This is a genomic window from Cryptosporangium sp. NPDC048952 (assembly GCF_043197895.1).
In the GTDB taxonomy this organism is placed as follows: Bacteria; Actinomycetota; Actinomycetes; order Mycobacteriales; family Cryptosporangiaceae; genus Cryptosporangium.
On sequence record NZ_JBICTY010000012.1, the window covers coordinates 1 to 115343 of the forward strand.

Annotated in this window: 100 protein-coding genes and 9 pseudogenes; 64 read left to right on the forward strand and 45 right to left on the reverse strand. The window is 67.8% G+C overall.

The window, feature by feature from the left end:
• Positions 1–312 precede the first annotated feature (312 nt).
• Positions 313–1341 carry a class I SAM-dependent methyltransferase gene (locus tag ACGFY5_RS43250; protein WP_392730715.1) on the reverse strand — a complete coding sequence of 343 codons (1029 nt, stop codon included), beginning with the start codon at positions 1339–1341 and terminating at the stop codon, positions 313–315.
• A 194-nt stretch (positions 1342–1535) separates the two neighbouring features.
• On the opposite strand from ACGFY5_RS43250, the gene ACGFY5_RS43255 reads away from it, so the two are divergent.
• The 3 genes from ACGFY5_RS43255 (at position 1536) to ACGFY5_RS43265 (ending at position 2755) form a co-directional block, all read left to right on the forward strand.
• Positions 1536–1742, forward strand: coding sequence for a hypothetical protein (locus ACGFY5_RS43255; RefSeq protein WP_392730718.1), 207 nt, complete (start codon positions 1536–1538; stop codon positions 1740–1742).
• Positions 1743–1913: 171 nt separating this feature from the next.
• Entirely contained in the window at positions 1914–2090 is a 177-nt protein-coding gene (locus tag ACGFY5_RS43260; protein ID WP_392730721.1) for a hypothetical protein, read from the forward strand.
• Between the two features lie 107 nt (positions 2091–2197).
• Entirely contained in the window at positions 2198–2755 is a 558-nt protein-coding gene (locus ACGFY5_RS43265) for a pyridoxal 5'-phosphate synthase (protein ID WP_392730724.1), read from the forward strand.
• Here ACGFY5_RS43265 and ACGFY5_RS43270 read toward each other — a convergent pair.
• Complete coding sequence (locus ACGFY5_RS43270; protein ID WP_392730726.1) at positions 2738–3313, reverse strand: PadR family transcriptional regulator; 576 nt, start codon at positions 3311–3313, stop codon at positions 2738–2740. The two genes, ACGFY5_RS43265 and ACGFY5_RS43270, sit on opposite strands and share 18 nt — an antisense overlap.
• Before the next feature lie 113 nt (positions 3314–3426).
• Between ACGFY5_RS43270 and ACGFY5_RS43275 the strand changes: the two genes are divergently transcribed.
• Complete coding sequence (locus ACGFY5_RS43275) at positions 3427–4425, forward strand: hypothetical protein (RefSeq protein WP_392730728.1); 999 nt, start codon at positions 3427–3429, stop codon at positions 4423–4425.
• A gap of 19 nt (positions 4426–4444) precedes the next feature.
• Here the strand turns inward: ACGFY5_RS43275 and ACGFY5_RS43280 are convergent, their stop codons facing one another.
• Together ACGFY5_RS43280 and ACGFY5_RS43285 are read right to left on the reverse strand one after the other, a co-directional pair.
• Positions 4445–4876: a molybdopterin-binding protein gene (locus tag ACGFY5_RS43280; protein ID WP_392730862.1), complete on the reverse strand. Its 432-nt coding sequence runs from the start codon at positions 4874–4876 to the stop codon at positions 4445–4447.
• A gap of 72 nt (positions 4877–4948) precedes the next feature.
• Complete coding sequence (locus ACGFY5_RS43285) at positions 4949–5860, reverse strand: LysR family transcriptional regulator (RefSeq protein WP_392730730.1); 912 nt, start codon at positions 5858–5860, stop codon at positions 4949–4951.
• A 114-nt stretch (positions 5861–5974) separates the two neighbouring features.
• Between ACGFY5_RS43285 and ACGFY5_RS43290 the strand changes: the two genes are divergently transcribed.
• The 11 genes and pseudogenes from ACGFY5_RS43290 to ACGFY5_RS43340 all read left to right on the forward strand — a co-directional run bounded on the left by ACGFY5_RS43290 (position 5975) and on the right by ACGFY5_RS43340 (position 16656).
• Positions 5975–7129 carry an NAD-dependent formate dehydrogenase gene (locus tag ACGFY5_RS43290; RefSeq protein ID WP_392730731.1) on the forward strand — a complete coding sequence of 385 codons (1155 nt, stop codon included), beginning with the start codon at positions 5975–5977 and terminating at the stop codon, positions 7127–7129.
• A 152-nt stretch (positions 7130–7281) separates the two neighbouring features.
• Positions 7282–7353: pseudogene (locus tag ACGFY5_RS43295) on the forward strand (hypothetical protein); the annotation flags it as partial.
• Positions 7354–7394: 41 nt separating this feature from the next.
• Positions 7395–7727, forward strand: a complete 333-nt coding sequence (locus tag ACGFY5_RS43300; RefSeq protein WP_392730864.1) for an isochorismatase family protein — start codon at positions 7395–7397, stop codon at positions 7725–7727.
• A gap of 176 nt (positions 7728–7903) precedes the next feature.
• The gene (locus ACGFY5_RS43305) at positions 7904–9196 is read left to right on the forward strand and encodes a GAF domain-containing protein (protein WP_392730733.1); all 1293 of its coding nucleotides are present in this window, start codon (positions 7904–7906) and stop codon (positions 9194–9196) included.
• A gap of 98 nt (positions 9197–9294) precedes the next feature.
• Positions 9295–10818: an aldehyde dehydrogenase gene (gene adh, locus ACGFY5_RS43310; protein ID WP_392730735.1), complete on the forward strand. Its 1524-nt coding sequence runs from the start codon at positions 9295–9297 to the stop codon at positions 10816–10818.
• 52 nt (positions 10819–10870) lie between these two features.
• On the forward strand, positions 10871–11371 hold the full coding sequence (locus tag ACGFY5_RS43315) for a DUF779 domain-containing protein (RefSeq protein ID WP_392730737.1): 501 nt from the start codon (positions 10871–10873) through the stop codon (positions 11369–11371).
• Positions 11372–11863: 492 nt separating this feature from the next.
• Positions 11864–12245: pseudogene (locus tag ACGFY5_RS43320) on the forward strand (extracellular solute-binding protein).
• 498 nt (positions 12246–12743) lie between these two features.
• Positions 12744–13052, forward strand: a complete 309-nt coding sequence (locus ACGFY5_RS43325; protein WP_392730739.1) for a transposase — start codon at positions 12744–12746, stop codon at positions 13050–13052.
• A 633-nt stretch (positions 13053–13685) separates the two neighbouring features.
• A pseudogene (gene ltrA, locus ACGFY5_RS43330) lies at positions 13686–15125 on the forward strand (group II intron reverse transcriptase/maturase).
• A 153-nt stretch (positions 15126–15278) separates the two neighbouring features.
• On the forward strand, positions 15279–15536 hold the full coding sequence (locus ACGFY5_RS43335; RefSeq protein WP_392730741.1) for an IS3 family transposase: 258 nt from the start codon (positions 15279–15281) through the stop codon (positions 15534–15536).
• Between the two features lie 970 nt (positions 15537–16506).
• Positions 16507–16656: a hypothetical protein gene (locus ACGFY5_RS43340; protein WP_392730742.1), complete on the forward strand. Its 150-nt coding sequence runs from the start codon at positions 16507–16509 to the stop codon at positions 16654–16656.
• 506 nt (positions 16657–17162) lie between these two features.
• On the opposite strand, the gene ACGFY5_RS43345 is transcribed toward ACGFY5_RS43340, so the two are convergent.
• Both ACGFY5_RS43345 and ACGFY5_RS43350 read right to left on the reverse strand, forming a co-directional pair.
• Positions 17163–18965, reverse strand: a complete 1803-nt coding sequence (locus ACGFY5_RS43345) for a glycoside hydrolase family 15 protein (RefSeq protein WP_392730866.1) — start codon at positions 18963–18965, stop codon at positions 17163–17165.
• A 553-nt stretch (positions 18966–19518) separates the two neighbouring features.
• A complete protein-coding gene (locus ACGFY5_RS43350) occupies positions 19519–20145 on the reverse strand; it encodes an RpiB/LacA/LacB family sugar-phosphate isomerase (protein WP_392730743.1) in 627 nt (208 codons plus the stop codon).
• A 62-nt stretch (positions 20146–20207) separates the two neighbouring features.
• On the opposite strand from ACGFY5_RS43350, the pseudogene ACGFY5_RS43355 reads away from it, so the two are divergent.
• The 3 genes and pseudogenes from ACGFY5_RS43355 to ACGFY5_RS43365 all read left to right on the forward strand — a co-directional run bounded on the left by ACGFY5_RS43355 (position 20208) and on the right by ACGFY5_RS43365 (position 21851).
• Positions 20208–20919, forward strand: a pseudogene (locus ACGFY5_RS43355) (cysteine hydrolase family protein).
• A gap of 507 nt (positions 20920–21426) precedes the next feature.
• The gene (locus ACGFY5_RS43360) at positions 21427–21627 is read left to right on the forward strand and encodes an extracellular solute-binding protein (protein WP_392730745.1); all 201 of its coding nucleotides are present in this window, start codon (positions 21427–21429) and stop codon (positions 21625–21627) included.
• Positions 21603–21851 (forward strand): hypothetical protein, encoded by a 249-nt coding sequence (locus ACGFY5_RS43365; RefSeq protein ID WP_392730747.1) that lies wholly within the window; start codon positions 21603–21605, stop codon positions 21849–21851. Before ACGFY5_RS43360 ends, ACGFY5_RS43365 begins: the two co-directional genes overlap by 25 nt.
• Positions 21852–21898: 47 nt before the next feature.
• Here the strand turns inward: ACGFY5_RS43365 and nagA are convergent, their stop codons facing one another.
• Together nagA and ACGFY5_RS43375 are read right to left on the reverse strand one after the other, a co-directional pair.
• The gene (gene nagA / locus ACGFY5_RS43370; RefSeq protein WP_392730749.1) at positions 21899–23011 is read right to left on the reverse strand and encodes an N-acetylglucosamine-6-phosphate deacetylase; all 1113 of its coding nucleotides are present in this window, start codon (positions 23009–23011) and stop codon (positions 21899–21901) included.
• Positions 23011–23394: a hypothetical protein gene (locus ACGFY5_RS43375; RefSeq protein WP_392730751.1), complete on the reverse strand. Its 384-nt coding sequence runs from the start codon at positions 23392–23394 to the stop codon at positions 23011–23013. The genes nagA and ACGFY5_RS43375 overlap by 1 nt, the downstream gene beginning before the upstream one ends.
• Between ACGFY5_RS43375 and ACGFY5_RS43380 the strand changes: the two genes are divergently transcribed.
• The gene (locus tag ACGFY5_RS43380) at positions 23374–23619 is read left to right on the forward strand and encodes a hypothetical protein (RefSeq protein WP_392730752.1); all 246 of its coding nucleotides are present in this window, start codon (positions 23374–23376) and stop codon (positions 23617–23619) included. The genes ACGFY5_RS43375 and ACGFY5_RS43380 overlap by 21 nt on opposite strands.
• Positions 23620–23705: 86 nt before the next feature.
• On the opposite strand, the gene ACGFY5_RS43385 is transcribed toward ACGFY5_RS43380, so the two are convergent.
• The 5 genes and pseudogenes from ACGFY5_RS43385 to ACGFY5_RS43405 form a co-directional block, all read right to left on the reverse strand.
• Complete coding sequence (locus ACGFY5_RS43385; protein WP_392730753.1) at positions 23706–24473, reverse strand: glycoside hydrolase family 3 N-terminal domain-containing protein; 768 nt, start codon at positions 24471–24473, stop codon at positions 23706–23708.
• Positions 24470–25291, reverse strand: coding sequence for a carbohydrate ABC transporter permease (locus ACGFY5_RS43390; RefSeq protein WP_392730755.1), 822 nt, complete (start codon positions 25289–25291; stop codon positions 24470–24472). The genes ACGFY5_RS43385 and ACGFY5_RS43390 overlap by 4 nt, the downstream gene beginning before the upstream one ends.
• Before the next feature lie 67 nt (positions 25292–25358).
• A complete protein-coding gene (locus ACGFY5_RS43395; RefSeq protein ID WP_392730756.1) occupies positions 25359–26165 on the reverse strand; it encodes a carbohydrate ABC transporter permease in 807 nt (268 codons plus the stop codon).
• Positions 26166–26288: 123 nt separating this feature from the next.
• Positions 26289–26801, reverse strand: a pseudogene (locus ACGFY5_RS43400) (extracellular solute-binding protein); the annotation flags it as partial.
• 63 nt (positions 26802–26864) lie between these two features.
• Positions 26865–27320 carry a nitroreductase/quinone reductase family protein gene (locus ACGFY5_RS43405; protein WP_392730757.1) on the reverse strand — a complete coding sequence of 152 codons (456 nt, stop codon included), beginning with the start codon at positions 27318–27320 and terminating at the stop codon, positions 26865–26867.
• Between the two features lie 57 nt (positions 27321–27377).
• Between ACGFY5_RS43405 and ACGFY5_RS43410 the strand changes: the two genes are divergently transcribed.
• The 6 genes and pseudogenes from ACGFY5_RS43410 to ACGFY5_RS43435 all read left to right on the forward strand — a co-directional run.
• Complete coding sequence (locus ACGFY5_RS43410; protein ID WP_392730758.1) at positions 27378–27887, forward strand: MarR family winged helix-turn-helix transcriptional regulator; 510 nt, start codon at positions 27378–27380, stop codon at positions 27885–27887.
• 1390 nt (positions 27888–29277) lie between these two features.
• Positions 29278–29625, forward strand: a pseudogene (locus ACGFY5_RS43415) (LLM class flavin-dependent oxidoreductase); the annotation flags it as partial.
• Between the two features lie 860 nt (positions 29626–30485).
• Positions 30486–30665, forward strand: coding sequence for a helix-turn-helix transcriptional regulator (locus ACGFY5_RS43420; protein WP_392730868.1), 180 nt, complete (start codon positions 30486–30488; stop codon positions 30663–30665).
• Positions 30662–32083 (forward strand): tyrosine-type recombinase/integrase, encoded by a 1422-nt coding sequence (locus tag ACGFY5_RS43425; protein WP_392730760.1) that lies wholly within the window; start codon positions 30662–30664, stop codon positions 32081–32083. The genes ACGFY5_RS43420 and ACGFY5_RS43425 overlap by 4 nt, the downstream gene beginning before the upstream one ends.
• Positions 32084–32276: 193 nt before the next feature.
• Positions 32277–32537 (forward strand): hypothetical protein, encoded by a 261-nt coding sequence (locus tag ACGFY5_RS43430; protein WP_392730762.1) that lies wholly within the window; start codon positions 32277–32279, stop codon positions 32535–32537.
• Positions 32538–32807: 270 nt separating this feature from the next.
• Positions 32808–33626, forward strand: a pseudogene (locus ACGFY5_RS43435) (alpha/beta fold hydrolase); the annotation flags it as partial.
• An 88-nt stretch (positions 33627–33714) separates the two neighbouring features.
• On the opposite strand, the gene ACGFY5_RS43440 reads toward ACGFY5_RS43435, so the two are convergent.
• The 8 genes from ACGFY5_RS43440 to ACGFY5_RS43475 form a co-directional block, all read right to left on the reverse strand.
• Positions 33715–34239, reverse strand: a complete 525-nt coding sequence (locus ACGFY5_RS43440) for an RDD family protein (protein WP_392730763.1) — start codon at positions 34237–34239, stop codon at positions 33715–33717.
• Between the two features lie 81 nt (positions 34240–34320).
• Positions 34321–37014: an AAA family ATPase gene (locus tag ACGFY5_RS43445; RefSeq protein WP_392730764.1), complete on the reverse strand. Its 2694-nt coding sequence runs from the start codon at positions 37012–37014 to the stop codon at positions 34321–34323.
• A 296-nt stretch (positions 37015–37310) separates the two neighbouring features.
• The gene (locus tag ACGFY5_RS43450; protein WP_392730765.1) at positions 37311–37730 is read right to left on the reverse strand and encodes a Dabb family protein; all 420 of its coding nucleotides are present in this window, start codon (positions 37728–37730) and stop codon (positions 37311–37313) included.
• Positions 37731–37934: 204 nt separating this feature from the next.
• On the reverse strand, positions 37935–38396 hold the full coding sequence (locus ACGFY5_RS43455; RefSeq protein WP_392730766.1) for an SRPBCC family protein: 462 nt from the start codon (positions 38394–38396) through the stop codon (positions 37935–37937).
• 15 nt (positions 38397–38411) lie between these two features.
• A complete protein-coding gene (locus ACGFY5_RS43460; protein WP_392730768.1) occupies positions 38412–39764 on the reverse strand; it encodes a carotenoid oxygenase family protein in 1353 nt (450 codons plus the stop codon).
• Positions 39761–41122, reverse strand: a complete 1362-nt coding sequence (locus tag ACGFY5_RS43465; RefSeq protein ID WP_392730769.1) for an MFS transporter — start codon at positions 41120–41122, stop codon at positions 39761–39763. Before ACGFY5_RS43465 ends, ACGFY5_RS43460 begins: the two co-directional genes overlap by 4 nt.
• 237 nt (positions 41123–41359) lie before the next feature.
• Complete coding sequence (locus ACGFY5_RS43470) at positions 41360–41695, reverse strand: winged helix-turn-helix domain-containing protein (RefSeq protein WP_392730771.1); 336 nt, start codon at positions 41693–41695, stop codon at positions 41360–41362.
• Positions 41692–42186, reverse strand: a complete 495-nt coding sequence (locus tag ACGFY5_RS43475; protein ID WP_392730772.1) for a hypothetical protein — start codon at positions 42184–42186, stop codon at positions 41692–41694. Before ACGFY5_RS43475 ends, ACGFY5_RS43470 begins: the two co-directional genes overlap by 4 nt.
• Positions 42187–42294: 108 nt before the next feature.
• Here ACGFY5_RS43475 and ACGFY5_RS43480 point away from each other — a divergent pair, with 108 nt between their 5' ends.
• Together ACGFY5_RS43480 and ACGFY5_RS43485 are read left to right on the forward strand one after the other, a co-directional pair.
• Positions 42295–43410, forward strand: coding sequence for an ArsR/SmtB family transcription factor (locus ACGFY5_RS43480; protein ID WP_392730774.1), 1116 nt, complete (start codon positions 42295–42297; stop codon positions 43408–43410).
• Positions 43407–44117, forward strand: a complete 711-nt coding sequence (locus ACGFY5_RS43485) for an O-methyltransferase (protein WP_392730775.1) — start codon at positions 43407–43409, stop codon at positions 44115–44117. Before ACGFY5_RS43480 ends, ACGFY5_RS43485 begins: the two co-directional genes overlap by 4 nt.
• A 121-nt stretch (positions 44118–44238) precedes the next feature.
• On the opposite strand, the gene ACGFY5_RS43490 is transcribed toward ACGFY5_RS43485, so the two are convergent.
• Genes ACGFY5_RS43490 through ACGFY5_RS43500 form a run of 3 tightly spaced genes read right to left on the reverse strand, consistent with a single transcriptional unit; the run spans position 44239 to position 45323 of the window.
• Positions 44239–44517 (reverse strand): STAS domain-containing protein, encoded by a 279-nt coding sequence (locus ACGFY5_RS43490; protein WP_392730776.1) that lies wholly within the window; start codon positions 44515–44517, stop codon positions 44239–44241.
• Between the two features lie 35 nt (positions 44518–44552).
• Positions 44553–44987: an RNA polymerase sigma factor gene (locus ACGFY5_RS43495; RefSeq protein WP_392730778.1), complete on the reverse strand. Its 435-nt coding sequence runs from the start codon at positions 44985–44987 to the stop codon at positions 44553–44555.
• Between the two features lie 18 nt (positions 44988–45005).
• A complete protein-coding gene (locus ACGFY5_RS43500) occupies positions 45006–45323 on the reverse strand; it encodes a hypothetical protein (protein WP_392730779.1) in 318 nt (105 codons plus the stop codon).
• A 780-nt stretch (positions 45324–46103) separates the two neighbouring features.
• Here ACGFY5_RS43500 and ACGFY5_RS43505 point away from each other — a divergent pair.
• The 8 genes and pseudogenes from ACGFY5_RS43505 to ACGFY5_RS43540 all read left to right on the forward strand — a co-directional run bounded on the left by ACGFY5_RS43505 (position 46104) and on the right by ACGFY5_RS43540 (position 55594).
• Entirely contained in the window at positions 46104–47333 is a 1230-nt protein-coding gene (locus ACGFY5_RS43505) for an IS110 family transposase (RefSeq protein ID WP_392730780.1), read from the forward strand.
• A gap of 917 nt (positions 47334–48250) precedes the next feature.
• Entirely contained in the window at positions 48251–48634 is a 384-nt protein-coding gene (locus ACGFY5_RS43510) for a hypothetical protein (RefSeq protein WP_392730781.1), read from the forward strand.
• A gap of 100 nt (positions 48635–48734) precedes the next feature.
• Positions 48735–49604 carry a tyrosine-type recombinase/integrase gene (locus ACGFY5_RS43515; RefSeq protein WP_392730783.1) on the forward strand — a complete coding sequence of 290 codons (870 nt, stop codon included), beginning with the start codon at positions 48735–48737 and terminating at the stop codon, positions 49602–49604.
• A gap of 230 nt (positions 49605–49834) precedes the next feature.
• Positions 49835–50902 (forward strand): annotated as a pseudogene (locus ACGFY5_RS43520) (SNF2-related protein); the annotation flags it as partial.
• Positions 50903–51495: 593 nt separating this feature from the next.
• Positions 51496–51849, forward strand: coding sequence for a hypothetical protein (locus ACGFY5_RS43525; RefSeq protein ID WP_392730880.1), 354 nt, complete (start codon positions 51496–51498; stop codon positions 51847–51849).
• Positions 51794–52522, forward strand: coding sequence for a DrmB family protein (gene drmB / locus ACGFY5_RS43530; RefSeq protein WP_392730870.1), 729 nt, complete (start codon positions 51794–51796; stop codon positions 52520–52522). The genes ACGFY5_RS43525 and drmB (ACGFY5_RS43530) overlap by 56 nt, the downstream gene beginning before the upstream one ends.
• Positions 52519–53274: a DISARM system phospholipase D-like protein DrmC gene (gene drmC, locus ACGFY5_RS43535; protein WP_392730785.1), complete on the forward strand. Its 756-nt coding sequence runs from the start codon at positions 52519–52521 to the stop codon at positions 53272–53274. Before drmB (ACGFY5_RS43530) ends, drmC (ACGFY5_RS43535) begins: the two co-directional genes overlap by 4 nt.
• A 241-nt stretch (positions 53275–53515) precedes the next feature.
• Positions 53516–55594, forward strand: coding sequence for a DUF262 domain-containing protein (locus tag ACGFY5_RS43540; protein WP_392730787.1), 2079 nt, complete (start codon positions 53516–53518; stop codon positions 55592–55594).
• A gap of 38 nt (positions 55595–55632) precedes the next feature.
• Here the strand turns inward: ACGFY5_RS43540 and ACGFY5_RS43545 are convergent, their stop codons facing one another.
• The 7 genes from ACGFY5_RS43545 to drmD all read right to left on the reverse strand — a co-directional run bounded on the left by ACGFY5_RS43545 (position 55633) and on the right by drmD (position 71105).
• A complete protein-coding gene (locus tag ACGFY5_RS43545; protein WP_392730788.1) occupies positions 55633–56511 on the reverse strand; it encodes a hypothetical protein in 879 nt (292 codons plus the stop codon).
• A 41-nt stretch (positions 56512–56552) separates the two neighbouring features.
• Positions 56553–57128, reverse strand: coding sequence for a hypothetical protein (locus tag ACGFY5_RS43550; RefSeq protein WP_392730789.1), 576 nt, complete (start codon positions 57126–57128; stop codon positions 56553–56555).
• Positions 57129–57448: 320 nt separating this feature from the next.
• Entirely contained in the window at positions 57449–58171 is a 723-nt protein-coding gene (gene drmC, locus ACGFY5_RS43555) for a DISARM system phospholipase D-like protein DrmC (RefSeq protein ID WP_392730790.1), read from the reverse strand.
• Positions 58161–60200: a DrmB family protein gene (gene drmB / locus ACGFY5_RS43560; protein ID WP_392730792.1), complete on the reverse strand. Its 2040-nt coding sequence runs from the start codon at positions 60198–60200 to the stop codon at positions 58161–58163. Before drmB (ACGFY5_RS43560) ends, drmC (ACGFY5_RS43555) begins: the two co-directional genes overlap by 11 nt.
• Positions 60200–63883, reverse strand: coding sequence for a DISARM system helicase DrmA (gene drmA, locus ACGFY5_RS43565; RefSeq protein ID WP_392730793.1), 3684 nt, complete (start codon positions 63881–63883; stop codon positions 60200–60202). Before drmA ends, drmB (ACGFY5_RS43560) begins: the two co-directional genes overlap by 1 nt.
• Positions 63880–67944 carry an Eco57I restriction-modification methylase domain-containing protein gene (locus tag ACGFY5_RS43570; RefSeq protein WP_392730795.1) on the reverse strand — a complete coding sequence of 1355 codons (4065 nt, stop codon included), beginning with the start codon at positions 67942–67944 and terminating at the stop codon, positions 63880–63882. The genes drmA and ACGFY5_RS43570 overlap by 4 nt, the downstream gene beginning before the upstream one ends.
• A complete protein-coding gene (drmD, locus tag ACGFY5_RS43575) occupies positions 67944–71105 on the reverse strand; it encodes a DISARM system SNF2-like helicase DrmD (protein WP_392730796.1) in 3162 nt (1053 codons plus the stop codon). Before drmD ends, ACGFY5_RS43570 begins: the two co-directional genes overlap by 1 nt.
• 372 nt (positions 71106–71477) lie before the next feature.
• On the opposite strand from drmD, the gene ACGFY5_RS43580 reads away from it, so the two are divergent.
• Entirely contained in the window at positions 71478–72086 is a 609-nt protein-coding gene (locus ACGFY5_RS43580; RefSeq protein WP_392730798.1) for a DNA-binding response regulator, read from the forward strand.
• Between the two features lie 199 nt (positions 72087–72285).
• Here ACGFY5_RS43580 and ACGFY5_RS43585 read toward each other — a convergent pair whose 3' ends face one another.
• Both ACGFY5_RS43585 and ACGFY5_RS43590 read right to left on the reverse strand, forming a co-directional pair.
• Entirely contained in the window at positions 72286–72555 is a 270-nt protein-coding gene (locus ACGFY5_RS43585) for a hypothetical protein (RefSeq protein ID WP_392730800.1), read from the reverse strand.
• Complete coding sequence (locus tag ACGFY5_RS43590) at positions 72556–72867, reverse strand: DUF6247 family protein (RefSeq protein ID WP_392730802.1); 312 nt, start codon at positions 72865–72867, stop codon at positions 72556–72558. It abuts the gene before it with no gap.
• 486 nt (positions 72868–73353) lie between these two features.
• Here ACGFY5_RS43590 and ACGFY5_RS43595 point away from each other — a divergent pair, with 486 nt between their 5' ends.
• From ACGFY5_RS43595 to ACGFY5_RS43610, 4 genes are all read left to right on the forward strand, one after another.
• Positions 73354–73719: an AbrB/MazE/SpoVT family DNA-binding domain-containing protein gene (locus tag ACGFY5_RS43595; RefSeq protein WP_392730803.1), complete on the forward strand. Its 366-nt coding sequence runs from the start codon at positions 73354–73356 to the stop codon at positions 73717–73719.
• A 2-nt stretch (positions 73720–73721) separates the two neighbouring features.
• The gene (locus ACGFY5_RS43600; RefSeq protein WP_392730871.1) at positions 73722–74735 is read left to right on the forward strand and encodes a tyrosine-type recombinase/integrase; all 1014 of its coding nucleotides are present in this window, start codon (positions 73722–73724) and stop codon (positions 74733–74735) included.
• Positions 74736–75167: 432 nt separating this feature from the next.
• Positions 75168–75626, forward strand: a complete 459-nt coding sequence (locus ACGFY5_RS43605; protein ID WP_392730805.1) for a hypothetical protein — start codon at positions 75168–75170, stop codon at positions 75624–75626.
• Between the two features lie 142 nt (positions 75627–75768).
• Positions 75769–76458: a DUF488 family protein gene (locus ACGFY5_RS43610; protein ID WP_392730806.1), complete on the forward strand. Its 690-nt coding sequence runs from the start codon at positions 75769–75771 to the stop codon at positions 76456–76458.
• A 36-nt stretch (positions 76459–76494) separates the two neighbouring features.
• Here the strand turns inward: ACGFY5_RS43610 and ACGFY5_RS43615 are convergent, their stop codons facing one another.
• Both ACGFY5_RS43615 and ACGFY5_RS43620 read right to left on the reverse strand, forming a co-directional pair.
• Positions 76495–77295 carry a hypothetical protein gene (locus ACGFY5_RS43615; protein ID WP_392730808.1) on the reverse strand — a complete coding sequence of 267 codons (801 nt, stop codon included), beginning with the start codon at positions 77293–77295 and terminating at the stop codon, positions 76495–76497.
• Between the two features lie 949 nt (positions 77296–78244).
• Complete coding sequence (locus ACGFY5_RS43620; RefSeq protein WP_392730810.1) at positions 78245–79603, reverse strand: tyrosine-type recombinase/integrase; 1359 nt, start codon at positions 79601–79603, stop codon at positions 78245–78247.
• Positions 79604–79907: 304 nt separating this feature from the next.
• On the opposite strand from ACGFY5_RS43620, the gene ACGFY5_RS43625 reads away from it, so the two are divergent.
• The 11 genes from ACGFY5_RS43625 to ACGFY5_RS43675 all read left to right on the forward strand — a co-directional run bounded on the left by ACGFY5_RS43625 (position 79908) and on the right by ACGFY5_RS43675 (position 93492).
• Positions 79908–81557, forward strand: a complete 1650-nt coding sequence (locus ACGFY5_RS43625) for an MFS transporter (RefSeq protein WP_392730811.1) — start codon at positions 79908–79910, stop codon at positions 81555–81557.
• A complete protein-coding gene (locus ACGFY5_RS43630; RefSeq protein WP_392730813.1) occupies positions 81554–82525 on the forward strand; it encodes an Lrp/AsnC family transcriptional regulator in 972 nt (323 codons plus the stop codon). The genes ACGFY5_RS43625 and ACGFY5_RS43630 overlap by 4 nt, the downstream gene beginning before the upstream one ends.
• 185 nt (positions 82526–82710) lie before the next feature.
• Positions 82711–83724 (forward strand): ABC transporter permease, encoded by a 1014-nt coding sequence (locus ACGFY5_RS43635; RefSeq protein ID WP_392730815.1) that lies wholly within the window; start codon positions 82711–82713, stop codon positions 83722–83724.
• A 1-nt stretch (position 83725) separates the two neighbouring features.
• Positions 83726–85261, forward strand: a complete 1536-nt coding sequence (locus tag ACGFY5_RS43640; RefSeq protein WP_392730817.1) for a sugar ABC transporter ATP-binding protein — start codon at positions 83726–83728, stop codon at positions 85259–85261.
• Between the two features lie 47 nt (positions 85262–85308).
• Positions 85309–85971, forward strand: a complete 663-nt coding sequence (locus tag ACGFY5_RS43645; protein WP_392730819.1) for a TetR/AcrR family transcriptional regulator — start codon at positions 85309–85311, stop codon at positions 85969–85971.
• Between the two features lie 124 nt (positions 85972–86095).
• Positions 86096–87430, forward strand: coding sequence for an aminomethyl transferase family protein (locus ACGFY5_RS43650; RefSeq protein ID WP_392730820.1), 1335 nt, complete (start codon positions 86096–86098; stop codon positions 87428–87430).
• Between the two features lie 135 nt (positions 87431–87565).
• Complete coding sequence (locus ACGFY5_RS43655) at positions 87566–88705, forward strand: sugar ABC transporter substrate-binding protein (protein WP_392730822.1); 1140 nt, start codon at positions 87566–87568, stop codon at positions 88703–88705.
• Positions 88706–88892: 187 nt separating this feature from the next.
• Entirely contained in the window at positions 88893–90212 is a 1320-nt protein-coding gene (locus ACGFY5_RS43660; protein ID WP_392730823.1) for a hypothetical protein, read from the forward strand.
• 49 nt (positions 90213–90261) lie between these two features.
• The gene (locus tag ACGFY5_RS43665; RefSeq protein ID WP_392730825.1) at positions 90262–90855 is read left to right on the forward strand and encodes an anthranilate synthase component II; all 594 of its coding nucleotides are present in this window, start codon (positions 90262–90264) and stop codon (positions 90853–90855) included.
• A gap of 2 nt (positions 90856–90857) precedes the next feature.
• The gene (locus ACGFY5_RS43670; protein ID WP_392730827.1) at positions 90858–92147 is read left to right on the forward strand and encodes an anthranilate synthase component I family protein; all 1290 of its coding nucleotides are present in this window, start codon (positions 90858–90860) and stop codon (positions 92145–92147) included.
• 184 nt (positions 92148–92331) lie between these two features.
• Positions 92332–93492, forward strand: coding sequence for an MBL fold metallo-hydrolase (locus ACGFY5_RS43675; RefSeq protein ID WP_392730829.1), 1161 nt, complete (start codon positions 92332–92334; stop codon positions 93490–93492).
• Between the two features lie 18 nt (positions 93493–93510).
• Here ACGFY5_RS43675 and ACGFY5_RS43680 read toward each other — a convergent pair whose 3' ends face one another.
• On the reverse strand, positions 93511–93987 hold the full coding sequence (locus ACGFY5_RS43680) for a MarR family winged helix-turn-helix transcriptional regulator (RefSeq protein ID WP_392730830.1): 477 nt from the start codon (positions 93985–93987) through the stop codon (positions 93511–93513).
• A 99-nt stretch (positions 93988–94086) separates the two neighbouring features.
• Here ACGFY5_RS43680 and ACGFY5_RS43685 point away from each other — a divergent pair, with 99 nt between their 5' ends.
• From ACGFY5_RS43685 to ACGFY5_RS43700, 4 genes are all read left to right on the forward strand, one after another.
• A complete protein-coding gene (locus ACGFY5_RS43685) occupies positions 94087–95421 on the forward strand; it encodes an aminomethyl transferase family protein (protein ID WP_392730832.1) in 1335 nt (444 codons plus the stop codon).
• 120 nt (positions 95422–95541) lie between these two features.
• Positions 95542–96411, forward strand: coding sequence for a bifunctional methylenetetrahydrofolate dehydrogenase/methenyltetrahydrofolate cyclohydrolase FolD (gene folD, locus ACGFY5_RS43690; protein WP_392730833.1), 870 nt, complete (start codon positions 95542–95544; stop codon positions 96409–96411).
• Positions 96412–96476: 65 nt separating this feature from the next.
• Positions 96477–97274 carry a dihydropteroate synthase gene (gene folP / locus ACGFY5_RS43695; RefSeq protein WP_392730873.1) on the forward strand — a complete coding sequence of 266 codons (798 nt, stop codon included), beginning with the start codon at positions 96477–96479 and terminating at the stop codon, positions 97272–97274.
• Between the two features lie 97 nt (positions 97275–97371).
• Positions 97372–98574 carry a bifunctional folylpolyglutamate synthase/dihydrofolate synthase gene (locus ACGFY5_RS43700; RefSeq protein ID WP_392730875.1) on the forward strand — a complete coding sequence of 401 codons (1203 nt, stop codon included), beginning with the start codon at positions 97372–97374 and terminating at the stop codon, positions 98572–98574.
• 6 nt (positions 98575–98580) lie between these two features.
• On the opposite strand, the gene ACGFY5_RS43705 is transcribed toward ACGFY5_RS43700, so the two are convergent.
• Positions 98581–99480, reverse strand: a complete 900-nt coding sequence (locus tag ACGFY5_RS43705; RefSeq protein ID WP_392730877.1) for a LacI family DNA-binding transcriptional regulator — start codon at positions 99478–99480, stop codon at positions 98581–98583.
• A gap of 223 nt (positions 99481–99703) precedes the next feature.
• Here ACGFY5_RS43705 and ACGFY5_RS43710 point away from each other — a divergent pair, with 223 nt between their 5' ends.
• Positions 99704–100615, forward strand: a complete 912-nt coding sequence (locus ACGFY5_RS43710) for a LysR family transcriptional regulator (protein WP_392730879.1) — start codon at positions 99704–99706, stop codon at positions 100613–100615.
• Here the strand turns inward: ACGFY5_RS43710 and ACGFY5_RS43715 are convergent.
• The 7 genes from ACGFY5_RS43715 to ACGFY5_RS43745 are packed head-to-tail and all read right to left on the reverse strand — an operon-like array spanning position 100600 to position 106348.
• Complete coding sequence (locus tag ACGFY5_RS43715; RefSeq protein WP_392730835.1) at positions 100600–101784, reverse strand: DUF3500 domain-containing protein; 1185 nt, start codon at positions 101782–101784, stop codon at positions 100600–100602. The two genes, ACGFY5_RS43710 and ACGFY5_RS43715, sit on opposite strands and share 16 nt — an antisense overlap.
• 14 nt (positions 101785–101798) lie before the next feature.
• Positions 101799–102191, reverse strand: a complete 393-nt coding sequence (locus ACGFY5_RS43720) for a RidA family protein (RefSeq protein WP_392730836.1) — start codon at positions 102189–102191, stop codon at positions 101799–101801.
• A gap of 3 nt (positions 102192–102194) precedes the next feature.
• Positions 102195–103043, reverse strand: coding sequence for a fumarylacetoacetate hydrolase family protein (locus ACGFY5_RS43725; protein WP_392730837.1), 849 nt, complete (start codon positions 103041–103043; stop codon positions 102195–102197).
• On the reverse strand, positions 103040–103516 hold the full coding sequence (locus ACGFY5_RS43730; RefSeq protein ID WP_392730839.1) for a nuclear transport factor 2 family protein: 477 nt from the start codon (positions 103514–103516) through the stop codon (positions 103040–103042). The genes ACGFY5_RS43725 and ACGFY5_RS43730 overlap by 4 nt, the downstream gene beginning before the upstream one ends.
• A complete protein-coding gene (locus ACGFY5_RS43735; protein WP_392730840.1) occupies positions 103513–104295 on the reverse strand; it encodes an SDR family oxidoreductase in 783 nt (260 codons plus the stop codon). Before ACGFY5_RS43735 ends, ACGFY5_RS43730 begins: the two co-directional genes overlap by 4 nt.
• The gene (locus tag ACGFY5_RS43740) at positions 104296–105576 is read right to left on the reverse strand and encodes an FAD-dependent monooxygenase (protein WP_392730841.1); all 1281 of its coding nucleotides are present in this window, start codon (positions 105574–105576) and stop codon (positions 104296–104298) included.
• Between the two features lie 31 nt (positions 105577–105607).
• Entirely contained in the window at positions 105608–106348 is a 741-nt protein-coding gene (locus ACGFY5_RS43745) for a dienelactone hydrolase family protein (RefSeq protein WP_392730843.1), read from the reverse strand.
• Between the two features lie 221 nt (positions 106349–106569).
• Between ACGFY5_RS43745 and ACGFY5_RS43750 the strand changes: the two genes are divergently transcribed.
• Complete coding sequence (locus tag ACGFY5_RS43750) at positions 106570–107619, forward strand: amidohydrolase family protein (protein WP_392730845.1); 1050 nt, start codon at positions 106570–106572, stop codon at positions 107617–107619.
• Between the two features lie 3 nt (positions 107620–107622).
• A complete protein-coding gene (locus ACGFY5_RS43755) occupies positions 107623–108921 on the forward strand; it encodes a DUF3500 domain-containing protein (RefSeq protein WP_392730846.1) in 1299 nt (432 codons plus the stop codon).
• Here the strand turns inward: ACGFY5_RS43755 and ACGFY5_RS43760 are convergent.
• Positions 108912–109586, reverse strand: coding sequence for a GntR family transcriptional regulator (locus ACGFY5_RS43760; RefSeq protein WP_392730848.1), 675 nt, complete (start codon positions 109584–109586; stop codon positions 108912–108914). The two genes, ACGFY5_RS43755 and ACGFY5_RS43760, sit on opposite strands and share 10 nt — an antisense overlap.
• Positions 109587–109624: 38 nt before the next feature.
• Here ACGFY5_RS43760 and ACGFY5_RS43765 point away from each other — a divergent pair.
• The 6 genes and pseudogenes from ACGFY5_RS43765 to ACGFY5_RS43790 all read left to right on the forward strand — a co-directional run.
• Positions 109625–110320: pseudogene (locus ACGFY5_RS43765) on the forward strand (hypothetical protein); the annotation flags it as partial.
• Entirely contained in the window at positions 110317–111012 is a 696-nt protein-coding gene (locus ACGFY5_RS43770; protein ID WP_392730849.1) for a GntR family transcriptional regulator, read from the forward strand. The pseudogene ACGFY5_RS43765 and the gene ACGFY5_RS43770, both read left to right, overlap by 4 nt.
• Complete coding sequence (locus ACGFY5_RS43775) at positions 111013–111798, forward strand: 2-oxo-hepta-3-ene-1,7-dioate hydratase (protein WP_392730850.1); 786 nt, start codon at positions 111013–111015, stop codon at positions 111796–111798.
• Positions 111783–112586: an aldolase/citrate lyase family protein gene (locus ACGFY5_RS43780; protein ID WP_392730852.1), complete on the forward strand. Its 804-nt coding sequence runs from the start codon at positions 111783–111785 to the stop codon at positions 112584–112586. The genes ACGFY5_RS43775 and ACGFY5_RS43780 overlap by 16 nt, the downstream gene beginning before the upstream one ends.
• 43 nt (positions 112587–112629) lie before the next feature.
• Positions 112630–113958: a PucR family transcriptional regulator gene (locus ACGFY5_RS43785; RefSeq protein ID WP_392730853.1), complete on the forward strand. Its 1329-nt coding sequence runs from the start codon at positions 112630–112632 to the stop codon at positions 113956–113958.
• A 296-nt stretch (positions 113959–114254) separates the two neighbouring features.
• On the forward strand, positions 114255–115169 hold the full coding sequence (locus tag ACGFY5_RS43790) for a hypothetical protein (protein ID WP_392730855.1): 915 nt from the start codon (positions 114255–114257) through the stop codon (positions 115167–115169).
• Positions 115170–115343: the final 174 nt, after the last annotated feature.

The following is a 115343-nucleotide window of genomic DNA, read 5'->3' on the forward strand; positions in this document are numbered from 1 at the left end:
CTGACCCCGATCGAATACGAGACACTCCACCACACCGCTCACGCGGCCTGACTCCGCTCAACCGCCGAAGTCAACTGAACTCTGGGCAGTCCCGGGTGAGGCGTGGTGCGGCCGGCGGTTCATAACGTGATCGGGTCCGTGCTTTCCGGGCGACTCGGTGCCGCGATTGAGGGAGATGTTCATGGCGCCCCGTACGGTCTGGAAGTCCGTCGGAGACCGACGCACAGGACGCCGAAGACAGACTGGAGCAGTGGCCACGCGATCGGCCACGCGACCAACTGGCGGGTGATGAGCAGTGTCATTGCCCGAGGCCTAGGACGGCGTCGGCTTTCCTCGGCGGGTGGCGGTGGCGAAGAATCGGTGCGGTGGGTCGTCGTAGCAGGTCAGCTGCCAACCGGTCGTGGCCAGTAACGGGCCGATCCGGGTCGGGCTCAAGGGTTCGTCGGGGTGCAGGACGCGGCCGTGGCGGGCGGCGAGCGCGGCGCGTCCGGAGGGGTGGAAAACGATGAGGGAGCCGCCGGGCCGGGTGATCCGCGCGAGTTCAGTCAGGCCCGCTTGCGGGTCGGGCAGGTGCTGGATAAGTCCGGCGGCGAAAATCGCGTCGACCCTGCGGTCGGCGAGCGGGAGGTGGCGGGCGTCGGCCAACACGAGCGCGAAGCAGGCGGCGTCGCCGCGCCGGCGGGCGACCGCGAGCATCTCCGGGGTGATGTCGACGCCGAGGATGGTGCCGGTAGGGCCGACGGCGGCGCGCAGCGCAGGCAGTGCACGGCCGGTGCCGCACCCGAGGTCCAGGACGGTGGCGCCGGCGGGGAGGCCGGCTGCGGTGACGGCGGCGGCGTAGGCGGGCAAGTCGTCACCGAACTTGGTGTCCCAGGTGGCCGCACGCGGGGCGAAGAAAGCGCGGCTCTCCGGGATGTGCCAGGTGTCGGGGTCGACCAGGCGAGCGTCGATGTGCCGGACGATCGGCCAGGCCGGATCGTGGTAGTCGACGATGATCTGCGCGCCACGCTCGCGGTTGTGTTCGCCGCCGCGCGGAGCGGTACGCAGGTAGATCACGGCGTCCCAGGTCTCACCGGTCCGCCAATACGGGCCGTCCGCCAGCACCACGGTGGTGGGGCTCGGGGCGGCGGGCCGACGGATCGCGGGCCCGTCGCCGGTGAGGCGGAGGATCTCCCGGCCCTGGGCGGCCAAGGCGACAGCGAGGGCATCGGCGAAGGTCGCCGCGTGTTCGGCGGGGCCGTCGACGACCACGTCCAGCGGCTGGTCGCCGGCTCGGCTGAGCAGGACCTGGCCGAGCAGGGTCGTGACCTTATCGGTGCGGTTGCGTCCTACCAGGGTCATGGTTCCAGAATGCAACTGCGGCGAGGCAGACACAATAGTGCAGTACTCACGGCGCAAACGCAGGAATCACCCCGTACTTGCGGAACTATGCGCGCGGCATTTCGATCTCTTCGGGTGGTCGCACCGCGGGCTCAGCAGATAGGGCGAGGTTCGCTACCCAGCAGACGCGGCACCGGCACGTTTCCGTCGCGCTCGTGGTCGCCGCCGGTGCGGACGTCGTCCGCCTGGTTCCGGTCCGGATCGGCGCCATTGACGCGCACATCGAGCCCGACGCCCGGTCCGGCAGCCTGCACACCGTGGCCGCCGCAGAAGGCCTCGTCGTCTTACCTCCGAGTTGGAGACCCGGCGCGCCGGGGGACCTACTGCCCGTGCCGAAAACCGAGAGCGTGCTGCGCGGGTAGCTCGGTACGGTCACCGGCGTGGCGCGGAAATGACCAGTCGGCTCCAGGACCGCGACGCGGGCGATGCCGCCTACCAGCGCATCGGGGTGGCCTACTCGGACTACCGGCACCGGCTGTCACGCAAACGCTGGCACCGGCGAGTTCAACGAGGCCCACTACGGACGCTCCGAAATGCTGCTCGACCCCCTGGCCCGCACCTCATGCTCGGCCTGGAGCTTCGTCGACGAGGCCACGGCCGCCGGCTACGTCGACCGGCTGGCATCCGATCTCGGCGACGAAGCCTGGGACCTGCGCTACGGTCTCCGCGGAGGCAGCCGACGTGTGAGGGATCATTGGTGCCCGTTGTGAGCCCTGGAGCAGCCTGATGCGGGAGACGCTGCGGGCCCTGCCCTCGATCGTCGGCACCCCACCGCCGTTCGACCCGGCATCGGCCCCCGGACGGGCCGGGCGCGTTGTTGCTCGACTGGCTGCGCGTCGCGATCGCGCATTATGTTCCCGAGCCGTACGCGGTCACCTTGTCCACTATCGGCGCCGATGGGTGCCTGGACGCGCGCGTGCTGGTGCTCAAGGACGTCAGCGACGATGCGGTGTGCGAGATCGCCACCGGCGACAGGTCGGCCAAGGGACGGCAGCTGGCAGCGAATCCGGCGTGTGCGCTGTCGGTCTACTGGAGTCCGCTGGCCCGCGCGGTCCGGCTGCGAGGCGTTGCCGAGCGCGCGAGCGCGGCCACTGCCGCCGCGGACTTCCGCGCCCGCGCGCTGGAGGCGCGCGTCCTCGCGCTCGCCGGTCGGCAGAGCGCGCCGCTGCCCGGGCCGGCTGAGCGGGACCGCCTGCTCGCTGACGCGCGGCAACTGCTGGAGGCGCAGCCGGATCTCGTCGACCCGGGGTGGACCGTGTGGCGGGTCCGGCCGGTCAGCGTGGAGTTCTGGCAGGGCGACCCGAGCCGTCACCACCTCCGGCTGCGTTACGACCGCACCGAGGTCGGCTGGAACCGGTCATGCCTCTGGGCGTGATCCGGCCGTTGCGGACGCGTCGGGGGAGTCCTCGAGGGAGTCCTCGAGGGAGTCCAGAAAACGCAGCGCGGCGTTGACGTTCTCGACGCGCCAGCTGGTCAGGATGAGACCGAAGCCGTCGTCGGCGGCCCGCTGCTGGCCCAGTGCTGCGCGGACCGGCAGAAGTGCAGTGCGCTGCGCGGCGATCAGCTCGTGTGGTGCGAGGTGGCGGCGCAGCAGTAGCGCCAGCTTGACCAGCAGCTCCGATCGAAGGTCGCGGACGTGCGCGGCAGGTCGCCGGAGCCAGTCCTGCACGGCGGCGGCGCCGGTTGGCGTGGTGGTCAGGATCGAGCGCTGTGGGCCGCGTCGGCCCGCCTCGGTCGCCTCCCGGCGGACGAGGCCGAGTTCGGTGAGCCGGTCGAGGTTGCGATAGACGATCGGGCGCGGCACGTGCCAGGCGCGGCCGACGTCGTTGTGTTCGGCGGTGAGCGCGGCGATCGCAAAACCGTGCATGGGGGCCTCGTCGACGAGCGTCAGCACGATCCACTCCGGCAGCGACAGCGCGGGGGCGGCGAGCACGGGCGTCAGCGTAGTGCGACTTCGCGCCATTACCGGGCCGATCAGGAGTCGTACGAGTAGTCTCATCATGACTACCGATTAATCACACTGTGACTACTGGATCGGGGTGGTACATGGCCGAAGTCGGATATCTGCCGGACGGCACGCCGTGCTACGCGCCACCGGGTCAACTCCTCGTCGACGGGGATCGGGTCTGCTGCCACCTGTGCGGGGCGTGGTTCTTGTCAGTCGCCAGCCATCTGCGGGTTCACGGCTGGGCGAAGGCCGCCTACATCGAGGCATTCGGGCTCGAGCTGACTAACCCGCTCACCGGTGCGGCCACCCGCAAACGCCGCTCTGCCGCGCTCACCGCTCGGCAGGCCCTCGAACCGTCCCTGCTGCGTTCCCAGAGCCGGGCACGCGTCCGTGCCCGCAGCGGGGCGCTGACCGCAGCCGCCAGCGCGGCGGCCTCCGGCCGGGCGCAACCCTTCGAGCGCCGGGCGAAGACGCTGGAAAACCTGGCGCGGATCAACCCTCAGGCTCGCGCTGACGGCGTCCGCCGTCGCGCCGAACGCCACCTCGACGAGGTCGCGTCCGCCCTCGCGGCGCGGTTCGGTTTCCCGGACTTCCGCGGCTACCTGCGCAACCGGCTCGACGCCGACGTCAGCCTGGCGGCGATCAGCCGCGAGGCCGGCCTGCACAAGGACTGGATGACACGACACGTGCCGAAGCTGGTGCCCGAGCTGGCCGGGCACTGGGCCGAGGCCGCCGACCGGCGGGCGGACGCCCCGTTCACCGCCGCCGCGCAGCGCGGCGGCTTCGCTGATGCCCGGGCGTATCTGGTGGCCCGTCACGTCGATGAACATCGCAGTGTGCGGGCGATCGCGGCCGAGGTCGGGATGTCGCGCGGAGCGGTCATCGCTGCGCTGAAGCGGCACGGCATCTCGATCGTCGCGCACGCCACCAAGCGCCGACAGGCCGTCGCACGCGATGAGACCGCAGCCCGTCGCCAGGGCTTCGCGTCGCTCGCCGACTATGTTGCCGACCGCCGCGCCCGCGGCCACCCGTGGACCCGGATAGCCGCCGAGAGCGGAGTGGCCCCCTCCACGCTCCGCCGCCGCAGCGCGTCTTGACCCCCGCGCGGGGCCGAGGCTACGGCACCGCGATGCTGACCTCGGTCGACTTGATCAGCGCGGTCACCCGCGTCCCGGGCTCCAACGCCAGCTCCGAGGCGCCGTCCCGGGTGATCGCGGCGGTGAGCACGCTGTCGTCGGCCAGCGTGATCCTCACCGTCGTCATGACGTTGCCGTGGTCGACCGTGGCCACGACACCGGGCAGGCGGTTGCGGATGCTGATGCCCTCCACCGAGCCGGTCGCGACGGCGACCTCGGTCGACTTGACCAGCACCTGGACGTCGTCGCCCTCGGCCAGTCCGAGGTCTTCGACTGCTTCGGCGGTGATCGCCGCGGTGACTTCCTGCCCGGTGGCGAGGCGGACCTTTACGGTGCTCATCACCTCGCCGACCGCGACAGCGGTCACCGTGCCGGCGAAGCGGTTACGGATACTCAGCGGCACTGACGCCATCTCCTTCGACCGGTCGGACACTCACGTCATTTAACGCAGCCGTGGCGGCGAAACACATGGACCGCCGCGCCGCTAAGCGAGTGCCTGAACGAGGTCTGCGGCGCGAACGGCGTCCAATACGGCGGAGGCGACCATCGATGACGGGCCGTGGTCGCCGGTGACCAGTCCCACCACCGGGCTCGGCGCTGGGGACGCGAGCGGAATCGTGCGCATCCCCGCAGGCACTCCGTACGCGCGTAACCACGTGTGCGCGATGACGCCCGACCACGCCCCCGTGGCCAGGTGCGCGTACAACGCGTCCACGGTCTCGGCCTCGATCACCGGCACATGGGTAACGCCGGCCATGGCCATGGCTTCGTCGATGATGCGGCGGTTCTGCATGCTTGAGACGAGCGCGCACAGCGGCAGCGTGGCGGCGTCGGCCCACTCGACGGTTTCCCGGTCATGGAGGGGTCCATCAGCCGGGGTCAGCAGCGCATACCGCTCGCGGTAGAGGCGCAGCGCCTGCGACTCGTCGATCGGAGCTTCCGGCAGGTAGGTCAGACCGGCGTCGAGCTCATAGGCATGCAGACGGCGGACGATCTCTGGCGCCGGCAGCACCTCGATCCGCATCCGCGCCAGCGGATGCTTCGCCATCATCGCCTCGCTGATCAGGGGCGTCGCCGGGACCGCGGTGGGGATTGCGCCGAGCCGGACGGTGGCGGTCAGCCCATGGCGCATCCGGTCCAGGTCGATGCGCAGCGCGTCACGTTCGGCGAGGATTCGGTGCGCCCACCCGACGACTCGCAGGCCTTCCGGGGTGAACCCGTCGAAGCGGCGGCCGCGTCGGACGATCGTGACGCCGAGCTGTCGTTCGAGCTTGCGCAGCGCGGCGGAGAGCGCCGGCTGGGTGGCGTGACAGGTAGCCGCGGCGCGGCCGAAGTGCTGTTCGCGGTCGAGTGCGGCGAGGTACTCAAGCTGGCGGATCATTACTTCGCCCGGCATGCACGCCACCGTAATAAACAACGTCGATCAGCACATCGACGGAGTGCGTTTGATCAGTCGGTCCGCTACCTCGATCGTTGTATACGACATACAGGCGACCGCGAGGAGGCGGCCATGGCCAAGGTGCTGTGCGTGCTCTACCCCGACCCGGTGGACGGCCATCCGAAGACCTACGCCCGGGACTCCCTCCCGGCCCTGACCGGCTATCCCGGCGGACAGACCCTGCCGACCCCGTCCGCGATCGACTTCACCCCTGGCGAGCTGCTCGGTAGCGTCTCCGGCGAACTCGGTCTCCGCGCTTACCTGGAAGGCCTCGGCCACGAACTGGTCGTGCTCTCGGACAAGGACGGCACGGAGTTCGAACGGCATCTCGTCGACGCGGAGATCGTCATCTCCCAGCCGTTCTGGCCGGCCTACCTGACCGCGGAACGCCTAGCGGCCGCACCGAACCTGAAGCTCGCGCTCACCGCCGGCATCGGCTCCGACCACGTCGACCTCGACGCCGCGATCACCCACGGCGTCACGGTGGCGGAGGTGACGTTCTGCAATAGCATCAGCGTCGCCGAACACGTCGTGATGTCGATCCTGGCGCTGGTCCGCAACTATCTGCCGGCCCACCAGATCGTCCGCGACGGCGGCTGGAACATCGCCGACGCCGTCGCCCGCTCCTATGACCTGGAGGGCATGGAGGTAGGCACGATCGCCGCCGGCCGCATCGGCCTGGCTGTACTGCGACGCCTCGCGCCGTTCGGCGTCCGCCTGCACTACACCGACCGGCACCGCCTGCCGGCGTCCGTCGAGGCCGAGCTCGGCCTCACGTTCCACGAGTCGACGCAGGCCATGGTGCCGAACCTCGACGTGGTCACGATCAACGCGCCCCTGCACCCGGAGACACAGGAGCTGTTCGGCGACGACCTGCTGGCGACAATGCGCCGGGGTGCCTACCTCATCAACACTGCCCGGGGCCTGATCGTCGACCGTGACGCGATCGTGCGCGCCCTGGAATCCGGGCAACTCGCCGGGTACGCGGGCGACGTCTGGTACCCCCAGCCCGCCCCGGCCGACCACCCGTGGCGCACGATGCCGCACCACGGCATGACCCCGCACATCTCCGGATCCTCGCTGTCGGCGCAGGCCCGCTACGCGGCCGGCACCCGGGAAATTCTCGAGTCCTACTTCGGGAAGACGCCGATCCGCGACGAGTACCTGATCGTCGACGGTGGCCACCTCGCCGGCGTCGGCGCGCACTCCTACAGCGTCACCACGTGACCGAACGCCCGGTCCTCGTCCTCGCAACAGTCGCGGACGGGGGCCGGGCGACCGGCTGGACCGACGTCATGAATGCCTACACCGCACCGCACTGGCCGGCTTCCGCGCTAATCATCATCGACGTGCAAGCCGACTTCGCCGAGGGCGATCTGATGCCGGTTCCCGGCACCGGTGCGGTCGTGCCGGCCCGGTCTCGGCTGGTCGCCGAGTTCCGCGCGGCTGGGCGGCCCATCGTTCACATCGTCCGCCTCTACCCTCCGGGCGGATCCGACGGCGATCTTGCGCGCCGGGAGTTCATCGAGGCCGGCGGCGCGGTAGTCGCCCCCGGTTCCGCGGGTTCCGGCATCGTGCCGGGGCTCGTCGACGACGGCGCCGGCCCGTACCCGCTGGACGCCGCGCTGCTGCTCTCCGGCCGCCCGCATCCGATCGGGAGATCGCACTGTTCAAACTACGGTGGGGCGCCTTCTACCGCACCGAACTGGACTCCTGGCTGCGGGAGCAGGACATCGACACGCTCGTCGTCGCCGGGTGCCCCTTCCCAACTGCCCCCGGGCGACACTGTTCGAGGCGAGCGAGCGGGACTATCGCACGGTGCTAGCCGACGACGCGGTGTCGCAGGCCTCGGCCGAGCGTCTCGACGACCTCGCCCGCATTGGCGTCAATGCCCTGTCCACCAGCGCAATCCATACGCCCCTGGAGGCCTGCTGACGTCTTGGCACCCGCAGAAGTCACAGTGAGACTACTGTCGGGTAGACACCGATGGAGGTGCGTGCAATGACGCCCCCTACCTCCTTAGCCAGCCCGTGGCTCGCCCTACCGAGCGGCTCCGACCCGCCCAGGGTCCGCAGGGCGCTGGCCCGTGCCCACGAATCGTTCCTCGCCACCGGTGCGCCGCCGAGTGGCGTCCGCGATGTGGTTCTGGACTCCTGGCGCCGGTCGCTGCGCAGCGGCGTCGACCCGGCCGAGCCCGCCGCGCCCCGCGCCGAGGATGTCCATGCCTACCGGGAGCAGCACGCCCTCGCCGCGGTGATGCCGGTCGTCCGGGAGCTACTGGTACGGGACGCCACTGACTCCGAGCTGCTGGTCGCGGTCGCCGACGAGGGCGGGCGGCTGCTCTGGGTGGAGGGCGAGGCGGGCCTGCGGACGCGGGCGGCGGAGATGTCGTTCGTCGAGGGCAGCATCTGGAGCGAGGAGCGGGTCGGCACGAACGCGCCGGGCACCGCCCTGGCTCTGGACCATCCGGTGCAGATCTTCGCCGCCGAGCACTTCAGCCTTCCCGCCCAGGCGTGGAGCTGCTCGGCCGCTCCCGTGCATGACCCGGAGACCGGGCGGCTGCTCGGTGTCCTCGACGTCACTGGCGGGCAGCACGTTGCTGCACCGCAGGCGCTGACGCTGGTTCGCGCGGCCGCTGCGGCGGCCGAGGCCCAGCTGCGCCTCCGTCGGCTGCAGGAGGGCCCGCGACGCAAGGCGGCACGCGGCACCGCTTACCTGTCGGTGCTCGGCACATCGAGCGGCGGCTTGCTGCGGCTCGGCGGTGCCGGCGAGCAGCGGCTGACGATGCGCCACACCGAGCTGCTCCTGACCCTCGCCCGGCACCCGCGGGGCCTCACCGCGGACGAGCTCGCCGTTCAGATCTTTGACGGCGAATCCGCGCTGGTCACCGTCCGGGCCGAGATGTCCCGGCTCCGCCGCCTGCTCGGACAGGGCGTGCTCGCCTCGCGGCCGTACCGGCTGCTGACGCCGCTGAGCACGGACCTCGACGACCTGGTCAAGCTGCTCGATCGGGGCGCGCACAAGCAGGCGTTGGCCGACTACCCGGGTCCGGTTCTGCCCCGCTCGACCGCGCCGTTCGTCGTCGCGCTGCGGGAGGAGAGCCGCGCCCGGCTGCGCCGGGTACTTCTTCGGCACGCGACCGTCGACGTGCTGCTGCGCTACGCACAACTGCCCGAGGCGCAGGACGACGTGGAGGTGTGGGCCGCCTGCCTGCTCGGCCTCCCCATCGGCTCGCCTCGTCGCGCCTACGTGCAAGCGCATCTCGAACGGCTGGACCAGCGGATGGGCCGATAGCTCCCACGGCAACGTGATTGCAACGTCTCGCGGCTTAGCGTCGCCGCAGACGCGCGCACTGTGGCGCGCGTCACGCGCTAGCGATGGAGGTCTTTCCCATGGCCGTCTACGCCGCTCCGGGGCAAGAAGGTAGCCCGGTCAGCTACAAGTCGCGGTACGAGAACTGGATCGGCGGCGACTGGGTCGCGCCGGCGAACGGCCAGTACTTCGAGAACCCGACCCCGGTCAACGGCCAGCCGTTCACCGAGATCGCCCGGGGAACCGCCGCCGACGTCGAGAAGGCACTGGACGCCGCGCACGCCGCCGCACCGGCCTGGGGCAAAACCTCGGTGGGTGAGCGCGCGCTGATCCTCAACAAGATCGCCGACCGCATCGAGGCCAACCTCGAACTGCTCGCCGTCGCCGAGACTTGGGACAACGGCAAGCCCGTCCGGGAGACGCTGGCGGCCGACCTGCCGCTGGCCGTCGACCACTTCCGGTACTTCGCCGGCGCGATCCGCGCTCAGGAGGGCACCCTCTCCGAAATCGACCACGACACCGTCGCCTATCACTTCCACGAGCCGCTGGGCGTCGTCGGGCAGATCATTCCCTGGAACTTCCCGATTCTGATGGCGGTCTGGAAGCTCGCCCCGGCGTTGGCCGCCGGTAACGCGGTGGTGCTCAAGCCGGCCGAGCAGACCCCGGCGTCGATCCTGGTGCTGGCCGAGCTGATCGCCGACCTGATTCCGCCGGGCGTCCTCAACATCGTCAACGGGTTCGGCACCGAGGCGGGCAAGCCGCTGGCGTCCAACCCGCGGATCGCGAAGATCGCGTTCACCGGTGAGACGACGACCGGTCGGCTGATCATGCAGTACGCGTCGCAGAATCTGATCCCGGTGACGCTGGAGCTCGGCGGTAAGAGCCCGAACATCTTCTTCGCCGACGTCCTCGCCGAAAACGACGACTTCCAGGACAAGGCGCTGGAAGGCTTCACGATGTTCGCGCTGAACCAGGGCGAGGTGTGCACCTGCCCGTCGCGCGCGCTGATCGAGCGGCCGATCTACGACGAGTTCCTGGCGGCTGCGGCGATCCGCACGAAGGCCGTCCGCCAGGGCAACCCGCTCGACACCGAGACGATGGTCGGTGCGCAGGCCAGCAACGACCAGCTGGAGAAGATCCTCTCCTACATCCAGATCGGCAAGGGTGAGGGCGCCCGTGTGGTCACCGGCGGTGAGCGGGCCGAGCTCGGCGGGGACCTCAACGGCGGCTACTACGTCCAGCCGACGATCTTCGAGGGCCGCAACGACATGCGGATCTTCCAGGAGGAGATCTTCGGTCCGGTCGTCTCGGTGACCAGCTTCGACGGGTACGACGACGCGATCAAGATCGCCAATGACACCCTGTACGGGCTCGGCGCCGGCGTCTGGAGTCGCAACGGGACCACCGCCTACCGGGCCGGACGCGACATCCAGGCCGGTCGGGTGTGGACGAACTGCTACCACCAGTACCCGGCGCACGCCGCGTTCGGTGGCTACAAGCAGTCCGGCGTAGGACGGGAGAACCACCGGATGATGCTCGACCACTACCAGCAGACGAAGAACCTGCTGGTGTCGTACTCGCCGAAGGCGCTCGGCTTCTTCTGATCGAACCCGAGGGGCCGGCCTTCGGGTCGGCCCCTCGCTGGAGGAGGTGCGCATGGTTTCCCGCGTTCTGCAGACACCGCCCGCCGCGGAGCTGATCCGCAAGCTGGAGGCACAGCACGGACCCGTCATGTTCCACCAGTCCGGCGGGTGCTGCGACGGCTCATCGCCCATGTGCTACCCGGACGGCGAGTTCATCATCGGCGACCGCGACGTGCTGCTCGGCGTCCTCGACCCCTCCGAAGACGTCGCCGTCGAACCCGATCACGGGGTCCCGGTGTGGATCTCCGGAAGCCAATTCGCCACCTGGAAACACACCCAGCTGGTGCTCGACGTCGTCACGGGACGCGGCGGCGGCTTCAGCCTGGAGACGCCCGAAGGCCTCCGGTTCCTCATCCGCGGCCGCGTCTACACGCCGGAGGAGCAGGCCACCCTCGACGAGGACCCGCCTCTGACCGGCGCGGACGTGGAACGCGACGGGCTACCGAAGCCGCTCCGGCCCACGCTCATCAGCGACGAGGACTACGCCGAGGTGTGTGTGACGCCCGTCCGTTGACGAGCGTCGGGACTCGGTTCGTTGTCCCGGGTCTGAGGGAGAGAATAGCCTTCGGTGTCCGAGAATCCGACCGACAGGGCCGACCCTGTTCCGCTTCTGCGGTGCTAGCGTCCGCGCGGCTGAGTGCCCATTCAGCAGTTATCGGCACCGGGCTGATGACAGACGAACCCCGGAGGCATCCGTGCGCCGCCCCGCCCTCCTCGCTGCCACGTTGGCCGCAGCCGCGTCGCTGCTGCTCGCCGGCTGCGGATCATCGGACAGCAGCGATACCAGCTCCTCGTCATCCGCTTCGGCCTCCGCCGACTAGCTGAGCGGCACCGTCACCGTGTTCGCCGCAGCATCGCTCACCGAGTCGTTCGACACTCGGCAAGCAATTCGAGGAAGCCCACCCCGGCGTTACCGTGAAGTTCAACTTCGCAGCGGGCTCAGCGCTGGCCGAGCATCGGCCAACGAGCACCGGCCGACGTTTTCGCGTCCGCGAGCACGAACATCATGGACGCGGTGGTCAAGGACGGCGACGCTCAGGACCCGAAGGACTTCGCGCAGAACACTATGGAGATCGCAGTGCCGCCGGTCAACCCCGGCAAGGTGAACGCGCTGGCCGAAGACACTCGGCGCCGACGTAGAGTCGGTGCTTACTACGGTGTCGCTCGGTGAGGTTGACGCCGGCATCGTCTACAAAACCGACGTCCGGGCCGCCGGTACGAAGGTCAAGGGCATCGAGATCCCGGCAGACCAGAACGCCTCCACCGCCTACCCGATCGCCATGCTCAAGGACGCCCCCAACGCCGACGGCGCGAAGGCGTTCGTCGACTACATCCTCTCCGCCGACGGCACCAAAGTGCTGGAGGCCGCAGGCTTCAGCGCCCTCTGAGTCGAACTGTGCCTCCGGCCATTGCGTCGGGGGCACCGGCCGACGGCTTAATAGGACATCGCTAGCGGCTCTGATGCGGCTCCTGCCTCGTGGCACTTGTTAACAGCCCTGCACAGAACGGACGTTGCTAGTGCCCGCGGCTGGCGCTCCGGCGCAGGCGCCCGTTGCGCACTCGGTACCTCCAGCGCAGCTGATCACCATGACCTTCCGGCAGCCCGGGTCGGGTGGCGCGGCGACTTGCGCGTCGACCGCTGGGCCGGCCGCGTGATCGACTGGGATGAGCTGGTCGCGTGATCCGGCCCGCCCAGGCCGCCGACGCCGAGCGGCTCACCGCACTATGCACGGCTCCGCCGGCTACCGCGTCACCCCGGAATACCTCGACCGAACACCATCATGGGTGTGGCTCGACGCGGCCGGCATCATCCAGGGGTTTGAGCTTCCCCCGGCTCTTACGGAGTGTTCTGAGCGTGGTCAGATGACCGCGGGAAGGAACCATCTGTGGCGGCACCGAAGAAATACCCCGATGAGTTGCGGGCTCGTGCGGTCCGGTTGTATCGGGAGGCCGACCCGAAGCCGGTGATCAAGCGGCTGGCCGAGCAACTCGGGGTGCATCCCGAGGCGTTGCGCAACTGGATCCGTCAGGACCAGGCTGATCAAGGCGAACGCACCGACCGGCCGACGACCGAGATGGCCGAGGAGAACCGGCGGCTGCGCAAAGAACTGGCCGAGTTAAAGCGGGGCGAACGAGATTTTGCGCGGCGAGCGCGTATTTCGCCCAGGAGCTGTGCGCCATATAGCGCTGAGTGATCGAGGAGGGTGAGAGACCTTCCCGCCGGGTCGTCGCAGCGGCCCGGTCGAAGCCGGAGGGCAGCCTGACCCGTGTGACGGCGGTGAGGGTGGCAAGCGGCCCTGACGTTGGCAGGACGCGCTGGAACTGCCAGACGGTGCGGGCCTGCCGGGCGAGGCCAGAAGGTGCAACGTGAGTGAACCAGTGGTTGACGCTCCGTAAGAGCGAAGCCGGCTCGAAACCTGGTGGATCTGGGCCGGTGTGCAGCGCACGACCCGTCGCGCCGTGAGGTGGGTGGGTGGACTCCGAAGCCGTGTAGCTCCGACGGTGGGGAGGCCGTGGTGAAGGTCTGCGGCGTAGCCGCGGCGATGCTGCCGGAGTAGAGCTGGGTGCCTCACTGGCCGATCGATTGCTGGGTGAACGTGGGAACCGACCGCTGCTCGCCCCGGAAGCCGTCCATCCAGGACGGGACTGGGGCAGGCGCGTTGCCGCTGTGGAGTGGCGGGTCGGGGCGGAGGCCTCGTAGTAGTCGCGGGCGTGACGACCCGCTGCTGGAGCCCGGGAAAGCCGGGTGCAGGGCGAAGGGGGCCAGCAAGCCAGGCAGTTGCGGATGCTGGAAGGCCAGGAGAATCCGGAAAGGGGATTTGTCGCCGGTGAACACCGACGAACCGGAATCGGCGCTGGAAGAGGCCGAGGCTCGGGTACTGGGGATTCAGACCAAGCTGCACCGTTGGGCGCGTGAGGATCGGTCTCGCGTGTTCGACGACCTGTTCAATCTCGTCGCCGATCCGGCGTTCCTGCTGGTGGCGTGGGATCGGGTGCGGGGTAACAAAGGCGCCAAGACCGTCGGGGTCGACGGGCGGACCGCCTTGTCGATCGTGCTGCGGATCGGGACAGAGGAGTTCCTCGACCGGCTTCGCGCCGGGTTGGGGGAGCGTTCGTTCCGCCCGTTGCCGGTGCGGGAGCGGCTGATCCCGAAGGCCGGTGGCAAGGTGCGCCGGTTGGGGATCGCCACGATCGCTGACCGGGTGGTTCAGGCGTCCTTGAAATTGGTGCTGGAGCCGATCTTCGAGGCGGATTTCCTCCCATGCTCCTATGGGTTCCGTCCGGGGCGCCGGGCTCATGACGCGGTGGCCGAGATTCGTTATATGAACACGCGTCCACGTCATTACGAGTGAATCGTGGAGGGAGACATCACGGCTTGCTTCGACAACATCGACCACACGGCGCTGCTGGGCCGGATGCGTCGACGAGTCGCAGACAAACGCGTCCTGAGCCTGGTGAAGGCATTTCTGAAAGCCGGTGTCCTGACTGAGGATCGTCAGTTGGAGGAGACCACCGCCGGGACCCCGCAGGGGTCGATTCTGTCTCCGTTGTTGTCCAATGTGGCGCTATCGGTGTTGGACGAGTCCATCGCCGAGGAGCCGGGAGGTCCGGGCAGCAGCAAGTTGGAACGGGCTCGGCGGCAACGCCGGGGCCAGCCCAACTTCCGGCTGGTGCGGTATGCCGACGACTGGTGCCTGCTCATCTCGGGCACCCGGGAGCACGCCGCGCAGCTGAAGGAACAGATCGTCGGGGTCTTGGCCGGGATGGGGCTGCGGCTCTCTCCGGAGAAGACCCTGATCACCCAGATCGACGACGGGCTGGATTTCCTCGGGTGGCGTATCCAGCGTCACCGCAAACGCGGAACCAGCAGGCACTACGTCTATACCTATCCGGCCAAGAAGTCGCTGGGATCAGCGAGGGCCAAGGTGAAGGCGTTGTGTCGGCAGGTCGAGATCAGCCAGCCGATAGACGAGCTGATTCGTCGGCTCAACGCGGCCGTGCGGGGCTGGTGCGCGTACATCCGTCCTGGCGTTTCGTCGGCCACCTTCGCCTACCTGAGTCACTATTTGTGGCAGACGGTCTGGCGGTGGCCGCGCCGGAAACACCGCCGGAGCACGTGGAAGGAACTGCGCCGACGCTATTGCGCGGGCGGCTGGTGGCCAAGCGGCCAGAGCAGGCAGCTTTTCGATCCGGAGAAGCTAAGTACCACTCGCTATCGCTATCGCTATCGCGGGTCGGTGATTCCCTCGCCCTGGCCAGCGGCCTGAGCACCGAATCCTGTCACTCGCCTCCCGGGGCTTGTGGAGAGCCCGGTGCATTGAAAGGTGCACGCCGGGTTCGGGAAGCGGCCCAGGAAAACGGGTCAACATTGTTGATACCGCGTCCTGGGCCGACTTCACCGACCCGACCGGGCGTCGGTCATGAGGTTCATCGACGAACACTGTGATCGTTACGCGGTCGCGTTCCTGCTGCGGGTCCTCGGCATCTCCTCCTCGACCTACTACGGCTGGGTCGCGCAGGCCGCGGCGCCCTCCGATCGCGACGAGGTCGACCTCGGCCTGCTGTCGAACATCCACGAGATCTGGACGACGTCCGGCTGCACCTACGGCGCTGACCGCCTCCACCAGCAGTTACGCCGCGACGACATCCGCGTCGGCCGGAACGTGTCGAGCGATTGATGGCGCGTGAAGGCTGGCAAGGCGCGTATCTGCGACGCGGCTGGAAGACCGGCTCCAGTACCCGGCGCAACCCGGACGCGTCGCCGGCCATCGACCTGGTCGAGCGGAACCTCACCGCGGCCGGGCCCAACCGGCTCTGGGTCGCCGACGCCCAGAATGCCTTGCGGGCAAGGCGCGTATCTGCGACGCGGCTGGAAGACCGGCTCCAGTACCCGGCGCAACCCGGACGCGTCGCCGGCCATCGACCTGGTCGGGCGGAACCTCACCGCGGCCGGGCCCAACCGGCTCTGGGTCGCCGACGCCCAGAATGCCTTGCGGGCAAGGCGCGTTCTGGCTCGCCGCGGTCCGCGACGCCTACTCCCGCCGGATCGTGGGCTGGAAGACCTCTGACCGGTGCGACACCGACCTGGTCCTCGGCGCGCTCGAGTACGCCGTCTGGACCCTTGACCTTCTCTTGGCGAGGCGTTGTCTTGCGCACAAATCATTGATTTGCGGGCGACGTTGCTCGATGAGGCACCACACTGGCTCCAGAGCTCCTGCCCATCCCGAACCCCTCCCGGGACTGGGCAGGAGTTCAGCCATGGCCCGCCCCATGTGCAGGGGGCCCGGATCTTTATGCTGAAGTGACGCGGAGAAACCGCGCGCTGGTCATGCCTTGCTCCGCCCAGCCTTACCTAAATCAGTCGAGCACCATGGGCGGCAAAGGGCGGGCCGGTAGGACGTCTGGCGCAGAACTCCTGTCGAAGGACCGTTGCTCATTGCCGAACTCGGCTTGGCCGGTGCAAGACATGGACGTGGTCAGTGACTCGCCGGCTGGAAACTCCTCTGATCGGAAGGATCGGGGAGCGCGAGCCACGAGATGGTCGGCGTCTTTGAAGCTTAGCGACGCGAGTTCGGCCTTCCCGCCGTCTGGCGATCGGCCAGTTCTGGTCGAGGTCCAGCGGCACCGTTAAGGGAGTGGTGGGGAGCCGTGGTCGCTGTGGTGATCGGCGTGACCGTCGCGTACTTCCCGCTGATCCGGCCGCATCTCCCATTCTCGAACGAACCGGTGGCGGTGCTTGCGCGTCTGCGCAGCGATCCGGGGTACGCGACGCCCACCAGGGGTCAGGTCGGGCGCTGAGGAGCGTGCGGAGCACGTAGGCGATGAACGTGTCGCGCTGAGGGTGCATCGCCGATGCGCCAGATTGTGGCGCGGCCTAAGCGCGCTCCGTTCGCGGTGGTCTGATCTGCCAGGTCGTCTTTCCAGAGGATCAACATTCCGTGCGCGGTCGAGCGAATGTCGTTGGCCCGTTCGGCTTGCGGGCCGGTCCCGGTCAGCTGAACGAGCATTGCGGTCCTCCGTGACGTCGGCTCACCGTTCTGATTGAGGGCGTTTAGCCCATCATCTGGGTGGCGGGAGCGGCAGCCCCCGGGAGTCGTGGCTGTATCTAATCCGTCAGGATTTAGAGCTGATGCTCGCGGTCTGGGATCGTGCCGACATGAGTGACGAGATGACGGCACGGCTCGAGCAGCGACTCGACTCCGATCAGAAGCGCTGGAAGGAGTAGCTGCGCGGTCAGATCACCGTTGGCGCCGAGGATGCGCAGGGACTGTTGCGTCTTGCACCGGCCATGCCCTGGTGTGCCGCTATGCGTGATGCTCCTCGGAGCGCGCCTGGGACGGGCCACGGGCTGTCGAGAGGTTGCGGGCCGTGTCGATGAGCGGGACGTGGCTGAACGCCTGCGGGAAGTTCCCGACCAGCCGCCCGGCCTTCGGGTCGTACTCCTCCGAGAGCAGGCCGACGTCGTTGCGCAGCGCCAGTAGCCGTTCAAACATCTCTCGGGCCTCGGTGTCGCGGCCGCTCAGCGCGTAGTTGTCGGCGAGCCAGAACGAACATGCGAGGAACGCGCCCTCCCCGCCGGGCAGCCCGTCCACTCCGGGCTCTGGAGGCTGGGTGTAGCGCAGCACGAACCCGTCGACGAGCAGTTCGTTCTCGATTGCGGCGACCGTTCCGCGCACTCGCGGGTCGTCGGCGGGCAGGAAACCGACCAGCGGAACCATGAGCAGCGCCGCGTCGAGTTCGCGTGATCCGTAGGACTGCGTGAACGTCTGCCGCTTCTCGTCGTATGCGTTCGTGAGGATGTCGGCGCGGATCTCCTCGCGCAGCGCCTTCCACTGCTCGACCGGGCCCGGCAGTCCGAACTCCTCGACGCCCTTCACCGCGCGGTCGGCCGCTACCCAGGCCATCAGCTTGGAGTGGGTGAACTGCAGCGAATCGCCGCGGACCTCCCAGATGCCCTCGTCCGGATCGCGCCAGTGGCCGGCGACGAAGTCCATCAGCTGCACCTGCAGTCCCCAGGCGGGGTCCTGCGCCTTCAGCGCCGAGCGTCTTCCCTGGTGCAAGGCGTCCATCACTTCGCCGTAGACGTCGAGTTGGAACTGTTCGGCGGCGGCGTTGCCGATGCGGACCGGGAGTCCGTCGTAGCCGGGCAGCCAGTCGGCGACGTACTCGGTGAGCCGGCGTTCTCCGGCGACGCCGTACATGATCTGCATCTCGGCCGGGTCGCCGGCGATGGCACGCAGCAGCCACTTGCGCCACGCCTGGGCCTCGGCCTGGAAGCCGGAGTAGAGCAGCGACTGCAGTGTGATCGTCGCGTCGCGCAGCCAGCAGAAGCGGTAGTCCCAGTTGCGGATGCCGCCTAGCGCCTCCGGCAGCGACGTCGTCGCCGCGGCCACGATGCCGCCGGTGGGGGCGTACGTCAGCGTCTTGAGCGTCAGTAGTGAGCGGACGACCGCCTCGCGCCACTCGCCCTCGTACGTGCAGGCGGACATCCAGCCCTGCCAGTATCCCTCGGTCGCTCCGAGCTCGACGATCGCGTCCAGCGGCTCCGGCGGCGGAAGGTGTGAGGGGCGGTACGTGAGCACGAAGGGCGCGCGGTCGCCGGGCCCGACCGAGAACTCCGCTGTCGTCGCGAAGTCCTCGCCGCGTGTCTCGACGGGCGTCCGCAGCCAGACCGCGTCCGGTCCGGCGACCGCGACCAGGTCGCCTTCCTCCCGGTAGACCCACGGAACGATGCGGCCGTAGTCGAATCGCAGCCGGAGGTGCATCCGCATCGGCACGCGTCCGCGGACGCCTTCCACGATGCGAACGACGTCCGGAGCATCGCCGCGGGGAGGCATGAAGTCGATGACACGGACCGTGCCCTCATCGGTGTCGAACTCGGTCTCGAGCACCATGGTGTCGCCGCGGTAGCGGCGCCGGACCGCGCGGACCTCTCCCGCCGGCGCCAGCAGCCACCGGCCGTGCTGCTCGGTGCCGTGGAGTGCGGCGAAGATCGCTCCGGAGTCGAACCGGGGAACGCACAGCCAGTCGATCGACCCGTCCTTACCGACCAGGGCCGCGGTGGCGGTGTCCCCGATGACGGCGTAATCCTCGATCGGCAGTGGCATGGCTACCCCTATGCGCTCGTATCTCCTGCGGGTAGGTGCCCAGGAGGGACCCGAGCGGAAACCCTCGTCAGGGGCGCAGACCGTCCAGGAGCACGGTGACGACGCGACCGCGGCGGCCCGGGGCGTCATCAGAGAGTGTCGGGAGGGGAGAAGGCCAGGGCCGGGCCTAACTCCGAACCCGGCGGACAGGCCGAGATAGAGGGGCAGCGGTGAAGGGTCCAGTGCGAGCGTGATCAAGGTGACGATGCCTGCGGTGGCCGGGCCGAGCAGCGCCACCGGCATGATGTGGCCCCGGCGCTCGGTCAGCAGGCGCGGAAGGACACCTTCGCGGGCGAGATTGCTCATCTGGCGGCTTAGCGCCACCGACACGCCGATCGATTTGCTGAGGATCGCGAGAGTGGTCAGGATGCCGAGCACCACCAGGGCCGCGGAGGCGTGGCCGTCGAAGACCCGGACCGTCGTCTCGGCCAGCAGTGGCTTCGCCTCGGTGCCGGTCAGGCTCTGGTAGGTGCCCTTCGCCATGGCGACGGCGTCCTCGGGCCGAGGGCGACGCTCACGGCGAAGCTGCCCACCACCCCCCGATGGTGGCGATCACGAAGCCGAGCACGGTTGCGCGAGGGACGGTGCGGGCCGGGTCGCGCACCTCGTCTGCATACAGAAGCGCGGACTCCGAGCCGACGAAGCCGGTCAGTGCCATGCAGGTGGCGAGGACGAAGGACCCGGTGAGCATCGAGGCCGGGTCGAGGGCAGCGGAGGAGACCTGACCGCCAGTCGGATGGAGGAATGCCCCGACGATCAGGACGAGGAGGGCGATCACCTGGACGGCCGTCAGGCAGGCCACGCCCGGCTCGCTCATGACGTTGGCGTCGTTGTTCGCCCGGGCGATCTCGGCCAGGAACGTGTCGTGGGCGAGCGTGGCCCGGATCCCGCGGATCTTATTGCAGGCCATCTGCTCGCCGCGACCGCCGAACCGATCGGCCTCGTGGCGCGGAATAGGTCGCCATCGGCGCCCTTGATTTGTTTGATCCCATTCAGCGCGGACTCGTCGCACGCGGACGTTGTCACCTTCCCGATCCGCGCGACGGCAGAGGAATCGAGCCGTACCGATCGGATCGGCCGACGGTACATCGAATTCGGGTAGTCCCTGCGCGATTCCACCGGCGAGTGCCTCAACACTCATGGTGATTCCCGTGCGTCGATACGGTCCAGGGCGGACCAGTTCATCACGGAAGGACGCGTGCCGTGAACACGCCGCTCACCGATCGGCAGTCGGCGCCGCACTGGAACACCGCTGCGCTCGTGCTCACCGACGTGCAGCAGGATTTTCTCTCCGACAGCCCGTACGGCGTGCCCGGCACCACCGAGGTTCTGCCCCGGATCCGGGACCTGGTCGCCGCGTTCCGCGCCGCCGGGAAGCCGATTGTCCACGTCATCCGCCTCTAGGCCCCGGACGGCAGCGATGCCGACCGGGTCCGCCGCAGCACGATCGCCGGCGGGGCCCGGATCGTCGCGCCCGGCAGCCCGGGGCGGGAGATCGTCCCCGGACTGCTTCCCGAGGGCGCTCCGGTCTTGGACGACGCCAGTCTGCTCGCCGGTGAGCCCAGCCGGTCGGCCCGGGTGAGTACGTACTCTGCAAACCACGCTGGGGAGCGTTCTACCGCACTGCTCTGGCCGACCTGCTGAGCAGCGCGTTGGCATCGACACGCTCGTGGTCGCCAGGTGCAACTTGCCGAAATGCCCGCGGGCCACCCTGATCGAGGCCAGCGAACGCGACTACCGCATCGCGCTGGCGACCGACGCGACGTCCAGGATCAGCGAACAGGGCCTGCGCGAATTGGCCGGGATCGGCACCGTCCTGCTCACCACCAAGACGATCAGCGAGAACCTGCGCCACCGGGCCGGGAGGCCCCCACGCCGGAAGAACGGGCCGCGCTGGCCGAGGACCCGCCACTGACCGGGGCGGACGTGGAACGCGACGAGCTGCCCCAGCCGATCCGGCCTACGCTGATCAGCGACACGGATTACGCCGAGGTCTGCGTTCCCACGATCGATAGCGAGGCGGTCCACCCGACCTGCTAGCCCCTGCGTGCATTCAGGTCGGGACGAGCGCACACCGACCGTTCGTCATCTAAACGACAGTCGGAGGCCGAAACTTCGGAGTTCTGTCATCGCTTTCGCACTGCGGAAATGCCGCGGCAAGTCGCTGAATAGTCAGCTCAGACGCGAGCCTTGATGCGCTACCGCGGTGCAAGCGTCGCGGAAACTGACGCGCCAGCTCAGCGGCCACCGGCGTCGGACCGGTGGCACACGACTTTCGGAGGCATCCGTGCGCCATTCCGTCCTACTCGCCGCCACAGCGGCGGCAGCCGCGTCGTTACTGCTATCCGGTTGCGGCTCAGCGGACAGTGACGATTCCGGTTCGACGTCCGCTTCGGCGTCGGCCGACGAGTTGAGTGGCACCGTGACCGTGTCTGCTGCCGCCTCACTCACCGAGTCGTTCGCGACGCTCGGCAAGCAGTTCGAGGAAGCGCGCCCCGGCCTCACCGTGAAGTTCAACTTCGGCGCGAGTTCGGCGCTGGCCGAGAGCATTGGGCAGGGCACGCCCGCCGACGTGTTCGCGTCGGCGAGCACGAAGAGGTGGACCTGGCCAAGCCGAGCGTGAAGATCGCGCTCTGCCAGGAGCAGGTGCCGTGCGGCGCGACCGCAAAGAAGGTTTTCGAGAAGGCGAAGATCACGGTCATGACGAACTTGACCGTGGCGGCGTTGACGTCACCGGGTGCGGCTGAGGCCGGCGCGCCGACGATGGCCATACAAACCAGCCGCTACGCGTCCGCGCGAGCTGGCCGGCTAACACCACGCGCGAACCTGCTGTCATTGCCGAGTTAAGTGTGTTGCGCGAGCCAAGCGTCAGGGCCAGGGCGCCCGATGTTGAGTCAGATCCATCGGCCGGCTAGCACGACCCGGCCTGCCGTGCCGTCGGAGTTCAGGACGACCAGATCGGCCCGTTTTCCGGGAGACAGCGTGCCGCGGTCGTCCAGACCGAGAAGTCGGGCGGCGTTGGCCGAGGTCATCGCGACTGTGTGCGCCGGCGAGTCGGTCAGTGCGCGGAGGCGCACGCCGGCGCGGTCGAGGGTCAGTGTCGAGCCGGCCAACGTGTCGGTCCCTCGCAGATGGGCGGCACCGTCGCGGACGGATACCTGCCGGTCGGCGAAGGCATATACGCCGTCGCCCAACCCAGCAGCCGGCATGGCGTCGGTCACCGCCAGGACGCGCTGTGGGCCAGCCGCGGCCACGGCGAGGCGGAGCATCGTGTCATGGACGTTGTGGCCGTCGGCGATGAGATCGACGGACAGGCGCTGGTCGGTGAGGGCAACGCCGACCGGTCCGGGCTGTCGGTGGTCGAGCGCAGGCAGCGCGTTGAAGAGGTGGGTGACCGCTCGAGCACCGGCGTGGACGGCGGCGGTGAAGGTGGTGGCGGTGGCGTCGGAGTGTCCGAGGGAGACGGCGATTTCGGGCCGTTGGCGGATCAGCTCGAGGGCGCCGGGCAGCTCCGGGGCGATGGTCATGGTTCGAGCGAGCCCGCCGGCCGCCTCGAGAAGTTGTTCGAGCACTCTTTCGTCGGGTTGCCGCAATGCCGTCGATGTCTGGGCGCCGCGGCGGCGTACGGACAGAAAAGGGCCCTCGTAGTGGATACCGACGATATTGGGTGCCTCTCCGGCCGCCACCGTTTGCGCGATCGCGCGGGCGGCGTCGCACATGGCGGGCAGGCCGGTCGTCGCGATGGATGCCAGCAGGCTGGTGGTTCCGGCAGTGAGGTGCGTGCGGGCGGCGGTGATGACGTCGGCGTGGCGGCCCGAGTACAAGCCACCGTGGCAATGCGGATCGACGAAACCCGGGACGACCTCCGCGCCGCGCAGGTCGATGTGAGCCTCGCCGGGCGGCCGTCCGGTGCCGATTGCGGCTATCCGGCCGTCGTCGATGCGCAGCCATCCGGCCCCCGGCGGCCCGCCGTCGACGGTCGCTCCGGCGAGCAGTAGGTGGCTCATCAGCCGCCGGTCAGCGCGGCGGCGGCGGTGCGTGTGCACACCCCGGAGGCGCCGAACGTCTGTACCCAGCCCCGCGCGGCGGACAGATCCAGGCCCTCGAAACCCATGTCCACCACGACCGTGTCGGGATGACGGTCGAGGACGAGGCTGATCACGGCGCGCTGCCAGGCGAACCGGTGCGGGCTACGGAGCAGCAGGACGACCTCGCCGTCGTCGAACTCCTCGGTGAACTGCACCACCTCGGCATGCACGGTGGCCGCGCCGTTGTAAGTGGTGGCGTCGATGGTGAGACCTTCCACTGCCAGCCCCCGGGAGGCGAGTTCGTCTTCCAGGTCCGCGCCGAGCCGGCCGACCGCGGGTGAGTGATCGGGTTCCAGCCGCACCACCAGGAGGTGCCGTCCGCGCAGCCGGGGGTCACCGTGTACGCGGGCAGCTCGTTCGGCGAGGCGCCGGCTGATGTCGTCGTCGCGCTCGGCGCCCGTCGTGGGTTTCCGCCGGCCCAGCCGCGCCAGCCGCGCGTTGGCCTCCGCGAGGCGTTCAACGGCCAGTTCGCCCTCTCGACCGCGGCGATCAGTGCTCCGGCCGCGGTGTCGACGTCCTCACGGTAGGACGCCGCGCCGAGACACAGCGCGTCGGCACCCGCGGCGACGGCCCGCGCCGCCGCCTCGGCCAGCGGAGCGACGTCCCGGACGCCTCACATCTCCAGCGCGTCGGTGATGACCACACCGTCGTAGCCCAACTCGCCGCGCAGCACATCGGTCAGCAGCACCGGGCTCAAGGTGGCAGGCACGTCGTCGACTTGCCGGACGAGGTCGTGCGACACCATGATGCTGTCGACTCCAGCGGCGATGGCGGAACGGAACGGGTCGAGGTACCAGCCGAGCAGGTCGTCGCGGTGCACGTCCACGGTCGGGGTCGCCAGATGACCGTCGGTGCCGCTGAGACCGTGTCCGGGATAGTGCTTGGCGCACGCGCTCACGCCGGTCGACTGCAGGCCTTCCACCCAGGCGGCGGCGTGCGCGGCCACGCGGTCGGCGCCGAACGTCCGGACGCCGTTGGGGCTGAGCGGGTTGGCCGCGGTGTCGACCGCGGGCGCGAGGTCCCAGTCGATGCCGGCCGCGACCAGCGACAGCCCGATCTGCTCGGCCGCGACGCGGGTGGCGTCGAGATCGTCCAGCCGGCCCAGCGCGTAGTTGCCCGGCACGGAGGTCCCGCCGTAGGACTCGATCCGGGTGACGTCGCCACCTTCCTCGTCGGTGGCCAGCAGGACGTGTTCGCGCAGCCCGTGCAACTCCCCGGTGAGCCTGCCCAGCTGCTCGCGGGAGACGATGTCCCGGCCGAAGACCACGAATCCACCCAGACCCCGCCGCACCCGTTCGGCCACCCACACCGGCGGGGTAGGCCGGCCGAGGGCTGGGAAGAGCACGCCGTGGGCGAGCCGGTCCAGATCCACAGTGGTCATGCGCGTACTGCTCCGGAGGTGGTGGCGCCGACCAGGCGACGCTGAACGAACAGGAAGAAGACCAGGACAGGAAGGGAGAAGATGGCCGATGCGGCGATGAGGGCGCCGTCGTCCACGCCCTCGGAGGTCTGGAAGGAGACGATCCATACCGGCAGCGTGTAGTGCGTCTGCGCACGCATGATGACGTAGGCGAACAGGTAGTCGTCCCAGGCGTTGATGAACGCGAAGATAGAGGTGGCGGCCATTCCGGGGGCGAGCAACGGCAGGACGACGCGGATGAACGCCTGGAGGCGGCCGCAGCCGTCGACCATGGCTGCTTCTTCGAGCTCGATCGGGATCCCGGCGACGAACGAGCGCAGCGTCCAGATCGTGAACGGCAGCACGAACGTGAGATAGGCCAGTGCCAGCCCGGCGAACTGGTCGAGCGCGCCGATGGACCGCAGAACCAGGTACAGCGGAATGACCAGGGCCGAGCTGGGGATCATCTGCACCAGCACCAGCACGGTCAGGAACGTCCGGCGGCCGACGAACGTGAACCGGACGACCGCGAAGGAAGCACCTACCGCGAGTGCCATCGCCAGCACCACGGTCACCAGTGAGACGACGATCGAGTTGCGGGCGTACGTCCAGAAGTTCGGGTCGTCCAGCGCTCGGGAGAAGTTGTCGACGCTGATCGGCCATGGAAGGAAGTGGGGAGTCGAGCGCATGATGTCGCCGGGCCGCTTCAGCGCCGTGACGAACATCCAGTAAACCGGGAACGCCATCACGCCGGCGGCCCCGAGCGCGACGACATTCGCGCCCAGGCGTCGGCGCTTCACCAGGCCTCCCCGGAGGCGAGCGTGCGGCGGGTGTGCAGGACGGCGAACACGGCAAGCAGCAGGACGGTCAGAACGGCGATGGCGGCCCCCCGCCGTAGTCGTTGCGGGTAAATGCCTCGATGTAGGAGTAGACGCCGAGCGTCGTGGTCGCACCCTGGGGACCGCCCTGGGTGAGCACCCAGAAGGGAGTGAAGGAGTTCACCGTCCAGATCACTTCGAGCACGGTCAGCAGGGCCAGGACGGGCTGCAGGATCGGGAGGGTGATGTGCCGGAACGTCCCGCCGGCGCCGGCGCCGTCCAGCCCGGCCGCCTCGACCAGCGACTCCGGTATCTGGCCGAGTGCCGCGAGGACGGTCAGCACGACGAACGGTAGTCCCTTCCACACGATGAGCAGGATGATCAGGGAGAGCGCGGATAGCGGGTGCGCGAACAGGTCTCGGGTGCGGAAGCCCGCGTCGTCCATGACCGCCCCGATCATCCAGTTGACGACGCCGTAGCGAGGCTGGAACAACCACTGCCAGACCAGGGCCGCCGAAACCATGGGCATGGCCCACACCAGGATCAGCACCACGGTCGTGACCAGGCGCGCCCACCCGGAGGCGCGCAGCAACACGTGTGCCAAGAAGACTCCGAAGCCCATCAGCAACGCGACGCAGGCGCCGGCCACGATCAGGGTCCGGACGAGCACGTCCCAGAACGTGCCGTCCGCGAGGACCGCGGTGAAGTTGTCCGCACCCACGAACGGCGCCTCGCCGGTGAAGAGTGCACGCGGACCGAAGCTCTGCGTCGACAACACCAGCAACCGGATGACGGGATAACCCAGCAGCCCGGTGAGCGCCAGTACGGCGGGCAGGATTAGCGCGTACGGAAGCACCCAGTCCGGACGCCGGCGGCGGTCCGGCGCCGGCGCCGCCGGTGGCGCGACGGTTGCCGGTCCCGGCGGGGTGGGGCTGGGTGAGCGGTCAGCGCCATGCTTCGCCTCCGATGCCCTGTTCAGTCACTTATTGGTGTTGAGGACCTCAGCGGCGTGCTGGTCGTACGCCTTCGTCGCGGCGGTGAGTTTCGTGCCGCTGGCGACCTGGGAGAAGAAGCCCTCGTTGTAGTTCTCGGTCTCGAGCGTCGCCCAGCCCGGCGCAGCCGGTAGCGCCTTGCTGGTCTTCGAGGCCAGGGTGGCGACCTCCAGCTGCTCGGTCACGCCGGAGGCGGGCAGGAATGCCGGCACGACCGGCAGCAGATTCAGCTGTTGGGCCATCTTCTGCTGGAAGGCTTTGCCGCTGACGATTCGGAGGAAGTCGACGGCGGCGGTCGGGTGCGCCGACTTCTGGGCCACGCCGATGGTCGATCCGGACACGATGACCGGCAGCGTCGTGCCGCTGGTGTAACCGGGCATCGCGAAGAACCCGATCTTGCCGTCCATGGCTTTGTTCTTCTCGATCACTGCCGCCGGTTCCCACGCCTTCACGTACGCCATGGCGGCCTTTCCGTCGGCGAAGATCTGGTCCTGGTCCGGGCTGTTGGTGTTAACGGTCCGCGAGGACGGCGTCGAGCAGGTGTTCTGAAGCTGCTTCCAGGCTTAGGGCGGCAGCGTGCCTTCGAGGACCTCGAAGATCTTCACTCGGTCCGCCGCCGCGGCGAACTGGTCCGGATCGCCGCTGCTGACCAGTCCGAGCCGAACGAAAAACGGTACACCGCCAGGAACCTCGCGCGGGAACGCCCGCATCACCGCCCGGCGGAGGTCGAGATCCTTCACTTCCCGCAGTTGCACCGGCCGCCTTCTCCGAGCTCTGGCCAGCGTTCCGTGACCGGCGGCCCGGACGTTCTCCGCCCACTGCGACCGGGCGACGCCGGCGATAACGTACTCGCGACCACCGACCATCAGCGGAGAGACCGGAGTCGAGCGGGGCTGGCCGGAAACCCGGCCCGGAACGGTGAGAACCTGCACGGTGCCGAGCGCAACACCGATCCGGCTCACCCCCTTGACAAGACGGTTGGCCAGCGGCAACCACCGCGGAAGCGGCTGCAGGGACATGGGCGGCTCCTTAACCATTCGAACATCGAAGGATCCACCCAGCGTAGAATCCTTCGAGTGTCGAAGCAATCTGAGCGTGCCGCACTGCTCGAAGCCACCGCGACGGCCGCGGCGGAGTTCGGTGCCGCCGCCGCGCAGGTCGACGCGGCGGCCAGCGCGATCCTCGGCGTCAACCGCACCGACCTGAGGATCCTGGGATCCCTTTACGGCCGGAAACGCCTCACCGCCGGAGAAGCCGCCGCGGCCGCCGGGCTGAGCGCGGCCGCCACCAGCACCGCCATCCAGCGACTGCTCGCCGCCGGCTACGTCTCGCGAGACCCCGATCCCCAAGACCGCCGCCGAGCCGTCCTCGCGCTGACGCCGCCTGCCCACCGGATCCTCCAACGCATCTACGACCCGATCGGAGCCGCAGGCCGCGCCGCCCTCGACACCTATACCGACGCCGAGCTGAGTCTGGTCGAACGTTTCCTGACCAGAGGACGCGAGCTCCAGCTCTCCCACGCCGAACGCATCCACAGCCTCTCCACCGCCATGTCCACGGAAGCCGCGGATCGGGGAACGCTCTGACGGCGGCCAGATGAGGACGTACGTTAGGTGACTCCGTCTCTCGCCCAGGTCACTGAGGTATGGGCCCAAGTCGGTCGCCATCCACGTCTTTTCGCCAGCAACTCTGACGGTCGGCGGGTTGCAGGGTTCTTCCCTCCTGCGCGATGAACCCTGAACAGGGGCCACAAGCGGCAGTCCGCCGGGAATAGATTGGAAGGGCTCTCAAAGCGCCCCGCTCTAAGCAGCGCCGGAACTTGATGCGTTCTGAGAACCGAGGAGATCCGGTCAGCCAACAACCCGAGTAGCGCTATTGGAGATCCCACTTGAGCGTCCAGGTTTTGGAGGCGTTTCGTGTCTCTACCGACTAATCCTGCAGAGCGCGATGACCACGCCCACGAGGGCACGAAGCCGCCATCCAGCCCACGGCCGCGGCCGCCTGCGCAGGGAGGCGTCCAGCTTCGCCCTGGCGGCGCCACAGCTGGATGGGGAGGCGCCTAAGGAGGAATTCCAAGCGGTGGCGGCAACTTACCATTCAACCAGAAACTTTTCGACTCTGCCGAGGCCAGCAACGAAGACTTCAGTACCACCATCGGGTCCGAAGCCGTGCTTGAGCCTGCGCCGTGGCTTCCCACGCCGGACGGAGGGGTTACGGTCGGATCGGGTCGATTCGTTCTCGGTTAAGCGAATTGACGGTGACTTTAAGGACGGAGCAGACGCCGCCTGACTTGTCCATGTGAGGCTGGCCGGCGATGACGACGAAGTTGCACTCAGGCACAGTTTTCTAGCTAAGAAGAGTTGTGCGAGTGGATCGACCTCGTTTCCCCGGGGCGGCATTCAGAACTTCCCCTCCGCGTTTGCTTAGCGAATGAGCCAAGATTGTGCCGGGCGGCAGCCGTGACCCGACACGGGATACACGAGAGGTACGCTCCGCTGATCGTTGACATGCGCCGCTTGAGGCCGACATGGACCTGCCGACTAGCGAGTGGAGTCTCGATACTCCACTCGCTATCCCATCCGCGGCAGAAGCGGACGTCCCCGGGTCTACGCCAGATCAGCGGTGGACGACGATTGCGATTCCCGTCGCAGCAAAAAGGATGAGCGCCGCAGCCGTTAAAGCCCAACCAATGTTTACCAGTCGGTGCTTGCGAAGCACTACTGTAGACGCATGCACAGCATGTAGTCGAGGACGCGCGTCTCGAAGATGCGGTTAGCGCGTCCGATCACTTCTGCTGCTTCCCCCGCGTTCCCCGAGAGTGCCGCCAGACTGCCAAAGTATCACGATTCCTCTGGCATGCGGATAAGCACCGTGCCCAAGTCTTCCGCGTCGTCACCCGCACCCGAATGGCTTTCCGTCTGCTGGGAACGTTCGCTGATCTCTCGGATATTGCGACTGTGCACTTCTGGAGGCACCGTGAAATTCGGAGTTGCAACTCTTGTCACCGATCAGGGAATCCGTCCTGACGTTCTCGGTCGAGAGGTCGAACAGCGAGGATTTGACGCTTTGTTCCTCGCAGAGCACACGCACATGCCGGTCGAGGTGAAGTCCCCCCCGGGGGGGCAACTGGATCGGAACTACTACCGCACCCTAGACCCTTTCGTGGCGCTCACCGCCGTAGCCATGGCGACCGACCATCTGTGGCTCGGAACCGGGATCACCCTGTTGTCGCAGCGCGATCCCCTCATCACCGCGAAGGAGATCGCTTCCCTGGATGTGCTGTCGAACGGACGAACTATCATCGGAATCGGCGTGGGCTGGAGCTCTCGCCCGTACGGCGGAAATAAGCCGCTCCGCCCACAACCAGAAGCAAAGCCGCCAGCGTTTCTTCCGCGACACCAGGCCCTGCACCGGCGTCGCGAGCGCCCCGACGATCCTTGGTCTGGAAAGGCCGACTCCAAGCCAGTATCACCAGGAAGTTGGTAGTAGCGCGGGTTGGATCGCGGTGGTACAAATAGAATGGGAGACTCGATAAGCCTCCATTTCGGACTTTTAAATCCGCGGGTCTGCGCGTCGAAGCTCTCCGCTTTGCCCGGGCGGATGAGCTGCTCGGCTCCGGCCAGATCTTCCGGCCATTGCGGGCGTGGGCGTCTCATATCAGCTCACAACCCACCGACGCTGTGGGGTGCTGTGAGCTATTGGGTTGCTCGCCGGGCTTCACGGTTGCGTTTCGCGCTGACTGTCCGGCATCGGAGAGTTCGGCAGTGGTCCTCGTTGCGCCGGTTGGCCAGAAGGTGAACCGCACGAAGGTATGGCGGCCATCCCGCGGCGCGATGACTGGCTGTGCCGGCGACCGACATCCCTCGCCGATCTCATTCGCCCACGTTGTAGTTCGTTCACCTCTATGCGCTCGTTGGCGTCCGGCCCCAGGGGCCGTTCGCTGGCGAGCGTTTCGTCATTCCCTCGTTTTGAAAGGACCGCCACGCATGGCTGGCTCGCACCACTCTGCCCAATACCCCACTGAGCGCCGTGATTCGGCTCGGCGCCTCTCTGCTCGTTCGCGTTCGGCTGGTCCGGATGGCGGCCGCGATCAGAGCGGGGGTGACTTGACCGGTCGCCGGGGTCGGAGCGTCGATCAGACCGCTCCCATACACCGAGCGGATCCGGAGGAGGAGTTGTTGACCGTGTCCGAGGTCGCGGCCGTTCTAAAGATCTCTCCCGACACGCTCTATCGCTGGCGTCAGCTTGGCAGCGCGCCGCGCGCGATCCGGCTGCCCAACGGCCATCTGCGGATTCGCCGCTCGGACCTGACCGCCTGGGAACACGCCCACCTCGACGACCACGAACAGGAACGACGCTTATGACCCCGGCAGCACCCACCGCCGGCGGAAGCAGCAGCTTCCAGGTGCGCTTCCGTGACCTGCAGTACGTCAAAGGGCCCCGCGACAAGACCGGCCGGTGGCGGGTCCGCTGGACCGTCGGCGGCTCGGGCAACGAGAAGACCGCGTCGTTCAAACATAAGGTGCCCGCCGACCGCTACCTGTCTCAGCTGAAGTCCGCGTTGAATAACGGCGAACCGTTCGACCTGGTCACCGGCCTGCCCGCGAGACTGGCCCGGGCTCGTGAGTCGGTCACCTGGTTCGCCCACGCCCAGGACTACGCCCGGATGCGCTGGGCTCGCTCGGCGCCGACCGACCGCCGGTCCCGCGCCGAGGGCCTGACCACCATCACCCTCGCGCTACTCACACCCCGCCGCAGCGGGGCACCGGATCCAGCGATCACGCGACGCGCGTTGCTGCACTACGCGTTCCGGCCCGTCCAGGCATGGACCGATCCACCCGCCCCACAGATCACCGCCGCGCTGGCGTGGATCGAAAAGCACTCGCTGCCGGTACACGCCCTGAGCCAGCCGGCCACCGTGCGGCACGTCCTGGACGCCTGTGCGGTCAAGCTCGACGGAACCCCGGCCGCGGCCAGCACGCTGTCCCGCAAACGCGCCACGCTGTCCCAGACCTGCCGCTACGCCATCGAACGCGGCCTGCTCACCACCCCACCCCTCCAACTCGTCCGCTGGCGGCCACCCGAGACCGCCCAGACCCTCGACCGGCGCACCGTGCCCAGCCCGCAGCAGGTGACCGCGCTGCTGGCCGCGGTCGGAGCACAGGGCCCGCACGCCGAACGGCTCGTCGCGTTCTTCGCGACCCTCTACTACGCCGCGCTGCGCCCATCGGAGGCCGTACGCCTGGAGATTGGCGACTGCGACCTGCCCGACACCGGCTGGGAACGGCTCACCCTCACCGGCGCAGAACCCAAAGCCGGATCCGCGTGGACCGACACCGGCAGACCCCGCCAGGCCCGCGGCCTCAAACGTCGCGCCGCGACCGAGACCCGCACCGTCCCGATTCCGCCCGTCCTCGTGGCGATCCTCCGCAACCACCTCAAGGAATACGGCGGTGGCCCCGACGACCGGGTCTTCACCAACATGCGCGGTAACCCTCTCCAGGACACCGGCTACAACCGCGTCTGGCACCGCGCCCGCACTACCGCCCTCACCCCCGCCGAGGCCGCGTCGCCGCTCGCGCGCCGCCCCTACGACCTGCGGCACGCCGGCATCACCATCTGGATCACCCACGGGCTGCCCATCACTGAAGCCGCCCGCCGCGCCGGTCAAGGCGTCCAAGTCCTGATGCGCGTCTACGCCGGCTGGATCCAAGGCCAATACAGCAGCGCCGAAACCGCCATCGGCGAAGCCTTCGCCACCCAATCCCCGCTCGCTGGATAACAGCGAAGCAACAGGCGCTTGCGCAGTAGCCGGGCAAACCGGAGCTCCTTTGCGGAAAGGCTGGGGTGGTAGCTCCATCCGTCGACGTGCAGGAATTGGAACAGTTCCCGGCACCAGGCGCCCGATACGGCGGGAGCCGTTCGATCTAGGAACCTCGGCGCTTCATCGAACACGCGTTCGCCATACTGGCGAGATGCGGGACGAGGCCGATGAGGAGCGCGAGTACCTGGTGTGGGTGCGTATCGACGGCGTCGTCCGGCGGATCCTGATCAAGGCCCGCACCGCGGAGGCCGCACGCACACGTCCCGCGCAGGACCTGCACCGCGGTCAGCAGCAGACCTATCCGACGGTCGAAGGCGGCTCTCCCGGCGAACTCACGGTCGTCTGGCTGAATGTGGCCACCCTCGAAGTCGGCGAACCGCACCCGACGCGTACACCCAGGCCACGGGGGTAGAGCGTCACGCATCGTGCGTTGCTCGGCGGTGCGACGGCGCTCGACGAGTCTGACGCCTGCGGCGGGTTCTGAGCAGCGAGCGGGGCCGGCGCCAGCGAGCGTGCCGTTTACGCGCTCAAAGCGCGGACAGCGGTGCAGCCGGCTACTTCGCGGCCGGCTAGACGGTGAGTGTGACGCTGGCGGGGCGGTGATCGGTGGGCCGCTGATCTCGGCGCGTATCGCCGTCGACGGTCTGAGACTGCCACGCGGCGTGTTCGATGGTTCCGGAGCCAGGGCTACGGCCGTTCCTCCGGACCCGCGCCGAACGGACGCCTACCGGATGCTCGAGCTGGTGGAGGACAACGTCGCGGTCGTCCGTGCCCTGGGCGAGGAGACGGCGGTGGTGATCGGCCACGACTGGGGCGCCACCATCGCAGCGAACTCGGCGCTGGTCCGGCCGGAGGTCTTCCGCGCGGTCGGGCTGTTGAGCGTTCCCTACAGCCCGCGCGGCGGTCCGCGGCCCAGCGAGGCCTTCGCCCAGCTGGGTTGGGAGGAGGAGTTCTACGTCTCCAACTTCCAGCAGCCGGGCCGCGCGGAGGCCGAGATCGAACCCGACGTTCGCGGCGGGCTCGCGGGCTGCTACGCCGCGTTGCTCGGCGACACCATGGCACCGCCCGACCCGCACTTCGTCAGCAGGAACGGCAGGCTGCGTGATCGGTTCCCCGTTCGAGCGGCGGCCGGCCTGGCTCAGCGAGGAAGACCTCGACGTCTATGCCGGGGAGTTTGAACGACCGGCCTCACCGGGGCGTTCAACCGCTACCGGAACATGGACCGGGGCTGGGAGACCTCGCCGCGTTCGACGGCGCTCCGATAACCCAGCCGTCCCAGTTCGTCGGCGGCGTCCTGGACGCGTCGACGACCTGGCTGGCCGCGGCGATCGAGGCCTATCCGGTCACGCTTCCGGGACTGATCTCCTCCCGGATCCTCGACGGGTGCGGCCACTGGATCCAGCAGGAGCGGCCTGCCGAGGTGAACCGGATCCTGATCGAGTGGTTGGCGGTCTCCGCCGCGGCGGCACCGACGGCCTCGCCGCGGCGCGAGACGACGTGACCGTCGACGATTCCGAGGCGGGTGGTCGTTCTGGCTTCCCGTCACCTGCACGCGGACACGCGGCTCGGCCGGGAGGCCGGCGGGGTGGTCAGGAGCGGCGAATGACGTGGGTGGCGGCTGCTTTGTCGTGGAGGCACTGCTGCAACGGCCGATCCCAGAGGCACCACAGTGCGTTGACGAGCCCCAGAAGGGGCGTGAGGCTGCCGAAAACGAAGAAGACCTCGCGGCCCAGCCCCCGCGCGAAGCCGACCGGTGCGCCGCCGGAGGAGACGACGCGCAAGCCGAGGAGCCACTTGCCCGGCGTCGTTCCGTGGTAGACAGCGAAGGAGACCGCGGAGTACAGGACCCCGGACAGCGGCAGCCACAGCGAGAAGACCCAGCCAGGAATCGGGCTGGCCGGGGCGGCGAGATCCGCGAACAGCCGATCCGGCAGGCCGGGCAGAGCGAAGAGAAGAAACCACAGGGCGAGGTCGACGAGGCGTGCGGCGAGTCGACGAACCGGGGTGATCGGCGGGGGGGCCGGTGACTGTCGGCTCGGTTCGTCGCGGCCGGCCGGCCCCGAGCCCGCGGAGAGTGGCGGGTCTGGATGGGCCGACTCAGGTACCGGTAGCACGGGCTCTCCTCTGCGATCGCCTGATACGACTCTGCGAAGGTGGTGCGTGGACTTCGCCGGCCCCTGACGCGCGAACCGGTGTCAGACCGGGCCGAGCCCCGGCGCGTCCTTGAGTTGCCTGCGGGAGGTGACGCCGAGCTTCCGGAAGATGCTGCGCAGGTGGGCGTCGACGGTGCGTGGGCTCAGGTACAGGCGAGCGGCGATCTCCGGGGAGGTCGCACCGGTGGCGGCCAGCCGAGCGACGTACAACTCCCGTGGCGTGAGCTGATAGTAGGTCCGAACGGATCGGCTGCGGGTGACCGCGCCGGTGGCGAGCAGCTCATCGGCGGCCCGCTGCGCGAAGGCGTCCATTCCGGCGCCGGACAGCAGCTCGTGGGCGATCTCGAGGTGTCCACGGCTCTCGCGTCGGCGCCCGTGGCGGCGCAGCCATTCCCCGTAGTGAAGCTGTGACCTGGCCCGGTAGAGGAGCAGCGGCGATTGTTCGAGGTGTTCGATCGCCTCCCGGTAATCGTCCTCCGCTCCGGTCACCAGACCCCGCGCGTAGGCTGCGATGCCTGAGCCGGTCGGCGTGTCACCGGCCTCCGCACGTTCGGACAGTGCCTCGAGCGCGTCCGTGGCGGCTCCGGTCTCGCCGCACCGGACGGCCGCCTCGATCAGTTCCGGTAGCGCGGCGCCGGCGAGGAACAGGTCACGGGATGCGACGGCCTGTCGGGCAGCCGTGAGCGCGGCCGGGTAGTCGGCCAGGCTGTTGTTCAGCACGGCTGCCGACCAGTGCACGTTCGCGGCCAGATGCTGGGACCCGAGCTCGGATGCTGCCGCTGTGACGTCCGAGAACAGCCGGAACGCCGCCCGGTCGCCACGGACGGCTGCCACGTGGAGGCGGTCGTAGTACGCCGGGGCCAGGCCGAGGGCTTCGGCGATTGCTTCGCCTTCGGCCGTGGCCGCGATGGCGCGGCCGACGTCGCCCATGAGCGCGGCGCTGGACGCCGCTAGGGCGAGACCCAGCCGGAGCACGAGGGGCGAGCCCGACGCGCGGCCGGTCGTCAGGAGCCACTCGACGATCGCCAGGTTGATCCCGACGTCCCAGAATTCGGCCGCGAGCATGGCGCCGAGAGCGGGACGCCGTTTCCACATCGGCCTCTCGGCGTCGTGGAGTGTCGCCCGGATCAGTGGGGCGGCGGCCCGGTGTCCCTCGGTGGCCAGCGACACCAGTGCATCCAGGAGATCGGGTGAGCGGGAGGTCGGTGCTGCGGAGCGGGCGGCGGAGAGGACCAGTTCCATGATGCCGCTCGCCCGGCCGACGAACAGACTCTTCTCCAGGGTGTCGACGAGGCACTTCCGCGACCGGTCGGGGTCCACGTCCCGGAGCCACTCCGCGGCACGCAACATGAACGCCGGGCCGTTGTCCTCGTCGTGCCGCGCGAACGCGATCTGAGCGCGTAAGAGTTCGACGTCGGCGTGCCCGCGTTCGTCGAGGACGGCGCCTCCGACGGTCCGGAGGAGTTCCGCCGCGGTGTCGACGGTGCCGGCGTCGAGTCCGGCCTGCGCTGCCGCGAGCGTTCGTCCGACACGCTTGTCGACGTCGGCGGAGAGTGCGGCCGCGCGCTCCAGGAACGCCGCCGCGGCGGCGTGTCCTCCCCGCGACCGAGCGCGGGACGCGGAGCACTCCAGCGCCGTGGCGATCTCCTCGTTCGTGCTGGCGCAGGCCAGGGCACGGTGCCACGCTCGTCGGTCGGGATCCACCGTCGGATCGGCGGCGTCCGCCAGTGCCTCGTGGGCTGCGCGCCGTTGATCAGCTGACGCAGCGCCGTACACCGCTGACCGGGCGAGCGGATGGCAGAAGCGGATCCGGGTGGAGAACTCGACCAGGCCGGTGTCGGCGGCTGCCGCGCAGACACCCGCGGCGTCGAGGTGCAGCTGACGCGCGGCAGACCACAGCCGGTGCGGATCACCGGTCGGGTCGGCGCTCGCGACCGTGAGCAGCATCTGTGGTGCGGCGGGAAGGCCGGTCAGTCTGGCCCGGAAGCTCAGTTCGATCCGGGTCGGCAGGGATGACGTGTCGGGCGGTGCGAAGCCGCCCGCCTTCGGGAGTTCGAGGAGCGCGAGAGGGTTCCCGTGCGCCTCGGCCACGATCCGGTCGCGTACCTCGTCGTCGAGGTGTGCACCACCGCTCGCCGCGAGCACCAGACGCGATTCGCGGTCGCTGAGCCCGCCGACGACCAGACCGGGCAGCCGGCCCAGCGGGTCCTCCTCCGCACCGGGCGTCCGGACCGCGAACACCATCGTCACGGGCTCGGCGCTGATACGGCGGGCGAGAAACACGAGTGCTTTCGCCGAGGCGGGATCGAGCCATTGCGCGTCGTCGATGACGCAGAGCAACGGACGATCCCGCGCCGCGCGCGCCAGCAGGTTCAGCGTCGCCAATCCGATCTGGAACAGGTCGCAGGTTTCCTGTGCCGGTCCGAACACGAGCCGCAGGGCGTCGCGGTGTTCGGCCGGGAGCTCCGCCACCTGTCCGAGGAGTGGGGTGAACAATTGGTGCAGCGCCGCGTAGGGCAGCACGGTCTCGAATTCCGCGCCGGAGGCACGGATGATCCGGAGATCCGCAGCGGCTTCGCACATGTGGTCCAGGAGTGCGCTCTTGCCGATCCCTGTCTCGCCGCGCAGCACCGCGACGCCACCCCGGCCTGCGCGAGCGGCGGCGCACATCTCGTCGAGATGCCGGATTTCGTCGTGCCTTCCGACGAGGCGAGGAGGAGGCCCGTCCGTCCGCATGATCCGAACGGTATCGCCTTCCGCCACGGTGGATGAAACGGTCGGCTGAACACAGGAATTCAGGTCGCGGTCGCCGATGCGAGCGATCCGCAGGCCACTGAACGTTGCGTCCTCGACATGATCGAAACGATGGGCACGACAATTGCGCCTGGCCTCGACGTGAGCGAGTGGTGGCCGAGGCACGACATACCTCGGCCTACCTCGTCTTTGCCGGACCGTGGCTGACGAACAGCCTCGCGGCCGCCGAGTGCCGGCCAGGTGGGGACTCATCGTCGCACACGGTCGATCACAGCGTTCTAACCCCCTGTGAAGGGCATCGCGCTACTCCCGAGGTTCATCGGTAGAGCGGCTATGAGCGTGGCGAGTTCGGGGTCGGATTCGACATGACGCCTCTGCAGGTCGGCAACTTTCTGGCGGAAGTCGGGGTCATCGTCGTCCGTGATGTCGAAAGCCTCGAACTTGGCCATGAGAGGCAGTCCGCCCCGTTCGGCCGCGAAATGAGCCGGATGGGAGAGGTATTGCCAATAGCTGTCCAGACCAGCCAAGACGAACACCGCTCCGAAGTCGTAGTCGGCGCTGACGTCGGCGCCGACTACGAAATGCAGGACGGCAGGAATTTCCTCGCCGGCTCTCCGCAACACGGCCACCGCCTCGTCCGCAACTCGTGGAGAAACGCCGTCCTTCATTTTTATGCGATTTCCGTGATAGATCAACATCGCCGCCTTGGAGTAGGGGTCCGGACTGTGGCGTCGCGGCAGGTATCGGCGCGCACGACGTCCACCGCGTCAGAAAAAACACTTCGCCGGTTTCGTTCGCATCGGCAGGACCTACGTAGCTGGCCGGCTCGGGGAACAAGGGCTCGTCCACGGTGTTTCCCGCAGTGCCTGCCGGTCTCTGTGCGGCCGGCACCGGGTCCTCCCTCAGCCGATCCTCGCGGTGGCTGCTTCCGCCGCGGTAGCGAGATGGGTGAGCCAGGACGCGAGCGACGCGTCGAGCGAAGCACGGAGGTTCTCGGCGTCGGCCCGGACCGGGTCCCCGTCCCAGGACTCCTTGGTGCGGACGTGCGTGATGGCACCGTTGGCGGTGAACGTCCACTGGTGCACGCCGTCGATCCCGTGCGCGGGGCCGCCCCAGAGGATGCGGTGAGGAACGTCGATCGCGTAGACGGTGGAGACGATCGAGAGTCCGGAGGTGGTCCAGCGGAACGTGGAACCGACGTCGAGCGGTCCGTCGGCCTGGGCGGAGCCGATGTCGGTCTGCCACTCCGGCCAGCCGTCGACGTCGACGTGGAGCTTCCAGACCCGGTCGATCGGCGCGTTGATGGTGAGCTCGCGGCGGACTACGACGACGGCGTTCTCGTCGATGTGCGTCGGGTAGGTCATCGGATGTCCCTTCGGTCACGGGAGATCGGAGTCGGGGATCCAGGAGCCGTGGATGCCGGCCGGAACCCGCCGCGGCAGCTCCACCGCGGCCACCTCCCGCAGGTCGGAGGCGTCGAGAACGAGCAGTTCGGAGGAGTTGGAGCCGAGGTCGCTGACGATCGACATCAAGTAGCCGTGGTCGTCGGCGGTTCCGTCGTCGGTGGGGACGAAGTACGGCTCGCCGGGCAGCCGATCGGGACCCAGGTCGAATGCCGATCGCGCGCCGGTCTCGTTGTCGTACTTGACGATTCCCCAGTCGCTCCGGCCGCTGCCGGGGAACGCGAGGGCGTACGAGTGCCGGTTGGGCAGGCCGACGAACCGGTTGTCGATCGTGGGAAACTCGGTCACCAGATCATCGGTCGCTTCTTCGGCGGCCTTACCTGTCGCCGGGTCCAGCGTCCACCGGTACGCCGTCATGCCGGTACCGGGCACGGTGCTGTAGCCGGGGACGCCGACCCACCACTTCCAGGTCGATTCCCACGCGGTGCGGTCGTAGCGGGGGCCGTCGACGACGATCCGCCCGTCGGTGCCGACGTGGGCGTTCGTGCTGTGCAGGAGCGCTCCGGGGTTGACGTCGAACCACTGCACGTCGGCCGGCCCGGTGCGCGGCATCACGCCCATCCGGGCCGGGTAGTCGTCGTTCCACCGGTAAGGGATGCCGGACTGCTCGGCCGCGTCGAACGTCACCGGCAGGTCGAAGAAGATGACGTGGTCAGTGGTGATCGCGAAGTCGTGCATGAGCGACGGACCGGCACTGTGGATGACGTCGGCGCGAGTGATCTGCCCGGCCGGTGAGGCGGTGTAGTAGATCAGGTGCGGCGGGAAGGGCGAGTAGCACAGGAAGTGCAGCTCGCCGGTGATCGGGTCCTCTTTGGTATGGGCGGTCATCGGCGTTTTCAGGCCGCCGCTGAAGTCGAACACCCCCACGGTGTCCAGTCCTGGGCTGACCTGCCACGGAAGGTTGGCTTCCTGGAGGGCGAGCAGCCGGCCACCGAACTCGATGATGTGGGTAGCGGCGGCGCTGGCGGCCAAGTCCATCGATCCGTCCGGGCGGAACAGCGGCGCGTCGTCCTCGAACGCCGGTGTGTGCACCCAGCGGTTGCGGTACCACTCGGCCCGACCGCCGGACAGGCGGACGCCGTGCAGCATGCCGCTGCCGCGGAACCAATGGGTCGGAACGACGCCCGGCTTCGGGTTGTGCCCGTTGCGGATGTAGCGACCCTCCAGCTCTGGCGGGATCGCGCCACGCACCGGCAGGTCGGTCGCGGACGTCTCGTCGGTGGCGGGCGTGTAGTGCCCGCTGATGTACGGCACGGCTAGCTGAGTCATGTGGATTCCTTTCGAGGAGCACGCCGCGGATACAGCAGGAACGCGGAGGCGGCGCTCAGTGCGCTCAGGGCCGCCGCGCCGAGAAGGGCGGCGCTGTAGCCGCGGGCGAGCGCGGGCGCCGGAGCGGTCGGATCCGAGGAGCCGACCGAGGTGGCGATCGTGCTGAGCACAGCGAGGCCGACGGCGCCGCCAACCTGACGGGTCGTGTTGATCAGTCCACCGGCGAGCCCGGCGTCGGCGGTCGGCACACCTGCCGCTGACAGGTCGGTGAGGAGAACGAACGCCGCGCCGAGCCCGGCTCCGATCAGTACCGACGGCACGGCGATCGCCGTGATGAAGGTGCCGTCGACCGGCATCCGAGCGAGCCACGCGAGTCCGGCGCCGACCAGGATCAAGGAAGCGGTCAGCAGAAGCCGGGGATCGGCTCGACGGACGACGCGGGGCGCCGCCGTGGACGCGGCGGTCACCGCCAGCGCGAGCGGTAGCTGGGTCAGCCCGGACCGGATCGGGGAGTACCCCAACACGCGTTGCTGATACAGCGGGAGGAAGTAGAACAGAACCAGCCAGGCGGCTCCCAGCAGCACCATCATCACGTTGGCCCGCCACACCGTGCTCGTCCGCAGAACGCTCAGCCGTAGCAGCGGTTCTGCGATCCGCCGCTGGGTCGCCACGAACGCGGCCAGCAGAGCCACACCCACCAGCAGCAGACCGCCGGTGCGTGCCGAGATCCATCCATGCTCACCGGTCCCCGAGAGGCCGAGCGTGGCAGCGACCAGGCCGGCCGTGACCAGCCCCGCTCCCACCAGGTCGATCCGACCGCCGGCCGGCACGTCCGCCGCAACCAGCAGCCGCGTCGCCACCAGGATCGGCGCCGCCACGGCGAGCCCGGCCAGGAACACTGAGCGCCAGCCGAACACATCGGTCAGCACCCCACTGAGTACGACACCGACCGCTCCGCCCGCACCAGTGACGGCACCCCAGACGCCGAGCGCGCGAGCGCGTCCCGAACCCGGCGGGAACAGCGCGAACACCAACCCCAGGGCGGCCGGCGCCAACAATGCCGCGCCGACACCTTGCACTGCCCGCGCCGCGACGAGCACTGCCGAGTTCGTCGAGGCCGACGCGGCAGCCGCGCCGATCGCGAACACGGCCGTACCGCTCACGAAGACCCGCCGCCGGCCGAAAACGTCGCCGAGTCGACCACCGAACAGCAGCAGCGATCCGAACGCGAGGACGTAGGCGTTCACGACCCACGCCAGACCGGAGGGCGACAGCGTCAGCCCTTCGGCGATGGCCGGCAGCGCGACGTTCACGATCGACGTGGTGAGCACGACAAGAAACTGGGCGGTCGCTAACACCGTCAGCGCACCCCTCGTTCTCTGCTGCTCACAAGGCGGCTGGATAGCCGTCACGGCTACGGACTCCTTCCCCGGGAGGGCCGTCGGTGTCCCGGTGGCGCCACGTTCTCAGCGGCAGGCGGCTGCCCGCGTCGGCGAGAGCCACCTATTAAGTAAGTGGAGTCCTCGGTAGTCGAGATGAAGCGCACCCGCCGACGCCACCCGCCGACGACAGAGCGTCGACGCGATCGGGGCACGCTACTTCGCGGGATCACGGCTCTGCGCGCGCTCGACGATCGCGCGCAGAGCCCGGACGTGGTCGAGAAAGCGCTGACGTCCCGCGGCGGTGGCCCGCACCGTGGTCTTCGGCACACGGCCGAGGTACGTCCGCTGTTGCTCGACGTCGCCGTTCTTCTTGAGTGTGGTGAGTTGTTTGGACAACGCGGAGTCCGACAGCGACACCGCGTCCCGCAGGAACGCGAAATCGCACCAGTCGACCGTGTCGAGCACCGACATGATCGCCAGCCGGGTCGGATCCGAGAGAAGCCGGTCGATGCCCGGGTTCGATCGGTCTGACGGAGATGAGACCGTCATCGGCCCGGTCGGAAGCGTGCGGTGAGCAGTTGGGACAGGGCGAACAGCCCGGTGAAGACGGCACCGAACAGGACGCCCGCGACCGTGTACGGGTAGTCGCGCAGGCCGATGCTGTCGGCGACGGCCTGCACGACGCTGTCGCCGAATCCGACGACGAGCAGGCCACCGGCGACCCCCAGGATCACGACGACGACGAAGGCGCGCGCGTCGGGTGACGGGAGTTCCACTCCACGTGCCCTGCCCAGCAGCGACGCCCCGGCGACCAGGCGGAACACGAGCACAGCGACCAATACGGTCAGTACCGCTCCGGCCAGCAGCCTGGCGCCGTCGAGCGTCACGAAGTCGTTGGCCGCCGAGCCGACGGCGATGAGGACGAACGTCGCGAGGTAGTACCACCAGGGCAGCCGTGCGGCGCGCCGGGTTCGTGCCTGGTGCGCCTCGACGGCGGCCAGCGCCTCGGCTGCCTTCTGTTGTTCGGTCCCGCTCTCCATCGCTACCTCCCTCGACTACTTGCCTATAAGGAAAGTACTCACTGTTTTCCATCTAGGCAAGCAGTTCGGCCGGTTGCGGCGGCACGTCTGTCCGACCAGATTTGCCGGATGATCCATATCCGCCTCAGCCGGTCCGCCGTGGCGTCCACGCGCATCGCGATCAGTCCACTGGCGGAGCTGACCGCCGCCGTGGAACTGGTGTACCGGTACGGCTCGGGCCAGGCGCCCTGGCCGTACACGCTGTGGGCGGATCAGGCCCATGCCGTGCTGCGCTCGATGCCCCGGAACGCACCGCTGGGGGTCTACGGCCGGCTCTCGACGATGCGCGGCCGGCAGCGGACACCGGACGTCTTCCATCCGGTCGCGACGTCGCCGTCGACGACATCCGGTCTGCAGGACGAACTGGAACTGCTGCGCCGCACACCGTCGTCGACGGTCAACGCCCAGGTCGCCACCCACTGCCCCGACGGAGCGCCGCGCTGGTTGGCGATCTACCAGCGGAACCCGGAGAAGGCCTTCTCCGCGCTGAGCGACAGCCTGTTCACGTTCTGGCAGCGGGCCGTACAGCCCTTCTGGCCGAGGATGCGCGTCGCGCTCGAAGAGGAGGTGCTCTCCAGAGCACGAGCCATCGCAACCGGCGGGCCCGAATCGATACTCGGCGAACTGGGTGGAGTCGCCGGCTGGAAGTCCCCGGTGCTGACCTTGCCCAAGGCCAGGGACTCCTGGACGACCGCCTCGCGCCGACGGCTGGTTCTCGTGCCTGTTCTGTTCGCCGACCATCAGGCGATGTGCTCGACCGACGATCCCACCGTGCTGAGGGTGACGTACCAGAGCCGTGGCGCCGCGGTGCTCGCGTCCGGCGCGGCGCCGTTCCGCGCTTCCGACACCGACCGGCTCGGCCGGTTGCTCGGCCGGCGCCGGGCGCAGGTGCTCCGGGGTCTGAGCAATCCCACCACGACTCTCGGTCTCGCCGCGCTACTGGGCCTACCGACGAGCACGGTGTCCGAACATCTGGCCGCGCTGCACGAGGCGGGCGCTGTCCACCGGCGGAGGGCCGGGCGCCAGGTCTACTACGGTCTCGAACGGGCCGGTCACGAACTGCTGGCGTCCTTCGACGCCGTCGACGAGGATCCGGCCGCACCGGATCGTTTCTCCGGAGAGCGTCGCGGCCCTAATGTCTCCGCCGACCAGCCGACCCGAGGTCGAAGGGCTACCGCACCGTGAGCATCGCGTCCGAACACTCTGGACAGCCGGGATCATCCGACGGGAAGACATGGAAGGCCGTCGACGACTACTTCTACTCCGCCCTGTTCGCCGGCGACCACGATCTCGAGGAGGGGCAACGCGCCAGCGAGGCCGCCGGGCTCCCCGCGATCAGCGTGTCCCCGGCGGAGGGCAAACTCCTTCGCCTCCTGGTTCGCGGCGTGCGCGCCCATCGCGTCCTCGAAGTGGGAACGCTCGGTGGTTACAGCACCGTCTGGATGGCCGGCGCCATCGACTCACCCGGCCAGCTGGTCACCTTCGAACTGGACCCACGGCACGCCGAGGTGGCCCGGGAGAACATCGACCGGGCCGGCTTCGGAGAACTGGTGGACATCCGGGTCGGACCGGCAGCGGAAGGACTGCGGGCGCTGCTCGATCAGCGACCCGAGTCTTTCGACGTCGTCTTCATCGACGCGGACAAAGCATCCAACGCCCTCTACCTCGACTACGCTGTCCGCCTCGGCCGTCCCGGAACACTCATCGTCGTCGACAACGTCGTCCGCGGGGGCCGGGTGTTGACCGCTGCCGACGAGGCGTCCGCAGGCGTCCGCCGGCTCGTCGACACCCTCGCGGAACGCACCGACATCGACGCGACCGCGATCCAGACCGTGGGAAGCCGCGGATACGACGGTTTCGTTCTCGCCGTGGTGACTGACGTGGACCAGTGATCCGATCGGCCGGCCCGCTGGCGCCGGAGTTCTCGACGGATCGTGCGCCGCACGAATCCCGCCTCGCGCGGTAGCCCTCGGCCGGAGCTCACAGGGGTGGTTCGGCGGGGTCGACGCGTAGCTACGGGATGGTGCCGGTGAGGGTCAGTACGCGGGAGACGATGCGCGAGGGCCGGTGGACGACCACCTCGGTGCCGGCTGCGGTGAAGCCGACCAGGAGACCGGCGGCGGCGGCGCTGAAGAAGCCCACGGAGTGCAGATCGAGGTGGATCGTCGGGCGGTGCCCGCCCGCGGCGACTTCGCTGATGGTGGCGGCCAGCCGGTCGCGGAACCACGCGACGCTCAGCGCGTCGATCTCTCCCGGTACCTGGAGGACGGCGCGGTGTCCCCCGGCGTCCACGCGGAGAAACCAAGATCGAACCAGGTTCATCCAAGTCAGCCGGCTGCAGCTGGACGGGTCCAGGTCGCTACGCCTTCACGATGCGGGGGCCGCGTAGCGCTGCGAGTCGGATTCGATTGCGGTGCGCAGGCGGGCCCGGGCCCGGTGCGGACGGTCCCGGGGGACAGGTCGAGGATCGCGCCGATCTCGGCGGAGTTGAACTGCTCCCAGGCGGTCAGCGTGACGATCGCCCGATCGATGTCCGAAAGCCGGCCGAGTGCCGTCTCCAAGGCTTCCGAGTCCACGACGGTCCCGGTCGGCTGCTGTTCGAACCGGCGCAGCGCCACCGCCAGCTCGTCGACCAGCCGGACCCGCCGGCGTCGGCTGCGGGCGTGGTTGGCGAGCGTCCGGTACGCGACGCCGAACAGCCAGGGTCGCTCCGCGTCGCCGTCCGGGATGTCGTCGATCCGCCGCCACGCGGTGGTGAACACGTCCGATAGCTCGGCTCTTCAGCGGCGGTCTTCGGCGTCTTCTTGGTCGAGCGCGGCGAGTAGCGCGTCCAGCGGGTCGATCTCTCCGGCCGGTGTCTCCGGCGCTGCCGCGGTCGGGGTCGGCTCGGGTCGGCGTACCGCGAGTCGCCAGTTGGTCGGGCATCGGTAGATCGGGTAGCCGTCGGTGGTGACGGCGCTGGTCAGTTTGTAGTCCAGGACGCCGTCCGCGACGAGCATTTCGATGGTGGGTGGGAGTTGGTGGTTGTTGTCGCGGTAGACGGTGAGGGTGGTGTAGCTCGCGGGACCGCCTCGGAGTTCGATCCGGGCTTCACTCAACGTCCGTGCTCCTCCGCCGATCATTACCTTTCCCCGAACGGTACCCAGTTCAGGGGTGCTGGCGGCGCGTGGTCAGGGTGGTGCTGTTCTCCGCACGAGGAGGCCGAAGGCTCACTGGGCCATGGGCGTGGCCTGCGCCGCCAGCCGGGTCGCCACCCGCTCCCGGCGACCGTGATTCGAGCGCGCGTCGGGTGTGTTGGCGCCCACAGGCGGCCCGCGGACGGCCCGCGTGTCGTCCGGTAGTCGTCCGGAACCAGTGACGGCTCCTGACGGCGACCGACGGACAGTGACGGACGCCACCCGTTCCGCTGCGCCGGAGGGAGCGGAAAGCGAACGGCCCGCTTGCGAGGTTTCCCCTGCTAGCGGGCCGTTCGTACTGCGTGTGGCGGGTGAAGGATTCGAACCTAATGACTCTCGTCGGCGTCCGGCGAGGTCGGGCGTTCGCTCCTCCGACGTCTCGATTCGAATCGGAGCTGGACTCCTGAGTGAAGGCTGGCGCGGCGGAGCGGCCGGTGGATGGGCGATCGGCTAGGAAATATGTGCCGATAGGCCCATTCACCGGGACCGCCAATGCGGACAGCGACCGGGATGATCGTGGCGCGAGCCATCCGCAGGAAGACCGCTTGATCAACCAGGGCTATAAGCCCTGAGTCAGAGCGCGGATCTTGCGGTCAGCTGGGGTCACGAACTGCTGATCGGATGTCGAGCTTCGAGCTCTCTCATTAGGGCGTGGCGTGTCCCTGCGTCGGTTCTATTCGTCGCAATGATTTGGAGGAGCTGTTGACGATCACGTGTGGAATCGACTGGGCGGAGGCGCATCACGACGTCGCATTGGTGGATTCCGATGGCCGGCTGATCGCGAAGCAGCGAATCGCCGACGATCTTGCGGGGTGGCACGTTCTGCAGCAGCTTCTCACCGCTCATGGCGACTGCGCTGAGCAGCCGATTCCTGTTGCGATCGAGACCAGCAGAGGTCTGCTCGTCGCCTGCCTTCGGGCATCTGGGCGCATGATCTATGCCATCAATCCTCTCGCGGTGGCTCGCTATCGTGAGCGGCATACGGTCGCGCGATCGAAGTCTGATCATGCGGACGCGATGACTCTCGCGAATATCCTGCGAGTTGATCGGCATGTCCATCGGCCGTTGCCGACCGACTCCGATCTGGTGCAGGCGATCGCGGTCTTGGCTCGAGCCCAGCAGGACGCCGTCTGGTCGCGGCACCAGGTCGTCAACCAGCTTCGGTCGCTGCTGCGCGAGTACTTTCCCGCGGCGCTGGACCTGTTCCACGTCAAGAACATCGGTTTGGACTCCCGCGAGGCCAGAGCCGTTCTCGCCGCTGCGCCGACACCCGCCGCTGCCGCGAAACTCACCCTCGGCCGGCTGCAAGCGCTACTTCGCCGGGCCGGCCGGCAGCGGAACATCGAGGTCTGGGCCGATCGGATCCATGCCGCGTTCCGGGCACCTCAGCTGCGTCAATTGCCCGTCGTCGAGGAGGCTTTCGGTCACCAGGCGACGGCGTTGCTCAGCCAACTCGACGCGGCTTGCCGGGCCGTGGACGCGCTAGCTGAAGCGACTAAAGACGCGTTCAGGAAACACCCCGATGCGGAAATCATCACGAGCTTTCCCGGTTTGGCTGACGTCACCGGCGCTCGCGTTCTGGCGGAAATGGGAGATGACCGCAGCCGCTTCGCTGATGCCAAATCACTGAAGGCCTACTCCGGCGCGGCACCAATCACCCGCGCCTCGGGTCGCAGTCGAACCGTCCACCACCGCAAAGTCAAGAATCAACGACTCGCCGCCGTCGGCTATGTCTGGGCGTTCGCTTCTCTGCGTACTGCCGGGCCGCGGAATCACTACGACCGTCGACGGGCGCTCGGTGACCGTCACTCCAGCGCCCTACGCCACACGTTCAATAGAATGCTCGGCTGTCTCTATCACTGCCTGCAGAATCGCCAGCGCTACAGCGACGGAGTCGCGTTCGCATCGGCTCAGCTGGCCGCGGCGAGCTGACGGAGCAGACAAGATCAACCCGCCTCCTGGGTTGCGAGTTACGCAGATCGGATGTCTTCGTAGGCTGAGCCGACGGATTTACAGGCGCTGACGTCCGCGCGGGGGCTCGTCAACTCGAACTCTGCCGCAGGTAGTGCGAGCCGCTTAGTGGTGGCTAGCGGGCTTCAACGGTGCTTTGGGCTGGCACTTCGCGGTTTGCACCTGCCGGTCGGTGCCGCCACGTCCACGGTCAAATCACGGTCACGGAAGGAAGAAGGCCAGCTCCCAAACCGGGAGCTGGCCTTCTGACTTGCAACAACGTGGTGGGCGATACTGGGATTGAACCAGTGACCTCTTCCGTGTCAAGGACGACGCGAGGCGCTATGGGGAGGCGAGAACGTCGAACTGACGTAATCGCGGCGATCGTTATAGCGGGCCCAGCGCTTCCATCGCACTTCGGACGTATTAACGCACTTCAAACGACCGGTCGTCGATTCCCGCCGAACGCGAGCGGCTGCCTGGCGGGGACCGTGCGTTGTGGCCAGTTGCCACATAAGCAAACGCCGCTTAGCCGGATCCTAGAGCCGTAACCAAGAGTTCGGCTACAGCCGATGGCGCGGGGTTGCGGCACGCGATCGTATATGGAATAAAGGGTGAATGCATACCTGCTTAATGCAGGAATGCAATGCATGGGGGTTCATCCCCCTCGGACACCGGTTTGCGTGGAATTTCACCAATATGGCCGTTTCGTTAGCGGGTGGGCTAGCGGCGGCCATGCTGTGTCGGTAGGCGCTCCTGTGCAGGTCAGGGCGGTGTGCTGACGTGGCGGCATGAGTCCATCTGTGCGTTTTGATGCTCGGTCCGAGGAACGTCTCATCGGTGCGTTGGTGCCCGGTCCGGTGGTCGGTCGGTTGCCGGCGCCGCCTCCGCTGCCCTCGTTGCCGGTGCTGGCACTGCCGGTCGATGCCGGGCCCGGACTGTTGTTCGAGACCGCTCGTCTCGATCGTTCAGGGCGTTTGTTCGCCTGCGGGTTGCTGCGCGCGCTGCGTTGGCCGCCAGGCCATCAGGTCGAGATCGACGCCATCGAGGGCGCCCTGGTGATCGGTTCGGCGCCCGGTGGTCGGCATACGGTGGGCGACCGAGGTGATCTTGCCCTGCCGGCCGCGTTGCGGCGGCTCTGCGGGATCGTGCCGGGGCCGCCGATCCTGTTGGTCGCGTCGGTTCCCGAGGATCGGCTGGTGGCGCATCGGGCCAGCACGGTGGTGCGGCTGCTCGGTGAACTCCACGCCCTGCTGGTGGACGGAGCCGACGATGTCGGCTGATCCAGAGCGGGTAACCGCTGCTCGTGAGCTATTGAAGCAACTCGGCGTCACGGTCGCGGACCTGGAGGGTAGTTGTCCTGAGCCCGGTGGCCTGCCCACGATGAATGAGTACCTCCCGCGTGTTCTCGCCGCGGCCGGCCCAGGTGCGCACCGTACGTACGGCACGTATTGGGCGCGGATAGCCTCGGTGTGGGGGACGTGGACGCTCGACCAGATCGCCGCCAGCGACATCGAGGCGATGCAACGCACGATGATCGCCACCGCGGTGTGCCGGCGCAATACTCGCGGCGGTCGCCACGCGGGCGAGCATGTGGTTTCGGCGGCTCGTGCGATCTACAACCGGGCGATCGCGGACGGACTGATAGATCGTGGCAAGAGCCCGGCGCATCAGGTCGTGAAGCCTCGCCGATTGCCGTCTTGCCGTCGCGCGTTGACCGCCGAGGAACTCGAACAGATCAACCTGGCCGCGCGCACCTGCGGCAACGACGTCATCCTCGACGCGTTGCTGCTGCGGCTGCACACCGAGACGGCGTGCCGGCGCGGAGGCGCTCTCGGGCTCCGGTTGATGGACCTGGACGTCGAACGCGGCCTGGTCCGGCTACGCGAGAAGGGCGACACCCTGCGGTGGCAGCCGATCACACTCGATCTGGCCGCCAGATTGGCCGAGCACGCCCACTGTCGGAGCGCCGTCGCACCGGCCGACGCCTTGCTGCGCTTCCGCGACGGTCGGGAGTTGACCAGCCGACGCTACGACCACCTCTGGAAACGCATCGGGGACCGCCTGCCCTGGGTCGCCACGCAAGGCATCTCCACGCACTGGCTCCGACACACCACGCTGACCTGGGTCGACGGCACTTCGGGTACGGCGTGGCGCGAGCCTACGCCGGCCACACCGACTCCAACGGCCCAGCAACCACCACCTACATCAAAGCCGACCTCCAAGCAGTCGCAGCCGCCATGTCAGCGATGACCGGCCAGCCCCATCCACTCGCCGCACCAGTAGCCCGCTTCGAGGATTGAGAGGTAGGGCCGACTCTGCTCGTCAGCGATGCGGCCCGCCATCTATCCGGAAAGCCGGGATTTGGATATACATACATGCATTGCACAAATGAAGAGTATTAACCATGATTTACGCATAAAACCCCTCGCTTGGCCGCTTCACGCGACCAAGACCAGCCTGCGGTTAGCGATGGGACGGCCATGCCGACCGAGACCGTTCAGGCACCGTCGATCGGTGAGCTCGTCCGCGTCCCGGGCCAGCAGTGGATCGTCGGCGATGTCGAACCCGGACGTCGCAACACGCTCGTCAGCCTGCAAAGCGTCGAAGAGAACCACTACGGCGAGGCCCTCGACGTCATCTGGGAAGTCGAAGCCGGGCGACAAATACTTCCATCCGGCGCGTCGCCAGCCGTCAACCCGGACGGGTCCGACCCACCGGAACGCCTTGCCGCGTTCCTCGACGCCGTCCGCTGGTCCGCGGTCACCTCCGCCGATGTGAAGACCCTTCAGGCGCCGTTCCGCTCCGGTGTTTTCATCGAGGACTACCAACTCGAACCGGTCGCCCGTGCGGTGGACGCGCCTCGCGTGAATCTGCTGCTGGCCGACGACGTTGGTCTCGGCAAGACCATCGAAGCGGGGCTGGTCGCGCTCGAGCTCATGTTGCGCCACCGCGCCCAGCGCATCCTGATCGTCTGCCCGGCCGGTCTCACGCTGAAGTGGCGCGATGAGATGGCCGAGAAGTTCGGCCTGGACTTCGCGATCATCAATAGTGAGCGCTGCGCGGTGGTCCGCCGCACCTACGGCTCCTCGGCGAACCCGTTTCTCATCGACACCCGCGCGATCGTCAGCCTCCCGTGGCTACGCGAGGCCAAGGCCCAACGGCTGTTGGCCGAGGTACTGCCCAGCGAGCCCACGTACCCCCGCACGTTCGACCTGTTGATCCTCGACGAGGCACACCACGTCGCGCCGTCCGCACCCAAGCAGGTGTACGCGGTCGACTCGCAGCAGACGAAGCTGATCCGCCGGATGGTGCCGCACTTCACCCACCGTTTGTTTCTCTCCGCGACACCGCACAACGGCTACCAGGCGTCGTACACCGCGCTTCTGGAAATCCTCGATGATCAGCGCTTCGCTCGGGGCGCGACGCCGGACAAGCGTGCCTTCGACGACACGGTGATCCGTCGGGTGAAGGCCGACATCGTCAACGCGGATGGCACACCTCGCCTCGTGCAGCGCCGGCTGCCCGACAACGACCGCGACCCGGCAGGGCCGGCCTCCCGCGTCGGTGTCCCCACGACGCCGTTCCCCACCTGGTTCCGCTGCACGGCCTGCAACGAGTTGGCGTCGTTGGAGACCGGCGTCTTCGGCTTCGAGAACCTCAACGTCCGCCGGCCCCACGACGCCCGGTTCAAACACGAGAACTGCCGGCGCAAGCCCGGCGGCAAGCGCCCGCTGGCCATCCCGGCGCGGTTCGTCCTCTCCTGCACGGCCGGCCACCTCGACGACTTTCCCTGGGTCGCCTTCATCCATCGCGGCGACGCCTGCCCGGCCGCGCCGCAGCCCAGCCTCCAGATGGACGACCGCGGCGGCAACCTCGGCGCGAACGTCAAGATCCAATGCCGCAGTTGCGGCGCGTACCGCAACATCCGCGAAGCCACCGGAGCTCGCGGCGAACGCAACCTGCCCCGCTGCCGGGTTACCACCCCCACCTGCGGTGGTTCGACGCGAATGGTTGCCCCAACGATCCCAAACTGCTGGTCATCGACGCCTCCAACCAGTGGTTCGCCCGGACGCTGGCCGCCCTCGCCGTCCCCCGGACAGGCGCCAACGCCCTGCAAGCCAAAGTCGAACAACACTGGGCGATGTTGAGGGACCTGCCCACCGCGGCCATGCTGCCCTTCGCCCGCACCAACGTTCCCGCTCTGCGGGAGTTCGCGGAATGGAACGACGACCAACTCTGGACCGCGATCGAGGCACACCGCCAGGCATCCGACGCCCCCGCGACCAACAATGTCGACGATCTACGCACCCCGGAGTGGGAGATCTTCACCGCCCACGAGACCCCAGTCACCGCAGACTTCACGCTGCGGCGCAACGGTGTGCCGGCGCAGCTCAAAGAGGGTCTTCGCCGACGTCGTCCAGGCCGAGCGGCTCCGCGAGGTGCGGGCACTGGTGGGCTTCACCCGACTCGACGCGCCCGACCCGGACGACCCTGAACTGGTCACTCGCGCGCCACTGGCACGGGACGGTCCGACGTGGGTCCCGGCCAGCGAGGTACGCGGCGAGGGCATCTTCCTCCGCATCCCCGAAGACGTCCTCACCGAATGGGAACAGCGCGTCGAAGACACGACAGAGGTCCGGTCCCACTACGACGCCTACGTGCGCTTCCGCGGGAACCGGTACTCCGACCGACTGAGAGGGGCCTTCGACCCCACGAAAGGCTGGCCCGGAGCCCGCTACCTCGCCCTGCACACGCTGTCGCACCTGCTCATCCGCACCATCGCGCTGGAATGCGGCTACAACTCCGCGAGCCTGTCCGAACGCATCTACACCAGCCACGACGACGACCCGCGCGCCGGAATCCTCATCTACACCGCCGTCCCCGACGCCGAGGGCACCCTCGGCGGCCTAGTGTCGCTGGCCGAACCCGAGCCGCTGACCCGCCTGGTTCGCCGGGCCCTACGCGAGGCACGACACTGCTCGTCGGACCCGCTGTGCGCCGAACGTCTTCCCGAAGCCCCGGCCGATTTCCTGCACGGGGCCGCCTGCCACGTCTGCCTCTTCGTCTCCGAAACCACCTGCGAGCGCGGCAACCGCTTCCTCGACCGCCGCTTCGTCGTCCCCCTCGACGTCGACGATCGGCTCGCGCTCTACCCCCAACTGCCATGAACGACTTCGCGGACGCCGTCGGCACCGCGCTGGCCACGCTCGGACCCGGGCGGATCGCCGCCCTCGCCGAAGGCATCGCCGGACACCGCAGCACCCAGGAGCTAACCGAGCTGATCGCCGTACCCGACTTCCCCGGACCAGTGACCGCGGTCCTCGACGCCCAACAGGCCGACGGGCTCACCAGCGCCGAAGCCGCCGCCTACCTGCGCGGCGCCGCCGCCGGATACAGCCAGCACACCAGCGAACGCGCCCACGCTGTCTGGAGTGGGCCGGCCAGCCGCGTCGTACCGGTCCGCGCCACCGCTCAAGTGCTGATCGATCTGGTGGCGCATGCCCGCTGTGAGCTGATCCTGACCACCTACTCGGCCAAGCCCTACGCACCCGTGATCGATGCCCTGACCGAGGCCGCGGAACGCGGAATCCGGCTGGACGTGGTCGTCGAAACCCTGCAAGGCGCCGGCAGCGCACTCAACGGCGTAGAGCCGGCTCATGCGTTTCGGACGGTGCCGGGAGCTCGTCTGTGGCACTGGCCCTCGGCGTCCCGGACGGAACCCAACGCGAAGATGCACGCCAAGGTCGCCGTGGCCGATCAGCACACGCTGCTGGTCACCAGCGCGAACCTCACCCAGGCTGGGATCACCAGCAACATGGAGGCCGGATTGGTTGTTCACGGCGGCGAGGCGCCGACGCGGGTGAGTGAGCATCTGCGGCAGCTGATGGGCGACGGAACGCTATGCCTGCTCACGGGTTGAGGTGAGTGCTCGCGCCTTCGACTGGCCCGCCTCAAGGCCCACAACCGGTAGCAGACCGTAGTCGACCGGTTCCCTTGGGCTCCGTCGGGGTGCGACTTGACCAAAGTGGAAAGTCGTGACCTGATGTGGGGCCTGGCGGTAGCTCCGGGGCTGAAGACGGAGTAGCTGCCACCTTCACGTCTTGCCAAGTTGGGGGATCAGAGAGGTTATGTCCACAGCATTCGGGCACCATCCCTGGACTGTGCTGGAACTCGTTACCGGCATAGACAAGGGAGTGGTGCGCCTACCCGACATCCAGCGACCGTTCGTGTGGTCGAACGCAAAGGTGCGCGATCTCGTCGACTCGATGTACCGAGGCTACCCGGTTGGGGAGCTGATGTTCTGGGTGAACAAGCAGGCTGGACACACCCGGGCGATAGGACAGGGAGTCAAAACGCAGGACGCGACTATGCAGGTGGTCGACGGCCAGCAACGGCTGACTAGCCTGTACGCGGTGGTCAAAGGGCTTGAGGTCTGGCGGGAAGACTACAGCCGCGAACGAATCTCGCTATCGTTCAACCCCCTCACTTCGCGATTCGAGGTACCTACCCCAGTGTTCTTGAGGTCCGCCGAGTGGATCCCTGACATCACAGCCGTCTTCAAGGATCCGATCCGGGCCCGGCGAGAATATCTCACGCGCCTCCGCCAGGACGACAATCGCACTGTCGACAGTGATCTTGAAGATGAGGTTGAGCTGTCGATCCAACGGTTGGCAAAATTGCAGGAATACGCATTTCAGGTTGTGCAAATCAAGGAAGAGGTCTCGCGCGAGACCGTCGCGGACATTTTCGTCAGAATCAACAGTGAAGGTGCGCCGCTCTCAGCGGCTGACTTCATCCTCACCTGGCTCAGCGTGTTCTGGGAGAATGGCCGCAACGACTTGGAATCGTGGGCGAGGAACTCCAGGTTCACCCCGTCGGAAGTGACCCAGATCTTCGGAGAAAAGACTGCCTGGACACCCCACAACCCGTACATGTCGTTCGATCCAGGGCAAATCCTGCGCGTCTCAGTTGCTGTGGGCTTGCGGCGCGCCAAGCTGGCCGACGCCTACAACTTCCTACGCGGCCGTGACCCTCGAAGCCGCGAGATCGACGCCTCCAAGCGAGACGCTGCTCTGGCCGGCCTACGGTCTGGACACGCCAATGCGCTGAAGCCGTTGCACTGGGATGAGTTCCTGAAAGTGTTGGAGCGTGCCGGATTCCGGTCCCGCGACATGATCACGTCGAAAAACACAATCCTCTACTCCTACGCGCTGTGGATCATCGGGCGAGTCGACTTCGGCGTGCCCGTTGATGAACTGCGTGAGGTCATGGCCCGCTGGTTTTTCATGTCCCAGCTCACCGGCCGGTACACCAATAGTCCCGAGACACGCATGCAGGAAGACCTCAACCGTCTCGACGGGTTGCCGTCCGGGGCGGCGCAGTTCGTCAAGGTGCTGAATCAGCAGATTGACGCGGCCGTGCCGGACGACTGGTGGCGGGTCACACTCATCGACGGGCTCACCACCTCATCCGGTGGGGCACCTGCTTACGTCGCCTATATCGCGGCCCTGAACGTTCTCGACGCCGACGTGCTGCTGTCGACATCAAAGGTAAAGGACTGGATCGGTCCCCGACCCATGGTTAAGGGCATCGAGCGACACCATCTGTTCCCTCGCGACTATCTCATCAGTGTGCTGGGTCTGAAGGACACGAAGAAGATCAACCAGGTGGCCAATTACGCACTCGTCGAGTGGTCGGACAACATCGGAATCTCTAACCGACCTCCTGCGGACTACTGGCCCCAGGAGGTAGCAGAGAAGAAGATTGATGAGCAGCGTCGCATCCGCCAGGAGGAATGGCACGCGCTACCAGACGGCTGGACCAGCTTGGGCTACGAGGAGTTCCTACATCAACGGCGCCGTCTGATGGCGAACGTCATCCATGAGGGGTTCAAGCGGCTCACCGACCCCAACTACGAGCCGGACCTGACCAGACCCGACGTCGCACCGACGATGGAGGGGCTCTCCATGCCGACGTTCGAGCACCTCGTCACGTCCGGGGTCATCCCGGTCGGAACCCTTCTGACTCCGGTGGACCCCGATCGCCGCACCGTCGCAGAGGTCACCGACGACGGCTCTATCCGGGTCGGCGAGCACATCTGCGAGACCGTTGACCGCGCGGCGAAGGAAGACGGGGCTGACGTGGAGTCCGGATGGGAGTACTGGCAGGCCCACCTCGATGAACAAGGCGAGCCCGTCACGCTCGCGGATCTCCGGCACCAAGCTGCGGCCCACCAATAGGAGCGCCCGAATTGACTGCCGTCGTCGCCGTGGCTCATTCAGTCCCGGTATTCCAGCTCTGAGCTACCGATGGTCTTGAAGGTGGCTCCGCTGCGCCGATGGTGGTGGGCGTAGGCCGTCCGGATCGGCGAGGTCGGGTTGAGTACCAGATCTCGGGTGCGTTGATCGGGCGCGCTGTCGCGCCGGAAATCCACCAGGTACCCGGCCGGTACTGCGCTGTTGATCAGCTTGGCGTGATCGTCGGCCAGATGTTTGTAGCCGTAGTCCAGACCCATCTCGATCGCGATGCCGGCGGTGATCCGGCCCTGCCGGAAGTCGAGTAGCGTCGCAGCCCGTATCTGGTCGGGGCTCAGAATGGCCAGATCGAAGTTTCCTCGGCGTCCGTCTTTCTGCGGTCTGGGGGTGGTCTCCGGCCATTCCTTGTGGACCGGCTGGGTGTGGTGCCCGCTGTCGCCGATCATGACCCGCTCGGTGAAGAGCGGGCTCTCGGTCAGGAGGGCGACGAGACGGGTGTGCAACGAATGCTCGACCCGGTGCAGATACGGGTGCTCGAGGAACTCCCGGACGAGCCTGTCGATTGCCGCATCGACCAGCGAAACGGCCTCATCGAGCCAGGCCTGGCTCGGGGGTACTTGGCTAGGTGGGGGCGTCGCGGTCCGCGGCGGCAGCGCGTGTGTCCCCGAGGTCGACGAGCCCGAGGTCTTGACCCGCGCCCCCACGCTGACCAGCCACTGGGAGAGCTCGGTGATCAGCGAATGCCGGGCCACCATGGAGGGCGTGAGCTGCTCTTCGATGCCGACACGGAATTCATGCGCCCAGACGCCTCGTTCGTTGGCCTCGGTACACACCCGGACCGTCTGCGTCTTGGTCCCGGTGGCCACGTAGACGCGGCGTCCCTCGATAGAGATGTAGGACATGCGATGTTCCCTGGAGTTCGTGGGGGCAGGTTGTCGGGCGCCTACGCGGCGGGGCTGAGCGGGTACTGCTCGGTGAACGCCTGATAGGTCAGCCGACTCTCGGGTGGCGGCGCCGGCGACAGGGCCCAGTACGAGATGGTCGACGCGGTCTTCCATGGCCCGGTCGCAGGCCCGGTCTGCAGGTGGATCTCGTCGCGCCGGCTCATTCGGCTGAGCGTGTGGGCGATATAGACCGAGGTTGAATACCCGGCCTGCCGAGAGGACCCGGCCAGACCATCGAATTCGGGCAGGCACAGTTTGCTCGGCGCGAAATGCGCGGCCAGAACTTGATAGTTGTCCGGCCGGAGCAGGCGGTAGCGATGTTCGACGACGCCGTACTCGACCCATGATTCGCCGGGCCGGAGGCAGGCGAGGAGGTCGGTGGCGAGTGAGAGTTCGGCGGCGAGGCCACCGATTGCGTCGGGCGTGATCGCTTCCTGCGTGGTGCCCTCCCAGGTGTAGGGCGCACTACCGGGATGGTTCCGGCTCCGGCTGCAGGTGTAGCTCCAGATACCGGGGCCGAGCGGGGTGCGTTCGACGCCGTCGACGTCAGTGCAGAACGGGCATACCAGGATCATGGATAACGCCTTTCGGCAGGCGCAAGTCGCCGGGCTAGCGACTCACCTGGGATCCATCGACCGCCGGCGTCCTCCCCTAAGCGGCCAGCTCGTGGCCGGCGACCCTGCAACGCAACTGCTACGAAGTGACGGCGCGCGGGGTCATGACCAGAAGCAGCGAGCACGCGCGGGTGAGTGCGGCGAGGATGCCCAGCGAAGAGGTGCCATCCGAGGTCTGGAAGCGTGATCTCTTGGTGGCCAAGACATTGGCGCTGAGACTTCCTGGCCTTGGTCCAGCCCTGATCCAGCGATCGCAGGCAGGCTCGCGCCTCCTCGTGCCGCTATTCAGGGAGCGGGACGCGCTCGTACAGGACGCCGTGCTTTTCTCGCATGAGCGACTCGATGGAGCCGGCGAGTGCGGTGTCGTGGATCAGCAGGCCCAACTCGACGTTGCTGTTCTCAGCCTCGTAGGAGAAGTTGGCGCTGGTCACCAGGACGAGCACTCGATCAACGATGAGGAACTTCGCGTGGCTGACGAAGGTTGCCTTCCGGCCTGCCGCTCTGCGCCTGGTCCGGTAGACCGTCGCCCGAGGGACGTCGGCCGCCAGCGTCGCGGCCCGACCCGTGCGGGCGTTCAGGTACACCGTGACGCTCACGCCCGGCCGCTCCGACGCTTTCCGTATCGCGGGCCACATCTGCGAGCGTTGGCTGAAGTTGAAGCTGGAGCAGACCACCGACAATCGGGCCTCATCGATGATCCGCTGGGCTTCTCTGGTCAGGCGCCCGTCCGTCGCCTCCGATCCGGGCATCGTCCAGACTGGCGACACCCCGGTCCGGACCGACCGGGCGCCGGCAATGGCCCGCAGAACCGCGACGGACACCTCCTGGTGGCGGTGACCGACCTCGGCCGCAGCAAGCAGCTGTCGGGCTTCGGTCCGTCGTCCCGCGTGGACCTCTGAGAGCGCTCGCATCGTGGTCACGCCGGATTGAAAGCAAGTCGCGAGACGGTCGGCCTCGTAGGCGGTGAGGAACGCGCCGAGCGCCTTGTATGGGTCAGAGGTCATGGGTCGGCCTGAAGAAGCCGGGTGCCCGCTGGTCGTCGATTGCGGGGAGGTCTAGGAGGAATCGGCGGTCGAGGAAGCGGTTGGCTCGTTCGCATGAGGTCTCCGAGGCGAAACAGCAGCAGTGGCAGGCCGCCCCGTGGAGGAAGTCCTCGCCGTGCCTCGGTGTGCGTTGCCCGCAAACGGGGTCCGACGAGCAGCGCGCCGCGCGCCGCAGTGCGTCCAGAACCAGCGATTGCAACTGTTCCGGCTCGCTGAGCGCCACCAGGCCACCGAGCGTGCCCTCGCTGTCGGACGCGGTGGTGCAGATCAGCAGCCCGGCAGCGGCCGCCCTTCCGGCCTCGCCGGGCCAGGCGTAGAGCCGCTCGCTGAGACTGGCCGCGCCGTATCCGCACGTCATCGCCATCTCGCGGATGAGGATGTGCGCGAACGTGTGGACCAGCCAGTAGCGCGGTTCAGGGAACCGGGTGTCCGGGTGCACTTGGCCCGCGGTTTCGGAGAACCGGCGCCGGAAGTTCTGCTCGTGCGCGGAGCGATGTGCCTCCCAGAGTGCGGTGGGTCGGATCTGCTCCTCCCACGCGACGACCGCGTCCTCGTCGAGCTGGAGGAAGATGCCCTCGCCGCGATCCTCGGTCGCCGGCACCCAGGTCGGTCGACCAGTCCTCGTCAGCTTGACCAGCCGGGCCGGCAGATCGGCGACGCGGTCCATCTCATCGATCCTGGTGAAGCCCAGTACTGCGTTGACCTTCTTCATCCGGTTGACGGCGATCACCCGGCTGACCTCCTCGGGCAGTCGCTCGCCGGTCGGCATCGCGGTCACCATCAACCCGCTGATGTTGTCCTGTTGCGGGAAAAGGACTGGCTGTTGCAGGTAGTCCCACTCCGGCACCCGGAGGCTGACCGGATCCCAGTCGAGCAACTCGGCCTTGCGTTCGTCTTCCGACTGACCCGGCTGCTGCGCTTCCTTGGTCGCGATAAGCAACTGTTCGTCGCTGACTGCGGCGATGTCGTGCTTTCCGGCTAGCCGGTCGCGGACGTACTCCGCATCGTCGCCGTATTTGGCGATCTTCTCCGGTGCTATGTGCGCGCGGATCGCCAGGACAAGCGACGATCGGCTTTCCTGCTCCGAACGGGGCATCACGATCACCGACTGGGTGGCGGCGAACCACAGATTCGAGGCACCCATCATGATGAGGACAGTCGGCTGTCCGCACTGCCGATCGAACGCGTTGAGGTGCGGGTGACGCCCCCGGCAGGGCGGCAGCTTGCGCTTCCCGCTCTCTCCCTGCGCCTCGCTCATCCGCCTGGTCGCCTGGCAGGATTCGCAGCCGATGACCGCGCCAGCGCCCTGCCCGAGGTTACTGTCACGCAGCTTCAGGTGCGGGCACGGTGCCTCGGGGCACGGATTTCCCCGGTGGACCCAGAGGGCGTAGGGGAACTCTTCGACGTGCCCGTTGGCGCAGGCCAACAGGTACCGGGCCGGCACGGCCGGTCTGGACTGACGTTTGCCCTTCCGTCCCGGGGCGGCCCTCCGTCCTGGGCAGCTGACGTGCTGGAAAGTCGCGAGGTCAGGTCGGAACGGGTGGATGTTGGTGTACTGGAACCGGGAGAGCGGCCCCAGGTAGTCACAGCCGGTGCAGCGTAACCACTGCGGGAATACCCGGGCGGGGATTCCGAGGTCGGAGCCCTCCTGCGACTGTGCTCGGGCCTTCGGCTGCCACGGAAACGGCCGTAGCTCGCGCACTGACGAATGTAGATGCAGCTGGACGACTTTGAGTAGGCGTGGCTCGTCGATGGTGGGGGTCGTGGGGCGGCGGTTCCAGATCGGTGCCCAATCGTCCAGACCCGCCGGCATGATCGAGAACTGCGGCAGATCCATGATGGAGCCGACGCCGTAGGTGTACAACAGCGACGCTGGGCGCGCGGAGCCGACTTTGGCTCTGTTCTTGACCTGGGTTTGCTCGCTGTCTGTCAGCGGGTCCAAGGGCTCGACGGACTCGAAGATCATCGACTCCGGTTCCACAGGCGTCATCAATCGTCCTCTCCGGCGGGGAACTCCCAGCCGCGCACGTCTGGAGGCTCCTCTACGAACAGGCGATCCTCGATGGGACTGACCAGGAGGTTGATGTCCGGCTGCACTTCTCTCATCGAGTGCGAGACGACGAACGGCGCCCGGTCCGGCTGATCGTGGTAGGCCCGTGCGTTCTCCGGGCTAGTCAGCAGCGGAAGGAGATCGTCCTTGTCTCCTGTGCGTTCATAGACCAGGGTCTTGTGCCGGGAAATGGCCAGCCCGGCACGTCTTTTCCACTGGTCCAGCCGGTTCTCTAGGCGCTGCCGTGCCTGGAGGGTCGGGCCGTCGCGCTGCGCGGCACTTTGAATGCGGGCCATCAGCCGATCGATGAGCCGCTGAAGCGCCTCCTCCTCGTCTCGCACCCGGAACGCCCCGCGCTCAGGAGACAAACCGTCAGGGAGGTGCGCCTGGCTCACCCGGGCCGCGCTGACCAATACGCCGTCGATACCTCGCTCCAGCGAGGTCGGCGAGCAGGGCGTGACCGACAGCGCTTCTACTTGCGCGTAAAACGTCTCGTGATAGTGCCGGAACTGTTCGAAGTGAGCCAGATCGCGAGGGCGTGCCCAGTTGCCCAGTGCCACCACCACTCCGGGGCGCCTGCCGTCGCGCCCAACTCGGGAGGAGGCCTGGATGTACTCGGCAGTGTTCTTGGGTTGCCCGACGACCAGCATCAGGCCCAGCCTCTGGACGTCAACGCCGACCTGGAGCATCGACGTGGCCAGCACAACGTCGTACGGATCGGTCTTCGGTCGGGGGACACGCGCGTCCGAGGCCTGCGCCTCCAGCCGGCGACGCAGCGCCGCGGTCGTGCCGTACGAGGGGTCAAACTCCAGCGCGAGGTTGTCCAGGGTTCGGCCGATCTCTGCCGAGGCGATCCGCGAGGTCAGCTCGCCGGTGACCAGGTTGCCGTAGGAGCCCATGCGCTGCGGGAACCCCGCGCCCTGACGCGGTCTGCGGACCTTGGTCTGGACGTCGTCAGCCAGGTAGCGGGCCATGCCGGCCAGCTCGCGGGTGGCGTTGAAGTACCCGACGAGCGTCAAGTACGGGTCAGCGGCGAGCCCGGCGCGGTCAAAAAGCAGCTGTCCGGCAAGGAGTAGGACTTCAGCGACCCGGATCTCGGCACTGGACAGACGAACGCCCTGCGCGCTGACTCCGACGTACCGCCGACCCGGATACTTCGGCGAAAGATCCAGCTCCTGGGAGAAGTAGGTGTCCCCGGCGTCGAGCACCTGCGGCGGGAAAACGTCCACGCCCCGCCCGTAAAGGCCGCGCACCTGGTCCTCGGCCTTACGCACGGTCGCTGTCGACGCGACGATCATCGGCCGGACCGGCTCGCCCTCCGGCGTTTCCCAGCACATGAGCGTCTCGATCGCGGCCTCGAACAGTCCCACTGACGTGCCCAACGCGCCGGTGATCAGGTGCAGCTCGTCCTGAACGATCAGGTCAGGCGGACGCAGTCGCCCGGCTGGCCGGACGGCCGCGGCCGGCAGGTCCTTGCCCTCGGCCCGGTGTTCGGTGGTGATCCCGCAGCCCGCGTAGTCGGGGTGGACATAACCGTGCCGGCCGCAACGACGGCTGACGTACCCGAAGAGCGAGGCCGCCTCACCCTCCCGAGCCAACCGGGCGAACTTGTCGACGGTGGCGATGACCAACACGGGCGGCATCCGGTAGATCTCTTCGTCCACCGTCAGCACCGGAAGGCCCTCACTGACCTGCCCGCCGCGGGCGAACGGACACTCGGCCAGTTCGTCGCCGCAGTAGACGAAGACGCGGCGAGTGGCCTTCTCCGCCCGGACGTTCCGCTCCTCGATCGGCGTGCCGCACCACGGGCAACGCTGGACCTGGAGCACGGTCAGCCGGTACCGGCCACCGGGCATGGCCCGGGTCAGCTGCTCGTTGGCCTCGTCCCATCGTTTGGGGCTGACGTCGGTCCCGACCCACAAGCCGATCCGGAACGGTTCGTTGCCCCAGACCTCCTCGTCCCGCCGTCGGACCAGCTCGGCAGCGCACACCAAGGTGGTCGCCCGCTGGAACTGCTGGGCGGTCAGCAGCCGCAGGGTGTAGCGCATCAGCACTGCGACGCCCGGCTCGCCGTCCAGCGGACCGTCGGCACACTGGACCAGGCCCTGCCGGCGTCGGATCGCGAAGGTGTAGGCGGCCAACCCCAGGTATGCCTCGGTTTTGCCGCCGCCGGTCGGGAAGAACAGGAGCTCTACCTTGGCCATCTGGCCGCTACGAGTCGGGGCGGTCGGATCGGTGAGCGCGGGAAGCTGCATGAGGATGAACGCGAGCTGGAATGGGCGCCACGTCGAGGGATGGTTCTGTTCGTCGTCGTCGACCTGCTGTCGTGCCTCGTCCCGAGTCAGGTCGGGGTCGGAGCTTCGCAGCGCGGAGATCTGCGAGTGGATGCGCTGGTCCCGCATGACCTCGTTCATGAATTGGAAGCACCGGAACGCCTCCCGATCGGTGATGGTGTGATCGAGGCCGGCGACCAGCCGGGCACAGGTCTGTCGCGCGGCGTTGATGGCGTCCTCGGCTACCTCGGTGAGGTGCGGGGGGAGCGTGGCTGCCTTTGCTTCCTGCTCGTCCAGCCAGGCCCCGTAGCCCTCGACCAGAGGCGCCAACCCTGCGCGCACTTCCTCCGGAGTGGCGGTGGCCAGGTGGGCCATGCCCAGCTGGGCGTCGGAGACCGCGCGGGCTTGCGTCTGCGAGGTCTCGGCGATCGGCAACCAAGTCGTCCAGACCGCTGTGGCGCGCCGGGCACCGACCGACGCCGCCCAGTCCACTGAACAGGTTCGGCCGACGGCGAACTCGAGCCGGTTGCGGTACTGCAGGTCCAGTCGGCGTCGTTCGACGTCATGCTCCGGCCAGTCGTGGTCCACGACATCCCGGACGGGGAAGAACACCTCATCACCGCCGGCCTCGACCTGCAGTTTGCTCTGGAACAGCCACTCGCTGATCGGGATCATCGATGGCGTCTCGCGGTCGTTGCACAGCGCGATCTCGATCAGCCGGCGTCGGTAGCGAGCATCGTCGTAGGCGTCGATCTGGAGTTTGATCTGGCCGGTGAGGGGCCGAGTGTAGGTCCGGCCCGGCACCAGCTCAGCGGCAGTGATGGTCTCGGTGATCACCACAGGGATCCGCCGGTAGCCGCGGATCGAGCGTCCTTTCTTGTCTGTGTGCTCGGTTTTGACGCTCTTGTAGGTGCCCCAGGACGCCGTGACGGTGAATTCGGCTAAGTCATCGGGGATCTGGAACCGCAGCCCCATGGAGGCCGGGATCATCAGTCCCTGCCGGGGTCCGCGGTCCTCGCTGTCGTCGTCTTGGTCTTCGGCGGTGGTGTCCTCGGCTGCCTCGGCCGGGATCCCTGATTGCTCGCGCTGCCCCTCCTGATCGGTGCGGATGCCAACCAGGCCGTAGCCGTCCTCGGAGCTTTCGGGGTCAGTCTGCCCTTCGGCCAGGCGGGAAGGCGCGATGTGCCCGACCAGGTAGACCTGGCGCGGGCTGACCGGGAGGAACTCCTCGGGGCCGCCAGCCGGCCCGAGCAGCTCCCGTTCGAGGATGTCCACCAGGTTCTCGCGTACGGCGTACGAGGTGCCGTCCAAGTCGTGGTTGAGTTGGTAATCGGGTGAGTAGGTCGTCACAGCAGCGTCCCTTGTGTCTCGTTGACGAGCCCTTTACGGGCGTTCGCCACGCGCTTGCCCTGCTTCGGCTGGGCGGCGGCCCGACGCAGGCTCTCAGCCAGGAGCCGATCGAGGATCTCCACCCGGGCGGCCGGACTGAACGTCCAGCGGATCATCTGCCGGTAGGTGTGGAAGCCGTGGTCAAGGACGACGTCCGACCAGCCGTAGGCGGCGAGGACTGTCTGGTCGAGCTCGATGTGGAGCCGGCGCATCCGGGCGACGTCGGGGTCGTCGCCGTCGGGTAGGCCGGGGTCATTGACCAGGTTGTAGAGCTTGGTGACGCCGAGCTGGCGACGGAGCATGATCTCCCGCCGTTCGATGTCGAGCTTCTTGCCGGCTTCGATCAGGCGCGGAGTAGCGGTTGGCCGGGGAAAGGTCTCGAACACGTCTGAGGGGGTGTAGCGCACCCGCGTCTCCAGTGTCGAGCCGTACGTGATGGCCCAGAGCTGGTGGAGGCTGGAGGACAGCACGGCCTGGTCGGCGTAGGAGTCGGTCGCGAAAACCCCCAGCATGTGGCTGAAGACTTGACCGGTCGGAACCCGCATCGGCATCACGGACTTGCTGACCAGCGCAATTACCAACACCTCGTGCATTGGCGTGATGGCTCGTCGAAGGGCGGGCCGCCGTTCGGCGAAGAGCCACCAGTTGTCCCGGTAGATCTTCCGGTTGTTGTTCCGTCGTTCCGGAAGGACAGCGCTGCGCACGCGGTCGAACGGCACCGGGTGCCGGCGGGCGCAGATCTCGCAGCGGTCGTTGAAATCGATCACCCATCGCGACGGCGAACAGTCGGGCCGAGAATTGAGGTCTTCACCGTTGAGGTAGGGAAAGAGGACCTCACAATCGCGTGCGTCCTCAGTGATCCACTCCTGGGCTTCCTCGGGCTCCAGCACGAAGCCCATGCCCAACACATAGCAGCCGATGAACGCGATATTTGCGTTCTCTACCAGGCGTGCGGGCGCACCCTCGACCTGTCCAGCCGGCTCCAGCAACGTCGAGATTCGCGGCACCACGATCCCGTCGGCAGTTCGATGGGCCGCTTCCGCGACCGGCCCTTGGACCCCCCAGACCGCTGCGTACTCCAGGTTGGCGCTGGCCGAGGGCCACGGCGAGCTCTGGACCGCGCGAGTGAGCGTCATGCCCTGCGCGACAAGCTGATCCAGCCCAACTGCCCGACTGTCGCCCTGCGCCAGGGTGTTGGTGGCCAGCAACCCGAGGGTTCCCGCTGGCCGAAGTAGCCGAGCAGCCCGGAGCAGGAAGTAGGCCGCGAGGTCGGCGCTGCCCCGCGCCCCGCCCGCCACCTGGTTGACGAACCAGTCCCGCACATCCATCCCCATCGCCCCGGTGAGCTTCTGCCCACCGAGGAAGGGCGGGTTACCGATTACTGCGTCGAAGCCGCCGTGGCCGATCATGACGTCCGGCACCTCCAGCACCCAGTGCAGCGGCTTCCAGCGGCGGTAGTCGGTCTGCACGATCGGCGTCAGGCCCTCGTCGATGATCTGCCGGAGGGCTTCTGAGTCCTGGTCGTCACCGTCCGGTGGCAGAGCCTTGCCCACGGCGTCGGCAAGGTCGGCGTAGGCGTCGTCCAGTGCTCGACCGGGCTTGCCGCCCAGCTTCAGCCCGGCTGCGACCACACCATCGGCGATCTCGGTTAGCTGGGCGGTCAGGGCGCGCTGGAGGGCGAGCTGGCGCCGCTTGGCGTTGGTGCTGCGCTGCGGGTCATGCTCCTTGACCTCACCGGCCAGCTCGGTTCGGAGAGCTATGACGCGACGCAACTCGCGGTCCATGTCCAGGGTGGCCAGCCTGGGCTGGACGTGTTCGGGCGGGTCGATGTGCAGCGACCGTAGCTGCCGGAGGCTGACCAGGCCGAGTAAGGAGTTACCGTGCAGAATCTTGTCGTCGACGAACGAGAACGGCAGGTGGGGGTCGAGGGAAACCAGCCAGAGCGAGAGTTTGCACATCTCGACGGCCATGGCGTTGATGTCCGCCCCGTAGATGCAGCGGGCCACCACCTCGCGGATCGCGTGCTGACGCAGGTCGCGCTGGTGGGCGTTGGCTGGATCCTCCTCAATCCATGCCTCGACCAGCCGGTCGCCAAGATAACGGGCGGCGGCAACGAGGAACGCCCCGGAGCCAGCGGCGATGTCGACTACTTTGAGCCTGAGAAGTTCGCCGGGGCCGAGCGGCTTCCAGGCGTTCTCGTCGGGAGTCTGATAAGGGCCTGGGGAATAACACAGCGGCTTGAGCGCGTGAGCGACTACCTCCATCGCCAGGTCGCTGGGCGTGTAGTGGGCGCCGGCGTTCCGGCGCGAGGGAGTCTCGGTGACCAGGAGGCCGCCATCGAGGACGATGGTGGGACGGCCCCGCAGGTCGCGGCGGGTTATTGCGGCCCAGCGGCGTAACCGGCTCCGCAATTTCTCGTCGTCGGCCGAGATCGCCCGCAGCTCGCGCTCAGCGTCCTCGGTCGGATTGCTCGCCAGTAGCTTCGCGAGGGCGTGGACACGCAGCGGTCGAGCCCCAGGTCGGTTCTCTTTGAGCCAGCCGACAATCGCGGCGGCCAACGCGGCTGGGCCCGGATACGCTGCCGCGAGCGCCTCCAGCACGCTCAGCGGGACTTCCGGCGCGGCCCTGGACGCGCCGACCAGGCCGACCAGGCCGACCAGGACGTCCCGACAGACGGTCACGCAGGTGTAGCCGAGTAGGTTCTCGTAGATGTAGCCGATCTGCTCGACGTCGATCTCGCGGAAGGAGATTCGGCGGGCGCCGGCCGCTCCGAGCTGGGCGATCTGGACCGCGCGTAGGAGGTGCAGCAGCACGCGGTCGGAGACCGGCAGAGCCAACGTTCCGTTGTCGTTGGTGGCGGTCAGGAAGCCGAACCGGTCGGGGTCGAACAGCGAGCCGCCGTAGGCCGGCATCCGCATGTCTTCAAAGGAGGCTCCCTGGTAGAGCGCCTGACTGGTGGCGAGGAGCCGGTGCCAAGTCAGGAACGTGCTGTCCAGCGACTCCTCTCCCTCATCGAGCACCCGGCGCTCCAGGGCGTCCAGTTCGTCGCTGACGCCGTACCCGGCGCGGAAGAGCAGGCTCTGCGGCAATAGGCCGCGTTCCTCGGCGAAAAGTAGGAACACCACGCGCATCATGACGGTGACCGCCGCGGCGTAGGTCTCGTCGGGATCGGCGGGCAACGGGTCGGCCAGGCCACGTCGCCGGGACTCGGCCGCCGTCTCGGCGAAGGCCTGGATCAGCCATTGAACGGCTCGCCGGACCTGTGCGCCGAGAGCCTCGGTGACCTCTTCGGCGGCGGCGACCGATTCATTGAACAGCCAGGGCAGGCGCTCGTCGGTAGCGCCACCGATCAGATACTGCCGGCCGAGCAGTGTCAGAAAGGCATCGCGAGCTAGCGGCTCCTCGACCCAGGTCAGCGCGTCAACGATGCCGGAGGTGACCGTCGCCTTGGGTCGCGCGCAGACCAGGGCCCACCAGCGTCCGTCGGTGACGACGCCAATCTCAACGCCCGCACGACGGAGCATCTCTGCCATCCGGTCGATCGCGTTGGCGGCCCAGCCGTCGGTCCCGGCCGCACGCAGGTCCTCACTGCGCTCCACGACGCTGACCAGTGCGGCGAGCCCGTCAGGGCCGCTCAGCGCCGCGGTCGGTGCGACGGTCACCTGGCGATTGGGTGAGCGGATGGAGACACCTCGGATGTTCTCCGGTCCCCACACCAACAATTCGCGCCAGCCCACGACGTCCCCTAACACGGCCTGGACCCACTCGTCCCGCGCGTTCGTGTACTTCGCCCGGACGGCTTCGTTGTCCGGGTCGAGGTCGACGTCCTCCCAGGCGTGGTCGAATGCCTGTTTGGCCGCCCGCAGCGCGTCGAGTCGGTCGGCGCCGAGGGCTGGCATGCCGTGGGGCCAGACACGTTTGAGCGGCGGGACGGCTAGGAAGGGTCCGTCGGCGTCGACCAGCGTCAGCCAGCCCCGGTGCAGCTCACTGGCGGTCGGCCGGCGGGTATGGACGGGCGCCATCAGTGGTCTCCGCCGGGCAGGGCGTCCTGGGGGGTGAGCGCGAAGACCACAGCGGCGGCGATCTTGTGCTGCTTGACGTCGCGGTACCGCTCGGCGATCGCGGCGACCTCGCGGCGCTCCTCGTCGCCCAGTTCGTCGCGGCGGCGGCGCATCGCCTCGATGTCGTGACGGCGCTGACGCTGTTGCTCATCAGGCCAGAGCCGGAGCTCGTCCTCCAACTCAGCGGCGGCGAGTTGGTTGAGTGACTCGTCGAGGTTGCGGCGGAACGCGGCGAAGATCTCCCGAGCCCGCACCGTGTCAGTTTGGCGTCGCCCGACCAGTTGGGCGTTGACGCGTTGGTGGCGGGCTTCCGCGCGACGGGTCATCGACTCCTGCAGGCGGGCGCGCAGCGGAGAACTCGGCTGGTTCCACTCGGCGGCCAGATCGGCCCGGATCTCCGGCTCGGCCAGGCTCAGGTTCGGAGCGTCGAGCGTCTGGTCGAGCAAGTGTTCGGCGCGTTCCTCGGCCAGCGCTCGCCGGCCACGCAGCCGAACCCCGACGAGGAAGACCTCCTCGTGCAGCCGGAGCCCGCCCCTGCCGATGAGCACCATCCGCGTGACGGCGGCGGCGAAGGACTCCGCCAAGCCGTCGACCACGACTGCGGTCACCCGCTCCAGCGGGGCCTCCGCGCTCCACAGGGAGCGGCGTAGCAACCGTTGCGCCTTCCGAACCAGCGGGTGCCCGAGGTGGACATAGACGAGGTCGTCTCGGCTCTCGGCGAGCCGATCGTCGAACGTGATCGATCGCCATACCCCGGGGCTGAGTCGGGTATCCAGGCCGCGAAGCGTGCCCTGCCACGCCGGTCCGAGCACCGGGACGGCGAAGACCTCCGCCGTGCTGTCTTCCTCGGGGATCGGCCGCAGCAGCGGCTGGCGGCTGATCCGCAACGCGGCATCCACGACCCGGCGCAGGTTCGCCGGCTCCAGGTGCAGGGCGGCCTTCCTGTCGGAGTAGCCCCGTTCGAGCTGAGTGAGTCGGGCGTTGAGGTCCAGCCCGCCGGCCAGGGCCCGGGTGATGACCGTGTTGCCGTCGATGGCCGTCTTCTTGCGCCGGCTGGTGCTCGACCGGGTGAAGTGAGCCTGAATCTCCTCGCTGATGACCTGGTTGGCCGAGCCGAGGTCGCGAGCGACCTGGACGATCTTCTTCGCGATCCGTGCCATGAACTCCATGTCGGCGACGTACATCGTGGCCGTGCGGTCCGGGAGGAAGTGGTAGATCAGCGGGGCCTCCGGCTGGCCGTACCGGTCGATCCGCCCGATCCGTTGCTCCAGCCGGGAGGGGTTGAAGGGGATGTCGAGGTTGACCAACCGGTGGCAGTGGTGCTGGAGGTCGATGCCTTCGCCGGCCGCGTCCGTGGCGAGCAGGACCCGGACGTCGGACTTGGCGGGGGAGGCGGTGAACGCCTCCCGGATCAGCTCCCGCTCCGCCGTCGACGTCGAGCCCCGGATGACTTCCAGCACGTCGCCATAGCCCTGCTGGACCAGGACCCGGCGGACCCACTCCAGCGTGTCGACGTACTCGGTGAAGACGACCACCCGCTCGTTTGACCACCTGCCGTCCGGTCGGCAGACCACGTCGAGGAATGTCAGCAGGGCGTCCAGGCGCGAATCCGGCCGGCTCTCGAAACCCAGCCCCCACTCGGCCAGCCGCTCCAGCTCGCCGGGATCAGCGCCGACGAGCGGATCGGTGACCTTGGTCTGCCGGAGGACTATGGCCTCGTCCTGCTTCCAGAGCCCTTCTTCCTCGTCGGACTGTCCGTCGCCGAGGATGTCGTCGTACTCCAGGTCAGCCGAGAGCCGACCGGGCAGTCGCGCGTCAAGATAGCCGCGCAGGGTTGTGCCGAACGCCCACGGGCTGGACAGGAAGCGCTTCTTGAAGAGCATCGCGGTGATGTCCCCGGAAGCGCCGGTGCGGTTGGCCTTCGCGCTTTGGGTCAGGATGCGGTCCAGCACACCGAACATCTCCTGCTCGTCGTCGTGCGGAACGAACGACAGGACGCGCAGCTCGCGCGGGCGGAAGCCCAGATCGGGCAGGTCGGACTTGAGCCGCCGGACGGTCACCTCGCGTAGCGCACGCTCGTCGAGCAGCGCGCCGCGGGTGAACCGCCGGGAGTCGATCATCTCCATCAGCGCGGTGAACGATTCCGGATGACCGTTGTGCGGGGTGGCGCTGAGGAACAGGCGATGCTCGCACCGCTCGGCCAGCTCGCGGACCGCGATCGTACGTTGGGTGTCGACGGCATAGCCGCGCCCTCCGCCGACCGTCGACGGGCCCGACGGAGCGACATGGTGTGCCTCGTCCACCACGAGAATGTCAAAGGTGTAGTGACGTCCCGCGTTGAGCCGCTCGGCTTGCCCGTAGAGGTCGCGCAGCATCCGTTGAGCCCTGACCTGCGGCAGCCAGACCATGCTGACGATAATCCGAGGAAAGAGCTGGAACGGGTTGGCATGCAGACCGTAGCGGTGCCGCACGGTCCGCAGCATCTCGCTGTCGACAATCGTGAACTCCAGGCCGAACTTGTCGCGCATCTCGTCCTGCCACTTCAGCGCGAGGCTCGGCGGGCAGACCACGACGACGGTTCGGGCGCGGTGCCGTAGCAGCAACTCCTGGATCACCAGGCCGGCTTCGATCGTCTTTCCGAGCCCGACGTCATCGCCCAGCAGTAGGTTGGTCCGCGGCGAGGACAGGGCCCGACGCAGTGGCTCCAGCTGATAGGCCTGCACCGCAACACCACTGTGGAACGGAGCCTGAAGACTGCGGTCATCAGCGGAGGTCACAGCACCCCAGCGCATCGCATCGACGAATGCGGCGAAGATATTCGGGTCGTCGAAAGCTTCCGGGTTGAGGCTAGTAGGCAGGCCTTGGGCTGGCGTGACGGTGTGGCCGACCTCCAGCTCCCAGACGACCGTCAGCTCTTCCCCGAGCCGATCCTCATCGAGGGCCTGGAGAGTGACGGTGTGGTTGAGGGCCGCGATCGTCTCGTCGGCGGGACTGCGGGGCAGGCCCTGTTCGTCTACCCGAGAGACCGCCCAAGTAGAGCCTCTCACCTCGACGACCTGGCCTGGGCCGGGGACTTGGGAAGGAAAGGCAGGGCTGATCGGCGAGCACTCTACTTGCGACACAGCGGGCACCTTCCATACAGGCTCGTACGAAAGGGTCCGTCACTACGGTCACGCCGGTCTATGACGCATAGTAGTCATAGTGATTCATAGAGTTATTGCAGTCCTACACCACGAGAGCCAGAGCGCTGGAACCGCTTGCCAGACCGAAGCCCCACCAAGCGCCCCACTATGCTCTGCCTATCACTGTGGTAAGGGATGTCTGCGCAGGTTAAGGGGTCGGAAGCGGAACCATGACGCAACGACGACGCCAGGATCGCGTCCGATCGCGTCAGACCGCGACGCGTTGGGGATAGCGCCCCCACGATCGTCGTCGCGCTCCGCGAAGATCGCGCCACTGATCTCTCAGAGAAGAAGGAAGCGCCCGCACTGACGATGCTCCGTGTCGCCGTCGCCGATCCGCTACCCATCTTCCGTCATGGCGTACAGGCAGCATTAGCGGAGGCCGGATTCCCTACCGAGTCACCCGAGAATCTCTTGGCATGGGTCGGCGTTGATGAGCCCCGTCTGGCCCTGTTCACGGTCCAGACGGCCGAGGACTGGGCCCTGCTGCCGGAACTATGCCGCGTTCGCGCCGAGACCAAAATCCTCGCTGTGCTCGACGAAGCCAGCGTGCACACGTACGTGCGGGCGCTATCTGCGGGCGCCGCTGGCGTCCTACCGCGCACCGCGACGCCCCCGGTTCTGCGGGAAGTATTCAACGCGGCTGTACGCGGCAGCAGCCTCGTGCCGACAGCGGTCCTCCGAGCGCTGGCCGAGAACGCCTCATACAACGACGGGACGACGGAATCCGGTCGACCATCGAGCACCGAGCGGGACTGGCTTCGGCAACTCGCGCACGGTGATAGCGTCGCGCAGATTGCCACCAGGGCCGGCTACTCAGAGCGGATGATGTTTCGCCTTCTACGCGCCCTGTATACGAAACTCGAAGTCGATAACCGAACCGAAGCCCTGATCAAGGGCCGCGATGAGGGCTGGCTGTAGTCGCGCGTCGCCGAGCAGAAGGGCGCCGGTTCGTAGGAGTTCTCGTGGGGCGAGTGCGCATGCGGTAACTGCGAGCCCCGCTCGATCGTCAACGGACAGCTGGTCCGACATTTTGTCGCCGAATGGCGTCCTGTGAGTCGAGGTGGCACGGCATTGGCGTAGCCGACATCTATCTTGACGCGTTTCGGTTTCTATCGCGTTACGTGTCGGTTGGCCACGCTACCCAGAGCACGCGGAGCACGATCACGCGGCGCTGGTCTTCGAGGATGAGATAGATCGCCAGGCCTTCACCGTTGGTTCCGAAGGGGTGGCTGCGCATGTTCGCGTCCGGGCGCTGGCGGTTGTAGCTTTCCCCGCTCCATGGAGCGACCTCTAGCAGCGCCATGAGTTCGGCGTAGGGCGGCAGCGCGGAGGCGGGTAGCGCGGTGATTTGTTCTATGACCTCGGCGTCGGTTTCGACGGCGTACATCTACAGACCGAGCCTCGCGCGGGTCACTGACCACGGTTCGGTCGTCACGGCGGCGCCGGCCGACAGTTGATCGGCGCGTTCGAGCATCCGACGGTGGGCGCGCTCGTCGCGCGATGACCATGCGACGCGCTGCCAGCGGCGAAGCAGTGCCAGAACGCCGGTGAGCTCAAGGCTCTCGACGGCCTCGTTCATCGCCTGGCGGTACTCCCGGTCGAAGTCGCCGGCTTCCTCTGGGAGCAGTGCCGCCCGGATCGCCTTCGGGCTGGCGGCGGGCACTCCCGGCTCGTCAGGGGCTGGCGCTGGTGCGGGCATGCGCCAACGATAAACCACTGCCGGCGGCTACCTGCCCCGTCGCTGTCAACGTCACGACGATGCCAGAGCGTCTGGGTGACGGGATCGCGTAGCTCAGCATCCCGCGACATCCATCGCCGACATGATTGGTGAATTGCGGAGCGCTATTTCGGCGGGGAGTGAGGGAGTTGCTAGGGCCCGCTGAGTCGGTATCATCAACGGCATGCATACCTGCTTAATGCAGGAATGCAATGCGTGGGGGTTCAACTCCCCCCTCGGACACCGTTTTGCGGCATATTTGCCCAATCTGGGAAGCGCGTGGTTGAGCGCGCTTACCCCCTCCACAGCGGCACACGTGCCGCGTCATCAGGCCTCCTTCGCGTTGCGGGGAGGCTCTGAATGACCTCCTCATTGCCAGTTCCAGCGCTCGTTCCTCCTGTTCACCCAGGAGGTTCGGGCTCACGTTTTGCGCCGCGGCCGGGGCGTCCTCCGCTGCCTTTGCCGCGGTTGAAACCGCTGCCGTCCGCCGGGACGGTGCTGTATTCGCTCACGGCGATCGATGCCAGCGGCCGGATCCGGGATAAGACCCTGCTGTCCCAGCTCCAGTGGGCGCCCAGGACCCGGCTGGCCATCGGTGAGCGCGAAGGCCGGATGGTGATCGGCGTCGATGAGCACGGCACCTATCAGGTATCCGGGCAGGGCTTCATTCCGCTGCCGGCGGCGGTCCGGCGTTGGTGCGGGATCGGTCCGAACGACAAGGTGTTCCTCGTCGCGGACTTGGAAGTGCAGTGGGTCGTGGTGCATCCGCAGGCGGCGCTGGACGCGATGGTGTCTGCGGCGCACGCCGCGATCTGGGGCGGTGAGGACTCGTGACGATGACGGCGGGTCAGCCGGCGAGCGCGGCGGAGTTGGAGGCCGCGCGGATGCTGCTCGATCGGATGGGCATCAAGCCCGCCGATCTGCTCGCGGCGGTGGCGGCGAGGCCGCCGGCGCCGACGTTCGCGGAGTACGTGCCGGTGGTCTCGGCGGCCGTGCGGGCCGGGACCCGGCGGGTGTACGGGAGCTACTGGAAGAAGCTGGTGTTCCACTGGGGTGATCGGCGGATCGACGAGCCGACGCCCTCGGAGATCAAGACGCTCACCGAATACATCCGTACGCACGTCGCACATCGGCGTAACGCGCGCGGCGGGAGTTCGGCGGCCGAGCACTTCATCGCCGCGCTGCGGTGCCTGTACAAGCAGGCCATCGACGACGGCCTGATCGGAGAGGCCGAGAACCCCGCGAAGAGAGTGGAGAAGCCGCGGCGACCACCGAGTACCCGGCGTGCCGTCGCACACGATCGCCTCGCAGAGATCAACGAGATCGTCGCGACGACAGGCAACGACCCGGAGCTCGACACCCTGCTGGTGCGGCTGCATACGTGCCGCCGCGGCGGCGCGCTCGCACTTCGGCCCTGCGACCTGGATGTCACGCAGTGCCTCATCCGATTGCGCGAGAAGGGTGAGACGACACGGTGGCAGCCGGTATCGCCCACGCTCATGAGCTTCCTGGTGCGGCACGCCGAAGAACGTGGCGCATCGCATGAGGGGCAGTTGCTGCGCTACCGGGACGGACGGCCGATCACGTATCGGCGGTACGACCGGCTCTGGGCGCGGGTTCGGGAACACCTGCCGTGGGCCGCGGCGCTGGGGATCAGTACTCACTGGCTGCGGCACACCACGCTGACGTGGGTCGAGCGAAGCTTCGGTCACGCCGTCGCTCGCGAGTACGCCGGGCATTCCGACAACGGCAGTGAAGGAACCACCGCGATCTACGTGCGCGCGACTCTGGAGGAGGTGGCGACCGCGCTGTCCGCCCTGGTTGGCGAGCCGCACCCGCTCGCGGCGTAGGCAGTTCACTGGAGGTCCGACCATCGGTCTTTTAATCCGCGGGTCTGTTAACCAGTGCTATCTACTGCGTTCTTTTGTTAGGCCGTGAAGTGCATAAACCTCATTTCGGGCAGTTGGTGGACGTCGCTTTAGGAATCCGCGGGCTTACGCCGGGCTTGAAGGTGGCTTCGCGTGCTGCCCGCCGTTCGCCGATCGATGGCGGTTCCGTGCTGATCCCAGCGCCGTTGGTAGCCGGCGGCGGTAGTGATGTGTTCGCGGTGTCCCCTCCTTCGAAGGTGTGTATGGGGTCCGGGCCGAACTCGGCGATGTGCGGCGGCAGATGCGCGTCGTACGCGCGTGGAACCGCACGTGGTGGTCGAGCCACGGACCGCTCGGCGGGGTCGCCGACCGAGCCCGAACGGCGATACCGTCGCCGATCACGCTTGTTCCTCTGTGGAAGGCGCATCGGCTGTGCCCACTTCGCAATCACCCATCGACGAGCCGGTGCCGCACTTCGGTGATCAGGTCAGGGCGGTGGCCGAGGCCCTGACCGACAGCAGCGGACGTCCGCTGCGGAGCAGCGACCCGGTCCATCGCCTGGCTGTCGATGTCGTGACCGCCCTTCTCCTCGCCGGGTTCGCACTCCCACCCGATCGCCGTGCCCTCTACGGCGGTGGCCCGTATGTGACAGTCCAAGCCAATGACGTGCTGGTGACCTGGCTGACTCACAGCCGTCTCGCTCTACATGACCCCGAAGACGCGCACGGCGCGATCGTCGACCACATGAATGACGTGCTCGGCGATGTCCTCGGAGTGCTGGGCTTCGCCGTTCAACGGGTTCCGGAGGCGGAAGCCGGCTACCTAGTGACCGGGCTTCGCTCGCAGCCGCCACTGAATGCCGACGACGAATAGTTTGCGCCGCGATTTCAGGGGGGTGCGCGACGTCCTCTGTTCGCTGTAATCGATCCGCAGGGGAACCTTGCAGCTTCATCGTGATCCGATCGCGATGTCTCCGGGGTGGAGCTTCCATTGAAATGGAAGATACGGTCGACGGATGAGCGGCCGACCCCGATACGACGATCAGGCTCGGGCGCGGGGTGCGCGGCTCACCGCGGCCCTCCGCCAAGCACGGCAGCAGAAAGGGCTGACGCGCGAGGAATTGGCCGGGGCCGCGGGGGTCTCGGTGCGGGTACTGGTCCGGCTGGAGGTCGAGGGCACCGTCGACCCCGGGTTCTTCACGGTGGCCGCACTGACCCGGGCTCTCGGGCTGAGTCTCGACGACCTGGCCGACGACGCCCACGCGTCGATGACTGGGTTGGTATCGGTGGGCTATGAAGGCCGCACCGCCGAGCAGTTCGTGGCCGAGATGCTCGAGTCCGGCGTCGCCGCGGTGACCGACGTGCGGCTGACGCCGCTGAGCCGCAAACCCGGCTTCAGCAAGACCCGGCTGGGGCAGGCTCTGGCTGAGGCGGGAATCGGGTATCGGCACGCCAAGGCTCTGGGGAATCCGAAAACCAACCGGGCGCCGTTCCGGGCCGGTCGGCTCGAGGAAGCCCGGACCGGTTTCCAGCCCGTCCTCGTCGCTCCCGAGGCAGAGTCCGAACTCACTGCGCTGGGGCAGGCCGCGGCACGCGAGCGGGTCGCCGTGTTGTGCTTCGAGCGCGACCAGCGGCTATGTCACCGGCAGATCGTGCTCGACGACGTCCAGCAGCGCACCGGACTGCCGATCACCATCCTGGACTAGCGCCCGTCCGGCAGCTCCGCTCGTGGTGCGGCGTGGTCAGAAGAGGGTGAGCTGATCCATGACGCCCACCGGCGGATATACCGCACCGAGCAGCACGAAAGCGGTCGGCCATCGGGCGAGGTTCCCAGTAAAGAAGAACAGCTCTCGGCCGGGCGCGGTCATCTCGTCGAACCACTTCTGCCGGAGTTTGCCCGGTAACTCCGCTGGGCTGTACCGGCGGCGCCAGTTCAGGTAAGACGCGCCGACTTCCCAGTCGATCAAACCGATCTGGTGCCCATTGCAGCCAGCATCGTCGCAGCGAAAGGTGTAGACGAATCGGTAGGGCAGTTCTTCAAGAACGTCTAGGTCGGGGTCGAACAGGTTCATCTGCGCCGCCAAGCCCTGCTGCCCGGCCGACCGGCTGTTCGCCGGTGCCAGTTCCAGGCCGCTCACCTCAGCCGGCCGGAACAGCCCCAGCGAAGTGCCGTCGCTCGCCTGGCGCCGCTTGATGTCACACAGGGACGGGGAGACGAGACTCCGTAGTTGCTCGACGCGGCGCGCCCAACCATCAGTCGGGGGTAGATTCCCGACGACGGTCAACGTGTCCAGGTTCGGTCGCCAGCTCTCCGGCCGGCGGTCCTCGTGATGGCGGCTGGCGGACAACTCGACGACGTCGTACTTCTGGAACTGGCGGGTCATGTCCAGATACCGGAACGGCACCGGGAACAGCCGGACGAACTCGGGCCGATCGGAATCCAGCCGTACGCCGGCCACGCAGCACACCTCGCCGTACTTATGGGACACCGACGGATACGCCTTGACGGTGATCAGCACGCGAATCGTCTCGTAGGCCGACACTTCCACCTCCAGGGTAGAGGGAAAGAGCTACGGTCCGCATTTCAGGATGCGCTCTGAGTAGTCAATAAGTGGGAGAAGCGACCAACTCAACTTGGGGGCCGGGCGAGCGCTCGCGGCCACCACTACGACGTGGCACCGGCACGTCGTAGTGGTCGGCGATCGCCGCCGCGGGCGGCCGGCCAGCGGACCAGGGCCATGCGGTTGAGCGCGGCTCCCTCAAGGCCGAGCTCGACCGGCGTCAGATTCGTCGTCGCCCTCGGAAACGCTTCGCGGCTAACTCGACGGTGCCGGCTCGCCCACTCAGCGAGGGCAAGCCATCACCGGAAACAGCCACTCGGTGACCGAGAGGGTGCCACCATCTCCGCGGGGCACACCACGGGGACAGCGGGCGAATACGACACACTGCCAGTCACCCGATCGGCCCGCCATTCGGCGCGGCACCGACTGGATCAAGGACGCCAATCGCCGATCGAAATCCGCCCTGTCAGCGCCAGAGCGCCAGTGGCCGGGTTTTCAAGGAGCGTCGACACGCCCGCGACACGCGGCTGGGGCCGGCCGCAGGCGCAGCTGATCCCGCCGAGCCGCCACGGACGTTGTCCGCCGTGCGTCCGGCCCCAGTGATAGCCAGTGGAACGTGGTGGGACACAACCGGACGCCCACCCGCCCGCCAACCCGGCAGAGCCAGCGGACATCAAATAGGCCCTCCATCAGCGTTTCCGCTGGTGGAGGGCCTATTTGCCCTGCGTGTGGCGGGTGAAGGATTCGAACCTTCGTAGGCTGAGCCGACGGATTTACAGGGGGTCGTGCGCGGCGCTCGCGCAGGCTTGCTACCTGCTCAAACGTCAGCAGGAGCGACTTTCATCGGGGTCGATGTCCGTACGGTGTCCGTGCCGCTGAAACGCGTCGGAGCGACGGCGCGAGCGGTGCGTGAGCTGCCCTGGTCAGGTTCCTACCGGCGGCGTCGAGCTCCGCGAGACGCGCGGCGGGTGGCCTCGGTGTTAGACCGAATGTCCGGGCGGCACCCGAGTTGCCGAGCGCGTTGCACGGCGTTGCCTCGGGCTCGTGTTCTCGTGCCGAGTACCAGGTCGGCGGTCGCGTCGGCGGCGGCGAACTGGGCGTCGGGCAGGACGGTGGTGTAGGTGTCGGCGGTCATTGCGATGCTGGCGTGCCCGAGCTGATCCTGAATGGTCTTGAGATCAGCGCCAGCGGCGTGGGCGAGGGTCGCTGCGCCGTGCCGGAGGTCGTGGAGCCGGACGGGCGGAAGCCCGGAGTCGGCGACTAGATCAGCGAATCGGTGCGTGACGTAGGTCGGCGCGAGCGGCTGCCCGCCGGAGCGGGTGAAGACGTATCCGGTCTCGGCCCACGCGGCACCGACGGTGACCCGTTCGGTGTGCCGGTGTGAGCGGTGCGCGCGCAGCATCCGGATGGTGGAGTGGTCGAGGGCGTCGGCGCGTCGGCTGGCTTTGCTCTTGGGTGGGCCGGTGATGATCTTCCCGCCGGATTCGGTGCGTTGCTGGGTGATGTGGATCTGCCCGGTGTCGAGGTCGACGTCGCACCAGCGCAGCCCGATGCCCTCGCCGCGGCGTAGGCCGCGGAGGGCGTAGAGGTGCCAGAGCGGGTAGAGCCGGTCGGCCCGGACGCTGCGCAGGAAGCAGGCGAGCTGGTCGGCGGTCCAGACCATAACCGTGTCCCGGACGCCGTCGCGGTGCCATGTCTCGACACGGGCCGGGGTCCAGAGCACCGGGTGCGGCCGGTCGGCGGGCGGCAGTTCGACGTGCCGTGCGGGGTTGTCGGTGAGCAGTCCCTGCCGGACCGCGCTTTTGAGCGCGCCGCGCAGGGTGGCGTGGATGCGCTGGATCGTCGCCGCGCTCAGCGGCCGTCCGTAGCGGTTGCGGCGTTTCCGGAAGCCGGCGTGGGCTGTGGCGATATCGGTGATCGTCAACCGGTGGAGCGGGATGCGGCCGAGGGCGGGGATGAGGTAGTCGTCGCAGTGCTGGGTGTAGCTGGCCAGGGTGCTCTGCCGGATCGACGTACGGGTGGTCAGCCAATGCCGGACCCATGTCTCGACTGTCCATGCTGCCGCGTCGGGGTGCGGTGATTGCGCGCGGAACCGCGCCAGCGCGGCCCTGGCCTTCTTCTCGGAGGTGAAGCCGCCCCGGCGGATCTGCTTGCGGTCGCCGGTCACGTCGAGGACGCGGCAGTCGAACTGCCAGCTCCCGTGGCCGTACTCGGACAGGTGCGGGCACTGCCGATTACGGCGATGTCCTTCGCACGAACATGCCTTGAAAACCGCATCTTGACTGATCATCAGTTACCCCTGTGATTCGGTGGGTCAGGCATGGCGCCCGACCGCAAGGACTGCGATCACCTCCTCGGCGGTAACTGCCGAATCCTTCGTACGCACCAGGCGTGGGCGACACCCACGGTCAGAACTGATGTTGGTCATGCTCAAGTCACGCGCATCTGTCGGATCGCCTTGCGATGCGAGCATCCGGTGTCGATTTTCCGGAAGCGGACTGTTCTGGCTGGCTGTCGGACCGCATCCTGCGGATGCTCTCGACCGGACGAACGACCGTTCGCCCGGAAGGGAAGTGACGTCGCGCATGGCGACAATGAAATCCGGAGACCGGCTCGGTCCTACGCTGGTCATGGCCTGCGTCGGGGTGTTCGTGGCGTATCTGCCCGTCACCACTGTCTCGGTGAGCCTGCCCGCGATCCAGCGCGGACTGGGCGCCTCGACCTCCGACCTGTCGTGGGTCTCCGACGCGTTCGTCCTCCCGATGGCCGCGCTGATCCTCACCGCGGGAGTGCTCGGCGACGCACACGGACGCACGAAGGTGTTCCAGGCCGGCTTGCTGCTGTGCGCTCTGGGCGCTGCGGTGGCCTTGTGCGCGGGCTCGATCCAGGTCGTGTGGGCCGGGCAGGCCCTCGCGGGGCTGGGCGCGGCCGCACTGCTCCCGGCCACGCTGGCGCTGATCAGCCACGCCGTTCCCGACCCGCGACAGCGCGGCAAGTACATCGGCTACTGGGCGACTGCCCTGCTGCTGGCCCTCGCCGCCGGACCGTTGCTGGCCGGCCTGATCCTCGAGCACGTCGGGTGGCGGTGGATCTACCTGCTGCCCATCCCGGTCGCACTGATCGCGGCCGCCGCGGCGATTCCGCTGGTGACCGACTCGCGCGCGCCGGGTAAGCGGCACCTGGACTGGCCTGGACAGATCACGATCGCCGTGGCCATCGTCGCCCTGACGTACGGCGTGATCGAAGGCGGCGCGGATTCGTTCACGAATCCCGCGGTAATCGCTGCGCTTGTGCTGGCAGTGCTGCTGCTGGGTGCTTTCGTGCTGGTTGAGCGACGCAGCGACGCGCCGATGCTGAGCCCGGCGCTGTTCCGGAGCCGGGGATTCACCGCGACCGCGTTGGTCGCCATGGTGACGTTCATCGGTGTGATCGGGAGTGTTTTTGTGCTGAGCCTGTACTTCGGGCTCGCGCAACAGCTCACTACGCTCGAGGCCGGGCTGCGGCTGCTGACGTTCACCGCCCTTCCGATCGTGCTGGGCCCGGTGATCGCCCGGTTGATGCATCGAGTTCCGGTCCGATACCTGCTGAGCGCGGGCCTGGTCCTGGCCGCGATCGCGTCGTTCAGCCTCACCGGAGTCGACGCGAACACGTCCTTCGGCGGCATCGCGTGGCGGTTCGCGCTGTTCGGCCTGGGACTTGCGGCCGTGCTCACGCCCATGACCGCGACCGCCATTGCGTCCGTGCCGCACCAGCTGGCCGGGATGGCGTCAGCAGGCAACAACGCGTTCCGGCAGATCGGCGGTGCCCTTGGGCCTGCGGTACTCGGTGCGCTGCTCACCAGCCGCGCTGCCCACACTCTGCCGCAGCATCTCTCCGACGCGGGAGTAAGCGACGCCTCCGCGCGGGCCGCGCTGGCCGCCATGAACGGCGACGGGTTCCAGGCCGTCGCGCTGCAGGACTACGGAACTCAGCGGGGTGCCGCGCTCGGCGCGCTCACGAACTCCTTCCTCGACGGCATGCACCTCGCGCTTGCAGTGTCCGCAGGCCTCTTGCTCGTGGCTGCGCTGGCGGCGGTCACACTGCTGCGTAGCCCACGGCCGGAGTACCAAGCGCGTCCCGCGGTCGCGCAGCCCGAAGCCGCGGTGGTCCAACCAACGCCGTATACACCGCTCACCTGCGCTGACGCGACGCCCCCAGCTGCCACGCTGAGGGCGTCGCCTTCGCTGATGACAGGAGCACCGTGACCTCGCCGACCCTCGACGCGCTGGACCTGAAGCTGCTGCAGGCGCTGCAGCTGGACGGGCGGGCGCCGTTCAGCCGCATCGCCGAGGTCCTCGGTGTGTCGGACCAGACGGTCGCGCGGCGGTTCCGGAAGCTACGCACGTCGGTCGGGCTGCGAGTGCTGGGTATGACGGACGAGAGTCGGCTGGGTCGGTCCAGCTGGATCGTCCGGATGCAATGCGCCCCGGAGACCGCCGAGCGATTGGCCGACGCCTTGGCTCGCCGGCCTGATACGTCTTACGTCGCGCTCATCTCCGGCGGCACCGAGGTCGTCTGTGGCATGAAGCCACGAAGCCGCGAAGACCGCGACGACCTGTTGCTCGACCGTCTGCAGCGCACGCCCCGGGTGATCGGCTACAGCGCCTACTGCGTCCTGCACCGCTTTTACGGGGGGCCCCTCGGCTGGCTGCGGAAGTCGAGCGCGTTGAGCCCGGCCGAGGAAGGAGCATTGCGTCTGGAGTCGCTGCCTTCGGCATCGACCACGACGACGATCGACTGTGTCGACGAGGCGCTGCTCGCGACGCTGTTCGGCGACGGGCGTGCCGGGCTCGCCGAGTTGCAAGCCGCGTGCGGTCAGACCGAAGACGTCGTCCGGCGGCGTCTGGAGCAGCTCCGGGCGAGCGGAGTGCTGTACTTCGACGTGCAGTACTCGCCGGAGGTGCTCGGGCACGACGTCGCAGTCATGATGTGGCTGACGGTCGCCCCGTCCGCGCTGTCGTCCGTGGGGCTCGCCCTGGCTGGGCACCGAGAGGTCGAATTCGCCGCCGCCGCGACCGGCAAGATCAACATTGTCGCGGCGGTGCGGTGTCGCGACACGGAAGAGCTGTACTCCTATTTGAGCGACAAGCTCGGTGCCCTGGACGGTGTGCGCACCGTCGAGACCGCGCCCATCCTTCGTCAGGTGAAGCAGCTCGCTCTGCCGATTGTTTAAGGCCGGCAGAGAACGTCGAAATTTGCACGCAATGCTTTTACACTCCGGTGCCCGCACCCCGTGGACATCGATGAGGCCCTTCCGCAGGATTGCGTCATCCCCGGAAGATTTCTCAATGATGAGGACGTGCACGTGCGACTTCCCCCGCGCGGAGAGCTGACACCGAGCAACACGGCGGCACCGGCATGACCGCCACATCAGTGAACGACGCCTCCCCCGACCGGCAGGAAACCGTGGCGCCGGCGGCGGCGCACGCGGCCGGAGTCTTCGGCGCGCGGTTCGCGGTGGTCGGCGTCTGGATCCTGCTGGCGGCCGGATACGCGTTCGCGGTGCCGGAGACGTTCCTGACCCAGGGCACGTTCCAGACGATCTTCGGTAGTCAGCAGGCGCTGGTGTTCCTCACCGCGGCGCTGCTCTGCACGATCTGCGTGGGGGAGTTCGTCGATCTGTCGGTCGCGTCGGTCTTCGGTCTGGCCGCGATCCTGGTTCCGGTTCTGGTCGTGGACCACGGCTGGGGTGTGTGGGCGGCGTCGTTCGTCGCGGTGGCCGCGGCGACGGTGTGCGGGCTGGTCAACGGGATCCTCGTCGTGCGGTTCGGCGTCAATACGATCGTCGTGACGCTCGGCATGGGTACCTTCGTCCTCGGTATCTCCCTGTGGTCGAGCAATCTCGCGCCGGTCAGCGGTCTGCCCGGTGACTTCGCGCAGATCGCGCTGTATGACATCGGAGGGCTGCCGGTCAGCTTCTTCGAGGGCATCGTGCTGATGGTCGCGTTCGCCTACGTCCTCGGTGCCACGCCCCTCGGCCGGAACATGCGGTTCGTCGGTTCGAATCGGGAGGTCAGCCGCCTGGCCGGCATCCGCGTCAACCGAATCCGCTTCGGCGCGTTCGTCGCTGCCGGCCTGATCGCGGGGGTCGGAGGAGTCCTGTCGGGGGCGGCCACCGGCGGATTCGACCCCACCGTGGCGCAGAGCTACCTGCTGCCGACCTTCGCGTCGGCCTTCCTCGGTACCGCGATCCTCCAGCCGGGCCGGTTCAATCCGCTCGGCACGCTGATCGCGGTGTACTTCCTGGCCACGGGCATCCTCGGATTGCAACTCCTCGGCGTGGCCGGTTGGGTCGCGAACGTCTTCTACGGCGGCGTTCTGATCGTCGCGGTCACGATCTCCACATTGCTCCACGCAAGGTCCGGGTCCTGAGGTGCGGCTGCAGATCGAGAACGTGTCGAAGACGTTCGGCCGCAACCGCGCGCTGCGTGACGTCAGCCTGAATGTGCGGCCAGGGGAGATCCACGCGCTCGTCGGGCAGAACGGGTCCGGGAAGTCGACGCTCGCCAAGATTCTCACCGGGTTCCATCCGGCGGATCCCGGTGGACGGGTCGCCGTCGATGGCGCGGACCTGGCGTTACCGGTCCGTCCGCTGGAGGCACGCGAGCGCGGGCTCGCGGTTGTGCATCAGTCCCTCGGGCTCGTCGACGACTACACCGTGGTGGAGAACCTGCGGGTCGGACGGTTCCGGGCCGATCGATGGACGCGTCGGATCCGCTGGGCCGAGGAACGGGACGCGGCGGCCGAGGTCCTCGACCGGCTCGGTTGCGCCGTGTCGCCGGACGCGCAGGTCCGCTCGCTCTCCGAGGAGGACCGGGCCAGCGTGGCGATCGCCCGGGCGCTGCAGGACGCGCGGAGCGGGGAAGGCGTCATCATCTTCGACGAGTCGACGCGCTCGCTGAACCGGGAAACCCTCGAGCACTTCTACGAGATCCTCGACGGTGTGGTCGCCACCGGTACGTCGGTGCTGCTCATCACGCATCGCCTGGAAGAGGTCATCGAGGCGGCCGATCGGGTCACCGTGCTGCGTGACGGGGTCGCGGTGGAGGCCGATCGCCTCACTGCGGGGCTCAGCGAGGCGGAACTCGTCCATACACTGCTGGGCAAGGCCTTGGAGACATTGGAGCGGCCGGTCAGCGGAGGTCCGGACGGTGTCCCGGTTGTCATCGAGGACGTCACCGGCAGGCTCGTCCAGTCGGTCACCCTCGAGGTTCGGGCGGGCGAGGTAGTCGGGCTCACCGGTCTGCCGGACTCCGGGTATGAGGAGATCCCGTATCTGCTCGCGGGCGCGAGTTCGGCCGGCTCCGGCACGGTGCGGGTGGCCGACACAACGCTCGACGTGAGCCGTGTCGGGCCGATGGAGGCGATCGCGGCCGGCGTCGTCCTGGTGCCGGAAAGCCGTGACCGCCAAGGCCTGGCGTTCGACCAGTCGATCGCGGAGAACGTCGTACTTCCTCGAACGCCCACCTGCCGCCGGGGCATAAGGCCGGTGGCACGCACGCCCGAGCGGGCGACGGTCGACAGGTGGGTCGCCGCGCTCGACGTGCGGCCGCCGATCCCGTCGTTGGCGGTGGGAAAGCTCTCCGGCGGTAACCAGCAGAAGGTCCTGCTGGCCAAATGGCTGTCCACCGATCCGCAGCTGTTGCTGCTGCACGAGCCCACGCAGGCCGTCGACGTCGGGGCGCGCCGCGCGATCATCGCCGCGATTCACGACGCCGCGGACCGCGGCTGTGCGGTGCTGGTGGCCGGGGGTGACGAGAACGAACTTGCGCTGTTGTGCGACCGGGTGCTGGTGTTCCGCGACGGGCAGGTCGCCGAACAACTCACGGACCGGCCGAATGCGGACTCGATCGTCGCCGCGATCCACACGTCAGCCGGACGTAAGAAGCTGCGGCCTCGGAGCGCCTGACGCACCCCTCTCTCCGACGGCGGGTAACCCTCGCCGCCGTCGGAGAGATGTCCCAGCGCCCCGTCGTGGCCCGTCAGTGGGCTGTGGGCAATGATGGACGCATGCCTACGAAGCAGGGCGCGGATCGTCGGTCCGTCATTGTGCATGCCGCCGGTCAGCTGTTCCTCGCGCGGGGTTTTGCCGGAGTCTCGATGGATGACGTCCTGCATGCGGTGGGTGGATCGAAATCCACCCTTTACCGTCACTTCGCGGACAAAGTAGAACTCTTTCAGTCATGTGTCGAGGCGCTGCTGGACGAGAAGGCTGCGCCGCTCCGGGAGTTCGTTCCGACCGACCCTGACCTGACCGTGACGTTGACCGCGTTCGGCCGCTACTTCGCCGGCGTGGTTCTCGACCCGGTGTCGATCGCCCTGCACAGGCTGGTGACGGCCGAGGCTGAGCGTATACCCGGCCTCGGCCGTGCGTTCTTCGAACACGGCCCGGCGTTCGGGCAGCAGGTGCTGGGCCAGTATCTCCAGGTGGCGGCCGATTCGGGCGTCATCCGGGTCGTCGATGCACGGGCTGCGAGCGCCCAGCTGTATCAGGCGATGCTCGGTGACATCCAGATGCGCCTGCTGACCAACTCACCGTCCCGTCCGACGCCGGACGAGGTCGAGCAGAGCATCGTGACCGCGGTCGACGTCTTCCTCAACGGCGCACTCGTCCGCTGATTTGGTTTCGAAGACAGGATCGGTTGGGGTCTGGACCAGCAATAACGTGATCCCTTGCTCGCCGCCTTGACAGTACCGTACGGTACGGTTCTCTTGTTCGACGGCGTGTGAGAGGAACCGTGCTATGGCAGCACCCAGTCTCCGAGACGGCATCGAACAGGCGGGCTCACCGGTCCGCCTACTGTGGAAGCCGAACGCCGAGCCGTGGATGCCGGAAGTCGTGGACCGCGAGTACACCGGATGGCGCGTGGAACAGCAGACCTGGCACGACGGCGTCACGATTTCTGATCTCTCGCACCACATGTTCGACACGATTCTCGAAGGGCCTGACGCCACTCGGCTACTGAGCGCGGTGAGTGCGAACAACTACGAGAAGTTCGCGATCGGCCAGGCCAAGCAATTCATCCCGGTGACCGAGCGCGGTTTCATCGTCACGGACGGAATCTTGCTGCGCGAAGCGGAGCAGAAGTACACGCTCAGCGGAATTCCGGCGGCGCAGAATTGGGTGAAGTACCACGCGGAAAAGGGCGGATACGATGTCTCGTTCGTGACCGATCCGTCCTCGAAGTTCCGTGGGGGTGGGGCGCCGACGCTGTTCCGCTACCAGATCCAAGGGCCGTTGGCCGCGGACCTCGTCGCGCGAGCGTTCGGTGGCCCATTGCCGGAGACGAAGTTCTTCCACGCGACCCCGGTGGTGCTGGACGGGCGTCCGCTCCGAGCGCTGCGGCACGGCATGGCTGGTCAGTCGGGCTTCGAGTTCATCGGCGCCGGGGCGGACGCCGAGGCAGTGAAGAGCGCCTTGCTCCGTGCCGGCGAGCCGTTGGGTCTGGTGCACGTGGGGGCGCAGGCGTACGCCACGGCATCGATCGAGAGTGGATGGATTCCGTCGCCGACCCCGGCGATCTATTCCGACCCCGAGTTGGAGGATTACCGCGGCTACCTCCCGCTGTTCGGCATCGAGGGGCAGCGACCGCTGCACGGCAGCTACTTCTCGGAGAACATCGACGACTATTACGTCACGCCGTTCGAGCTGGGTTACGGCCGGTCGGTGGCGTTCAACCACGACTTCATCGGGCGCGACGCACTGCAGAAGGCGAAGGACAACACGACGCGCACGAAGGTGACTTTGGTGTTCGACGCCGACGACGTGCGGTCCGCGATCGGTGACGACTTCGTGCTGTCGTACTCCCGGCATCGCGTGGAAGCCGGGTCCGCGCTGGTCGGCACGACCCAGCAAAGCGGGACGCTGGCACCTGCCGGCACGATCCTCTCGCTCGCGATCCTGGACACCGAGCACGCCGCGCCCGGTACCTCCGTCGAAGTCGTGTGGGGTGACCATCCCGGTGCCGGCACAGCGCCGGACGCCGACCTCGGCTTCCCGCGAATCCGTGCCACGGTCGCACCCGCCCCCTTCGACGAGCACGCGCGTACGGCCTACCGCAGCGACAAGCGCCCCTAGGGCTTTCGGGCCCGGTTGATCCGGTGAGCCCGCGTCCGCGGGCCGCGCCTCGCTGCGCTGATGCTGTCGATATCAACCTATAAACACTGGAATGCGCTTCCACCCTTCACTGTCGATACCTGGAAAGCGAAACCCATGCGCCTTGCCTCCGCCAGAGCCGCCCTCGTCCTTCTGGCCGCTTTACTCTCGGTCGCCGCGTGCGGCCCGGGGGAGACCAGCACCTCCAGTGACACGTCTGCCGTCAGCGATGAGTTGGTCGCCCAGGTGAAGAAGCTCTCCGGGCCGGTCGACACCTATGTGCTGCCGACCGAGCCGCTAGGGGACGTGTCCCGCCTCACCGGCAAGACCGTCTACTACATCCCGATCACTGTGCAGGCCAAACAGTTCACGATCAGCGGCAACGCGCTTCGGGCAGCGCTGGCCACGGTCGGCGTCAAGCTGCAGATCTGCAATGGCAACTCCAACCCTTCCGACGTCGCGGCATGCGTGGCTCAGGCGACAGCCGCGAACGCCGGCGCGATCGTCACCGACTCGATCCCGTACGCGCTGGCCGCGAATGCATTCGACGCGGCGCAGGCCAAGAAGATCCCGGTGCTGATCACCGATCAGATCCCGGACCCGGCCCACCCGGCGTCCGCGACGCTCGGTTATCTCGAGGGCGGCGGCCGGGCGATGATGACGGCGCTCGCCGACTGGATCATCGTCGATTCCGGTGCCAAGGCCACGGTCGTGGTGAACGTGGCCACCGACACCCCGTCGACCGTGGCGTACGTGGAGTCCGCGCAGCAGGAATTCACGGCGCACTGCCCCGACTGCAAGCTCGTCCTCAACAAGATCTCGTCGGCGAACTTCAACCTGATCGCGTCGACGACCAGTTCCGCACTGTTGCGGACGCCTGATGCGAAGTACCTGGTGTCCGAATTCGATCAATTCCTCCAGCCCACTCAGGGCGGCGCCCAGCAGGCAGGCAAGATCGCCGCGGTAAAGGGCGGCTCGACCGCCGGCGGGATCAGCGGGCTCAAGACGCTGGAGGCGAAGAACTTCCTGCATGTCGACGTCCTGCAGGCTTCGACGTTCCAGGGTTGGGCGACCGCCGACGCAGCTCTGCGGATGATGCTCGGCTCCGCGTTGCCGAAATACGACATCCCGATCCGGATCATCGACCGGGAGAACGTCGGCAGCATCAAAATCACCGACGCCGCCGAAGAGTCCGGCGAGTGGTTCGGCGCGACCGACTTCCCGGCGAAGTTCACCGCGCTCTGGAAGGCCACCTAGTCGGCGGTTCCCGGCGCTGCGCTTCCGTCCCAGCGCCGGGATGCGAGCGCGTCAGTGGTTCCTCTCTCGATCGAAAGTGCGGCAATCCATGCGCAGTGAAGCGCCGGAGCGCAGACTCGAAACTCATAGAGCTGAGCCGGTGAGACCAGGGCGGCTGCGAACCTACGAATTGGCCATTCTGCTTTTGATGGCTCATCCTCCGCTCAATCTGATCTGGGGCGCCATTCCGACGGCGTACCAGTTCGGCGGTGTGGTGGCGACGCCCCTCGTCATGGCGGGCGCCGGCCTGATCCTGCTGGTCTTCTCGATCGGCTACAACGGCATGGCGCGCCGGGTGTCGGACCGTGGCGGTATGTCGGCGTTCATCGCGCGGGGGTTGGGTCCGCTCGCGGGCGCCGGGTCGTCCGCGGTGGCAGTCCTCTCTTATACGGCGTTGTCCACCTCGTTGCTCGTCATTCTGGGCGGAAGCGCCCGGCGCTTGATCGCAAGCCTGTTCGGTGTCCAGGTTCCGGTTGTGCTCTGCGTCTTCCTCGGAGGCTGCGTCGCGGCCGGGCTCACTCGCCTGCTGCTCCGGACCCTGGTCCGGGTATTACTGGCTGTCGGTGTCGTCCAGACCGCGCTGGTGCTCTGGTTCGACGTCATGGCGGTGGGGCACCCCGCGGACGGCGACGTCTCGTTTGCGGCGCTCGACCCGGCATGGCTGCTCAGCGGCTCGCTCGGGGTCGCGATCGCTTTCGCGATGAGCTCGTTCGTCGGCTCGGAGACCGGCGCGAGCTACGCGGATGACGTCGAGGACCCGCGGCGATCGATTCCTCGCGCGACCGTGTTGTCGTACGTGCTCACCACGGTGGCGCTGGTGGTCAGCGCCTGGGCGATCAGCGTCGCGGTCGGCGGGGAGCAGATCGTCGTCGCGGCCAAGGGGCAGCTCGATTCCCAGACCGCTGGACAGGGCGCCCCGTTCGCCCTCAGCGTGCTCCTGCGTCTCGTCGGAAGCGACCATGCCGCGCTCGTCGTCGACCTGTTCGCGTCCGCGCTGGTGCTGGGGTGCCTGACGAGCTGCACCACGCAGGCGCACGCGTCCGCACGGCAGTTGCCGGCGAGATCGTGGACCAGCCTGGCGGCCTCCGCGGTCGCGGGCGCCTTGGCGCTGACGGCCGTCGCCGCCGGCTCCAGCAACGTGGTCGTCTACCTCGTGCTGACCTCCGGGCTCGGCGTCGCCGGCCTGCTGATGCTGACATCGCTGTCGACGATCGTCTGGTTTCTGCGGGCCGACGACAGCGAGGCGGGCTTCTTCGGCTGGGAGGGGAAGGTCGTCGCCGCCGGGTTCTCCATGGTGACGATCGGATTCGTATTCTTCTACGGCCTGTACCGATTACCCCGCGAGGTACCGCACGGTGACGCGTACGGCTGGACGTTGTGGGCCGCCCCAATTGTTGCCTTCGCGGTCGGTATCGGTCTTCGGCTTGCCCGCGGGAGCGTGCAGATTTCGCATTCACAGCGTCTGTAATTCATGTCGTTCGCAGCGCCCGCGTGAGCATTGACGCAGTTACGGTCCCGTGAACACCAAATATTGCCGGGGGTGTGGAATTGTGGATGTTCTGGTAATCGATCACTACGACTCCTACACCTGGAATCTGGTGCATCTCATCGCGGATGTGACAGGTCGGCTGCCGGAGGTGGCCCAGCACGACGAGATCGCGGTGGCAGACACGCGGTCGCGTTCGCACATCGTGCTCTCGCCCGGTCCCGGGCGGCCGGACGACCCTGCTGACTTCCGCGTCGGGCTCGAGATCCTGCGTGAGAGCCGGGTTCCCGTTCTCGGGGTATGCCTCGGTCTCCAGGGCCTGGTCGTCGCTTATGGCGGGCGGGTCGATCGCATCAGGCCGGCCCACGGGGAAGTCGCGTCCATCGAACACGACGGCCGGGGCGTCTTCCGCGGCGTGCCGACCGGATTTCAAGGCGTGCGCTACCACTCGTTCGCGGCGGTCGAGGTGCCCTCCAGCCTGGCAGTCACGGCGCGTAGTGAAGACGGCACGGTGATGGGGGTGCGGCATCGGACCCGGCCGCTGGAAGGTGTGCAGTTCCATCCGGAGTCGGCGTTGTCCGAGCACGGCAGGCTATTGATGGCCAACTTCCTGGGAGTGGAGTAGTCGTGGCCGGTAAGTCCTTCAGCGAGATCGCCGCGTCGTGCGGCCGGTGTTTCTGGCTGGACGGCGCCGCTGGCCGAGACTGGTCGGGCCGACGGTCCTACCTCGGCTGGCTGGAACCCGGCGACGTCTCGATTAGCTATTCCGCTCGGGCCGGGGTCGTACGCCGGCACCAGGCCAGCCGAACCGAAGACATCGGGACCGATGTCTTCGAGGCGCTCCAGCACGAGATCGCCACCGGGCCCTCGGATGCGCAATGGTTCGGGTACTTCGGCTACGCCGCGCGGCCGGATCTTCCGGCGCGGCCCAGTGAGGATCTGCCGGACGCGGTATGGATGTGCCCCTCCCACCTCCGGGTGGTCACGCACCCCCTCACCGAGGCGCCCGGTCCCAGCGCTGTGCTGCCCCATCCCCTAGACCCCGGCCGCGAGCGTTCGTATCGCGAGGCGTTCACCCTGGTCCAGGACGAGCTGCATGCCGGGAACACCTACGAGACCAACCTGACCTACCGTGTCACGCTGCAGCGTGCGGTCTCGCCGGTCGCTGCGTATCTGGAGCTACGCCGGCGCAATCCCGCGCCCTACGCCGGATTCCTTCAGCACGACGTGCCCGGGGCCCACGCGTGGCTGCTGAGCTCCAGCCCCGAACGCTTCGTGACGGTCGACGCCGACCGATGGGCCGAGAGCCGGCCGATCAAGGGCACCACCGCACGTGGTGCCACCGACGAGGACGACGAATGGCTGCGCTCGCGCCTGGCACACGATCCCCGGTTCCGGGCCGAGAACCTGATGATCGTCGACCTCCTGCGCAACGACCTCGGCATTGTCAGTGAGCCGGGCACCGTGTCCACTCCGGGGCTGATGGAGGTCGAGAGTTACGCCTCGGTGCACCAGCTCGTGTCGACCGTCCGGGGACGGCTCCGCGAGGAGCTGACGACGGTCGAGGCGATCCGGGCTCTGTTCCCGCCGGGATCGATGACCGGTGCCCCGAAGCGGCGAACGATGGAAATCATCGACCGGATCGAGGACAGCCCACGGGGCGCCTACGCCGGCGCCTTCGGTCGGATCGCCGCGTCCGGCGAGGCCGACCTCGGGGTCATCATCCGGTCGCTGACCACCGACGGATCCGGGAACTGGGCGCTGGGGACCGGCGGAGGCATCACCGTCCATTCCGAGGCCGACTTCGAGCTGGCCGAGACACGCGTCAAAGCGACCCGGCTGCAGGACGTGCTCCGCGAGGCGGATGACACGACGACCGGTGCTGATGAGATGAAGACAACGGAGGCAGCGCAATGATTCAACGAACGCATCATTCGTGGACGGCGGCGCAGGCTGTCACTACTGCTGGGCGGCTACTTGTCGAGGGTCTGATCCGCATGGGGTTGGCCGAAGTCGCTTACGGCGAGACGGCTGAGCCGGTGTGCGCTGTCGACAGTTGGCTTGCCGAGCACTGGGCCCCCTCGGCAGAGGTTTTAGCGCCGTGACGCCGCACGTCGCGGTCACGACCTGCTGCGAAGCGTCGTCGCCTCGTCAGGCCGGTCCCGAGCAGCGTCCGAGCGACAACGTGACTCGGCGCAGCCTTCTGGCTGCCGGTGGAATCGGAGCAGTCGGCGCCCTGCTTCCGGGCGTGCCGGCTGCGGCGCAATCGGAACCGGTCCTCGCTGCCGCTCCGAAGCGTGGTGCCGCGGTGGTGCTCCTCGGGACTCAAGGGGGTCCGCCGCCGAATCCGGACCGCGCCGGCATCGCGACCGCCCTGACCGTCGACGGCGCAACGTACCTGGTCGACGCGGGGCGGATGGCCGTCTCGCAGTATGTTGCTGTCGGCCTCGCCTGGGCCGACTTGCGAGCGGTATTCGTGACCCATTTGCATGCCGATCACGTCGCGGAACTCTTTCAGATCTTCCTGCTCGGGGGATTCCAGGCGCCCGGCCAAGGTGACACTCTGACCGGGCCGATACCGGTGTACGGACCCGGGGCCGCCGGAGGACTTGCCCCTCCGTTCGGTGGCGGGCAGCGGCCGACGACCAACCCGGGCGATCCGACGCCGGGGCTAGCCGGCTTCTTCGAGCACGCGAGCGCGGCGTTCGCCTACAGCACCAATGTCTTCATGCGCGACTCGGGCATTCGGGAGACCCGGAGCCTCGCCGCGGTGCACGAGCTCGCGCCGCCGGCCGGTGCGAGTTACCAGGACACGGCTCCGGCGATGGCACCGTTCACCGTGATGGAGGACGACCGAGTGCGTGTCACCGCGGTGCTGGTGCCGCACGGGCCGGTGTTCCCAGCCTTCGCGTACCGCTTTGAGACGGATTACGGGGCGGTGACCTTCTCCGGTGACACGACCGCGCACGCGAACCTCGTCCGGCTTGCGCACGGCTCCAATGTCCTGGTTCACGAGGCCATCAACGTACAAGGCTGGGCGGGACCGGCGGCGATCAAGGACCATTTGCTCCAGGGCCACGTCGAGGTGCAGAAGGTGGGTGCCGTCGCCCAGAGCGCGGGGGCCGAACACTTGGTTCTCAGCCACATCGGGGACATGGCCGAGCCGCGCCTGAACGAGGCCAAGTGGCGGCGCTGGGCGCAGCGGGGCTACACCGGCCGCGTGACCGTCGGGCGTGACCGGGGCATCGTGCCCGTGCGCTGATCTCTGCGCGCCGAGGAGCTACGGGCGGATCGGCCAGGCCGAGACCACGGGGACCTCGGGTCCGTCGATGCCCGTAGTGACCCGGCGTAGCAGTCCGGTCAGCGTCGCCACCTCCTGGTCGGTCAAGCCGGAGGTGACGGTCGAGTTGGTCGATGCCATCGCCTCCCGGCCGCGTGCGACACCCGCCAGACCGGTATCGGTCAGTTCGTAAAGCACTACACGTCCATGCACCGGGTGCGTGTCTCGACTGACCCAGCCGAGTTTCTCGAGGCGGTTCAGTGCGGTGCCGACGCTCTGGGGAGCGATGTGGAATCCCCGGGAGAGGTCCGCTGCGGACAGGGGACCCAGCTGGTCGAGGTGGACCGCGAGCCCCAGCTGGGTCGCGGTCACGCCGAGGTCGTCCAACGCTTCTTGAACCGTGCGGTGCACGGCGTTCTGTGCACGCCAGAGGACATGGGTGAACTCGTCGTCCCAGGACGTCACGGCATCGCTCACGAACTGGCCTCCAGGCCTTGTTATCAGACGCCTTCTATGTTGACATGCATCTGTCATCATCGTGGCTCGCTCGGCGAGCCCCAATGGAGGGAATGCGCGATGGCTTCACCCAGCCTTCAGGACGGCATCACCAAGGCGGGCTCCGCCGTGGCACTCCGGTGGACGGACAAGCCGCGGGCCTGGACCCCGCCTGTGGTCGCGCCGGAGTACTCCGGCTGGCAGAAGGAGCAGGCCGCCTGGCAGGACAGCGTCGCGCTCATGGACCTGTCGTACCACATGTGGGATACCTTCGTTTCGGGCCCGGACGCCACCCGGATGCTCAGTGAGCTCAGCGCCAACAACTACGAGAAGTTCGCCGTGGACCAGGCGAAGCAGTTCATCGTCGTCAACGAGAACGGCTATTTGGTCGGCGACGCGATCCTGCTGCGGCGCGGCGAGCAGGACTACGTCATCACCGGCCGACCCACCAACCAGAACTGGATCACCTACCTCGCACAGCAGGGCAAGTACGACGTCGAGCTGAGTAGTGACCCGGACTGCTCGCGCGATCCGCGGCACGTCCCGCCGTTCTTCCGCTACCAGATCCAGGGGCCGTTCGCGCAGCAGCTGATCGAGGCGGCATTCGAAGGACCGCTGCCGGAGACGAAGTTCTTCCACACCACCAACGTCACGCTCGCGGGCAAGACCTTCCGGGCGCTGCGTCACGGCATGGCCGGCCAGCCGGGCTACGAGTTCATCGGCGAGTACGCCGACCACGCCCCGGTCAAGGAGGCGCTGCAGAAGGTCGGCGAGCAGTTCGGCCTGGAGCTGGTCGGCTCGCTGGCGTACCCGACGGCCCAGGCCGAGGGTGGCTGGGTGCCGGCGCCGATTCCGGCGATCTATGATGACACTCCGTCGCAGACCGCCTACCGCGAGTGGCTGCCCCTCCACACGCCGGACGGCATGCAGCCGCTGCACGGCAGCTTCTACTCGCCGAACATCGCTGACTACTACGTGACTCCGTACGAGCTGGACTACGGACGGTCGATCAGCCTCAGCCACGACTTCGTCGGCCGCGACGCGCTTCGTGCGCTGAAGGACGCCGAGCGCCGGCACAAGGTGACGCTGGTGATGAACGCCGACGACGTGACCGCCGCGCTGGGTGCCGACCACGGCATCGTCAATACGCTCGCCAAGCAGCGCGTGGAGACCGACAGCGGAATGGTCGGCAGCACGGAGTACACGGCCTTCAGCAGCCCCTACGGGACGATGCTCAGCCTGGCCCTGGTCTCGGAAGAGGTGTCGAAACCCGGCATCGAAGTCACGGTCGTCTGGGGTGACCACCCCGGCGGCGACGTCGCCCCCGACGCCGACCTGGGGCTTTCGCGGATCCGCGCGACGGTGCAGCCCTGTCCGTACAACGAGTTCGCGCGCGCCGGCTATCGCCAGGACTGACGCGCTTCGCGCAGTCATTGCATGCACGATGCGTGAAGGGCCAGCACTTGCCGCTCCTTCACGCACCGACCTACATTCACTAGGACGATCTAGTAGTCGGAATTTGCCGGGAGGAACTCAATGACCACCAAGATCGACGGGCGGGCCGTCGCCGCCCGGGTACGCGCCGAGGTCGCTGCCGAGGCGACGAAGCTGTGGCCCGATGCGGAGCAGGCGCCGGGCCTGGCGACGATCCTGGTCGGCGACGATCCGGCGAGTGCGGTGTACGTGGCTTCTAAGCGCAAGGCCGTGCGCGCGGCCGGTATGCGTGACTTCCACGTCTCCTTACCGGCCACCGTGAGCCAGGCCGAGCTCGCCGAGGTGATCGACCGGCTGACCGCCGACCCGGAGGTGGCCGGCATCCTGCTGCAGCTGCCGCTTCCGGCGGGCCTGGAGGCCGGTCCGCTCATCAGCCGGATTCCCCCGGAGAAGGACGTCGATGGCCTGACCACGAACAGCGCCGGCCTGCTGGCCCGCGATCAGGAGGGGCTCCGGCCCTGCACACCCGCGGGCGTGATCGAGCTGCTGGATTCGGCCGGGATCACCATCGAGGGCGCGAAGGCTGCCGTGGTGGGACGTTCCGACCTGGTCGGCCGACCCATGGGGCAGATGCTGCTCAACCGCGACGCGACGGTCACGGTCGCGCACAAGGGGACACGGGACCTGATTGCCGCCACCCGCGAGGCGGACATCCTCGTCGTGGCCACCGGCGTTCAGGGGCTCATCGGTCGCGAACATGTCAAGGAAGGCGCGACGGTCATCGATGTCGGTATCCACCGAACTCCCAATGGTCTGACCGGCGATGTACGGGCGGACGAGCTCGAGGGCTGGGTCAAGGCCCTCACTCCGGTGCCCGGTGGGGTGGGCCCGATGACGATCGCGATGCTGATGGTGAACACGCTGAGGGCGGCCCAGTGGGCCCAGCCGAACGGCGGACGATGGATCAAGTAACGACGGTCCCGGTCCGGAACTCCGTGTTCCCGTCATTGGCCGTCGCGGACACCCGGTGCCTGGTCATGGGCGTCCTGAACGTTACCCCGGACTCGTTCTCCGACGGGCACAAGTATCTGGCGGTGGACTCGGCCGTCGAGCACGGTCTGGCGATGTCGCGCAGCGGTGCGGACATCGTCGACGTGGGCGGCGAATCGACCCGGCCGGGAGCGGACCGGGTCTCCGAGCGCGAGGAACTGGCCCGGGTGCTCCCGGTGGTGCGAGCCCTCGTGGAGTCGGGCGTGCGGGTCAGCATCGACACCACGCGCGCCGGCGTCGCCGCCGCAGCGGTCGGGGTCGGCGCGACGGTGATCAACGATGTCAGCGGAGGACTTGCCGACCCGCGGATGCCCCGCGCGGCCGCGGAGGCGGGCGTCACCTATGTCGCGATGCACTGGCGGGCGCCGAGCAGGCACATGCAGGACCACGCCGTCTATGCAGACGTGGTCGAAGACGTTCGGGCCGCGCTGAGCAGGCGGATGGATGCCCTGGTGGACGCCGGCGTCGACCAGGCCCGGATCGTCCTGGATCCGGGCCTGGGATTCGCCAAGGACGCTGCGCACAACTGGGCGTTGCTCCGTGGGTTGCACCGGATCATCGATCTCGGGCGGCCCGTCCTCGTCGGCGCGTCGCGCAAGTCGTTCCTCGGCCGGGCGGCCGCTGCCTCCGAGGGAGTACTGCCCGAGGCGCACGAGCGGGACCGGCTCACCGCCGCGGTCACCGCGCTGGCCGCCGATGCGGGTGCCGCGTGCGTGCGGGTGCATGACGTCCGCTCCAGCCGGGATGCCGTGACGGTCGCGGCCGCGTGGCACGGCCGGACGTGACGCCGGATCTTGCCGGAATCCAGCGCTACCTGTTCGCTGAGCTCCCGCCGATGCAGGCGACGGTGATGACCAGGCACGGTGTCGGCGTGCGGCGCGGCTGCTCGCGGACCTGGGCGACCCGCAGGACACCCTTCGGGTCGTCCATGTGGCCGGGACGGCCGGCAAGGGTTCGGTCTGCACTTTCCTGACCGCCGTGTTGGAAGCACATGGTCACCTGGTCGGCCGCTATCTCTCGCCGCATACCCATACGGTCCTGGAACGGTTCGCCCTGCGCGGCAGGATTGTCGACGCCGCGCGGCTCAGCAGGTACCTGGCCGACGTGCGCCGAATCGAACGTGAACGCCGAGGCGGCCCGGACGGCCCGGCCAGCATGTTCGAAGTCCTGACGGCGACGGCTTACGAGCTCTTTGCCCGGGAGGGCGTCGACTACGCGGTGATCGAAACAGGGCTGGGCGGTCTGCACGACGCGACCAACGTCGTCGGGCGAGCGGACAAGCTGGCCGTGCTGACCTCGATCGGGCTCGACCACATCGAGGTACTGGGCGAATCTCTTGAGGCGATCGCCGCGCAGAAGGCGGGCATCCTGCCGCTCGGCGGAGTAGCGGTGGCCGTCTCGTCAGGGCGGGAAGCCGACACGGTCGTGCGCGCGGAAGCGGTACGACGGCGCTGCCGGTTGGATCAGTATGAGCCGGCCGAGCTGGAGGGGGCCTCCGGAGCGCTTCGCCTGGGGCTTCCCGGCCGGCATCAGCAGGTCAATGCCGGGCTCGCGCTGAAGGCCGCCGCAGAGCTCGCGCGCCGCGACGGGTGGAAGTTCGACCCGGAGGTCGCCGCCCGGGGATTGGCCGCGGCCCAGTTGCCCGGCCGCTTCGAGCGTCGGCGATATGCGGGGCACCCGGTGATCCTCGACGGCGTGCACAACCCGATGAAGCTCACCGCGCTCATCGACGCGGTGGAGCAGGAGTTTCCGGGTAGCGCATCGATCTGGGTGATCGGCGTGAAGCCGGACAAAGACCTGGACGAGATCCTGCGCCTGGTGCGGCCCGCAGCCTCGCTCGTGATCGCGACGGAGTTCGGTGACGAAGCCGGGGCGAAGGCGGTATCGGCCGAGTACGTCGCCGCGACCGCAGCGCGCCTCGGCCTTCCCGCGGTTGAGGCATGGCGGGACCCCTCGGCAGCACTCACCCGGGCGGTCTCGCTCGCCGGCGACGACGTTCCGGTCGTCGTCACCGGGTCGTTCCACACCGTCGCCGCCGTCGGCAGGCGGCTGGCGGTTCAGCCGATCGCGGATCGAGCCGGCTAGGCCTCGTCACACGGACTCGCGGACCACGACGTGTGCCGGCGCAGCGATCAAACCGCTCTCGGTAAGGCCGAGTACCCGGCGGGCCGCCCGGCGGCCGTGGGCCTCCGCATCGATGTGCACCGTGGTCAGACCGGGCGAGGAGAGCGCGGCGTAGGCGGTGGCGTCGTACCCGATGACCGCTAGGTCACCGGGAACCCGCACGCCGAGAGCCGCGGCCGATTTGAGCACTCGCAGAGCCACCTCGTCGGTGAACCCCGCGATCGCCGTCACGGGCTCGTCACGCAAAAAGGCGCGCAACGTCTCGACGCCGCCGGCGTCCGGCTCAGGCATGGCGACCGATACCAGCGGCGGAAGCCCGAGACGCTCGACCGCCTGACGGGCGAACTCCTCACGGGCACGGGCGAAAGCGGTCTGATGCTCGGGCAGTGCCATCGCCAGGCGCCGATGCCCGCAGTCGGCGAGATGCCCCATCTGGATCGCGGTGTGTGCGGCGAGGCCGTCGGTCCAACCGCCGTCCGCGAGTTCGTTCCCCGAGGAATAGTTAGCGGCGAAGTCGATGATCGCCCGAGGCGACACCATGTGGGTCAGATGAGCGGTCGACTCGTCCGTGGGATGACCGTGTTTGACCACCAGAATGTGCTCGTGCAGGGCGAGCTCGTCGTCGAGGCCACTGATGTAGGAGCGCGAGTAATTGCCCTCCAGACGAGCGTCGACGTTGAGGACGACGATTCGTGAGGATCCTTCGCGCATGGCCCTGGCGATGGCGTGCGGCACGTAGCCGAGCTCTTTTGCTGCTCGGAGAACTCGCTCGCGGGTGGCCGGCGAGATCGTTTGAGTCGGGGTGTCGTTGATGACGAAGCCCACGGTGGCCTGAGACACCCCGCTGGCCGCGGCGACATCACGCATCGTCACGCGCCGACCGTCCATCGGGCCTCCCTCACGAGGTGGTCCCCGCCCGCCCACGACAGCGCCAAGCACGCTGGCCAGCAGGCCGGAAGTGAGAATACTACTTGGACGATCTAGTGACTCTAGTCTGCATCATTAGTGCGATCTAGTAGCACGCGCTGTGATGTCGGTCAGCGCGAATCGGTTCTCGGGAAGGTTGGCGAGGATGGATCAACTGCTCGTCATGCGTAGCCTCGTCGCGGTGGCGGAGACCGAGAGTTTCGCGAGTGCCGCCGACCACATGCGGACTTCCGCCTCGTCGGTATCGCGTCATGTGGCCAGCCTGGAGAAACATCTGGGAGTCCGGCTGGTCAATCGGACGGCCCGATCGGTGACCTTGACCGAGTACGGGTTGCAGTACAGCGGGTTCGCCCAGCGCATCATCCACGAGATCGAGGAGGAGGAGCGCAGCCTGGCCGGTCTGACCACGAGCATCACCGGTTCGCTGTCGGTGGTCTGTCCGAAGTGGCTGGGTGCTCTGGAGTTAGGTGACGCGATCGCCGCGTTCTCGGTCCGTTATCCCGAGATCGAGTTGCGCCTCGAGCTCGGCGGCGTGCAGGACCGGTCGTACGCGTTTCTGGATGAGGGCTACGACGTCTCGTTCCATACCCGTCCGCTTCGTGACTCGCAGATGCGCCTGCGCCGGATCGGTACATTGCCGTTCGTCTTGTGTGCCTCGCCGTCGTACCTGGACGAGCGCGGTCGACCGGAGGAAGTCGCGGCGCTCGCGGAGCACGATTGCCTTGCTCATGAACATGAGTCCTCGTGGCGCCTGGAACTCGACGGCCACCAGCAGGTGCGCAAGATTTTGCGCCGTACGTTCACGACGAACTCCTACCTGGCGCTGATGAAGGCCACCGAACGCGGCCGCGGCGTCGCGTTGCTGCCTCTCCGGCCGGCCGGCGACAGCATGAAAACTGGGGATCTGGAGGCGCTGTTCTCCGGTGCCCATGTTCAGGAGCGCTCCCTGTGCGCGGTCCACGGGCCGAGCCAGCGGGTGCCGAAGAAGGTCGAAGCACTACTCGACTTCGTCACGCAGTGGTTCAACGACCATCCGATGCCGGTGCCCGAGCCGCTGGCTCATGGTTTGACGTAGACCTGCGGCGGGTGCCAGGCCTGCGTCTGCAATGCATCGGCGTCGGTGGCGCGGGTGGAGACCAGCCGTCGCTCCAGGTGCTCGCCGTGGTGCCCGTGCCTGGTGTAGTGGTCGGTCAGCAGATCGTGGCCGAGGTCGTTGTTCAAGTCTCGCCAGACCGTGTGCTTGTGCTGGCCGGCGGCGACCGCGTTGTCGGCCTCGACCAGCAGATGCTGAGTGGAAACGCGGTAGTAGTGCGCCGTGTCGGGACGCGTGCCGCCGGCCCACGCGAAATGGAGCTTCCGGGGGTCCTCGCGGAGGATCTGGTCGCGGTACTGAGTGCTGATCTCTTCCGGGCCCGTCTCGACGTAATACAACATCAACTGCCGGACCGCGGCCACCTCGCTTGCGCTCAGGTCACTACCGCTCACGCCCGAGGGCGCGCTCTTGACGAAGCGGAGCTTGGACCGGTCGTGGTCGGTGATGGTGTAGCCGACGATGCCGAGGTCGACGTGGTCGGGCCACTCCTCGGCACCGACCTGGGGAACCTGGCGGGTGACGAAGTCCGCGGGTGCCACGTCGTGGATGACGGCGCGCTCGCGCAGATCCGGCGAGAGGGAGTTCAGGACGTCGAAAGCCATGCGGGCGGGCGCCCCGAGCGGGTCGAGGACGCCGGCCGGGATCGGCAGCGCGCCCATCGCGAGCGGGGTGACGGTCAGGTAGCGCTGGGCGACGATGGTGAAGTTGAGCGACAGATGGTGGCCGATGACGCGCCAGCCCCAGGTGTCCTCGAAACCCGGCCGGCCGAAGACAGTGAACCAGTAGGCGTCCGGGCTGCGAAATTCTCCGGCGATCACGCCGAACTCGCGGTCGATGACCTCGAGTTCGCGAAGGATGTTCTCGGTGGCCATCACCGCGAGGACTTGGCTGTAGCCGCGCAGGCTGAGGCCCGCCTTCAGCAACGTGTGCGCCAGCGTCTTCTGGTGGTTGTCGAGCTTGGTGAGCGGAACGCCGGTGCGGTCGGGCTTCGGGATGAAGTCCCAGTCGACCCGCCGTGGGTCACTCATGTCCGGGATGTGTATCTGGGCGCGCAGCTCGGGAGTCAGGGAATCCAGCAGCGCCCAGGTCGAGAAGAGCATCCGCTTGATCGCCCACGGTGCTTCGAAGTTCATGGTCGGGAGCTCGGGCATGGTTCCTTCTTCGGTCAGGGCGCGTCGCGGAGAACAGCGAGCAGCTCGCAGTGCATCAGCGCGTCGCCGTCCAGCTGTGCGGCGAGCGCTTGACGGGCCGGGCGGCAGGCGGGGTCGGGGAACATCGCCAGCCATTCACGGTTGAGTGCGGCTCGATCACGAGGATCGGCGAGGTAGAAGGTCATCTTGAGGATGTCGTCCGGGGTGCCTCCGGCGACCTCCAGCAATGTGCGGACGTGGCCGAAGACGTTGGCGCACTGCTGGTCCAGACCTGGGGGCATCTGCCTGGTCCGGGGGTCTCGGCCGGTAAGGGCGCCGGAGGCCAGGAACGGGCCGATTCTGCTGGCGACGGGAATCGGGTTGTTGTGCTTGAACCCGGGCATCTCGATGCTGACCCGTTCCGGCACTGCTCAGGCCTCCGCGACGATGTGGTTCTCCAGGGCGCCCAGCCCGGTGATCTCGGCGCGGACGACGTCGCCGACCTTCAAGAAGTTTTTGGTCGGCGCGCCGATGCCCGACGGTGTTCCGGTGGCGAGAATGTCCCCGGGCATGAGTGTGAAGACCTGTGACAGGTAGGCGATCTGCTCATAGATGTCGTAGATCATGTCGTTGGTCGACCAGTCCTGCCGGACCTGGCCGTTGACGGTCAAGGTCATGTGCAGGTCGAGCGGATCGGCGATCTCGTCGTCAGTCGTGAGCCACGGGCCGATCGGGCCGTGGGTGTCGAAGGACTTCCCGAGCGTGAAAGTGGGGGAGCGCTTCTGCAGCCAGTCACGTACCGACACATCATTGGCGACCACGTAGCCCGCGATCACGGACCGGGCGTCGGAGACGGAGACGTGCTTGCAGCGGCGGCCTATGACGACGCCGAGCTCGATCTCGTAGTCCAGCTCGTCGGAGAGATCCGGCTTCACGACGTCGTCGTGCGGGCCGACGATGCAGGAGACCTGCTTGTTGAACCACATCTGGCTGGTGGGAATCGTGATCCCCGCCTGGCGGGCTTCCTCGGCGTGCTGCGCGTAATTCATACCGATACCCAGATACTTCTGCGGATCGTCGATCGGGGCCAGGAGCTCGACCTCGGCCAGCGGGTACCGCTGACCGTCCGCAGCGAGAATCTGCTCTTTGAGCAGCGACAGGTCGGGGAGTATCGCGCGGAGGGAACCGCCGACCTCAGCGGAGACGTCGATGACCTGGTCGCCGTCGACCCGGCCGAGCCGGATCGGGCCCGAGTCGAGCGCGAAGCGTGCGATCTTCATGCCGGTACGCCCTTCTGAGTGATTTCCGTGTCGGCGATGCTCGCCCGTTCCGCGGCCGTGGCCGGCCACACGTGCTCACCGTCGGGCGTCATCTGGAAGCTGACGAAGCGCCAGGCGCCGTCCTCGCAGCGTCGCAAGACCTGGATGGCCTGGCCGCTGACGACGCGTGCGGAGCCGTCGGGGCTGCTTAGCCGGTTGGTCAGGCGTCCGGTCATGATCGCCGCGTCACCGATCAGCCGGAGGGTCAGCTCTCCCCGGGCGATGTCGAGATAGGCCTGCCGCGTCGCGACGTGCTCCAGCAGCTGCGCCTTGCTGTGGGTCAGACCGGGTGCGTGGGTGTGGACGAGCGACTCGTCGTAGAGATCGTCCAGAGCACTCAGATCGATGCTCAGCAGCGCCGCGCGACGGCGTTCTTCCACCGCGAGGAGTTCCGCCCGCGTAGCGGGATCGGCGTACACGAGAGGGTCGGTCATATCAGTCCTTCGTAGGTTCCGCCGTCCAGCTGGAGGTTCTGACCGGAGAGGTATCCGGCTTGTGCGGCGCAGAGGAATGCGCACGCGTCGCCGAACTCCTCGGGCCGGCCGAGACGGCCGGCGGTGATTGTCGAGGCGATCCGGGATCGGGCCTCCGTGCGGTCGATTCCGGCCGACGTCATAAGCCGCTGTGCCATGAACTCCTGGCGAGGCGTGTCGATGCGTTCGGGCAGCAAATTGTTCACCGTGACGTTGTCGCGAGCGACGTCCTTGCTGATGGACTTGCTGATGGCGGTGAGGGCCGAGCGGGCGGAGGCCGACAGGCCCATCTCGTACGCCGGGCTTTTCACCATCGCCGAGGTGATGTTGACGATGCGGCCGAAGCTTCGCGCCCGCATCCCGGGGATGTAGGCGCGCATGAGCTCCACCGCCGGGACCAAGTGGGCCCGTGCCGCTTCGATCAGCGCGTGCTCGTCCCAGTCATCGAGGCCGCCGGGCCGCGGACCGGCGTTGTTGGTAACCAGGATGTCCACGTCGGGCACCGCGCTGGTGATCGCCGCGCGTCCGTCGGCCGTGGTGAGGTCCGCGGTCACCCCGCGGACGCCGGCCCCGGGCAGTTCGGCACGTAGCGAGGCGAGGGCGTCCGCGAGTTTGGTCTCGTCTCGGCCGTTGAGGATCACCGCCACCCCTTCACGGGCCAGCGACCGGGCGCACGCGTAGCCCAGCCCTTGGGACGAGGCAGCGAGGAACGCGGTGCGACCGGCCAGACCGAGGTCCATCTAGCGGTACGCGTGCTCGGTGCGGAAGCCGGTGGTGTCGCCGGCCTCGAACCCGGGGCGCGGCTGACCCACCAGCGCGTGGTACTTGCTGAAGATCGCGTCCGCCTCGGCCAGCGGAAGGACCTGCTCAATGTCGGTGAAGCGCTTACCACCGGTGCGGTCCTCGACCATTCGTCGGATCACCTCGTAGCCTTCGCCCCGGTGCGCCATCACGATGCCGTTGACCGCCTTGAGGCGCTGATTCTCGAAGGCCTGGAGAGCGGCCGAGACGTCGTCGGTGGTGGCCAATTTCTCGGCCAGGACGCCGCCGTCGACGATCGCCTGGCACGCGCCGTTGCCGCCCCGGGGGTACATGGCGTGCGCGGCGTCTCCGATGAGGATCATCCGCCCGTCGGTCCAGGTGTCGAGCGGCTCGTGGCGGATGAGGGGAAACAGGTAGACCTCGCGGGCGTCCCGCATCAGCTTCTGCACGTCCAGGTGGACGATGTCGCACTCGTCGTAGTAGTGCATGACCTCGTCGACGGTGCCCCGCTGATTCCAGTCCTCGACCGACTCGTCCCTCATGGCCTCGACGACCCAGTTGACCAGCACTTTGCCGGTGCCCTCGAAGTCGTTCGCGATCGGGTAGACGATCATGCTCGAGCTCTGCGGTGCGCCGATGTGCAGGATCGTGCCGCCGCTGCCGAACGGCTCCATCAAGGTCGTGCCCCGCCACATCGTGATGCCCGAGTACACCGGCTCGGAGTGATGGGGGTGCATCTGCTGGCGGAGGGCGGACTTGATGCCGTCAGCCGCGATGGCCAGGTCCGCGGTGACCTGCGTGCGCTGACCGTCGTGGTCGACCAGATCGAGGGTGACCTTGTCGTCGTGGTTGGTGTAGCCGACGCAGCGGACACCGTGGACGATCGAGTCCTGACCGAGGCGCTCGAGAACGGTGCGGTAGAGCAGCATCTGCAGGTAACCGCGGTGGACGAACCGCTGCTCGTGGAGGTAACCCATGTGTACGCCGCAGAGTTCGGCATAGATCTCCTGGCCGTACTTGTTGTAGAAGATCGAGTCCTTCGCGTCGACCGAGATCGCCCGGAACTCCTCCAGGAGCCCGAGATCCTCAAGTTCCTTGGTGCCGTAGACCTTGACGTCGATGCCGACGCCGAGCGGCTTGAGCTCGGGCACGGCCTCGTAGATCCGGGGCCTGAAGCCTCGCTGGTGCAGGCGGAGGGCGGCAGCCAGCCCGGCCGGGCCGGCGCCGATGATCGCGATGTCGAATGAGCTGTCAGGCATGGAGAACGTCCTCGGTTCGGGGTGCGGGAAGTCAGGCGCTCGGGAGGGGATTGCCGAACTCGCGGAGGAAGCTCAGCGTCGCTGCCCACGCCCGTGCGGTGCTCCGCGCGCTGTAAGCCACGACGTCGGGCCGGGGGGAGTCTTTGACCATCGGGCTGGTGAAGGCGTGGACCGTGTCGCTGTACACGTGCAGCTGCCAGTCGACGCCGGCAGTGGTCATCGCAGCGGCCAGCCGCGAGCGCATCTCGGCGGTGCCCATGGGGTCGGCATCCCCGCCGATCACCAGAACCGGGGCGGACGCGGCCTGCGACCAGTCGAACTCGATGATGTCCAAGCCGCCGTGGACGCTGATCACGCCGGCGACCTGGGTGCCGGTGCGCACCAGCTCCAGCGCGGACGATCCGCCGAAGCAGTAACCGAGCACGACGACGCCACGTCCGCTGGTTTCCGGCTGCTCCAGCAGCGCGGTGTGCGCGGCGCGGATCCGGCCGAGCCAGCGGTCGCGCTCGGCGGCCATTTCGCCGATCAGCGGACCGAATTCAGCCGCGTCCCTGGGGAGAAGCCGGTCGCCCCAGACGTCGGCGACGAAGACCGGATGTCCGCGGAGGGCGAGCCGGGCGGCAAGATCGGTGACGTGCGTGGTCACCCCGTATGCGTCGGGAACCAGCAGGACGGCGGCCAGCTCGCTGCCGGTCTCCGGTGAGCACAGGTAGCCGAGCATGCGGGTGCCGTCATGCCGGTACTCGACGTCGCGGGTCGACAAGTCACTCATGGCGGGAACCGTAAACGAAATCATGTACGATTTCAAACACGAATTTGCTTGTGCGGGAGCCGTCTTCACACTAGATTCCGTATTAGATTTCGTACACGATCTACATGATCGCTGGTCAGAGCACATTCGGCCGACATGGTAACGATAAGTTACCGGCGACAGCTCCCGCGCTCACTTCGATGCCGGACCAGCCCAACCCACGACGAGAGTGGATCCCTCCCATGGCCGTTGTCGACATCAACATCCACCACCTGCCGGAAGACCTGTTCTCCAACCCGAAGATGCTCAACGGCTTCCTGGACAGCGCCCCGCGTGGTTTCGGCGAGATCGCCCGGGTCGCGCAGCTGGAGGACGGCCGGCAGCAGCTGATCCTCGAGAAGCCCGCCGGGTACCAGAACCTCAACTACGTCGACGGCGACTACAGCGCCGAGGCGAAGCTCGCCGCGATGGACGAGGCCGGCGTCGACTACGGCATCATGCGGGTCCCGGTGTGGCAGGAGTGGTTGCCGCTAGAGACGTGCAAAGAGGTCAACGACAACGCCGCGGAGATCGTCAAACGTTCCCACGGTCGGCTGTTCGCCACCGCGTGCGTGCCCCCGTGGGGCGGCAAGGAGAACGTCTACGAGCTCGAGCGGTGCGTCAACGAGCTGGGCGTCGTCGGGGTGCAGCTGGCCTGCCACTACGGCCAGCTCTACCTGGACGACGCGGTGTTCGAGCCCTACCTAAAGACCATCGAGCGGCTGGACATCCCCGTCATCGTCCACCACACGCCGCTGCCGGTGGAGTGGAAGACCGTCATCGACTACACCAACCTCCGCCGCGAGTTCGGCCGCATCACCGACCAGGCCACCGCGGTCGGCCGCGAGCTGTTCAGCGGCATGTTCGACCGGATGCCGGGCCTGCGCTTCATCCACACCATGCTCGGCGGCAACTGGTTCGCCAACACCGCGCTGATGACGCCGCACGCGTCGAACAAGAAGGAAGCGATCACCCGCCTGGACCCGACTGGCGGCGAAAAGATCAAGAGCTACCTGGAGAACAACATCTTCTTCGACCTGACCCACCCGCATTCGTGGGGCAAGGACCAGGTCGAGTGCGCGATCAAGGTCAATGGTGCCGACCACTACATGTTCGGATCGTCCTTCCCCGTCTTCTACGGCTGGATGAGCCAGGGCGTGGAATTCCTGCAGAAGACGATCGAGATGAGCGACGAAGAGCGGGAGCAGGTGCTCTTCGGCAACGCCAAGCGCCTCTTCTCATTGCCGATCTGACCTATGAGTCGACACCCGGACCAGGACATCGACGGCTTCTTCTCGACCGCCCGCGTGGCCGGTCGGGAAGGAGTGGTCGAGCTGCCGACCGACGGCTACACCCATTACCTGCTCGACCACGACGATCCCAAGCTCGCCGACGTGCGCGGCATGAGCTACGACGAGTTCACGCAGGACCGCTATCAGGCGCCGTTCCTCCAGGATCTGCTGGTGTATTGGCGCTCGCTGTACGACGAGCCGTTCGCCGGCATCACTTCCGACGGGGTGGTGCGGCCAGGCCTGTACGGCCTGCCGGAGTCTCCGGAGGCCGACTCCGCTCAGCACCGGGCGGCCGAGCGGATGCTGGCCGGCCTGACCGACGCCGAACGGCAGTCGGTCAGGTATCCGCTCGACGCGGCGGAGTGGCGCGCCTGGAGCAACCCGGAGTTCGTGGTCCACCGCGTGGGGCTACGTCTGGAGGACCTCGAGACCGAGAAAGTCGACGCCGTCCTCGAACTGGTGCGTGCCTCGCTGAGCCCCGAGGGCTACGAGCGGGTCACCGAGGCCATGGCGCTCAACGGCTTCCTCGGCAAGCTCGTCGATCTGCCGACGGTGATGAACGACCGCAGCTACTGGTTCTCGGTGTTCGGCACGCCGGACCCACTCGAACCCTGGGGCTGGCAGCTGTTCGGCCATCACGTGGCCGTCAACTTCGTCTCGGTCGGTGGCCGTCACGTGATCGCGCCGGTGTTCCTCGGCGCGGAGCCGGCCGTCACCGAGGAGTACCCGCCGCTGTTCGCTGACCGCGAGCAGATCGCACTCAGACTGGCCGGCTCACTGTCTCCCGGGCAACGGGACGACGCGGTGGTGTACGACTCCGTCCTGGACCCGGCGATGCCCGAGGGCCGGCTCCATCCCGCCGACGAGCGGCACGTCGCCGGCGCCTTCCGGGACAACCGCGTCATCCCCTACGAGGGCATCCGTGCCTCGGCGCTGGACGCGCAGCAGCAGGGTTGGCTGCGCGGCATCGTGGCCGATTTCCTCGTGCTGCTGGTCGAACCGCAGCGTGCCGCGACGCTCGCCGAGTACGACGCGCACCTCGACGAGACGTACTTCTCCTGGTATGGCGCCACCGACGGCTCGCAGCCGTTCTACCTCCGTGTCCACAGCCCGGTGATCCTCGCCGAGCTGGATCACCATGCCGGAGTCTGGCTGACCAACCGGCTGCCGGCCCGCTTCCATGTGCACACCACGCTGCGGCACCCCAACGGCAACGACTACGGTCGTGCGCTGATCGCCGCGTGGGGGGTTGATCAGGCGTGACGTACAGCGCCGTTGCGCCGGGACACCTCGACGTCGTATCGGGTCACCGCCTCCACGGTACGGAGCTCGTGCTGCCTGGCCGCGGTCTCGATCGCTTCGGAGTCGGCGCCGGACTCAATGAGCTCGAGCAGGTGCTCGTGCTCGGCCAGGGAGGCTTCCGCGCGGCCGGGCGCATACCAGAACGCGGACTTGCGAATCACTTCCAGGCGCGCCCACTCGCTGTTGACCATCGAGACGAGGCGTTCGTCCCCGGCGCGCGAGGCCAGCAACTCGTGGAACTCCCGGTTGAGGTGACCGAACCGACCGGGGTCGAAGGCCGCCAGCGATTCCGCCATCTGCCGGTTCAACGCGCGCGCGCCGTCGAGATCGGCCTTCGACAGGTGGGGAGCGGACAGGGCGGTCGCGTACCCACCGATCCGGGCCAGCAAGCTGAGCCCCTGCTGCCAGGCATCGGTGTCGAAGGAGCGGACGACCGCCCCGACGTTGGGGACCATCTCCACCCAACCCTCGGCCTCGAGCCGCCGAAGGGACTCCCGCCACGGCACCGAACTGATCGCGTGCTCGCGGACGAGCTGATCGATGACCAACCGATGCCCGGGTCCGTACGTGCCGTCCATGATCCGCTCTTTCAGGATCTGGAACGACTGCTCGGCCTTGGTGGGCATGAAGCGAATCCTACCGAGGGGAGTACCCGGTGACCTCTCCGCTGTCCGCGGCGCTGCGGGACAAGCTGCTGCGCGCGCCTGCGGCCGGGCTCTCCGCGCAACTGCGCAAACGCGGGTTGAACCACGTCACGATCGATGGACTGCATCCCCTGCCCGGCAGCGCCAAGATCGTCGGTTCGGCCCGGACCCTGCGCTACGTACCGTTCCGGGAGGACCTGTTCGCCAGTCACGGCGGCGGCTACAACGCACAAAAGCGTCTCTTCGACGCGGTGGAGCCGGGCGAGGTCGTGGTCATCGAGGCACGGGGCGAAACCGGCGCGGCGACCTTGGGTGACGTCCTGGCATTGCGCGCGCATGCGCGGGGTGCGGCCGGCATCGTGACCGACGGTGGGGTGCGGGATGCCGAAGCGGTCGCCGCGGTAGGTCTCCCGGTTCATACCGCCGGGAACCATCCCGCGGTACTCGGCCGGCGGCACGTCCCGTGGGACCACGACCTGACCATCTCCTGCGGTGGTGCGACCGTGCAGCCCGGTGATGTGATCGTCGCCGACAGCGACGGTGTCGTCGTGATCCCGCCCGGGCTGGCCGAGGAGGTGGCCGACGCTGCGCTCGCCCAGGAGGACGAGGACGCCTGGATCGCCGAGCAAGTGAAGTCCGGACACGCTCTCGACGGCCTGTTCCCGCTGAACGCGGACTGGCGCGCCCGGTACGAGGCCTCGCGGGCGAGCCAGTGAGCCCGGCGGCCGACGCGAGCAAGTCGCAGATCGCGTACCGCTGGATCCGCGAACGCATCGCGACGGGAGCCTTCGGCCCCGGCTACCGGCTGGTCCTGAGCGCGCTGGCCGCCGAGTTGTCCATGAGCGTCGTACCGGTGCGCGAAGCCGTGCGCGCGCTGACCGCCGAAAGGCTGGTGACCTTCGAGCGGCACGTCGGCGCTCGCGTGGCACTCGTCGACGGCGCCCAGTACCGCTTCGCCATGCAGACGATCAGCATGTTGGAGGGGGCCGCGACCGCGCTGGCCGCGCCGTTTCTCACCGCCGAGGACATCGCCCGCGCACGCGAACTCAACGACGTGGTCCGGCGGGGACTGCCCGACCTGGACCCGCGGGTCTTTCGTGCGGTCAACCAGGAGTTGCACCGCACGCTCTACGCACGCTGTCCCAACCCGCGTCTGCTGGAGCTCCTCGGGGCCGAGTGGATACGGCTCGGCAACCTGCCCGACTCGATCACCGGCCTCGTCGCCGGGCGGGCCGCCGCGGTGGTCGACGAACATGCCGCGCTCATCGACCTGATGGAGAGCGGGGCGGCTGCCGACACGATCGAGCGCGCCGTGCGCCGTCACCGCGCCGGTTCGGTGACCGCAGACCTGGCCGTGCGTCATCCCGAGACCGGGTCGTGCGAACTGCCAGTCCCCGAGGGAGCCTGAATGCTTGCCCCACAACTCATCGCCGACCTGGCTGCCGAACTGTCGGAAGCACACCATCGACGCGGCACGGTGCCCCGGATCACCGCTCGATACCCGGAGGCCACGGTTGAGGACTCCTACGCCATCCAGAGTGCCTGGCGCGAGAAGGAACTCGCGGCCGGCCGCCGTCTGACCGGGCGGAAAATCGGGCTGACGTCCAAGGCGATGCAGTCGGCCACCGGCATCACCGAACCGGACTACGGCGTGATCTTCGGAGACACGGTCTGGGAGAACGGAGCGGTTCTCCCGTTCGACGACTTCTCCAACGTGCGGGTCGAGGTCGAGCTGGCGTTCCTCTTGGATTCACCGCTCCGGGGTCCGCACTGCACGCTCTTCGACGTGCTCGACGCCACGCGGTACGTCGTGCCCGCTCTGGAGATTCTCAACTCCCACATCGAGCTTCAGGGCCGCACGATCGTCGACACCATCGCCGACAACGCCGCCTACGGCGCGACTGTGGTCGGGGGAAACCCCACCCGCCTTGACACGGTCGACCTGCGCTGGATCTCCGCGCTGCTCTACCGCAACCAGACCATCGAGGAGAGCGGTGTCGCCGCCGCGGTCCTCAACCACCCCGCCACCGCTGTGGCGTGGCTGGCCAACAAGCTCCATCAGCACGGCAGCCGGCTCGAAGCCGGAGAGCTGATCCTGGCGGGCTCGTTCACCCGCCCGATGTGGGTGTCACGCGGCGACACCGTCTTGTGCGACTACGGACCGATGGGAACCATCTCATGCCGATTCCAATAACCCCCACCCTGCGTGACGTTCTCGCGTCGCGGACGCGGCCCCTGGCCGGCATGTGGGTTTGCAGCGGCAGCCCGGTGGTCGCCGAGATCTGCGCGGGAGGAGGACTCGACTGGCTGCTCATCGACATGGAACACGCCCCCAACGGCTTGGAGTCGGTGCTCTCCCAGCTGCAGGCGGTCGCGGCCTACCCGGTCAGCCCGGTGGTGCGCGTTCCGTCCGCCGACCCCGTCGTCATCAAGCAGGTCCTTGATTTAGGGGCGCGAACCATCCTGGTGCCGATGATCTCCTCGGCGGCGGAGGCCGAACACGTCGTCGCGGCCGCCCACTACCCGCCCCGCGGCCGTCGGGGCGTCGGCTCGGCACTGGCCCGCTCCGCACGGTGGAACCGCATCGAGGGCTACCTCACTGACGGCGCCTCCCACGTCTCGGTGTTGGTGCAGATCGAGTCCGCGGACGCCGTGGCCGCCGCCGCCGAGATCGCCGCAGTGGAGGGGATCGACGGCGTGTTCGTCGGCCCCTCCGACCTGGCCGCGTCGATGGGTCTGATCGGTCAGCAAACCCATCCGGAGGTGACCGCCGCCGTCCGCAGCACCTTCGCGAAGGTGATCGCCGCTGGCAAGCCCGTGGGGGTCAACGCCTTCGACCCGGTAGTCGCCGAGGAGTACCTGACGGCTGGCGCGTCCTTCGTCCTGGTCGGCGCGGACGTCGCGGTGCTGGCCCGAGCCTCCGAATCCCTCGCCGTGCAGTTCAGCGCATTTCCGCCCATAAATTCGACGTCGCCGAATTAGAGCCTAGTGACACCGGCGAGCCCGCATTCCGTGCAATGAATGGTTGCGATCGGGCCAGGGTGATTCGGCGAAAACCGATGTTAGCGTCGTTTGCATGACAGCAATGCCGCTGGCGCGTCAAGAAATTCACCGCGAAAACGTCGCCCTGCGACGGCTCGTCACGGCTTACCGGCATCTGTCCAGCCTGACGGGCCAGGAGCTCAGCCTGGCCGCAGTCGTCGACACGACCGCGGCGCGCGCTGACACCACGGTGGCAGTAGTCGACGACCAACTGTCGATCCTCGCCGTGGCCGGGCCCGGAACGCCCGACGGTGACGTCGCGCGACGGTTCCGCGACTGTCTACGCAAGCCCCAACTCTCACACGGGCTGGCGCTGGCGGAATCCACCCGGAGCGCAACGCGTGTCTCGGACATCGATGGCGAGCCACCGATCGTCGTGGCTCCCGTCGCCGTGGGTTCTGCTGTCCCCGCCTACGTCTTGGCGTTCGACGAACCTTCCAGCGGGCTCGGAGATTTCCGGCTGTTCCTGACCGAGCACGCCGCATCGATTTGCGGAACAGTCCTCGGCCGCGAGCGCAGTGCTGCGACCGCGTCGACTCAGGTCCGCGGCGACCTGGTGGAAGGGCTGCTGTCCGGCCGGGGCGGCGACGCCGAACAGATGCGGCGTTGGGCGGCCTATCTGGGCTATGACCAGGGCCGCAGCCATCGGGTGATCGCGCTGACGGTCGTCGGCAGCGACGAGGCCGCCCGCCGGGCGGCCGCGGCGCTGAAGCAGTTCCTCGCCGAGCGCCAACCGACCGCCGTCAGCACCGTGCGGAGACACGAGGCCGTGGCGATTGTGGAGGAGGACGGGCCCGCTGCGACCCGGTCGCACGCCGTAGCGGCTTCCTGCATCGACCACCTCCGCAGCGTGTCCGCCGACGTCGTGGTCACCGCCGGCATCGGTGGGACTTGCCGGGCCGCGGGACAGATAGCGGAGTCCTACGACGGAGCCCGGAAGACGGTGGAGATCCTCGGACGGATGGGACGGTCCGACGTGGTCATGGCGCTGGAAGATCTCGGGGTGCACCGCCTGCTTCTCCAGGTCGCCGACCCGGCCCAGTTGCGGGACTTCGTTCGGGAGGTCTTCGGTGGAGTGCTGGAGCACGCCAAGGGCAGCGCACGTGACTACCTCCCCACCCTCGCCTGCTACTTCCGCGCCAACAACAGCCCGCAGCGCGCGTCAGCGGAATTGCACGTCCACCCGAACACCGTCAGCTATCGTATTCGCCGCCTGGAAGAGCTGACCCAGCTGGACTTCCACGTCTACCGGGATCGGCTGATGGCGCAAGTCGCATTGGAAATTCTGGACGTCGTCGGCGATACGCTCTGACGTATTCGGCCATTCCGTAACCCTCCTCCCTCGCGTGACGTTCGAGTCCGCGGCGGATTCTGTCTGCAATCGAGAAAGCAGGATCGTTCATGTCGACGACCATCCGTGCTGAGCATGTCGGGAGTCTGCTGCGCTCTCCGGAATTGCTGACCGCGCAGGCTCAGCACTCACGCGGAGAAATTTCGGACGCGCAACTCGGAGCCGCAGAAGACGCGGCAGCGTTAGCAGTCATCAAACTTCAGCGGGACGCCGGAATCGAGCTGTTCACCGACGGTGAAGTGCGACGTGAGGATTTCATGGCTTCCGTCGCCGAGACGGTCGGTGGTCTCGTCCCGGTGGACCCGTCGAGGGCGAGGCCGCCTCGCTGGCACCGAGACTCCGATGGTGCCGAGGTCGAGAGCGACAGTGCAGTGGCCGGAGAGGCCATCGGAGCACCGCTTTACCGCAAGACTCCGCTGTCGCTGACCGAGGCGGCTTTCCTGTCGAAGTTCGCGCCGGGCTCGTTCAAGATCACGATGGCCAGCCCGACGATGGTCGGGAACCTGTGGCGGCCGGGTGTATCGGACAAGGTGTACCCGACGCGTTGGGACGCGGTCGTGGCGATGGCGGAGATCTTCTGCGCGGACATCGAAGCCTTGCTCGAGAGCGGTGCGACGTGGCTCCAGCTGGACTCGCTCGCGTACTGGCCGAACATCGATCCGGATGCGGCGAAGCTCCGGCGGATCACCGACCTGGACGACCACCTCAGTCACATCATCAGCACCGACAACATGCTGATCAACGCGGCGAAAAGCAAGAGCCCGTCCGCCACGGTCGCCATGCACTTCTGTCGCGGGAACATGCGTAGCGCGTGGGCGATTCAGGGCGGCTACGAGCCGATCGCAGAGCGGGTGTTCAGCGAGGTCGAGGTAGATCGATTCCTGCTCGAGTACGACACGGAGCGATCGGGCGGCTTCGAGCCGCTGCGCTTCGTGCCTCCGGGCAAGGTGGTGGTGCTCGGCCTGGTGTCGTCCAAGACGCCGGAGCTCGAGTCGATGGACGACCTCCGGCGTCGGATCGATGAGGCTGCGAAGTACGTACCGCTGGATCAGCTCGCCCTGAGCCCTCAGTGCGGGTTCGCCTCGACCAAGTACGGCAACCAGCTCACGGTGGACGATCAGCGTCGCAAGCTCGAGCTCGTCGTGCAGACCGCGGACATGGTCTGGGGCTGACCAGACGGCATAAGAGAGTCTTTTCAGCAATGAGGAAGCCGGCGGGAGAACACCGCCGGCTTCAGCTGTCAAGGGCTGAATCGTTTTCCCGGCGTTGATGAAGAGCGCGCGTCGGTGCGTTCCGCAGTGATGACAGGGCCGCCGCCCGTCAATTGTCGTACAGCACAAGATGTA

What these genes read in the sequence shown, in the direction of transcription:
- ACGFY5_RS43250 (WP_392730715.1), bottom strand. Translation starts at nt 1,341, where the DNA reads ATGACCCTGGTAGGACGCAACCGCACCGATAAGGTCACGACCCTGCTC.
- ACGFY5_RS43260 (WP_392730721.1), top strand. Translation starts at nt 1,914, where the DNA reads ATGCTGCTCGACCCCCTGGCCCGCACCTCATGCTCGGCCTGGAGCTTC.
- ACGFY5_RS43275 (WP_392730728.1), top strand. Translation starts at nt 3,427, where the DNA reads ATGGCCGAAGTCGGATATCTGCCGGACGGCACGCCGTGCTACGCGCCA.
- ACGFY5_RS43280 (WP_392730862.1), bottom strand. Translation starts at nt 4,876, where the DNA reads ATGGCGTCAGTGCCGCTGAGTATCCGTAACCGCTTCGCCGGCACGGTG.
- ACGFY5_RS43285 (WP_392730730.1), bottom strand. Translation starts at nt 5,860, where the DNA reads ATGCCGGGCGAAGTAATGATCCGCCAGCTTGAGTACCTCGCCGCACTC.
- ACGFY5_RS43290 (WP_392730731.1), top strand. Translation starts at nt 5,975, where the DNA reads ATGGCCAAGGTGCTGTGCGTGCTCTACCCCGACCCGGTGGACGGCCAT.
- ACGFY5_RS43305 (WP_392730733.1), top strand. Translation starts at nt 7,904, where the DNA reads ATGACGCCCCCTACCTCCTTAGCCAGCCCGTGGCTCGCCCTACCGAGC.
- adh (WP_392730735.1), top strand. Translation starts at nt 9,295, where the DNA reads ATGGCCGTCTACGCCGCTCCGGGGCAAGAAGGTAGCCCGGTCAGCTAC.
- ACGFY5_RS43315 (WP_392730737.1), top strand. Translation starts at nt 10,871, where the DNA reads ATGGTTTCCCGCGTTCTGCAGACACCGCCCGCCGCGGAGCTGATCCGC.
- ACGFY5_RS43335 (WP_392730741.1), top strand. Translation starts at nt 15,279, where the DNA reads ATGAGGTTCATCGACGAACACTGTGATCGTTACGCGGTCGCGTTCCTG.
- ACGFY5_RS43345 (WP_392730866.1), bottom strand. Translation starts at nt 18,965, where the DNA reads ATGCCACTGCCGATCGAGGATTACGCCGTCATCGGGGACACCGCCACC.
- ACGFY5_RS43350 (WP_392730743.1), bottom strand. Translation starts at nt 20,145, where the DNA reads ATGAGTGTTGAGGCACTCGCCGGTGGAATCGCGCAGGGACTACCCGAA.
- nagA (WP_392730749.1), bottom strand. Translation starts at nt 23,011, where the DNA reads ATGAGCCACCTACTGCTCGCCGGAGCGACCGTCGACGGCGGGCCGCCG.
- ACGFY5_RS43385 (WP_392730753.1), bottom strand. Translation starts at nt 24,473, where the DNA reads ATGACCACTGTGGATCTGGACCGGCTCGCCCACGGCGTGCTCTTCCCA.
- ACGFY5_RS43405 (WP_392730757.1), bottom strand. Translation starts at nt 27,320, where the DNA reads ATGTCCCTGCAGCCGCTTCCGCGGTGGTTGCCGCTGGCCAACCGTCTT.
- ACGFY5_RS43425 (WP_392730760.1), top strand. Translation starts at nt 30,662, where the DNA reads ATGACCCCGGCAGCACCCACCGCCGGCGGAAGCAGCAGCTTCCAGGTG.
- ACGFY5_RS43430 (WP_392730762.1), top strand. Translation starts at nt 32,277, where the DNA reads ATGCGGGACGAGGCCGATGAGGAGCGCGAGTACCTGGTGTGGGTGCGT.
- ACGFY5_RS43445 (WP_392730764.1), bottom strand. Translation starts at nt 37,014, where the DNA reads ATGCGGACGGACGGGCCTCCTCCTCGCCTCGTCGGAAGGCACGACGAA.
- ACGFY5_RS43450 (WP_392730765.1), bottom strand. Translation starts at nt 37,730, where the DNA reads ATGTTGATCTATCACGGAAATCGCATAAAAATGAAGGACGGCGTTTCT.
- ACGFY5_RS43455 (WP_392730766.1), bottom strand. Translation starts at nt 38,396, where the DNA reads ATGACCTACCCGACGCACATCGACGAGAACGCCGTCGTCGTAGTCCGC.
- ACGFY5_RS43460 (WP_392730768.1), bottom strand. Translation starts at nt 39,764, where the DNA reads ATGACTCAGCTAGCCGTGCCGTACATCAGCGGGCACTACACGCCCGCC.
- ACGFY5_RS43470 (WP_392730771.1), bottom strand. Translation starts at nt 41,695, where the DNA reads ATGACGGTCTCATCTCCGTCAGACCGATCGAACCCGGGCATCGACCGG.
- ACGFY5_RS43475 (WP_392730772.1), bottom strand. Translation starts at nt 42,186, where the DNA reads ATGGAGAGCGGGACCGAACAACAGAAGGCAGCCGAGGCGCTGGCCGCC.
- ACGFY5_RS43480 (WP_392730774.1), top strand. Translation starts at nt 42,295, where the DNA reads ATGATCCATATCCGCCTCAGCCGGTCCGCCGTGGCGTCCACGCGCATC.
- ACGFY5_RS43515 (WP_392730783.1), top strand. Translation starts at nt 48,735, where the DNA reads ATGAATGAGTACCTCCCGCGTGTTCTCGCCGCGGCCGGCCCAGGTGCG.
- ACGFY5_RS43525 (WP_392730880.1), top strand. Translation starts at nt 51,496, where the DNA reads ATGTTGAGGGACCTGCCCACCGCGGCCATGCTGCCCTTCGCCCGCACC.
- drmC (WP_392730785.1), top strand. Translation starts at nt 52,519, where the DNA reads ATGAACGACTTCGCGGACGCCGTCGGCACCGCGCTGGCCACGCTCGGA.
- ACGFY5_RS43545 (WP_392730788.1), bottom strand. Translation starts at nt 56,511, where the DNA reads ATGTCCTACATCTCTATCGAGGGACGCCGCGTCTACGTGGCCACCGGG.
- ACGFY5_RS43550 (WP_392730789.1), bottom strand. Translation starts at nt 57,128, where the DNA reads ATGATCCTGGTATGCCCGTTCTGCACTGACGTCGACGGCGTCGAACGC.
- drmC (WP_392730790.1), bottom strand. Translation starts at nt 58,171, where the DNA reads ATGACCTCTGACCCATACAAGGCGCTCGGCGCGTTCCTCACCGCCTAC.
- drmB (WP_392730792.1), bottom strand. Translation starts at nt 60,200, where the DNA reads ATGACGCCTGTGGAACCGGAGTCGATGATCTTCGAGTCCGTCGAGCCC.
- ACGFY5_RS43570 (WP_392730795.1), bottom strand. Translation starts at nt 67,944, where the DNA reads ATGGCGCCCGTCCATACCCGCCGGCCGACCGCCAGTGAGCTGCACCGG.
- ACGFY5_RS43580 (WP_392730798.1), top strand. Translation starts at nt 71,478, where the DNA reads ATGCTCCGTGTCGCCGTCGCCGATCCGCTACCCATCTTCCGTCATGGC.
- ACGFY5_RS43585 (WP_392730800.1), bottom strand. Translation starts at nt 72,555, where the DNA reads ATGTACGCCGTCGAAACCGACGCCGAGGTCATAGAACAAATCACCGCG.
- ACGFY5_RS43590 (WP_392730802.1), bottom strand. Translation starts at nt 72,867, where the DNA reads ATGCCCGCACCAGCGCCAGCCCCTGACGAGCCGGGAGTGCCCGCCGCC.
- ACGFY5_RS43600 (WP_392730871.1), top strand. Translation starts at nt 73,722, where the DNA reads ATGACGGCGGGTCAGCCGGCGAGCGCGGCGGAGTTGGAGGCCGCGCGG.
- ACGFY5_RS43610 (WP_392730806.1), top strand. Translation starts at nt 75,769, where the DNA reads ATGAGCGGCCGACCCCGATACGACGATCAGGCTCGGGCGCGGGGTGCG.
- ACGFY5_RS43620 (WP_392730810.1), bottom strand. Translation starts at nt 79,603, where the DNA reads ATGATCAGTCAAGATGCGGTTTTCAAGGCATGTTCGTGCGAAGGACAT.
- ACGFY5_RS43625 (WP_392730811.1), top strand. Translation starts at nt 79,908, where the DNA reads ATGAAATCCGGAGACCGGCTCGGTCCTACGCTGGTCATGGCCTGCGTC.
- ACGFY5_RS43635 (WP_392730815.1), top strand. Translation starts at nt 82,711, where the DNA reads ATGACCGCCACATCAGTGAACGACGCCTCCCCCGACCGGCAGGAAACC.
- ACGFY5_RS43645 (WP_392730819.1), top strand. Translation starts at nt 85,309, where the DNA reads ATGTCCCAGCGCCCCGTCGTGGCCCGTCAGTGGGCTGTGGGCAATGAT.
- ACGFY5_RS43650 (WP_392730820.1), top strand. Translation starts at nt 86,096, where the DNA reads ATGGCAGCACCCAGTCTCCGAGACGGCATCGAACAGGCGGGCTCACCG.
- ACGFY5_RS43655 (WP_392730822.1), top strand. Translation starts at nt 87,566, where the DNA reads ATGCGCCTTGCCTCCGCCAGAGCCGCCCTCGTCCTTCTGGCCGCTTTA.
- ACGFY5_RS43660 (WP_392730823.1), top strand. Translation starts at nt 88,893, where the DNA reads ATGGCTCATCCTCCGCTCAATCTGATCTGGGGCGCCATTCCGACGGCG.
- ACGFY5_RS43685 (WP_392730832.1), top strand. Translation starts at nt 94,087, where the DNA reads ATGGCTTCACCCAGCCTTCAGGACGGCATCACCAAGGCGGGCTCCGCC.
- folD (WP_392730833.1), top strand. Translation starts at nt 95,542, where the DNA reads ATGACCACCAAGATCGACGGGCGGGCCGTCGCCGCCCGGGTACGCGCC.
- folP (WP_392730873.1), top strand. Translation starts at nt 96,477, where the DNA reads ATGGGCGTCCTGAACGTTACCCCGGACTCGTTCTCCGACGGGCACAAG.
- ACGFY5_RS43705 (WP_392730877.1), bottom strand. Translation starts at nt 99,480, where the DNA reads ATGCGTGATGTCGCCGCGGCCAGCGGGGTGTCTCAGGCCACCGTGGGC.
- ACGFY5_RS43710 (WP_392730879.1), top strand. Translation starts at nt 99,704, where the DNA reads ATGCGTAGCCTCGTCGCGGTGGCGGAGACCGAGAGTTTCGCGAGTGCC.
- ACGFY5_RS43715 (WP_392730835.1), bottom strand. Translation starts at nt 101,784, where the DNA reads ATGCCCGAGCTCCCGACCATGAACTTCGAAGCACCGTGGGCGATCAAG.
- ACGFY5_RS43725 (WP_392730837.1), bottom strand. Translation starts at nt 103,043, where the DNA reads ATGAAGATCGCACGCTTCGCGCTCGACTCGGGCCCGATCCGGCTCGGC.
- ACGFY5_RS43730 (WP_392730839.1), bottom strand. Translation starts at nt 103,516, where the DNA reads ATGACCGACCCTCTCGTGTACGCCGATCCCGCTACGCGGGCGGAACTC.
- ACGFY5_RS43735 (WP_392730840.1), bottom strand. Translation starts at nt 104,295, where the DNA reads ATGGACCTCGGTCTGGCCGGTCGCACCGCGTTCCTCGCTGCCTCGTCC.
- ACGFY5_RS43740 (WP_392730841.1), bottom strand. Translation starts at nt 105,576, where the DNA reads ATGCCTGACAGCTCATTCGACATCGCGATCATCGGCGCCGGCCCGGCC.
- ACGFY5_RS43745 (WP_392730843.1), bottom strand. Translation starts at nt 106,348, where the DNA reads ATGAGTGACTTGTCGACCCGCGACGTCGAGTACCGGCATGACGGCACC.
- ACGFY5_RS43750 (WP_392730845.1), top strand. Translation starts at nt 106,570, where the DNA reads ATGGCCGTTGTCGACATCAACATCCACCACCTGCCGGAAGACCTGTTC.
- ACGFY5_RS43755 (WP_392730846.1), top strand. Translation starts at nt 107,623, where the DNA reads ATGAGTCGACACCCGGACCAGGACATCGACGGCTTCTTCTCGACCGCC.
- ACGFY5_RS43760 (WP_392730848.1), bottom strand. Translation starts at nt 109,586, where the DNA reads ATGCCCACCAAGGCCGAGCAGTCGTTCCAGATCCTGAAAGAGCGGATC.
- ACGFY5_RS43775 (WP_392730850.1), top strand. Translation starts at nt 111,013, where the DNA reads ATGCTTGCCCCACAACTCATCGCCGACCTGGCTGCCGAACTGTCGGAA.
- ACGFY5_RS43780 (WP_392730852.1), top strand. Translation starts at nt 111,783, where the DNA reads ATGCCGATTCCAATAACCCCCACCCTGCGTGACGTTCTCGCGTCGCGG.
- ACGFY5_RS43790 (WP_392730855.1), top strand. Translation starts at nt 114,255, where the DNA reads ATGGCTTCCGTCGCCGAGACGGTCGGTGGTCTCGTCCCGGTGGACCCG.